The organism is Pseudomonas sp. AL 58 (assembly GCF_036348395.1).
Lineage (GTDB): Bacteria > Pseudomonadota > Gammaproteobacteria > Pseudomonadales > Pseudomonadaceae > Aquipseudomonas > Aquipseudomonas defluvii.
The window spans coordinates 1-112629 of record NZ_JAZBQR010000002.1; the positions used below are offsets into that span (position 1 = coordinate 1).

99 protein-coding genes, 2 tRNA genes, 3 pseudogenes and 1 riboswitch (1 of these 105 only partly in view) are annotated in these 112629 nt (G+C 60.5%); of the genes and pseudogenes, 57 read left to right on the top strand and 47 right to left on the bottom strand.

Annotation, left to right across the window (positions count from 1 at the left end; all coding sequences use genetic code 11):
- A partial coding sequence (locus UIA24_RS00380; protein ID WP_330521920.1) for a LysR family transcriptional regulator occupies positions 1-392 on the bottom strand: 392 nt, incomplete at its 3' end.
- Between the two features lie 342 nt (positions 393-734).
- Here UIA24_RS00380 and UIA24_RS00385 point away from each other — a divergent pair.
- The gene (locus tag UIA24_RS00385) at positions 735-1352 is read left to right on the top strand and encodes a LysE family translocator (protein ID WP_330521921.1); all 618 of its coding nucleotides are present in this window, start codon (positions 735-737) and stop codon (positions 1350-1352) included.
- Between the two features lie 138 nt (positions 1353-1490).
- Here the strand turns inward: UIA24_RS00385 and UIA24_RS00390 are convergent.
- A tRNA-Met gene (locus UIA24_RS00390) sits at positions 1491-1567 on the bottom strand.
- Positions 1568-1750: 183 nt separating this feature from the next.
- Here UIA24_RS00390 and UIA24_RS00395 point away from each other — a divergent pair.
- The 3 genes from UIA24_RS00395 (at position 1751) to UIA24_RS00405 (ending at position 4507) form a co-directional block, all read left to right on the top strand.
- On the top strand, positions 1751-2968 hold the full coding sequence (locus UIA24_RS00395; RefSeq protein WP_099776529.1) for an MFS transporter: 1218 nt from the start codon (positions 1751-1753) through the stop codon (positions 2966-2968).
- A 118-nt stretch (positions 2969-3086) separates the two neighbouring features.
- Complete coding sequence (locus UIA24_RS00400) at positions 3087-3230, top strand: hypothetical protein (RefSeq protein WP_330521923.1); 144 nt, start codon at positions 3087-3089, stop codon at positions 3228-3230.
- 122 nt (positions 3231-3352) lie between these two features.
- A complete protein-coding gene (locus UIA24_RS00405) occupies positions 3353-4507 on the top strand; it encodes an MFS transporter (protein WP_330521924.1) in 1155 nt (384 codons plus the stop codon).
- 157 nt (positions 4508-4664) lie between these two features.
- Here UIA24_RS00405 and ychF read toward each other — a convergent pair whose 3' ends face one another.
- From ychF to UIA24_RS00445, 8 genes are all read right to left on the bottom strand, one after another.
- Complete coding sequence (gene ychF / locus UIA24_RS00410) at positions 4665-5765, bottom strand: redox-regulated ATPase YchF (protein ID WP_065761927.1); 1101 nt, start codon at positions 5763-5765, stop codon at positions 4665-4667.
- Positions 5766-5786: 21 nt separating this feature from the next.
- Positions 5787-6371 (bottom strand): aminoacyl-tRNA hydrolase, encoded by a 585-nt coding sequence (gene pth, locus UIA24_RS00415; RefSeq protein ID WP_065761926.1) that lies wholly within the window; start codon positions 6369-6371, stop codon positions 5787-5789.
- A gap of 78 nt (positions 6372-6449) precedes the next feature.
- A complete protein-coding gene (locus tag UIA24_RS00420; protein ID WP_330521925.1) occupies positions 6450-7046 on the bottom strand; it encodes a 50S ribosomal protein L25/general stress protein Ctc in 597 nt (198 codons plus the stop codon).
- Positions 7047-7185: 139 nt separating this feature from the next.
- Positions 7186-8127, bottom strand: coding sequence for a ribose-phosphate pyrophosphokinase (locus UIA24_RS00425; protein ID WP_099773531.1), 942 nt, complete (start codon positions 8125-8127; stop codon positions 7186-7188).
- A 47-nt stretch (positions 8128-8174) separates the two neighbouring features.
- A tRNA-Gln gene (locus UIA24_RS00430) sits at positions 8175-8249 on the bottom strand.
- A gap of 34 nt (positions 8250-8283) precedes the next feature.
- Positions 8284-9135, bottom strand: a complete 852-nt coding sequence (ispE, locus tag UIA24_RS00435; RefSeq protein WP_330521926.1) for a 4-(cytidine 5'-diphospho)-2-C-methyl-D-erythritol kinase — start codon at positions 9133-9135, stop codon at positions 8284-8286.
- A 1-nt stretch (position 9136) separates the two neighbouring features.
- A complete protein-coding gene (gene lolB / locus UIA24_RS00440) occupies positions 9137-9754 on the bottom strand; it encodes a lipoprotein insertase outer membrane protein LolB (protein ID WP_065761005.1) in 618 nt (205 codons plus the stop codon).
- Between the two features lie 4 nt (positions 9755-9758).
- Positions 9759-11486, bottom strand: a complete 1728-nt coding sequence (locus UIA24_RS00445; RefSeq protein ID WP_065761006.1) for a tetratricopeptide repeat protein — start codon at positions 11484-11486, stop codon at positions 9759-9761.
- Positions 11487-11675: 189 nt separating this feature from the next.
- Between UIA24_RS00445 and hemA the strand changes: the two genes are divergently transcribed.
- The 6 genes from hemA to UIA24_RS00475 all read left to right on the top strand — a co-directional run bounded on the left by hemA (position 11676) and on the right by UIA24_RS00475 (position 17036).
- Entirely contained in the window at positions 11676-12953 is a 1278-nt protein-coding gene (hemA, locus tag UIA24_RS00450; protein ID WP_065761007.1) for a glutamyl-tRNA reductase, read from the top strand.
- On the top strand, positions 12950-14032 hold the full coding sequence (prfA, locus tag UIA24_RS00455) for a peptide chain release factor 1 (RefSeq protein ID WP_065761008.1): 1083 nt from the start codon (positions 12950-12952) through the stop codon (positions 14030-14032). The genes hemA and prfA overlap by 4 nt, the downstream gene beginning before the upstream one ends.
- Positions 14033-14863, top strand: a complete 831-nt coding sequence (prmC, locus tag UIA24_RS00460) for a peptide chain release factor N(5)-glutamine methyltransferase (RefSeq protein ID WP_330521927.1) — start codon at positions 14033-14035, stop codon at positions 14861-14863.
- Positions 14857-15612, top strand: coding sequence for a molybdopterin-synthase adenylyltransferase MoeB (locus UIA24_RS00465; RefSeq protein WP_102051837.1), 756 nt, complete (start codon positions 14857-14859; stop codon positions 15610-15612). The genes prmC and UIA24_RS00465 overlap by 7 nt, the downstream gene beginning before the upstream one ends.
- Complete coding sequence (gene murI / locus UIA24_RS00470) at positions 15605-16402, top strand: glutamate racemase (RefSeq protein WP_102051838.1); 798 nt, start codon at positions 15605-15607, stop codon at positions 16400-16402. Before UIA24_RS00465 ends, murI begins: the two co-directional genes overlap by 8 nt.
- Before the next feature lie 115 nt (positions 16403-16517).
- Positions 16518-17036: an acyloxyacyl hydrolase gene (locus UIA24_RS00475; protein ID WP_330521928.1), complete on the top strand. Its 519-nt coding sequence runs from the start codon at positions 16518-16520 to the stop codon at positions 17034-17036.
- 50 nt (positions 17037-17086) lie between these two features.
- Here the strand turns inward: UIA24_RS00475 and phrB are convergent, their stop codons facing one another.
- The 4 genes from phrB to UIA24_RS00495 all read right to left on the bottom strand — a co-directional run bounded on the left by phrB (position 17087) and on the right by UIA24_RS00495 (position 21478).
- A complete protein-coding gene (gene phrB, locus UIA24_RS00480) occupies positions 17087-18514 on the bottom strand; it encodes a deoxyribodipyrimidine photo-lyase (protein WP_330521929.1) in 1428 nt (475 codons plus the stop codon).
- Positions 18515-18543: 29 nt separating this feature from the next.
- A complete protein-coding gene (locus tag UIA24_RS00485) occupies positions 18544-19431 on the bottom strand; it encodes a MerR family transcriptional regulator (protein ID WP_099773539.1) in 888 nt (295 codons plus the stop codon).
- On the bottom strand, positions 19421-20389 hold the full coding sequence (locus tag UIA24_RS00490) for a YbgA family protein (RefSeq protein WP_099773540.1): 969 nt from the start codon (positions 20387-20389) through the stop codon (positions 19421-19423). Before UIA24_RS00490 ends, UIA24_RS00485 begins: the two co-directional genes overlap by 11 nt.
- A gap of 102 nt (positions 20390-20491) precedes the next feature.
- Positions 20492-21478: an NAD(P)/FAD-dependent oxidoreductase gene (locus tag UIA24_RS00495; protein WP_330521930.1), complete on the bottom strand. Its 987-nt coding sequence runs from the start codon at positions 21476-21478 to the stop codon at positions 20492-20494.
- Between the two features lie 187 nt (positions 21479-21665).
- On the opposite strand from UIA24_RS00495, the gene UIA24_RS00500 reads away from it, so the two are divergent.
- Entirely contained in the window at positions 21666-22568 is a 903-nt protein-coding gene (locus UIA24_RS00500; protein WP_102051841.1) for a TIGR01777 family oxidoreductase, read from the top strand.
- Between the two features lie 13 nt (positions 22569-22581).
- Positions 22582-23595, top strand: a complete 1014-nt coding sequence (hemH, locus tag UIA24_RS00505; RefSeq protein ID WP_065761018.1) for a ferrochelatase — start codon at positions 22582-22584, stop codon at positions 23593-23595.
- 64 nt (positions 23596-23659) lie between these two features.
- On the opposite strand, the gene UIA24_RS00510 is transcribed toward hemH, so the two are convergent.
- Both UIA24_RS00510 and upp read right to left on the bottom strand, forming a co-directional pair.
- Positions 23660-24934: a uracil-xanthine permease family protein gene (locus UIA24_RS00510; RefSeq protein WP_065761019.1), complete on the bottom strand. Its 1275-nt coding sequence runs from the start codon at positions 24932-24934 to the stop codon at positions 23660-23662.
- Between the two features lie 2 nt (positions 24935-24936).
- The gene (upp, locus tag UIA24_RS00515) at positions 24937-25575 is read right to left on the bottom strand and encodes a uracil phosphoribosyltransferase (RefSeq protein WP_065761020.1); all 639 of its coding nucleotides are present in this window, start codon (positions 25573-25575) and stop codon (positions 24937-24939) included.
- A gap of 162 nt (positions 25576-25737) precedes the next feature.
- Between upp and UIA24_RS00520 the strand changes: the two genes are divergently transcribed.
- The 3 genes from UIA24_RS00520 (at position 25738) to UIA24_RS00530 (ending at position 27243) form a co-directional block, all read left to right on the top strand.
- On the top strand, positions 25738-26295 hold the full coding sequence (locus UIA24_RS00520; protein ID WP_065761021.1) for a hypoxanthine-guanine phosphoribosyltransferase: 558 nt from the start codon (positions 25738-25740) through the stop codon (positions 26293-26295).
- 123 nt (positions 26296-26418) lie between these two features.
- Entirely contained in the window at positions 26419-26886 is a 468-nt protein-coding gene (locus tag UIA24_RS00525) for a hypothetical protein (RefSeq protein WP_065761022.1), read from the top strand.
- Between the two features lie 69 nt (positions 26887-26955).
- Positions 26956-27243 carry a PA4642 family protein gene (locus tag UIA24_RS00530; RefSeq protein WP_102051843.1) on the top strand — a complete coding sequence of 96 codons (288 nt, stop codon included), beginning with the start codon at positions 26956-26958 and terminating at the stop codon, positions 27241-27243.
- A 54-nt stretch (positions 27244-27297) separates the two neighbouring features.
- Here UIA24_RS00530 and mqo read toward each other — a convergent pair whose 3' ends face one another.
- Both mqo and UIA24_RS00540 read right to left on the bottom strand, forming a co-directional pair.
- Positions 27298-28803, bottom strand: coding sequence for a malate dehydrogenase (quinone) (gene mqo, locus UIA24_RS00535; protein WP_065761023.1), 1506 nt, complete (start codon positions 28801-28803; stop codon positions 27298-27300).
- A gap of 605 nt (positions 28804-29408) precedes the next feature.
- Entirely contained in the window at positions 29409-29642 is a 234-nt protein-coding gene (locus UIA24_RS00540; protein ID WP_099773544.1) for a hypothetical protein, read from the bottom strand.
- Between the two features lie 172 nt (positions 29643-29814).
- Here UIA24_RS00540 and UIA24_RS00545 point away from each other — a divergent pair, with 172 nt between their 5' ends.
- On the top strand, positions 29815-30399 hold the full coding sequence (locus UIA24_RS00545) for a YajG family lipoprotein (RefSeq protein WP_065761025.1): 585 nt from the start codon (positions 29815-29817) through the stop codon (positions 30397-30399).
- Positions 30400-30468: 69 nt separating this feature from the next.
- Here UIA24_RS00545 and UIA24_RS00550 read toward each other — a convergent pair whose 3' ends face one another.
- Positions 30469-30675, bottom strand: coding sequence for a hypothetical protein (locus UIA24_RS00550; protein WP_065761026.1), 207 nt, complete (start codon positions 30673-30675; stop codon positions 30469-30471).
- Positions 30676-30836: 161 nt separating this feature from the next.
- On the opposite strand from UIA24_RS00550, the gene UIA24_RS00555 reads away from it, so the two are divergent.
- Positions 30837-31097: a hypothetical protein gene (locus UIA24_RS00555; protein WP_065761027.1), complete on the top strand. Its 261-nt coding sequence runs from the start codon at positions 30837-30839 to the stop codon at positions 31095-31097.
- 99 nt (positions 31098-31196) lie between these two features.
- Here UIA24_RS00555 and UIA24_RS00560 read toward each other — a convergent pair whose 3' ends face one another.
- Entirely contained in the window at positions 31197-32363 is a 1167-nt protein-coding gene (locus tag UIA24_RS00560; protein WP_099773545.1) for a 1-acyl-sn-glycerol-3-phosphate acyltransferase, read from the bottom strand.
- Positions 32364-32485: 122 nt separating this feature from the next.
- Between UIA24_RS00560 and UIA24_RS00565 the strand changes: the two genes are divergently transcribed.
- From UIA24_RS00565 to UIA24_RS00575, 3 genes are read left to right on the top strand one after another with little or no spacing between them, the layout of a single operon-like run.
- Positions 32486-32668: a CPXCG motif-containing cysteine-rich protein gene (locus tag UIA24_RS00565; RefSeq protein WP_065759153.1), complete on the top strand. Its 183-nt coding sequence runs from the start codon at positions 32486-32488 to the stop codon at positions 32666-32668.
- Entirely contained in the window at positions 32668-32928 is a 261-nt protein-coding gene (locus UIA24_RS00570; protein ID WP_102051847.1) for a putative signal transducing protein, read from the top strand. Before UIA24_RS00565 ends, UIA24_RS00570 begins: the two co-directional genes overlap by 1 nt.
- A 12-nt stretch (positions 32929-32940) precedes the next feature.
- Complete coding sequence (locus tag UIA24_RS00575; RefSeq protein ID WP_065759151.1) at positions 32941-33561, top strand: SOS response-associated peptidase; 621 nt, start codon at positions 32941-32943, stop codon at positions 33559-33561.
- A 54-nt stretch (positions 33562-33615) separates the two neighbouring features.
- Here UIA24_RS00575 and UIA24_RS23150 read toward each other — a convergent pair whose 3' ends face one another.
- Positions 33616-34458, bottom strand: coding sequence for a methyl-accepting chemotaxis protein (locus UIA24_RS23150; RefSeq protein ID WP_371917185.1), 843 nt, complete (start codon positions 34456-34458; stop codon positions 33616-33618).
- Positions 34459-34470: 12 nt separating this feature from the next.
- Positions 34471-35757, bottom strand: a pseudogene (locus UIA24_RS23155) (HAMP domain-containing protein); the annotation flags it as partial.
- A 154-nt stretch (positions 35758-35911) separates the two neighbouring features.
- Here UIA24_RS23155 and UIA24_RS00585 point away from each other — a divergent pair.
- The gene (locus tag UIA24_RS00585) at positions 35912-36730 is read left to right on the top strand and encodes a M48 family metallopeptidase (RefSeq protein WP_065759149.1); all 819 of its coding nucleotides are present in this window, start codon (positions 35912-35914) and stop codon (positions 36728-36730) included.
- Between the two features lie 78 nt (positions 36731-36808).
- On the opposite strand, the gene UIA24_RS00590 is transcribed toward UIA24_RS00585, so the two are convergent.
- From UIA24_RS00590 to UIA24_RS00610, 5 genes are all read right to left on the bottom strand, one after another.
- The gene (locus UIA24_RS00590; RefSeq protein ID WP_065759148.1) at positions 36809-37396 is read right to left on the bottom strand and encodes a TMEM165/GDT1 family protein; all 588 of its coding nucleotides are present in this window, start codon (positions 37394-37396) and stop codon (positions 36809-36811) included.
- Between the two features lie 87 nt (positions 37397-37483).
- Positions 37484-37604: riboswitch (yybP-ykoY riboswitch) on the bottom strand.
- A gap of 37 nt (positions 37605-37641) precedes the next feature.
- Positions 37642-38640, bottom strand: a complete 999-nt coding sequence (locus UIA24_RS00595) for a class I SAM-dependent methyltransferase (RefSeq protein WP_102051848.1) — start codon at positions 38638-38640, stop codon at positions 37642-37644.
- A 48-nt stretch (positions 38641-38688) separates the two neighbouring features.
- Positions 38689-39654 (bottom strand): 2-hydroxyacid dehydrogenase, encoded by a 966-nt coding sequence (locus UIA24_RS00600; protein WP_102051849.1) that lies wholly within the window; start codon positions 39652-39654, stop codon positions 38689-38691.
- A gap of 106 nt (positions 39655-39760) precedes the next feature.
- Positions 39761-40162, bottom strand: a complete 402-nt coding sequence (locus tag UIA24_RS00605) for a MerR family transcriptional regulator (RefSeq protein ID WP_330521931.1) — start codon at positions 40160-40162, stop codon at positions 39761-39763.
- A 68-nt stretch (positions 40163-40230) separates the two neighbouring features.
- Positions 40231-40806: an NAD(P)H-dependent oxidoreductase gene (locus UIA24_RS00610; protein ID WP_102051851.1), complete on the bottom strand. Its 576-nt coding sequence runs from the start codon at positions 40804-40806 to the stop codon at positions 40231-40233.
- Positions 40807-40958: 152 nt separating this feature from the next.
- Between UIA24_RS00610 and UIA24_RS00615 the strand changes: the two genes are divergently transcribed.
- The 9 genes from UIA24_RS00615 to qhpG all read left to right on the top strand — a co-directional run bounded on the left by UIA24_RS00615 (position 40959) and on the right by qhpG (position 55654).
- Positions 40959-41588, top strand: coding sequence for a LysE family translocator (locus UIA24_RS00615; RefSeq protein WP_065759143.1), 630 nt, complete (start codon positions 40959-40961; stop codon positions 41586-41588).
- Between the two features lie 136 nt (positions 41589-41724).
- Complete coding sequence (locus UIA24_RS00620) at positions 41725-43407, top strand: fatty acid--CoA ligase (RefSeq protein ID WP_330521932.1); 1683 nt, start codon at positions 41725-41727, stop codon at positions 43405-43407.
- Positions 43408-43708: 301 nt separating this feature from the next.
- Positions 43709-45586, top strand: coding sequence for a DUF1302 domain-containing protein (locus UIA24_RS00625; protein WP_102051854.1), 1878 nt, complete (start codon positions 43709-43711; stop codon positions 45584-45586).
- 27 nt (positions 45587-45613) lie between these two features.
- Positions 45614-46978, top strand: coding sequence for a DUF1329 domain-containing protein (locus UIA24_RS00630; RefSeq protein ID WP_065759140.1), 1365 nt, complete (start codon positions 45614-45616; stop codon positions 46976-46978).
- A gap of 235 nt (positions 46979-47213) precedes the next feature.
- On the top strand, positions 47214-49934 hold the full coding sequence (locus UIA24_RS00635; RefSeq protein WP_330521933.1) for a LuxR C-terminal-related transcriptional regulator: 2721 nt from the start codon (positions 47214-47216) through the stop codon (positions 49932-49934).
- 123 nt (positions 49935-50057) lie between these two features.
- The gene (locus tag UIA24_RS00640) at positions 50058-51965 is read left to right on the top strand and encodes a sigma-54-dependent Fis family transcriptional regulator (RefSeq protein WP_099773552.1); all 1908 of its coding nucleotides are present in this window, start codon (positions 50058-50060) and stop codon (positions 51963-51965) included.
- Positions 51962-53683, top strand: coding sequence for an ABC transporter ATP-binding protein (locus tag UIA24_RS00645; protein ID WP_330521934.1), 1722 nt, complete (start codon positions 51962-51964; stop codon positions 53681-53683). Before UIA24_RS00640 ends, UIA24_RS00645 begins: the two co-directional genes overlap by 4 nt.
- On the top strand, positions 53673-54347 hold the full coding sequence (gene qhpE, locus UIA24_RS00650) for a subtilisin-like serine protease QhpE (protein WP_065759136.1): 675 nt from the start codon (positions 53673-53675) through the stop codon (positions 54345-54347). The genes UIA24_RS00645 and qhpE overlap by 11 nt, the downstream gene beginning before the upstream one ends.
- Positions 54344-55654: a flavin-dependent monooxygenase QhpG gene (gene qhpG, locus UIA24_RS00655; RefSeq protein WP_330521935.1), complete on the top strand. Its 1311-nt coding sequence runs from the start codon at positions 54344-54346 to the stop codon at positions 55652-55654. Before qhpE ends, qhpG begins: the two co-directional genes overlap by 4 nt.
- A gap of 3 nt (positions 55655-55657) precedes the next feature.
- On the opposite strand, the gene UIA24_RS00660 is transcribed toward qhpG, so the two are convergent.
- Positions 55658-57151 carry an aldehyde dehydrogenase family protein gene (locus UIA24_RS00660; RefSeq protein WP_330521936.1) on the bottom strand — a complete coding sequence of 498 codons (1494 nt, stop codon included), beginning with the start codon at positions 57149-57151 and terminating at the stop codon, positions 55658-55660.
- A 222-nt stretch (positions 57152-57373) separates the two neighbouring features.
- Between UIA24_RS00660 and UIA24_RS00665 the strand changes: the two are divergent.
- Positions 57374-57910, top strand: a pseudogene (locus tag UIA24_RS00665) (S-type pyocin domain-containing protein); the annotation flags it as partial.
- Positions 57911-58644: 734 nt separating this feature from the next.
- Here UIA24_RS00665 and UIA24_RS00670 read toward each other — a convergent pair.
- On the bottom strand, positions 58645-60270 hold the full coding sequence (locus UIA24_RS00670; protein ID WP_330521937.1) for a methyl-accepting chemotaxis protein: 1626 nt from the start codon (positions 60268-60270) through the stop codon (positions 58645-58647).
- Between the two features lie 482 nt (positions 60271-60752).
- On the opposite strand from UIA24_RS00670, the gene peaA reads away from it, so the two are divergent.
- The 7 genes from peaA to UIA24_RS00705 all read left to right on the top strand — a co-directional run bounded on the left by peaA (position 60753) and on the right by UIA24_RS00705 (position 68984).
- Positions 60753-62330 carry a quinohemoprotein amine dehydrogenase subunit alpha gene (peaA, locus tag UIA24_RS00675; protein WP_330521938.1) on the top strand — a complete coding sequence of 526 codons (1578 nt, stop codon included), beginning with the start codon at positions 60753-60755 and terminating at the stop codon, positions 62328-62330.
- A gap of 78 nt (positions 62331-62408) precedes the next feature.
- Positions 62409-63839, top strand: coding sequence for a quinohemoprotein amine dehydrogenase maturation protein (gene peaB, locus UIA24_RS00680; protein ID WP_102051863.1), 1431 nt, complete (start codon positions 62409-62411; stop codon positions 63837-63839).
- A 1-nt stretch (position 63840) separates the two neighbouring features.
- The gene (qhpC, locus tag UIA24_RS00685) at positions 63841-64164 is read left to right on the top strand and encodes a quinohemoprotein amine dehydrogenase subunit gamma (protein WP_065759130.1); all 324 of its coding nucleotides are present in this window, start codon (positions 63841-63843) and stop codon (positions 64162-64164) included.
- A 29-nt stretch (positions 64165-64193) separates the two neighbouring features.
- Positions 64194-65312 carry a quinohemoprotein amine dehydrogenase subunit beta gene (peaD, locus tag UIA24_RS00690; RefSeq protein WP_065759129.1) on the top strand — a complete coding sequence of 373 codons (1119 nt, stop codon included), beginning with the start codon at positions 64194-64196 and terminating at the stop codon, positions 65310-65312.
- 162 nt (positions 65313-65474) lie between these two features.
- Positions 65475-66551: a sensor domain-containing diguanylate cyclase gene (locus UIA24_RS00695; protein ID WP_330522162.1), complete on the top strand. Its 1077-nt coding sequence runs from the start codon at positions 65475-65477 to the stop codon at positions 66549-66551.
- A gap of 136 nt (positions 66552-66687) precedes the next feature.
- Entirely contained in the window at positions 66688-68295 is a 1608-nt protein-coding gene (locus tag UIA24_RS00700; protein ID WP_065759128.1) for a tetratricopeptide repeat-containing response regulator, read from the top strand.
- The gene (locus tag UIA24_RS00705; RefSeq protein ID WP_065759127.1) at positions 68292-68984 is read left to right on the top strand and encodes a sensor histidine kinase; all 693 of its coding nucleotides are present in this window, start codon (positions 68292-68294) and stop codon (positions 68982-68984) included. The genes UIA24_RS00700 and UIA24_RS00705 overlap by 4 nt, the downstream gene beginning before the upstream one ends.
- A gap of 261 nt (positions 68985-69245) precedes the next feature.
- On the opposite strand, the gene UIA24_RS00710 is transcribed toward UIA24_RS00705, so the two are convergent.
- The gene (locus tag UIA24_RS00710; protein WP_330521940.1) at positions 69246-72617 is read right to left on the bottom strand and encodes a M10 family metallopeptidase; all 3372 of its coding nucleotides are present in this window, start codon (positions 72615-72617) and stop codon (positions 69246-69248) included.
- Positions 72618-72803: 186 nt separating this feature from the next.
- Between UIA24_RS00710 and UIA24_RS00715 the strand changes: the two genes are divergently transcribed.
- From UIA24_RS00715 to UIA24_RS00725, 3 genes are all read left to right on the top strand, one after another.
- The gene (locus tag UIA24_RS00715) at positions 72804-73304 is read left to right on the top strand and encodes a methylated-DNA--[protein]-cysteine S-methyltransferase (RefSeq protein WP_330521941.1); all 501 of its coding nucleotides are present in this window, start codon (positions 72804-72806) and stop codon (positions 73302-73304) included.
- A 91-nt stretch (positions 73305-73395) separates the two neighbouring features.
- Positions 73396-74040, top strand: coding sequence for an MBL fold metallo-hydrolase (locus UIA24_RS00720; protein ID WP_330521942.1), 645 nt, complete (start codon positions 73396-73398; stop codon positions 74038-74040).
- A gap of 91 nt (positions 74041-74131) precedes the next feature.
- On the top strand, positions 74132-74824 hold the full coding sequence (locus tag UIA24_RS00725) for an OmpA family protein (RefSeq protein ID WP_330521943.1): 693 nt from the start codon (positions 74132-74134) through the stop codon (positions 74822-74824).
- Between the two features lie 61 nt (positions 74825-74885).
- On the opposite strand, the gene UIA24_RS00730 is transcribed toward UIA24_RS00725, so the two are convergent.
- The 3 genes and pseudogenes from UIA24_RS00730 to UIA24_RS00740 all read right to left on the bottom strand — a co-directional run bounded on the left by UIA24_RS00730 (position 74886) and on the right by UIA24_RS00740 (position 78252).
- Positions 74886-75782: an acyltransferase gene (locus UIA24_RS00730; RefSeq protein WP_330521944.1), complete on the bottom strand. Its 897-nt coding sequence runs from the start codon at positions 75780-75782 to the stop codon at positions 74886-74888.
- A 3-nt stretch (positions 75783-75785) separates the two neighbouring features.
- Positions 75786-77882: a phosphate acetyltransferase gene (gene pta, locus UIA24_RS00735; protein ID WP_330521945.1), complete on the bottom strand. Its 2097-nt coding sequence runs from the start codon at positions 77880-77882 to the stop codon at positions 75786-75788.
- A gap of 32 nt (positions 77883-77914) precedes the next feature.
- Positions 77915-78252: pseudogene (locus tag UIA24_RS00740) on the bottom strand (DUF3565 domain-containing protein).
- Between UIA24_RS00740 and UIA24_RS00745 the strand changes: the two are divergent.
- Positions 78221-78706 (top strand): FKBP-type peptidyl-prolyl cis-trans isomerase, encoded by a 486-nt coding sequence (locus UIA24_RS00745; protein ID WP_065759116.1) that lies wholly within the window; start codon positions 78221-78223, stop codon positions 78704-78706. The pseudogene UIA24_RS00740 and the gene UIA24_RS00745 sit on opposite strands and share 32 nt — an antisense overlap.
- Before the next feature lie 145 nt (positions 78707-78851).
- Positions 78852-79334 carry a glutathione peroxidase gene (locus tag UIA24_RS00750; RefSeq protein ID WP_065759115.1) on the top strand — a complete coding sequence of 161 codons (483 nt, stop codon included), beginning with the start codon at positions 78852-78854 and terminating at the stop codon, positions 79332-79334.
- A 23-nt stretch (positions 79335-79357) separates the two neighbouring features.
- Here UIA24_RS00750 and UIA24_RS00755 read toward each other — a convergent pair whose 3' ends face one another.
- Positions 79358-80569: a glycosyltransferase family 4 protein gene (locus UIA24_RS00755; RefSeq protein ID WP_330521946.1), complete on the bottom strand. Its 1212-nt coding sequence runs from the start codon at positions 80567-80569 to the stop codon at positions 79358-79360.
- Between the two features lie 176 nt (positions 80570-80745).
- On the opposite strand from UIA24_RS00755, the gene UIA24_RS00760 reads away from it, so the two are divergent.
- Positions 80746-82062, top strand: coding sequence for a methyl-accepting chemotaxis protein (locus tag UIA24_RS00760; RefSeq protein ID WP_330521947.1), 1317 nt, complete (start codon positions 80746-80748; stop codon positions 82060-82062).
- Between the two features lie 55 nt (positions 82063-82117).
- Here the strand turns inward: UIA24_RS00760 and cysZ are convergent, their stop codons facing one another.
- Positions 82118-82876 carry a sulfate transporter CysZ gene (gene cysZ / locus UIA24_RS00765; protein WP_330521948.1) on the bottom strand — a complete coding sequence of 253 codons (759 nt, stop codon included), beginning with the start codon at positions 82874-82876 and terminating at the stop codon, positions 82118-82120.
- A 266-nt stretch (positions 82877-83142) separates the two neighbouring features.
- Here cysZ and UIA24_RS00770 point away from each other — a divergent pair, with 266 nt between their 5' ends.
- The gene (locus UIA24_RS00770; RefSeq protein WP_330521949.1) at positions 83143-83742 is read left to right on the top strand and encodes a peroxiredoxin; all 600 of its coding nucleotides are present in this window, start codon (positions 83143-83145) and stop codon (positions 83740-83742) included.
- Positions 83743-83868: 126 nt separating this feature from the next.
- Positions 83869-84831 carry a thioredoxin-disulfide reductase gene (trxB, locus tag UIA24_RS00775; protein WP_099773567.1) on the top strand — a complete coding sequence of 321 codons (963 nt, stop codon included), beginning with the start codon at positions 83869-83871 and terminating at the stop codon, positions 84829-84831.
- A 93-nt stretch (positions 84832-84924) separates the two neighbouring features.
- Here trxB and nadC read toward each other — a convergent pair whose 3' ends face one another.
- Positions 84925-85773 carry a carboxylating nicotinate-nucleotide diphosphorylase gene (nadC, locus tag UIA24_RS00780; RefSeq protein WP_102051869.1) on the bottom strand — a complete coding sequence of 283 codons (849 nt, stop codon included), beginning with the start codon at positions 85771-85773 and terminating at the stop codon, positions 84925-84927.
- 175 nt (positions 85774-85948) lie between these two features.
- On the opposite strand from nadC, the gene ampD reads away from it, so the two are divergent.
- From ampD to UIA24_RS23160, 3 genes are all read left to right on the top strand, one after another.
- A complete protein-coding gene (ampD, locus tag UIA24_RS00785; RefSeq protein ID WP_099773569.1) occupies positions 85949-86515 on the top strand; it encodes a 1,6-anhydro-N-acetylmuramyl-L-alanine amidase AmpD in 567 nt (188 codons plus the stop codon).
- The gene (ampE, locus tag UIA24_RS00790) at positions 86512-87345 is read left to right on the top strand and encodes a regulatory signaling modulator protein AmpE (protein ID WP_099773570.1); all 834 of its coding nucleotides are present in this window, start codon (positions 86512-86514) and stop codon (positions 87343-87345) included. The genes ampD and ampE overlap by 4 nt, the downstream gene beginning before the upstream one ends.
- A 1477-nt stretch (positions 87346-88822) precedes the next feature.
- Positions 88823-89527, top strand: a complete 705-nt coding sequence (locus UIA24_RS23160; protein WP_442963000.1) for a methyl-accepting chemotaxis protein — start codon at positions 88823-88825, stop codon at positions 89525-89527.
- Positions 89528-89554: 27 nt separating this feature from the next.
- Here the strand turns inward: UIA24_RS23160 and UIA24_RS00800 are convergent, their stop codons facing one another.
- A complete protein-coding gene (locus tag UIA24_RS00800) occupies positions 89555-90331 on the bottom strand; it encodes a TatD family hydrolase (RefSeq protein WP_330521951.1) in 777 nt (258 codons plus the stop codon).
- Positions 90332-90333: 2 nt separating this feature from the next.
- Positions 90334-91329 (bottom strand): catabolite repressor/activator, encoded by a 996-nt coding sequence (gene cra / locus UIA24_RS00805; RefSeq protein WP_330521952.1) that lies wholly within the window; start codon positions 91327-91329, stop codon positions 90334-90336.
- Between the two features lie 286 nt (positions 91330-91615).
- Between cra and ptsP the strand changes: the two genes are divergently transcribed.
- The 3 genes from ptsP to UIA24_RS00820 are packed head-to-tail and all read left to right on the top strand — an operon-like array spanning position 91616 to position 97163.
- Positions 91616-94477, top strand: coding sequence for a phosphoenolpyruvate--protein phosphotransferase (gene ptsP, locus UIA24_RS00810; protein ID WP_330521954.1), 2862 nt, complete (start codon positions 91616-91618; stop codon positions 94475-94477).
- Entirely contained in the window at positions 94477-95427 is a 951-nt protein-coding gene (pfkB, locus tag UIA24_RS00815) for a 1-phosphofructokinase (protein ID WP_099773575.1), read from the top strand. Before ptsP ends, pfkB begins: the two co-directional genes overlap by 1 nt.
- Before the next feature lie 2 nt (positions 95428-95429).
- Positions 95430-97163, top strand: coding sequence for a PTS fructose-like transporter subunit IIB (locus tag UIA24_RS00820; RefSeq protein WP_330521955.1), 1734 nt, complete (start codon positions 95430-95432; stop codon positions 97161-97163).
- A 6-nt stretch (positions 97164-97169) separates the two neighbouring features.
- Here the strand turns inward: UIA24_RS00820 and UIA24_RS00825 are convergent, their stop codons facing one another.
- The 5 genes from UIA24_RS00825 to UIA24_RS00845 form a co-directional block, all read right to left on the bottom strand.
- Positions 97170-98366 carry an aminotransferase class V-fold PLP-dependent enzyme gene (locus tag UIA24_RS00825; RefSeq protein WP_330521957.1) on the bottom strand — a complete coding sequence of 399 codons (1197 nt, stop codon included), beginning with the start codon at positions 98364-98366 and terminating at the stop codon, positions 97170-97172.
- Positions 98367-98382: 16 nt separating this feature from the next.
- Entirely contained in the window at positions 98383-98616 is a 234-nt protein-coding gene (locus UIA24_RS00830; protein WP_083199871.1) for a DUF3820 family protein, read from the bottom strand.
- Between the two features lie 114 nt (positions 98617-98730).
- Positions 98731-100251 (bottom strand): GGDEF domain-containing protein, encoded by a 1521-nt coding sequence (locus tag UIA24_RS00835; protein WP_330521958.1) that lies wholly within the window; start codon positions 100249-100251, stop codon positions 98731-98733.
- Between the two features lie 278 nt (positions 100252-100529).
- Positions 100530-101819 (bottom strand): OprD family porin, encoded by a 1290-nt coding sequence (locus tag UIA24_RS00840; RefSeq protein ID WP_442962997.1) that lies wholly within the window; start codon positions 101817-101819, stop codon positions 100530-100532.
- 257 nt (positions 101820-102076) lie between these two features.
- Positions 102077-102301 carry a hypothetical protein gene (locus UIA24_RS00845; RefSeq protein WP_330521960.1) on the bottom strand — a complete coding sequence of 75 codons (225 nt, stop codon included), beginning with the start codon at positions 102299-102301 and terminating at the stop codon, positions 102077-102079.
- Positions 102302-102592: 291 nt separating this feature from the next.
- On the opposite strand from UIA24_RS00845, the gene UIA24_RS00850 reads away from it, so the two are divergent.
- Complete coding sequence (locus UIA24_RS00850; RefSeq protein ID WP_099773578.1) at positions 102593-104164, top strand: methyl-accepting chemotaxis protein; 1572 nt, start codon at positions 102593-102595, stop codon at positions 104162-104164.
- Here UIA24_RS00850 and UIA24_RS00855 read toward each other — a convergent pair.
- From UIA24_RS00855 to norR, 4 genes are all read right to left on the bottom strand, one after another.
- Positions 104161-104949, bottom strand: a complete 789-nt coding sequence (locus tag UIA24_RS00855) for a YkgJ family cysteine cluster protein (protein WP_330521961.1) — start codon at positions 104947-104949, stop codon at positions 104161-104163. The genes UIA24_RS00850 and UIA24_RS00855 overlap by 4 nt on opposite strands.
- Positions 104927-105244 carry a hypothetical protein gene (locus UIA24_RS00860; RefSeq protein ID WP_330521962.1) on the bottom strand — a complete coding sequence of 106 codons (318 nt, stop codon included), beginning with the start codon at positions 105242-105244 and terminating at the stop codon, positions 104927-104929. Before UIA24_RS00860 ends, UIA24_RS00855 begins: the two co-directional genes overlap by 23 nt.
- 78 nt (positions 105245-105322) lie before the next feature.
- A complete protein-coding gene (locus tag UIA24_RS00865; protein ID WP_065758893.1) occupies positions 105323-106222 on the bottom strand; it encodes a chemotaxis protein in 900 nt (299 codons plus the stop codon).
- Between the two features lie 71 nt (positions 106223-106293).
- Complete coding sequence (gene norR, locus UIA24_RS00870; protein WP_330521964.1) at positions 106294-107847, bottom strand: nitric oxide reductase transcriptional regulator NorR; 1554 nt, start codon at positions 107845-107847, stop codon at positions 106294-106296.
- 156 nt (positions 107848-108003) lie between these two features.
- On the opposite strand from norR, the gene hmpA reads away from it, so the two are divergent.
- From hmpA to cyoB, 4 genes are all read left to right on the top strand, one after another.
- Entirely contained in the window at positions 108004-109185 is a 1182-nt protein-coding gene (gene hmpA / locus UIA24_RS00875; RefSeq protein WP_065758891.1) for an NO-inducible flavohemoprotein, read from the top strand.
- A gap of 333 nt (positions 109186-109518) precedes the next feature.
- Positions 109519-110025, top strand: a complete 507-nt coding sequence (locus UIA24_RS00880; protein ID WP_102051875.1) for a disulfide bond formation protein B — start codon at positions 109519-109521, stop codon at positions 110023-110025.
- A gap of 560 nt (positions 110026-110585) precedes the next feature.
- On the top strand, positions 110586-111533 hold the full coding sequence (gene cyoA, locus UIA24_RS00885) for a ubiquinol oxidase subunit II (protein ID WP_065758889.1): 948 nt from the start codon (positions 110586-110588) through the stop codon (positions 111531-111533).
- A 3-nt stretch (positions 111534-111536) separates the two neighbouring features.
- Positions 111537-112629, top strand: partial view of a cytochrome o ubiquinol oxidase subunit I gene (gene cyoB, locus UIA24_RS00890; protein WP_330521965.1) — the 5' portion only. The gene runs 929 nt beyond the window's last position; only the first 1093 of its 2022 coding nucleotides appear in the window; it begins with the start codon at positions 111537-111539; its stop codon lies off the right edge, out of view.

Below are 112629 nucleotides of genomic sequence, written 5' to 3' on the forward strand. Positions count from 1 at the left end.
GGGCCGCCGGCCGCCACCAGATGGATGTGGATGTCTGGGTGCGCGGCATGGAAGGCCGGCAGGCGCGGAATCAGCCATTTCATGGCGATAGTCGGCTCGCAGGAGAGCACCAGAACGTTTTCCCGCGCCTGTTGTTGCAGGCGATAGACCGCACCTTCCAACTGCTCGAACAGCGACTGGGTGGTGCCATGCAGGGCGCGTCCGGCGGCCGTGAGGAAAATCGCCCGGTTGCGTCGCTCAAACAACTGCACCCCGAGGGACTCCTCCAGCAAGCGCACCTGCCGGCTGACGGCACCATGGGTGACGTGCAGCAGTTCGGCGGCGCGAACGAAGCTTTCGGTTTGCGCCGCGACGTCGAAATAGCGGAAGGCGGAGAGGGCGGGCAGCTTCATATCTGTGAGGAAAACTAGCGGATTTGTCGCACTATAAATCGCTTTTTAGCCACAACGAAGCTTTCGATAATAAGCACCGTACAGAACAGATGTTCTGCGGAGGGGGGGCATGCTTAATGGGTGCGCGGCGCCTGCATCGCGGGCAAGCCCGGCTCCTACAGGCTGCTCGGTCTTTGTTGGAGCAGGCTTGCCTGCGATGGCGTCGGTGGGGTGCCCTTGAGTTCGCGGCGACTGCATCGCGGGCAAGCCCGGCTCCTACAAGGATCCATTGCGATGGCGTCGGTGCTAGCCGCCCGAGCAGAGCGCATCTGTGCATTTTACTAGCTGATCGAGGCGCTTTACGTGAATGAATTGATTGCTGTTGCCCTGTTCACCGTTCTGGCGGTGATCAGCCCCGGTGCGGACTTTGCCATGGTCACGCGTAGTAGCTACGCCTTCGGTCGCAGGGCTGGTCTCATGGCGGCGTTGGGGATTGCCTGCGGAGTGCAGGTGCATGTGTTGTACACCGTGCTGGGAATCGCGTTGATCATCAGCCAATCACCGCTGCTGTTTCTGGCGATGAAGGCGTTGGGTGCGGGCTACTTGATTTATCTGGGTTATAAATCCTTCACCAACACTCAACGCATCGCGCTGGGGGATGATGACGGCGCCAGTCGTCTGGGGGTGTTCGCTGCATTGCGCTCGGGCTTTCTGACCAACGCCCTGAACCCCAAGACCATGCTCTTTGTGGTCAGTGCCTATACCCAGGTGGTACAGCCTGACAGCTCGCTGGCGACTGACTTTGGCTATGGCTTCTTCATGTCCTTCGCCCATTGGGTGTGGTTCAGCCTGGTGGCCGTCTTTTTCTCCAGCGATGCCCTGCGGCGCACAATGCTCGATCGTCAGGGGCTGGTGGACAAGCTGATTGGCATGGCTTTGATTGGCCTTGGGGTAGCGGTGGTCTTTGCCAGTGTTCGCTAGCGTGGAGCAAGCGAGCCTTGTTCGGTGCTTGATGTTGGCTTGAGAAGGTATCGATGGGGTGCCAGCGTGTTATGCGCTGGGTACTTTTTTGCGGGCAAGAAAAAAGGGCTTACCTTGCGGTAAGCCCTTTTTAGTACTTGGTGGCTACACAGGGACTTGAACCCCGGACCCCAGCATTATGAATGCTATGCTCTAACCAACTGAGCTATGTAGCCAAGTGGCGCGCATTATTAGCCTGAAACGGATATCTGTCAACACCTGTTTCTAAAAAAAATTCGCGCATGATCAATTGCTTAGGCATTTCGGCCTGTTACGCCTGTATTACACGAAAAACATGGTGCTCTGCTTAAAGGATTCCGGATAATTGGATCCCAATTATCCGGATGGAACGCATTCCCATGGCCTTGAGCAGTGCCCAGTCCAGTTCGCCTTCTACCTTGGCAAGCGCCCAAAGCAGCCCGCTGGTGATGCGAATTATCGCCGCCTGCGCATTGGCGCACTTGATCAACGATCTGATCCAGGCCGTGCTTCCGTCGATCTACCCGCTACTCAAGGCTAATTATGGGCTGAGCTTTGCTCAGATCGGCTTGATTACCCTGACATTCCAGATCACGGCCTCGTTGCTGCAGCCTTGGGTGGGCTTTTACACCGACCGCAAACCCATGCCCAACCTGTTGCCGCTGGGTACGCTGTGTACGCTGGTCGGTATTGTGATGCTGGCGTTCGTCGGCAGTTTCTCGATGATCCTGCTGGCCTCGGCGCTGATTGGTATTGGCTCCTCGACGTTCCACCCCGAGACGTCACGTATTGCCCGCCTGGCGTCGGGTGGCCGCTATGGGTTGGCGCAGTCGACCTTCCAGGTGGGCGGTAACGCAGGTTCGGCGTTTGGCCCGTTGTTGGCTGCGGCGATTGTGATTCCCTTCGGGCAGGGCAATGTGGCCTGGTTCGGTCTGTTTGCGGTATTTGCCTTGCTGGTGACCTACGCGCTGAGCCGTTGGTACCGCGAGCACCTGAACCTGTTCAAAGCCAAGCAAGGTCAGCGTGCGAGCCATGGCCTTTCCCGTCAGCGGGTCATCGGCGCCCTTGTGGTGTTGGGGCTGTTGGTGTTCTCCAAGTACTTCTATATGTCCAGCTTCACCAGCTACTTCACGTTCTACCTGATCGAAAAATTCGACCTCTCGGTCGCCAGTTCGCAGTTGTACCTGTTCCTGTTCCTCGGTGCGGTTGCGGCGGGTACCTTTTTCGGTGGGCCGATTGGGGACCGGATCGGGCGCAAGGCCGTGATCTGGTTTTCGATCCTCGGGGTGGCACCGTTCACCCTGCTGCTGCCTTATGTCGATCTGTTCTGGACCAGTGTGCTCAGCATGATCATTGGCTTCATCCTGGCCTCGGCCTTTTCGGCCATCGTGGTTTACGCCCAGGAGCTGGTGCCGGGTAATGTCGGGATGATCGCCGGGATTTTCTTCGGCCTGATGTTCGGCTTTGGCGGTATCGGCGCGGCACTGCTGGGTTACCTGGCCGATAGCCATGGGATCGAGTACGTCTACAGCCTCTGCTCGTACCTGCCGCTGTTCGGCCTGCTGGCGATCCTGCTGCCGTCCACAGGCAAGCAGTGAGGTCTGGCTGCGCTGCCAATCGTTACCGACCTTGGTGCTATTGCTCAGGCGTAACGATTGACGGGCGGCGCAGGCTTCCCCTAGAGTGCCGCCCTTCATTTTCTCCAGTAGCCGAACCATGAGCCGCTTCACCCGCCCTTACACGTTGATACAGCCTGTCATGCAGGCCGTAAGGCGTGACTGGCCGAGCGATACGGTGCTCAAGCGTCGGCGCAGCGTCCTGTTCGCCTTTACCTTCTCTCCGCCCACCTGCCCGAACTGACAGGACGGACGCGGGCGTGGTGTTGCCACGCGTGCTTGTCCGTATCGAATACACGCCTTTGTGGTCTGCATGTGTGAGTGCAGGGATATCGCTATCCCTGCGTCAGTGGGTTTGGAGTCAAGATGGACAAGCGTTTTCTGGCGGGCCTGTTGTTCGCGGTTTCTGTTGTTGGCCTGAGCCTGGGGGCGACGTTGCCCTTGGTGTCCCTGCGGCTGTTCGAGGCCGGAGCCGGTACCCTCAAGATCGGCATTGTGTCGGCGATTCCCGCGGCGGGCATGATGCTTTCGGCGTTTATGGTCGACGCCTGCTGTCGGCATCTGACGCGCCGTACCATCTACCTGTTGAGTTTCGGCATGTGCGCCTTGAGCGTCGCATTGATCGAAGTGGCGTTCTCCTCGATCTACCTGCTGTGCCTGTTACGCCTGATGCTGGGGATCGGCATGGGTATTGCGATCATTCTCGGCGAGTCCTGGGTCAATGAGCTGAGTGAAGAGCACAATCGTGGCAAAGTCATGGCGTTGTACGCCACGGCGTTCACCGGTTTCCAGATGGCGGGGCCGACCATGCTGGCGCTGTTCGGCGCGCAAAGCCCGTGGGTAACGATCGTGGTGAGCCTGTGCTACCTGCTGGCGCTGGCCTGCATTGTCTGGACGGTGCCTGATGACTACGTCGAGCATGGCGAGGAGGGCGAGAAGAGCTTTTCCCTGGCGGGCTTTTTCCAGGTGGCACCGGCCCTGTGTATGGGTGTGCTGTTCTTTTCCTTCTTTGATGCGGTGATCCTCTCGCTGTTGCCGGTCTATGCCTCCAGTCATGGCTTCGCTCTGGGCGTTGCGGCGTTGATGGTCACGGTGATCCTGACCGGCGACATGGTGTTCCAACTGCCCTTGGGTTGGTTGGCCGACCGCTGCGAGCGCACGATGGTGCACCTGGTCTGTGGCGTCGTAGCGATGCTGATTGGCGTGGCATTGCCTTGGCTGTTGCAACTACCGTGGCTGCTTTGGCCGATGCTTGTCGTGTTGGGGGCGGTTGCAGGTGGCGTCTATACGCTCGCCCTGGTGCTGATCGGGCAACAATTCAAAGGGCAGGATCTGATTACGGCCAATGCCAGTGTTGGCTTGTTGTGGGGCGTTGGCAGCCTGATTGGGCCGCTGATCAGTGGTATGGCCATGGACATGGCGCCCCATGGGCTGCCAATGGCTCTGGCGGCGGTTGCAGGGCTGTTTGTGTGCTTTGCCCGCGGCTCTAACCGTGCTGCGCGTTTGGCCGCTGAGCGGTAGAGGCTTGCCCGTGAACACTGCATCGCAGCCTGCCTGATGCATCTCGTCTTGATCGCGGGCAAGCATGCTCCCTCAGGGGGGATCGCGGTTGGTCAGACCTGAGTCGCCATAAACGATAAAACCGCGCCTGGGCGCGGTTTTATCGGATGGTGCGGGCTTAGACGTTAAAGCGGAAGTGCATCACATCGCCATCTTTGACGATGTAGTCCTTGCCTTCCAGGCGCCATTTACCTGCTTCTTTCGCGCCGGCTTCGCCGTTGTACTTGATGAAGTCATCGTAGGAGATCACTTCGGCACGGATGAAGCCTTTCTCGAAGTCGGTGTGGATCACGCCGGCAGCCTGTGGGCCGGTAGCGCCAACGCGAACGGTCCAGGCGCGAACTTCCTTCACGCCAGCGGTGAAGTAGGTCTGCAGGTTGAGCAGGGCGTAGCCCGCGCGGATCACGCGGTTCAGGCCAGGCTCTTCCAGGCCGAGGGATTCGAGGAACATGTCCTTCTCTTCGCCGTCGTCCAGTTCGGCGATTTCCGCTTCGATCTTGTTGCACACCGGCACCACGATCGCGCCTTCTTCTTCGGCAATGGCCTTGACCACGTCCAGGTGCGGGTTGTTCTCGAAGCCGTCTTCGGCCACGTTGGCGATGTACATGACCGGTTTGCTGGTCAGCAGGTGGAAGCCACGGATCAGGGCTTTCTCGTCATCCGCCATGTGCTTCATCAGGCTGCGCGCAGGCTTGCCTTCGGTGAAGTGCGGGATGAGTTTTTCCAGAATGGCTTTCTGGGCCAGAGCGTCCTTGTCACCGCCTTTGGCGTTACGCGCGACTTTCTGCAGTTGCTTCTCGCAGCTGTCGAGGTCGGCGAAGATCAGTTCCAGGTCGATGATTTCGATGTCGCGCTTGGGGTCGACACTGTTGGAGACGTGAATCACGTTATCGTCTTCGAAGCAGCGCACCACGTGGGCAATGGCATCGGTCTCGCGGATGTTGGCGAGGAACTTGTTGCCCAGGCCTTCACCTTTCGAGGCGCCGGCTACAAGGCCTGCGATATCGACGAATTCCATGGTGGTGGGCAGCACCCGCTCAGGCTTGACGATGGCAGCCAGGGCGTCCAGGCGTGCATCAGGCATCGGTACGATGCCGCTGTTCGGCTCGATGGTGCAGAAGGGGAAGTTCTCTGCCGCGATACCGGATTTGGTCAAGGCGTTGAACAGGGTGGATTTGCCGACGTTGGGCAGGCCGACGATGCCGCAATTGAATCCCATGGTGAATCCCTCTTCGTGGAGTCAGGCCTTCTGGCTGTGCAGCTCTCTCATCGCACGCGTCCAATCGCCGGCGAGGATGTCCGGCAGCACGCCGAGGGCAAAATCGATACTGGCATCCAGTTTTTCCTGCTCGGCGCGTGGCGCCTTGCCCAGGACAAAACCGGACACCTTGCTGCTGTCACCCGGGTGGCCGATGCCAAGCCGCAGACGGTGAAAGTTATTCTGATTGCCGAGCTGCGCGATGATGTCGCGCAGGCCGTTGTGCCCGCCGTGGCCGCCACCGAGCTTGAGCTTGGCGACGCCGGGAGGCAGGTCGAGTTCGTCGTGGGCCACCAGGATGGCTTCTGGCGGTATACGGAAAAAACCGGCCAGTGCCGCGACGGCTTGGCCGCTGCGGTTCATGTACGTGGTGGGTATCAGCAGACGAACGTCTTTGCCCTGATAGCTGAACTTGGCTGTCAGGCCGAAATACTTGCGGTCAGCGGTCAGGTTGACGCGCTGGGCGCTGGCGATGCGTTCTACGAAAAGAGCCCCTGCGTTATGCCGGGTCTGTTCGTATTCGGGGCCGGGGTTTCCCAGGCCGACGATCAGTTGAATGGCGGTCACGTCAGGGGCTCTTCCTTGGAGTTGTGGGCCACGCGTTACGGCTGCGTGGCCCGGGCAACACCGGCGTGCTGAGTAAAATTACTCGGCAGCGCCTTCAGCTTCAGGCGCAACACGCGGAGCGTGAACGTTGGCTACTGCCAGGTCGTTGCCGTGAGCCAGTGCGACGAACTCGACGCCTTTCGGAGCTTTCAGGTCCGACAGGTGAACGATGGTGCCGACTTCGGCGTTAGCCAGGTCAACGGTGATGAACTCAGGCAGGTCTTTGGCTTCGCAAGAAACTTCGATTTCAGCCACTACGTGGGAGATCTCGCCGCCTTTCTTGATTGCAGCTTCTTCGTTTACGAAGTGAACTGGAACCTTGGCAGTCAGTTTCTGGCCAGCAACAACGCGAACGAAGTCGGCGTGCAGGATGATGCCTTTCGATGGGTGACGTTGCAGAGCTTTAACAACAACGTTCTGCTTGGCGCCGTCGACATTCAGTTCGATAACGTGGCTGAAAGCAGCTTCGTTTTCGAACAGCTTGGCGATTTCTTTAGCCAGGATGCTGACCGATACAGGGGCAGTGTCGCCACCGTATACAACAGCAGGAACTTGGCTGGCGAGACGACGCAGGCGGCGGCTCGCACCTTTCCCCAGGTCGTTACGCGCTTCGGCGTTCAGGATGAAATCAGTCATTTTGTATCTCCAAAATAGCCTCTCCGGTTTGGCGTTTGCGACCAGCGCCAAAGCGGGGTTGGCAAAAAAGCCCCGCCCCAACAACCAGTGTTGGGGCGGGGCGCTTTACGTCAACGTGATCTCGAAAAGGGCAGGGCCCTTAGCGGAACATCGCGCTGATCGATTCTTCGTTGCTGATGCGGCGAACCGCTTCTGCGACGACCGGTGCGATATCCAGTTGACGGATACGGTCACAGGCTTGAGCTGCGGCGGACAGCGGGATGGTGTTGGTCACCACCAGCTCGTCCAGCACGGATTTCTCGATATTCTCGATCGCCCGACCCGACAGAACAGGGTGCGTGCAGTAGGCGTAAACCTTGGCAGCGCCGTGCTCTTTCAGGGCCTTGGCCGCGTGGCACAGGGTGCCAGCGGTATCGACCATGTCGTCGACCAGAATACAAGTACGACCCTCAACATCACCGATGATATGCATCACTTCGGAGTGGTTGGCCTTCTCGCGGCGTTTATCGATAATGCCGAGATCGACGCCCAGCGACTTGGCAACAGCACGTGCACGCACGACGCCACCGATGTCTGGGGAGACAATCATCAGATTTTCGAAACGCTGGTCTTCGATGTCATCCACCAGAACGGGGGAGCCGTAGATGTTATCTACTGGAATATCGAAGAAACCCTGGATCTGGTCAGCGTGCAGGTCGACAGTGAGAACACGGTCGATACCAACGACGGTGAGCATATCAGCAACGACTTTGGCGCTGATTGCAACACGCGCCGAACGCGGACGGCGATCTTGGCGGGCGTAACCGAAGTAAGGAATCACGGCGGTGATTCGGGAGGCAGATGAACGGCGGAAGGCGTCAGCCATCACTACCAATTCCATCAGATTATCGTTGGTTGGCGCACAAGTCGGCTGAATGATAAATACGTCTTTACCGCGGACGTTTTCATTAATCTCAGTGCTGATTTCGCCGTCGGAGAACTTACCGACAGAAACATCACCCAGTGGGATATGCAGCTGACGTACGACACGCCGAGCCAGATCGGGGTTGGCGTTCCCCGTAAAGACCATCATCTTGGACACGCGCAGTACCTGAAGGCTGAGGGTAACCTGGATGAGTATAAGGAAAATGGCAGGGGCGGCTGGATTCGAACCAACGCATGGCAGGATCAAAACCTGCTGCCTTACCGCTTGGCGACGCCCCTGTATCTGTTGCTGCGAGTGCCTAACACTCGATTCCTAGAGCAGACTCTGTAGTGCGCGATGCAACATCGAAACGTTGCTTCCCTTTGCTACAAACCCTGTTTGGGTCTCTGTAAGAAGGGCCAAAACTTTATCAGCTTCAGCTTTGCTTGGGAAGGCCCCAAACACACAACTTCCAGTTCCGGTAAGCCTAGCTTCAGTGAACTTGCTTAGCAAATTCAGTGAGTTACGTACTTCTGGGTAACTCTGCTCTACTACCGGCTGGCAGTCATTTCGACTGTTTCCCTTGGGAACGGGGCGCATCTTAATGGGCGCTGAATCACGTGTCAACAATGGATGTGAAAAAATTTCCGCTGTACTTACAAATACTTGCGGGACGAGCACGACATACCAGGGTTCCTCAGGATCTACCGGGGTGAGCTTTTCGCCCACGCCTTCGGCGAATGCCGCGTGACCGCGGACGAAAACCGGGACGTCGGCGCCCAGGGTCAGGCCCAGTTCGGCCAGTTGGTCCTCACTCCAGCCCAATTGCCAGAGATGGTTGAGGCCGAGCAGAGTGGTTGCGGCATCTGAGCTGCCGCCACCGATGCCGCCGCCCATGGGTAGAATTTTTTTCAACCAGATATCAACGCCCTTGCTGCAGCCTGAAAGTGTCTGCAGTTTTCGCGCAGCTTTCACGATCAGGTTGCTGTCGTGAGGAACGTTGTCGATTTCGGTGTGCAGGCGTATTTCGCCGTCTTCTCGCAGGGCAAAAGACAACTCATCGCCGTAGTCGAGAAATTGAAACAGGGTCTGCAGTTCGTGATAGCCATCGGGGCGGCGTCCCAGAATGTGCAGCATCAGATTCAGTTTGGCCGGTGCCGGCAGTGTCAGGGTGGTCGCGTGCATGTCAGTGTCCCAGCTGGCGTGGCTGCCAGTCCTTGACCACCAGGGTTACGTCCAGGTTCTGGCCGTGCAGCTTGAGGCGTTCCGGCAGCCAGTAACCGTTCTGCTGGATGTAGCTCAGGTACTCGACGTTCCAGCCATCCTGGTCGAGGCTGGCCAGGCGGCTGTCACCGCTCAGGGTCAGGCGGCTCTTGCTGCCAGGTGCGGGCAAGCCGCGTACCCACCAGACCAGATGCGACACTGGCAGTTGCCAGCCCAATTGCTCCTCCAGCAAGGTCTCCGGGCTCTGGGCCTCGAAGCGTCCCTGGTTGGCAACCTCCAGTACGACCTGGCCCGGGTGACCGGTCAGGCGGGCGGCGCCCCGGCCCAGTGGGCCAGACAAGCGAATATCGTAATAGTCCTGGCGTTGCAGCCAGAACAAGGTGCCGCTACCGGAGTCTTTCGGTGCGCGGATGCCCACCTTACCGTTGATCTGCCAGCCGTCGAGGGTGCTCAGCTGTTGTTTATGCTCGCGCCACAGTTGTGGGCTGCCCTGGCCCTGAAGGGCTTCGCGGGAGCCGAAGCCGGCGCAGCCGGCAAGCAGGGCGATCAGGCTGAAGGTAATGCAGTGGCGCAGGAACATAGGCTTACAGAGTCTCGGATCCGGTCAGGCGCAGGAGGGTTTTGCGCAGGATAGGGCTGTCAGGTTGGTCTTCTAAGGCTTTGGCCCAGACATGGCGTGCTTCGCGGCGTTTGCCGTTGGCCCAGAGCACTTCGCCCAGGTGGGCGGCGACTTCATGGTCGGGGAAGCGTTCCAGGGCCTGGCGCAGCAGGCGTTCAGCTTCGTCGAGGTTGCCCAGGCGGTAGTTGACCCAGCCGAGGCTGTCGAGCACGGCGGGGTCTTCCGGGTTGATCTGGTGGGCTTTTTCGATCAGGCCTTTGGCTTCGGCATAGCGTGTCGTGCGGTCTGCCAGTGTGTAGCCCAGGGCGTTGAGGGCCATGGCATTTTCCGGCTCGCGGCTGATGATGCTGCGCAGGTCCTTTTCCATCTGGGCCAGGTCGTCGCGCTTTTCCGCAAGCATGGCGCGGGTGTAAAGCAGGTTGAGGTCGTCGGGGTACAGTTTGATGGCCTGTTGCAGCACCTGCAGGGCCTGGGCGTCCTTATTGTTGTTGCCGAGGGTTTCGGCTTCGATCAGGTACAACTGGATAGCGTAGTCCGGTTGGGCTTCACGCGCTGCGGCCAGGCGCCGCGAGGCTTCGGTGGCTCGACCGTTGGCGATGAGAATGTCGGCCTGGCGCAGTTGTGCTGGCAGGTAGTCATTGCCGGGCCCAACCTGGGCGTACTCGATCAGTGCGCCTTCCGGGTCATTACGCTCTTCATGCAGGCGTCCCAGGTTCAGGTGTGCCGAGTCGACCCGGCTACCGCGGGCAATCAGCTCTTGCAGGTAGCTTTCGGCTTCGTTCCAGGCCTTGGCCTCCAGGCTGACCAGTGCCAGTGAGTAGCGCAGTTCGTCGTCGTCCGGGTATTGCTGTAGCAGGCTGGCAAACTCGACCTTGGCATCCTCGACCCGGTCCTGTTCGACCAGCATGCGCGCATAGGTCAGGCGCAGGCGCTTGTCGTCGGGGTATTTGCGAATGGTCTTTTGCAGCAGTGGCAGTGCTTCCTTGCCGCGATCAAGGCTTTGCAGCAGGCGTGCCTGCAGCAGTACCGGAGCGATTTCGCCGGCCTCTGGCGGGTGTTTTTCGAGCAATTCCAGTGCGGCGTTCGCATTGCCATCCTGTTGCAGCAGCAGGGCCTTGCCAAACACCAGCTGACCATTGTCCGGGTACTTCAGTAGCAGACGGTCGAAACTTTTCTGCAGGCCGTCACGGGTTTCCTGATCGGTTTCGGCGGCTGACAGCGCCAGGAAATCGAAGTGCGTGTCACCCTGGCCCTGCAGGACCTTCTCCATGTAGTTCATGGAGTCGTCATAGCGCCCGGCCCGCGCCAGCTGTATTGCAGCGGCGCGTTGCGCATCGAGGCTTTCTGGTGCGTTCTTTGCCCAGATCAGCGCCGTGTCCAGCGCAGCCTGGTCGGCACCGAGGTACTCGGCGATGCGGAAGGCACGTTCTGAGATACCGGCGTCCTGGGTTTTGATGGCTTGGGCAACATAGTTGTCCAACGCGATATCGAAGCGATTGCGCTGGCCTGCCAATTCGGCGGTCAACAAGCTATAGACGGTGTCCTGGCTGAAGGATCCGTAGACCGTGGGCTTGACCTGTTCAGGAGGTGCAGTCTCGGCGGCAGGCGCCTTGGCATCCGGGGAGTCCGGAGCCAGGGTCTGGCAGCCCTGAAGCAAGGCAAAGGCAAGGAACAACGCGGAGGATCTATTCATAGTGGGGATTTTGGGCGACTAACCTGCGGTCGGATCATCATGACACAAGCGCTAGGGCAAACCCATAAGTGATGGCCTCTGGAAGTACAGACTTAGGTACTGACTATAGAGACAATAGTGAGCGGTGGTTGTTCTCTAACCTGCGAAGTAGGACAATTATCGGCTTCACGTCATAATCAGCGACCTTGAATGGCCTTTCTTGCACTCGGTATCAACCATAAGACTGCCTCGGTAGACGTACGCGAGCGCGTGGCGTTTACGCCCGAGCAGCTGGTCGAAGCCTTGCAGCAGCTCTGTCGACTCACCGCCAGCCGCGAAGCCGCGATCCTCTCGACCTGCAACCGCAGCGAACTTTACATCGAACAGGACCACCTGGCGGCCGACAGCGTATTGCGCTGGTTGGCCGAATATCACCAGCTCAGCCTCGAAGAGCTGCGTGCCAGTGCCTATGTCCATGAAGATCACGATGCCGTGCGGCACATGATGCGGGTTGCCTCCGGGCTCGACTCGCTGGTGCTGGGCGAGCCGCAGATCCTGGGCCAGATGAAATCGGCGTATGCCGTGGCGCGCGAGGCCGGGACCATCGGCCCCTTGCTGGGGCGTTTGTTCCAGGCCACGTTCAGTGCTGCCAAGCAGGTGCGCACCGACACGGCCATCGGCGAAAACCCGGTGTCAGTGGCGTTTGCCGCTGTGAGCCTGGCCAAGCAGATCTTCAGTGACCTTGGGCGTAGCCAGGCGCTGCTGATCGGGGCTGGTGAAACCATTACCCTGGTGGCCCGTCACCTGCATGAGCAGGGGGTGCGGCGCATTGTGGTGGCTAACCGAACCCTGGAGCGTGCGAGCACGCTGGCCGAACAGTTCGGTGCCCATGCGGTGTTGCTGGCAGACATTCCCCATGAGCTGGTGCACAGCGATATCGTGATCAGCTCCACCGCCAGCCAGTTGCCGATTCTTGGCAAGGGGGCGGTAGAAAGCGCATTGAAATTGCGTAAGCACAAGCCGATTTTCATGGTGGATATCGCCGTACCTCGGGATATCGAACCAGAAGTCGGTGAGTTGGACGACGTTTACCTGTACACCGTCGATGACCTGCACGACGTTGTCGCCGAGAACCTCAAGAGCCGTCAGGGCGCCGCCCAGGCGGCCGAGGAGCTGGTCTCGGTCGGTGCCGAAGACTTCATGCTGCGCCTGCGTGAGTTGGCGGCGGTGGATGTGCTCAAGGCCTACCGCCAGCAAGGTGAGCGGCTGCGCGACGAGGAATTGCAAAAGGCCCAGCGCCTGCTGGCCAACGGTGCCAATGCCGAGGAGGTCTTGGCGCAGTTGGCCCGTGGCTTGACCAACAAGTTGCTGCATGCGCCGAGTGTGCAGTTGAAAAAGCTCTCTGCCGAAGGCCGCCTCGATGCGCTGGCCATGGCCCAGGAACTCTTTGCCCTCAATGAGGGCTCGACGGATAAACCCCCGCAATGAAAGCGTCGCTGCTCAATAAACTGGATACCCTCCAGGACCGCTTCGAGGAACTGACTGCCCTGTTGGGTGATGCTGAAGTCATTTCCGATCAGACCCGCTTCCGTGCCTATTCCAAGGAGTACGCCGAAGTTGAGCCCGTCGCGGCTGCCTATGCGCAGTGGCGCAAGGTTCAGGACGCGCTTGAGGGGGCTCAGGCGCTGCTCAAGGACAGTGACCCGGATATGCGGGAAATGGCTGTGGAAGAGGTGCGCGAATCCAAGGAGCAGTTGCTCGCACTGGAAAGCCAGTTGCAACGCATGCTGCTGCCCAAGGACCCGAACGATGGGCGCAACGTGTTCCTGGAGATCCGCGCGGGTACGGGCGGGGACGAGGCGGCGATTTTTTCCGGCGACCTGTTCCGCATGTACTCGCGTTATGCCGAGCGACGTGGCTGGCGTTTGGAGATCCTCTCGGAGAACGAGGGCGAGCATGGCGGTTACAAGGAAATCATTGCGCGGGTCGAAGGCGATAACGTCTACGGCAAGCTGAAATTCGAGTCGGGTGCGCACCGCGTACAGCGGGTACCGGAAACCGAATCCCAAGGGCGTATTCATACCTCGGCGTGTACCGTCGCGGTATTGCCCGAGCCTGACGAGCAGGTGGCAATCGAAATCAACCCGGCTGATTTGCGGGTCGACACTTACCGCTCTTCCGGGGCGGGCGGTCAGCACGTGAACAAGACCGATTCGGCGATTCGTATCACGCACTTGCCGACCGGCATCGTGGTGGAGTGCCAGGAAGAGCGTTCGCAGCACAAGAACCGGGCGCGCGCCATGTCCTGGCTGTCGGCCAAGCTCAATGACATGCAGACCAGCGCGGCACAGAATGCCATTGCCAGTGAGCGCAAGCTGCTGGTCGGCTCGGGCGATCGTTCCGAGCGTATTCGTACCTACAACTACCCACAGGGCCGGGTGACCGATCACCGTATCAACCTGACCCTGTATTCCCTTGATGAAGTGTTGGCGGGCGGGGTCGATGCGGTCATCGAACCATTGCTGGCCGAGTATCAGGCTGACCAACTGGCAGCACTGGGTGAGTAAATGACGATTATTGCCAGCCTGCTTCGCGGTGCGGAGCTGCCGGATTCGCCGACGGCGCGTCTGGATATCGAGTTGTTGCTGGCGGCTGCCATCGGCAAGTCGCGCAGTTACCTGCATACCTGGCCAGAGCGGATCGTCACCAGTGAGGCGGCCCAGACCTTTGCCGACTACCTGCAGCGCCGCCGTGCCGGTGAGCCTGTGGCGTATATTCTGGGGCAGCAGGGGTTCTGGAAACTTGATCTGGAAGTGGCGCCTCATACACTGATTCCGCGTCCGGAAACCGAGTTGCTGGTAGAGGCGGCCATTGAGCTGCTGCCAGCGCTGCCTGCTCGTGTACTCGATCTTGGTACCGGAACCGGTGCCATTGCGCTGGCACTGGCCAGTGAGCGACCACAGTGGCAGGTGACCGCCGTCGATCGTGTGCTCGACGCCGTGGCCCTGGCTGAACGCAATCGCCAGCGTCTGCAACTGGACAACGTCCGGGTGCTCAACAGTCATTGGTTCAGCGCGCTGGAAGGTGAGCGTTTCCACCTGATCATCAGCAACCCGCCTTACATCGCTGCTGCAGATCCGCATCTGGTGGCCGGCGATGTGCGGTTTGAGCCCAGCAGTGCGCTGGTTGCAGGCGAAGATGGCCTGGACGATCTGCGCGCGATCATCACTCAGGCGCCGCAGCACCTGGAGCCGGGTGGCTGGTTGTTGCTTGAACACGGTTACGATCAGGCCGCGGCGGTACGCGAGCTGCTTGCTCAGAACGATTTCGAGCAGATCGAAAGCCGCGATGACCTTGCCGGCCATGAGCGTATTACCTTGGGGCGCCTCCTGTGCTGAGCGATCAGGAGCTGTTGCGCTACAGCCGACAGATCCTCCTGGCGCAGGTCGATATCGACGGTCAGTTGAAGCTCAAGGGCAGTCGGGCGTTGATCGTCGGCCTCGGCGGCCTTGGCTCACCAGTCGCGTTGTATCTGGCTGCTGCGGGTGTTGGTGAACTGCACCTGGCTGACTTTGATACGGTCGACCTGACCAACCTGCAGCGTCAGGTCATGCATGACACCCCATCAATCGGCATGAGCAAGGTCGATTCTGCGCTGGCACGCTTGCAGGCGATCAACCCCGAGATTGCCCTGGTGGCCCATCGTACGGCGCTTGACGAAGACTCGTTGGCTGAGGCCGTGCGCGCAGTTGACCTCGTGCTCGACTGCTCGGACAACTTCGGCACCCGTGAGGCAGTCAATCGCGCGTGCGTGGCAGCGGGCAAGCCGCTGGTCAGTGGCGCCGCGATTCGCCTGGAGGGGCAATTGTCGGTTTTCGACCCGCGACAGCCACACAGCCCCTGCTACCACTGCCTGTATGGGCATGGCAGTGACGCCGAGCTGACCTGCAGCGAGGCGGGCGTGATTGGCCCGCTGGTTGGGTTGGTTGGCAGCTTGCAGGCACTGGAAGCCTTGAAGATGCTGGCGGGTTTCGGTGAGCCGCTGATTGGGCGATTGTTGTTGATTGATGCGCTGGGCAGCCGTTTTCGCGAGCTGCGAGTGAAGCGCGACCCGGGGTGTGCCGTTTGCGGTGATCGGCATGGGTGATCCGGCAGCACCCGTCGGGGTTTTCGATTCTGGCGTCGGCGGGTTGTCGGTGCTTGCTGAAATCGCGCGTTTATTGCCCCGCGAGTCACTGCTGTATGTCGCTGATTGCGGACATATCCCCTATGGGGAGAAGTCGCCGGCGTTTATCCGTCAGCGTTGCCAGATCGTTGCCGAATTTTTCCGTGCCCAAGGGGCCAAGGCGATGGTGTTGGCGTGTAACACTGCAACAGTCGCCGCGGTGGCCGACCTGCGGGAACGTTACCCCGACTGGCCGATTGTGGGTATGGAGCCTGCGGTCAAACCCGCTGCGGCAGCAACCCGCAGCGGTGTGGTGGGTGTGCTGGCAACGACGGGTACGCTACAGAGCGCCAAGTTTGCCGCGTTGCTCGATCGCTTCGCCAATGATGTGCAGGTGGTCACCCAGCCGTGCCCGGGCCTGGTCGAATGCATTGAAGCCGGCGATCTAGACAGCCCCTCGTTGCGCCAGTTGCTGCAGGGCTATGTGACACCGCTGTTGGCTGCCGGGTGCGATACGCTGATCCTGGGGTGCACGCATTATCCTTTCCTCAAGCCATTGCTCGCCGAGCTTGTTCCGGCCGACATAGCAATCATCGATACTGGCGCAGCGGTGGCTCGGCAATTGCAGCGTTTGCTCGGTGAACGCGGGTTATTGGCGCAGGGGCCAGCCCGACCTGCGCAGTTCTGGACGAGTGCCAGCCCAGCGCATCTGCTTAAAATCCTGCCATTGTTGTGGGGTCAGTCTGAGAACGTGCACAGTCTTGGTTTGTGAAACGCTGGGGGAGAGCGTTTTTGCGGTGCGGAACTGACAACTGATGGCAATTTTCTACTACGTTGTTGAATGAAACAGAAAAACTAAAAACTGCATTAAGAACAGGACGTTTCTCATGAAGAAACTGCTTTGCTTGGCTGCAACTGCAGCCGTGATTCTGGGGCAATCATTTACAGCACAAGCCGCCGATGCATCGGTCTCGGTAGGGCAGACCGGCGACTCGACCATGGTCTATCGCTTTGGTTTGCAATCCAACTGGGATGCCAGTTGGTTGCAGACCAGTGTCGGCCGTGTCACGGGGTACTGGGATGGCGCCTACACCTATTGGGAGGGCGATGAAACCACCAGTAACCACAGCCTGTCGTTTGCACCGGTGTTTGTTTATGAGTTTGCCGGTGAGTCCATCAAGCCTTATGTCGAAGCGGGTATTGGTATCGCAGCCTTCTCCAGCACCGAGCTGGAAAGTAACAGGCTCGGCTCGTCGTTCCAGTTTGAAGACCGTATTGGCTTTGGCCTGCGTTTCGCCGGAGGGCATGAACTGGGTGTGCGTGCCATCCACTACTCTAACGCCGGCCTGACAACGCCTAACGACGGCGTAGAAAGCTACTCCCTGCACTATCGCATGTCACTCTGATTCCCTGGCGTTTACTCGAGCAGCGGCTTAGCCGCTGCTCAACTGCCTCTTCATTCGGGTTTTTGGGGTAAGTGTTTGAACGCACTCAGGGCCCGCTGTCGACTGCTGCCCAGATCCACTATCGGGCCAGGATAGTGACGAACAGCAAACAGCCCGCCCACCGACTGAGGGGCGTGGATGGTTTTGTTGTCCAGGTCAGCCAGTTCCGGCAACCAATGCCGAATAAAACGTCCCTCACTGTCGAAGCGTTGCGACTGACTGATCGGGTTGAAGATCCGAAAATAAGGGACGGCATCAGTGCCCGTTGATGCGCTCCATTGCCAGCCGCCGTTATTTGCCGCCAGGTCACCGTCGATCAGATGACGCATGAAAAAGCGTTCGCCTTCACGCCAGTCAATCAGCAGGTTTTTGGTCAGGAACATCGCAACGACCATGCGCAGGCGGTTATGCATCCAGCCGGTGGCCAGTAGTTGGCGCATGGCCGCATCGATGATCGGAATGCCGGTGCGCCCTTGCTGCCATGCCTCCAGCTCGTCAGGCGCGTTGCGCCACGGCACCGCTTCGGTTTCCAGGCGGAAAGCGCGGTGTCGCGATACCCGCGGATACCCGACCAGAATATGTTTGTAGAACTCGCGCCACAGCAGTTCATTCACCCAGGTCACAACGCCTTTGTTGCCACTGTCGAACTCGCCTCGATTGTGTGAAAGCGCCGCGTGCAGGCACTGGCGTGGGGAGATCACCCCGGCAGCGAGGTAGGGGGACAACTGGCTCGTGCCAGGCAGCGCCGGAAGGTCGCGCTGATCCTGATAGTCCTCGATGGCGTCCTCGACAAAGGCGTTCAGCCGCCTTTGAGCTTCTTGCTCGCCGGCTGGCCAGAGCGCGCGCAGTGTTTCCGGGACGTTGTTGAAACCCGGTACTGATTCAGGGATCGGGTCGCTAGCAATTGCCAAGGGCTGCTGCGGCGTGGGGCTTGCTATCAGCCGAGGCTGGGCCAGGTGCAGGCGTTCATAGCAGGTTTTGCGAAATTGACTGAACACCTGAAAGTAACCGCCGGCTTTGGTCAATATGCTGCCGGGTTTGAACAGCAACTGGTCCAGATAGCTCACCACCTCGATTCCGGCGTCGCTCAACTGGTTACGTACGGCATCGTCTCGGCGCTGTTCGTGAACCCCGTATTCCTCATTCATGTGCAGTGTCTGCACATGGTGCTCCCGGCACAGCTGTAGCAGAACCTGGGGGGCGTTGTCCCAGTGCTCTGCCTGACGAACCAGTAGTGGAATGTTCAATGCAGCCAGTGACTGGCTGAGGGTTCGCAGGCTGCGTAGCCAGAAGTCGACCTTGCACGGCGCATCGTCATGCGCCAGCCACTGGCTTGGGCTGACCAGCCAGACGGCCAGTGTCGGGCCTCGCTCGGCAGCGGCGGCCAGAGCGGTGTTATCGGACACGCGAAGATCGCTACGCAGCCAGAGGAGTTGCATGTGGGTTCCTTGATATCGCAGGGGTTGAGTTATCGTGAGGCGTCTTGCAACGCTTGCACGACCTCCAACGGGGTGTCGAGCAGGCATAGCCGGGGGTTTTTCACCGCCAGTGCCATGAGGTCATCCTGATGGATGCTGATCGCGCTGCCGTCCAGCAGGGTAGGTATCTGGATTGCACTCAGGCTGCGCTCAAGTTGACGCATATCGACCGCCCTGTTCAGGCACAGTAACAGCGCCTGGGGTTGCATGCGTTCGAGGGTCAGCGCCAGCTCGGCAGGGGGCAGTGGCCAGTCGAATACTTCTACCGCGTACCCGGCACTACTGAGCAGCCAGGCGCATAGCCACAACCGTGGATCGAAGACCAGGTCTGAGCCGTTGATCAGCAGTACTGCCGGGCCATTGAGTTGGCGGTTGCTGTGATAGAGGCGAGCTCCGAGTTTGCTGCGTAGCCAGCAGTGGAAGAACACTTGTTCCATGCGTGCGCCAAACTGGCTTTGCCAGCGCAGCTCCAGCTCGGCGAACAGGGGGAGCAGCAGTTGCTCGCACAGCGTGGTCGCAGGGTACAAGGCGATCGCCTGATTGAACTGTTGGTCCAGACGGCGTTCTGCCAAGGCAGCGATGCTGCCGGTTATGTCCTGGCGCATGGCCTGCCAGGCACCGTGTTGATCTGTCTGGGAGGCTACCGGGCGGCTGTCCAGCAGGGCCTTGATCTGGCCGACAGACACACCACGGTTGAGCCATTGGACGATCTGTTGAATGCGCTGCACATGCTCGGTGCTATACAGTCGATGGCCTTTGCCTGTGCGTTGTGGGGTAATCAGGCCATAGCGTCGTTCCCAGGCGCGAAGCGTAACCGGGTTGACGCCGGTGAGGCGTGCAACCTCTCGGATCGGCAGTGGCAGCGGCTCAGATGGCATTGCGCAGGCCAAGGGTTTCAGGGTGTGGCTTCAGGTAGATTTGCTGCTCCAGATAAGGGTCAGGGTGCCGACGCAGGTGGTGCTTGAGCAGGGTCAGTGGGACGACCAGTGGCACCGTTCCGGCTTGATACTGATCGATCGTCTGGCGAATTTCCTCTTTGTCGGCGGCCTCAATGAAATCGCGCAGGTACCCACTCAGGTGCATCAGTACGTTGCCATGGGTGCCGCGATTGGCGCAGCGGCTCAGTGCCTTCATCAGTTGGCTGAAGTAGCGCGGGCCAATTTCTTCGGCGTCATCACTGCGGCTCATGCTACCCAGCAGCTTGCCCAGGACTTTGTACTGTTGTGGGTTGTTTGCCATCAACAGGTACTTGCAGCGGGCGTGGAAGCTGATCAGTGCATGTCGGCTCAGGCCTTGCGCCAGGTATTTTTGCCACTCCGCGTACACGTAGACGCGGGTGATGAAGTTCTCACGCAAGGCCGGGTCGCACAGGCGGCCATCTTCCTCCACAGGAAGATCAGGTCGTTCGGCACAAAACGCTGCGGCATAGGCACCACGTCCACCCTCTGTGGCCGGGTAGCCGTTGTCTTGATACACCTTGACCCGTTCAAGCCCACAGGACGGCGACTTCTGCATGAAGATATAGCCGCAGATGTCCTGAAGCTCATTGGCCATCTGCCGCCCGTAGGCACCAAGCGGGCCAGAGAGGTCCAGCTCGGGTTCGCGAGGGTTGATAACACGAGGCTGCTGAGGATCGCCCACCAATCGAATGGCGGCTCGCGGAACGCCCAGGCCGATGGCCATTTCCGGGCACAACGGAACGAAGTCGAAGTACTTGGCCAGTGTCTCGTTGCATAGCTTCGAGGCTTTATGGCCAGCATTGAAGCGTACTTCCTGGCCGACCAGGCAAGCGCTGATGGCGATTTTGGGTTTGTGCGGCAGCTCGTGAGTATCCATGGCGAGTCCAAAACTTGTACAAATTAAATGTTATGTACAGATTTGATCATCATAGATAGGAGGCTGTACAAGTCAAACGATTTGTACAGCTTTTTGGCAAAATCAGTCCAGATGCTCAAGCAGTCGCCGAGCGGCTTCCTGGCCACTCAGCCAGGCCCCTTCAACCCGACCTGACAGGCACCAGTCGCCGCAGGCGTACAGGCCCTGGTCTGGGTCAGCCAGCGCCCCCCACTCATGGTTGCTGGAAGGGCGTGCATACAGCCAGCGATGGGCGAGAGAGAAGCACGGCGCTGGCACGGCACAGCCAATCAGCTCGGCGAAGTTGCCGAGCAACTGCTCGATCACGGCCTCCTTGGCGAGGTCGATGTGCTGTTTGCTCCAGTTCGCTGTGGCGTGAAGCACCCAGGTATCAATGTGTTCGTCGCGTCCTGGCTTGCTGCGATTGCGCGCGAGCCATTCGAGTGCGCTGTCTTGTATGAAGCACCCCTGCAGGGGCGTATCCAGTGGGCTTTCAAACCCCAGCGCAATGGCCCAGGTGGGGTCCATCTGTACGCTGGCGACGGTTGCGGCAAGTTTGGGTGCCGCCGTCAGGAGCTGGGTTGCCTGAGGGGCGGGCACCGCAATGATGACGCGGCTGAACGGGCCATGGCTGCAGCCTTCGGTGTCCTGCAGGTGCCAGTAATGCTTGCCGCGAAAGACTTCGGCGATCCGGCAGTTGAAGTTCACCGTCGAGTCTTTGAGCAAGGCGCGGGTAATCGCGCTCATGCGTGGCACACCTACCCAGCGAACCTGCTCGTCTGGCGAGGGGGTGAGTTGGCCCGCTTTGTAGTTGTAGAGGTGCGGTTTCCACTCTGCGACCGAGCCGTGTGCCTGCCATTCCTGAACCTGGGCAAGGAAGCGTCGGTCGCGGGCAGTGAAATATTGTGCGCCGAGGTCGAGTGCCCCGGCTTCGCTGCGTTTGCTGGCCATGCGCCCACCGCTGCCTCGGCCTTTGTCGAACAGATGCACGGTCTGCCCGGCTTTTTGTAGTGCCTGGGCAGCGGACAAGCCGGCGATGCCTGCGCCGATGATTGCGATAGGTATGGTCATGATGGCCTCTTTGAACCTTTGATACGCAGACTACGCTGTCTGACAAACCTGTACAATGCCTGATCAATGTACAATATTGATCCGCGCTTTACAGCCAGGTTCGCCTATGTTTATCCGAGAGCGATCGGTCAAAAAAGTGCCTTGTTCTTAAAAATAGACCAAGCGCGCGCCACATGAGGACACAGTCATGCATATATTGCTGACCGGCGGTACTGGTTTGATTGGCCAACGGCTTTGCCAGTACTGGCTGGCAAAAGGGCATCAGTTGACGGTGTGGAGTCGACGACCTGAGCAGGTCGGTCGTCTCTGTGGGGCTGGGGTGCGAGGCATTGATCGACTTGAGGCGTTCGGTGATCAAACGCTGGATGCAGTGGTCAATCTGGCGGGGGCCCCCATCGCTGATCGACCTTGGAGCAGTGCGCGGCGCGCGCTGCTCTGGAGTAGTCGGATCACCCTCACCGAGCAATTGCTGGCCTGGCTTGAGCAGCGCCAGCAACGGCCTTCCGTGCTGATCTCCGGTTCGGCTGTGGGTTGGTATGGTGATGGTGGTGAGCGTGAATTGACAGAGGCCTCACGGCCGGTCAAAGAGGATTTCGCCAGCCAGTTGTGCATTGCCTGGGAAGAAACGGCGCAGCAGGCCGAGGCCTTGGGTATTCGCGTCGTGCTGGTGCGAACCGGGCTGGTGCTGGCCAGTGAGGGCGGTTTTTTGTCGCGCCTGCGACTGCCATTCAAACTCGGCCTGGGTGGGCCTATTGGCGATGGGCGGCAGTGGATGCCATGGATTCATATCAATGACGAAATCGCCCTGATTGATTTTCTCTTGCAGCATAACGACGCCAGCGGTCCCTATAATGCCTGCGCTCCAGAGCCTGTGCGTAACCGAGAGTTTGCCAAGCGGCTTGGTCGGGCGCTGCATCGGCCAGCCTTTTTACCCCTTCCGGCACCGTTGCTGAGGCTTGGGCTGGGTGAGTTGTCGACGCTGCTGCTGGGTGGCCAGCGTGTGCGCCCCGTGCGCTTGCTGGCAGCTGGCTTCACTTTTCAATTCAATGATGTGCAATCTGCCCTGGATGAATTGTCCAGTCGCCTCTGAAATAGGACGTTGCATGACCGATCATGCTTTGCTGCTGGTCAACTTGGGTTCGCCGGCTTCCACCGATGTCGCCGATGTGCGCCGTTACCTCAATCAATTCCTGATGGACCCTTACGTCATCGACCTGCCTTGGCCGGTTCGCCGGTTGCTGGTCTCGCTGATCCTGATCAAGCGCCCAGAGCAGTCGGCTCATGCCTATGCCTCGATCTGGTGGGACGAAGGCTCGCCACTGGTGGTCCTGACACGCCGCCTGCAGCAGGCGATGAGCGAGCAATGGACGCACGGCCCGGTGGAAATCGCCATGCGCTATGGCGAGCCTTCTTTGCCTACCGTACTGGCGCGCCTGGCGGCTCAGGGGGTGCGCAAGGTCACGCTGGCGCCGCTGTACCCTCAGTTCGCCGACAGTACTGTCACCACGGTGGTCGAACAGGCGCGGCAGGTCATTGCCGAGCAGAAATTGTCGTTTGAACTGGCAGTGCTGCAGCCGTTCTACGATCAACCAGAGTACATCGACGCACTGGTTGCCAGTGCCAAGCCCTACCTGCAGGAAGATTTCGATCACTTGCTGCTGAGTTTCCATGGCTTGCCCGAGCGTCACCTGACCAAGCTTGATCCTACCGGCAACCATTGCTTCAAGGGTGCCGACTGCTGCCGCACGGCATCGCCACAAGTACTTGCCGTGTGCTATCGCGCACAGTGCATTCGCGCGGCCGAGTCTTTTGCCCGGGCCATGGGCCTGCCCGAGGGCAAATGGTCGGTGTCATTCCAGTCCCGGCTGGGGCGGGCGAAGTGGATCGAACCCTACACCGAAGCGCGCCTGGACGAGTTGGCCAAAGCCGGGGTCAAGCGCTTGCTGGTAATGTGCCCGGCGTTTGTCGCCGACTGCATCGAGACCCTGGAAGAGATCGGCGACCGTGGGCGTGAGCAGTTCATTGAGGCGGGTGGGGAGGAGTTGGTGCTGGTGCCGTGCCTGAATGACCACCCGGATTGGGTACAGGCCCTCAAGACACTCTGCGAAAGGGCGTAAAGCACGTGGTGTGGCTGCAGGAGCCAGCACGGCTGGCTCCTGCAGGATCAAGCACCCGGTGTAATCAAGGCAACTGATCGTCCAGCGCCTTGTTCTTCCAGCTGTCGTTGCCCGGCAGCAACAGGTTCAGGCCGATGGCAACCACGGCGCACAAGGCAATACCTTTGAGGCCCCAGTCGCCAGGGCCGGTGCCGCTACCAATCAATACGCCGCCAATACCAAACACCAGTGTCACCGAAACGATCACCAGGTTACGGGCCTCGCTCAGATCGATCTTGTGCCGGATCATGGTGTTCATCCCCACCGCGGCAATCGAACCGAACAGCAGGCAGAGGATGCCACCCATTACCGGTACCGGGATGCTCTGCAGCAGTGCGCCGAACTTGCCGATGAAGGCCAGGCCAATGGCGAAAATCGCCGCCCAGGTCATGATCTTCGGGTTGTAGTTCTTGGTCAGCATCACTGCGCCGGTGACTTCGGCATAGGTGGTGTTGGGCGGGCCGCCAAACAGGCCGGCTGTGGTGGTGGCGATGCCGTCACCGAGCAGGGTGCGGTGCAGGCCCGGCGTTTTCAGGTAGTCGCGACCGGTCACGCTACCGACGGCTATGACCCCGCCAATATGTTCGATCGCCGGCGCCAAGGCCACCGGAACGATGAACAGGATGGCTTGCCAGTTGAATGCAGGTGCGGTGAAGTGCGGCAGTGCCAGCCATGGGGCCGCCGCGATCTTGGCCGTGTCGACCACGCCAAACACGAAGGCGAGGGCGAAGCCCACCAGCACGCCAGCGATGATCGGTACCAGGCGGAAGATGCCCTTGCCGAACACGGCGACGATCAGGGTGGTCAGCAGCGCCGGCATGGAGATCAGCATCGCCGTGCTGTAGGGAATCAGCTCAGTGCCGTCACCGGCCTTGCCCATTGCCATGTTGGCGGCAATCGGCGCCATGGCCAGGCCGATCGAAATGATCACCGGACCAATCACTACCGGCGGCAGCAGGCGGTCGATAAAACCGGTGCCCTTGATCTTCACGGCCAGGCCGAGGAAGGTATAGACGAAGCCGGCAGCCATTACCCCGCCCATGGTTTCGGCCAGGCCGAACTGGCCCTTGGCGAGGATGATCGGGGTGATGAAGGCGAAACTGGAGGCCAGGAACACCGGAACCTGACGCCCCGTGACCACCTGGAACAGCAGCGTTCCGAGACCCGCGGTAAACAGTGCCACGTTCGGGTCGAGGCCGGTGATCAGAGGCATCAGCACTAGCGCGCCAAAGGCGACGAAGAGCATCTGCGCACCGGAGACGACCTGACGCCAAAGCGGGTCGTTGAACTCATCCTGCATGCTCAGGCGTCCTTCTGCTTGGTACCGAAGATCTTGTCTCCGGCGTCGCCCAGCCCTGGGATGATATAGCCGTCTTCATTGAGGCGTTGGTCGATCGACGCGGTGTAGATCTGTACGTCGGGGTGGGCCTTCTCGACCGCTGCGATACCTTCGGGGGCAGCGACCAGGACCATGGCGCGGATGTCCTTGCAGCCAGCCTTTTTCAGCAGGTCGATGGTTGCAACCATCGAGCCGCCAGTGGCCAGCATCGGGTCGATGATCATTGCCAGGCGCTCGTCGATTTCCGGCACGAGCTTTTCAAGGTAGGTGTGTGCTTCGAGGGTTTCCTCGTTGCGGGCAACACCAACGGCGCTCACCTTGGCGCCTGGGATCAGGCTGAGCACGCCATCGAGCATGCCAATGCCGGCACGCAGGATCGGTACGACGGTGATCTTCTTGCCGGCAATTTTTTCGACCTGGACAGTACCGCACCAACCTTCGATGTCGTAGTTCTCCAGGGGCAGGTCCTTGGTCGCCTCGTAGGTCAGGAGTGCGCCGACTTCCTGGGCGAGTTCGCGAAAATTCTTCGTGCTGATATCGGCACGGCGCATGAGGCCGAGCTTGTGGCGGATCAGCGGATGGCGGATCTCACGGGTAGGCATAGGAAATGGCTCCGGGGGCGGGCAAAAAAACCGCGCTAGATTAATCTATTCGCTTCAGGTGTCCTATAGGTTATCAGGACGTTAGTCCAGAAATGCTTGATCTGATGCCCGTGGGTGCGTACCTTTGCCCGCTTTTCTCAATTGCCGCCCCTGGAGAGCGCCATGTCCGCTGATCTCGAGCACATCCGTCAAGTCATGCGCGAGGCTGACTGCCTGTACACCGAAGCTGAAGTCGAAGCAGCGATTGCCCGCGTGGGTACGCAGATCTGCGCAGACCTGGCCGATAGCAATCCAGTCGTGTTCTGTGTCATGAACGGCGGCCTGATTTTCGCTGGCAAGTTGCTGACACACCTGAACTTCCCGTTGGAGGCGTCGTACCTGCACGCCACCCGCTACCGTAACCAGACCAGCGGCGGCGATCTTTTCTGGAAAGCCAAGCCGGAAGTCTCGTTCATTGACCGCGACGTGCTGATCATCGACGACATCCTCGATGAAGGGCATACCCTCAGCGCCATCATCGACTTCTGCAAGCATGCCGGCGCGCGCACTGTGCACACCGCTGTGCTGATCGACAAAGACCACGACCGCAAGGCCAGTCCGGACCTGAAGGCTGACTATGTCGGCCTGGGCTGTATTGACCGTTACATTTTCGGTTACGGCATGGACTACAAAGGTTACTGGCGCAACGCAGCCGGTATCTACGCGGTCAAAGGGCTGTAAGGCCCGCAACGCCCTTGTTGCCGACAAGGTCGGCGCCTTGCAGCATCTCATGTTGCAGGTGCCAGCCTTGCCGACGATGGGGGCATCCGCCACACTGCAAGGCCATCCGCGAAGGAGCCTGCCGTGCGCCTGTTTATCCCCCTCCTGTTAGCACTGAGCCTCCCTGTCGCCGCTGCGCCATTGCACAGCCAGTTCTTGCCACCTGATGACCTTTCCCTGCGCCAGGAAAAGCCTGAGTCTCAGCAACTGATGCAGGTCACCGACTATTCCGTGGTGGTGGGCAATCAGCGCCAATCAAATCAGCAACCGATCCCGGTGACATCGCCTCTGGTGTTGCGCTTGAAAGGCAAGCCGCTGAGCAAGGGGGCGACCATCAGCCAGGTCGTGATCAGCTTCGATGCTGAAAGCAAAAGCTTGAAGAAACCGGCGTTTGACGACAAGTCGCGCACGCTGACGCTCAACTACCCCCTTGCCCAGTATCGGGTCATTCTTGATTTGCTACGCAACGATACGGTGTATGTGCAATTTTTGACCTATGCCAACGGCCACATCTGGGCGGACCTGCACACGGGAACCGTACGCACGCGTTGAGGCGCGAGGTGGCCCGGGGGTAAACTGCCGACCCCTGAAATGTTCGTGATGGTTCAGCTGGAGTCGGCAATGCGTAAAGACAAGAAACAGGTAATTGGTGATGAGATCGGCGACGCGCAGATCAAGTTGTTCCTCGATTTCGAGCCGGCCGATGCCACTTCGCCGTCGCTGCACAAGCTGATCAAGGCTTATCGCGGTCTGCGGGTCGACGACTTCGAGCGTTTTGTCGGTTTCTTTGTTGAGGCCGGCCTGGATCTCGATGGCAAGGATGAGCAGGGCAATACCTTTGCCACGCTGATCAAGGACCAGCGTAACGCTGCCGACTACATCGAGATCATCGAGAAAGCGCGCGGCTGAGTTTGCCAGGCCCATAAAAAAACGCCCCGAAGGGCGTTTTTTTATGGCTGCAGATCAAGCGTAGTTCTGAGTCGGGCTGGGCTCTGCCAGTTGCAGTGCCTCGTCGTTGTACGCGCTGATTTTGCGGTACAGCGCAGCATCGGCCGCCAGAACCTTTTCCCGTGCCGGGAAAATTTCCTTGAGCTTGGCCGCCCAGGCGCCTTTGGCTTGCTCAGGGAAGCAGCGTTCGATCAGTTCAAGCATGATCGACACGGTTACCGAAGCACCTGGCGATGCGCCCAGCAGGGCAGCAAGGGAGCCGTCTTTGGCTGCGACCAGTTCGGTACCGAACTGCAGAACGCCGCCTTTTTTCGGGTCTTTCTTGATGATCTGCACGCGTTGCCCAGCCACTTCCAGGCGCCAGTCTTGCGCCTTGGCTTCTGGGTAGAAGCGACGCAGCGACTCTAGGCGTTGCTCCATCGACTGCATCACTTCGCTGACCAGGTAGCGGGTCAGGTCCATGTTGTCGCGGGCAACGGCGAGCATTGGGCCAATGTTACCCAAGCGTACTGACAGCGGCAGGTCAAGGAACGAGCCGTGCTTGAGGAACTTGGTGGTGAAGCCGGCATACGGCCCGAACAGCAGGGACGTCTTGCCGTCGACAACACGGGTATCCAGGTGCGGAACCGACATCGGTGGCGCGCCGACCGACGCCTGGCTGTAAACCTTGGCCTGGTGCTGTTTGACGATTTCCGGGTTGTCGCAACGCAGCCACTGGCCGCTGACCGGGAAGCCGCCGAAGCCCTTGCTCTCTTCGATGCCCGACATCTGCAGCAACGGCAGGGCCGCGCCACCGGCGCCAAGGAAGACGAAGCGAGCATCAACTTCACGGCTGCTGCCGCTGTTGACGTCCTTGATGCTGACGGTCCAGCCGCTGCCGTTACGACGCAGGCCGGTGACCTTCTTGCTGTACTTGACCTGTGCATCGGGTGCATTGGCCAGGTGCTTGAGCAACTTGTTGGTCAGGGCGCCGAAGTTGACGTCGGTACCCTTGACGACGCGGGTAGCGGCGATGCGCTGGTCGGCCGGACGGCCTGGCATCATCAGCGGCATCCACTCCTTCATCACCGCTTTGTCTTCGGTGTACTCCATGTCGGCGAACGCATGGTGCTGCTTGAGCAGCTCATAGCGCTTCTTGAGGAAGGCAATGCCTTTCTCACCCTCGACATAGCTCAGGTGTGGAATCGGGTTGATGAATGCCCGCGTTGAGTTGAAAGCACCCTTTTTGCTCAGGTACGCCCAGAACTGACGGGAGACCTCGAACTGGGTGTTGATGTGTACAGCCTTCTTGATATCAATGCTGCCGTCGGCAGCTTGAGGCGTGTAGTTCAGTTCACACAGCCCGGCATGGCCGGTACCGGCGTTGTTCCACGGGTTGGAACTTTCCGCGGCACCCGAATCCATCAACTCGACGACTTCCAGCTTGACTGCCGGGTCGAGTTCCTTGAGCAGTACGGCCAAGGTGGCACTCATGATGCCTGCCCCTACCAGTACCACATCGACTGCTTCGTTCTGCGCCATTAACGCGTCTCCAAAATCTTCAGCACCAAATTGACAGCATGGGATCCCTGGGTAAGCCAGGATCGCCATGTCCGATTCTTCGCAGGTTTTGCAACTTCAGCGGACACCACCAACGGGGCTTTGCGTTACCTATGAACGCATTTTAGTACCCGTGCGGCAATTCGACTTATGGTCAAGGTATCCGTCGTGCGTTATGGACCGGCCTCAGTCGCCCACCTTGGATGAGCGCTGTTGCCAGCTGTTTGGGGCTTGTTGGGACACCGCTGGTGCTTTTGCACATGCCAGACTGTTCATTTTGCTCGCCACACTCTTGTGAAGTTGTGAAACCCGTTTTTTCACGCTCTTTTGGAGACGTGAACCTCAAAATGGGCTGCGCGATGGCAGACCCGGCAGGTTCTGTGCAGAGCAAGGGTCGAATGAATCAGACTCACTGGCTGGTGCAAGACCTGTGTGGAAGGCTCTCTGTGGGCGGTGCGGAGGGTGCCAACAGTTGGTATTGGCGGTGCTGCGAGGCCCGATCAGGAGACGTCCTTATAATCGGGGGGAGATTATAACGAGGTCTTCGGCAGAAACGACCTTTTTAGCGACATTTCTTGAACCTGTCGTCAGGCGGCGAGTGTTCGCTGAGGGCGGGAGCTCATTGAGCGGGCCATTACTTTGGCACTGGTCGGCAAGGGGCGGTTCAGCCAATGTAGCCGAATTTCGTTGATCTCCACCCAGTGGCCGTCAATTGGTGCGTCGGTGCAGTGTTTGAAAGCCTGGCACAGCCCTGCGCCATCGAGTCGGGCAAAGTAGCGTTGGGGTTGGCGTTTGAACAGCAGGGCCCAGAGGGAATTCATGGCAGCGTACCTGTTATGACTGCATCAAGCATAACCCCCAGCAGATGACAGGGTGTTGACAGCGAACCGCTGTCCGTTCTTACGGTCTGATTCGCCAGTGGCCAGCCGATGGCTGCTACCGTCGGTGCTGGTTATACTGATGCCCTTTGTTGCTATTCCTGGAGAGATGCGCATGTTGCACCGTCTGTTGTTCGGTTTGATCGCTGTGACCAGTCTGACCCTGGTCGGTTGTGCCCACAGCCCGCAACAACTCAGCCCGCAACCGAAACTCACCGCCCAGCTTGCACCGGTTGGCCATGGTCAACCGGTCGTGGTACGCGTGGTTGATGGTCGTGCTTCGCAGACCTTGGGCACCCGGGGTGGTCTGTACCCTGAAACCAGCGCAATCACGGTTTCCGGTAACGATATCCAGCCAAAATTGCAGGCTCAGGCCGAAGCTGCCGTGCGTTTGCTGGGCTTCACCCCTTCGCCGAATGCCTATAACGCGCCACAGTTGACCGTGACGCTGGTCGAGCTGAAGTATCAGTCGCCCAAAGAAGGCCTGTATGTCACCGAGGCCACCATTGGCGCTACCTTCCGCGCTGATGTCGCCAATGCCAACCGTCGATACAGTGGCCGCTATGGGGCATCCCTCGACCAGCGTTTCGGCATGGCGCCGAATCAGGACACCAATACCCAACTGGTGAGTGATGTGCTCAGCGATGCGCTGACCCGTTTGTTCAAAGACCCGACTGTCGGTCAGGTCCTGGGCGAATAACCCGACGCGTGTTCAGCAAAAAGCCCGCTACCGGGTATCAGGTAGCGGGCTTTTTTGTACCCGCAGGCATCAGGCCGCTTCGACGTAGAAGTCCAGCATGCTGATACCGGTCTGGCTGTCGACTTCGGGCAGGTGCTCATGCGCATGACCGCCCAGCGCGCAGTACACCAGCCACTGACGGTCCTGAACGTTGAACGCAAGGCCGTCGATCAGCGCCTGCTGTTCATCGCTCTGGGCGATCAGGTAGAGGCGATCCTGGTTTTCGGCGTGCAGCATGACGAAGCTCCGTGTCTTTTCAACGGCCGATAGACTGGCCTGGCTGCATGACGATCGGATGACAGTGGGGCGGTCGTTTGTCGCAAAGCGCAGGACTGGAGCCAAGGCTTGGGTAGAATGCCGGGCTCTGGTTGTCCCGTTTCGCATTTATGAGGTTTTCGATGTCGCTGCAGATGCTCTGGGGGCTGATGGCCGCCCATCCCGCCAAGCTGATCAACGTGCTGGCGTTGCTACTGACCTGTCCGGGCAGCTTTTTGTTGCATGGTGCTCGACGTCGCGAGGCACGCGCACTGGCGGAGCGGCCTGCGGGTGAGGCGGTGCTCGATGTGACGACTGTGCGGGTCAATCGTTTCTATTACGCGCTGGGCTTTGCCTTCCTGGCAATGGCGCTGCTGCTGTCCTGGGTCAGCACCTGGGCCTGATTCAACCGTGCTCGCTCAGGGGCGCCTGACGCATCAGGGCTGAGCCTGCACGGCCTGTGCAGGCGCCCGGCGGTGCCGGCGCCTGCAGTTGGCGTGCGGTTAAAGCGCCAAGCCCGCCTTTACCCGGTACTGGTTACGTACCGGCGTCGCGTATTGCAGCACCAGATACGGCCGATGTTCGGCGGGGCAGGCGTCCAGTCGGCGCTGCCATTCGGCCTGCGCCTTGGCCAGTTCATCTGCCGCGAACAGCTCGGAGGCCTTTGGCACCTGCAGGCTCGGGTCGGCGTCGCTCCACTGGGCATAGGCCAGGTAGTGCGCCGGGAACAGGCGATAACCACCGAGAATCTGCCGGTCGATCGCCGCTGCCAACTGCTTGGTGTCTTCGTAAGCTTCGGTGATCGGCGCGGCGAAGTTGATGTGCACCCGGCCTTTGTAGCCGGTGATGCCCTGGGCAATGCTCAGGTCATCTTCACCTGGTGCCTTGGTGTAGCTGCCGGTGGTGGCGCGAATGTAAAGCTCGCGGGCCTTGGCCAGGTCGCAGGGGTCGTATTCGTAGCTGATCGACACCGGGCTCAGGTTCAGCGAGCGAATCACCTCACCGAATGGCTCGTCCTTGCGGCTCATGTGGAACATCTTGAGGATCGCCGAATCGGTGCGATCATCGCCATCTTTCGCCCGGCCTTCGGCCTGGGCAATCCAGATCGACTGGCCGTCGGTACGGATCGAATGGTTGATGTAGGCCGAAAGCAGTTGATAGGCCGCCAGTTTCTCACGGCGGCCGGTCAACGAACGGTGCACGATGAAACTCTTGTTCAGGCGCATCATGTCGCTGACAAATGGCTTCTGCAGCAGGTTGTCACCGATGGCGATGCGCGGGGTTGGCAGGCCGGCATGGTACACGGCGTAGTTGACGAAGGCCGGGTCCATCACGATATCGCGGTGATTGGCCAGAAACAGGTAGGCCGTACCGGACTTGAGCCCCTCGACGCCGGTGTAGGTCACGCCGTCGGTAGCCCGTTCTATAGTGTGATCGACGTAGAACTCGACCTTGTCCTGCAAGGTTGATACGCAGGTAACCCCGGCGAATTCATGGCGCAGGCGGCGGGCGATCAGGGGCTTGAGCAGCCAGCCGAACGCGCCAGCCATGCGCGGGAAGCGAAAGTGGGTGAGGATATCGAGGAAAGCCGGGTCGCTGAGCAGGCGTGCCAGAACGGCAGGGACCTCAGCGTCGTTGTACGGTCGGATGGCATCGAATTCGCCCATCATGCTCTCTTGTTGGAAACGGCTAGGGTAATAGTAAGGCCTGGGTCTGAAAAAAACGGCTCAGACACGCAAAGGGCTTGTAAACAGACCGGTGATTATACGCACAAGTCACGCTGGAGGCCGCGATGCTGGAGACTGAGTTCCATGATTGCCCCTACTGTGGGGAGGAGTTTGAAGCGGTGCTCGATCTGTCGGGCGGCGATCAGGAGTATGTCGAGGACTGCCCCGTATGTTGTCGACCGATCGTGTTCATGCTGCAGGTTCACGATGGCGAGTGGATGCTCGATCTAAAACGCGAGGACGAGTGATGCAACGGATCTATGAGCCGGAGAATCTGCTTGAGGCTGAATTGCTCTTTGGCATGTTGGTCAGCGAAGGTATCGACGTGCATCTTGCGGGTCGCCACCTGCTGGGCGGTGTCGGCGAGCTTCCCATGCAGGGGCTGCTGGGTTTGACGGTGCCGGACGAGCAGGCAGAGCGCGCACGTCGGCTGATCGCCGAGTACAATGTTGCCCAACCCCTCGCGGGTGATGAACCGGAGAGCCTCCCCGGTATTCTGATTTGCTAGGTTGCCTGCCCCATGTGTGGACGTTACGCCCTGTTTCGCTGGTCTTCGGCCTTTGCCGCCTTGCCTGGCTTTCCCGCCGACCAGCAGGCGCAGTGGAACATTTCGCCCGGTGCGTCAGTGCTGATACAGCGCCGTGTCGACGGTAACCTGGAGCTTGCCAGGGCGCGTTGGGGGCTGACGCCGGCCTGGCTGACCGACCTGTCGCGCACACCGGCTCATGCGCGCGCCGAAACCCTGGCAGAGCAGCCAATGTTCCGCGACGCCTTCCGTTTGCGCCGTTGTCTGATGCCGGCCAACGGCTTTTACGAATGGCGCGGTTCAGTGCGCAAGCGGCCTTACTGGTTGACGCCGGGGGAAGGGGCTTCGCTATTCTTTGCGGCTGTCTGGGAAGCCTATCCGGTGCAGGAGCAGGTGTGGCTGAGCACGGCAGTGGTAACCCAGGCTGCGATGAGCCAGCGTCGGCCGCTCATTCTGGACGAGGCTGGCCAGGCTGCCTGGCTGAACCCCGAAACGCCGCTGGCCGAGCTGCATAGCCTGCTGGCCAGCCCTGCCGCGGCACTGCGTGAACGGGTGCTGGCGAACCTGGTCAATGACCCCAAGCTCAATGCGCCGGAGTGCCTGACGCCGGCGTAAGGCCGGCGCTAAAGCAGCACAGGCCCTCTGCGCAGGTGCCTGGTCGTCTGAGGCTCAGACCTTGAACTGGTTGATCAGCCGCCGCTGCTGTTCAGCCAGTTTGGTCAGTTCGGCGCTGGCGTTGCTGGACTCGTCCGCACCACCGGCGACCTCGTTGGCCACCTGGCCGATGTTGATCACGTTGCGGTTGATGTCTTCGGCCACCGCACTTTGTTCTTCCGCCGCGCTGGCGATCTGGTTGTTCATGTCGTTGATCACCGAAACGGCCTGGGTGATGCTCTCCAGCGCTTCGGCTGCCTTGGCTGCCTGTTGCACGCTGTCGTCGGTCTTGCCCTGGCTGTCTTCCATGACCTTGACGACATCGCGGGTGCCTTGCTGCAACTGCTGAATCATCTGCTGGATTTCTTCGGTGGCCTTCTGGGTTTTCTGTGCCAGGTTGCGTACTTCGTCGGCGACCACCGCAAAGCCGCGACCTTGCTCACCCGCACGGGCGGCTTCGATGGCTGCGTTCAGGGCCAGCAGGTTGGTCTGCTCGGCGATGGCGCGGATCGCCACCAGAATGGCGTTGATGTTCTCGCTGTCGCGGGCCAGGTTTTGCACGACCCCCACCGCACGGCCTATTTCATTGGCCAGTGCACTGATCGAGTTGGAGGTGCTGCGCACGATCTGCAGGCCTTCGTTGGCGGCCTGGTCGGCGCTGCTGGCGGCTTGGGCTGCATGGGTTGCGTTACGGGCCACGTCCTGCGCTGTGGCGGTCATTTCATGTACTGCCGTGGCTACCAGGTCGATTTCGGCCATTTGCTTGTGCACACCCTGGTTGGTGCGAATGGCGATATCGGCGGTGTGTTCAGAGGAGTCGCTGACTTTCTGTACCGAGCTGACCACCTGAGTGATCATTGCCTGCAGTTTACTCAGAAAGGTGTTGAAGCCTTTGGCAATGGCGCCGAGTTCGTCGCTGCGATCACTGGTCAGTCGCCGGGTCAGGTCACCTTCACCCTGAGCGATGTCGTTGAGCATGGCCACCATCTGCCGCAAGGGTCGTGCGATACCGTGGGCCAGCAGCCAGATCACCAACAGGCCGAGTGCGGCGATAGTCAGGCCGACCAGGGTCATTCCGGTGATATCAGTGGCCCGTTGTGCACTCAAGTCGCTCTGCAGCTTATCCAGCTCGGCCATCACCGCGCTGATTGGCAATTGCAGCATCAGGGTCCAGCGAGCGTCGGTATTGCCGATGCGAAACGGCAAGAACAGCTCGATCTGGCCGTTGCTACGGTCAATCTCGTAACGCAGGTTATCGCCGGTCAGGCTATTCAATGCCTGAGCTTTATTGGCGCCAAGCACATCGCTGGCTTTTTCGCCGAACTTGCTTTCGTCCTTGGTGTAGGCCACCAGGCGTCCGTTGCTGGACACCAGCGCGAGTTCACCGGCGCCATTGTAGAGTTGGCTGTCGGCGGCCTTGAGCATGTCCTGAATGAAGTTCACCGACAGGTCGGCACCCGCAATGCCCTGGAACTGACCGTCTACCATGATGGGCTCGATGAACGAAGCAAGCATGACCACCTTGTCACCCACCTTGTAGGGTGCAGGGTCGATGACACAGGCCTTTTTCGAGTCTTTCGAGCACAGGTAGTACTCGCTGGCGCGCACGCCCGTGGCTAGTTGTGTCGGGTCGTCGACATCGGCCAGTTTATCCACGCCCAGGCTACCGTCGTCGTTGCGGAACCACCAGGGCAGGAAGCGTCCGGTGGCGCTGTCGATGCCGATGATCGAGGTGCCGACGAAGCGCGCATCGTCGTGGTCCAGCGCGTTGGGCTCCCAGCCGAGATAGCTACCGAGGATCAGTGGGTTGCTTGCTACGGTCTGCTTGACCATGGCGATCAGTTGTTCACGCTCGATGTTCAGCAGAGGCTTACCCGTAGCGTCTTTCATGCCCAGCATGGCGTTGCTGGTCGCCAGGCTGCGGGCGATCAGCAGCGGCGCTTCGAGGCCGCGCTGAATCTGGCTGACCTGGGTGCTCGCCAGCGCTGTCAGGCGTTGTTCAATGACGGTTTCGAACTGCTGCTGGGTGCGGCTTTGTACCAGCGTCTGAGTCCGTGCGCCGGAAAACACGGCGTACAGCACCAGTGCAGCAACGATGCTCAACACGATGGCGCCAGCAAGGGCTGCCACGGAAAACTGGATCGACTTGAACTTCATCAGGGGCTCCGAGCACACGTAATGGCGTCTGCACCGCGTTATCGGCCCGAAGTGTGAAAAGCATGAGTGCCGTTCGTGAAATGTTCGCGAACGGCAATAGCGTAGTTATCCTAGTCGGCCTAGGATACGCAGCGTGTTTGAATGGAGTGTTTTCATGCGTAAGTTATTTGTAATGGGTGCCTTGAGTGCCAGCGTCCTGCTCAGTGGTTGCCAGGCAATCAATACCACCAGCGGCGGAGCGGTCGGTGTCGAGCGCAAGCAGTACATGTTCAGCATGCTCTCGACCGATGAAGTCAATCAGATGTACGCCCAGTCTTACCAGCAAACCCTCGGCGAAGCGTCGAGCCAAGGCGTGCTCGACAAGACCAGCAGCAATGCGCGCCGCGTTCAGGCCATCGCTGATCGCCTGATTGCCCAGGCACCACAGTTCCGTCCCGATGCTGCGCAGTGGAAGTGGGAAGTCAACCTGATCCAGAGTGACGAGCTCAACGCCAACTGCGGGCCTGGCGGCAAGATCATTTTCTACAGCGGCCTGATCGACAAGCTGAAACTCAGCGACGATGAAATTGCTGCGGTCATGGGCCATGAAATCGCTCACGCCCTGCGTGAACATGGACGTGAAGCCATGTCCAAGGCGTATGGCATTGAAATGGCCAAACAAGGTGCCGGCGCATTGCTCGGCCTGGGCCAGGACAGCATGGCGCTGGCCGATACCGTGGTGCAGTACAGCCTGACACTGCCCAATAGCCGCGACAATGAAAACGAAGCTGACCTGATTGGCCTGGAACTGGCCGCGCGAGCCGGTTACAACCCGAATGCCGCGATCACCTTGTGGAACAAGATGAACCAGGCGTCGGGTGGTGCATCGCAGCCTGAGTTCATGAGTACTCACCCGGCGTCCAGCAGCCGGATTGCTGCGCTGCAAGCGGCCATCCCGAAAGTGATGCCGCTGTACCAGCAAGCCAAGCGATAACGCCATACCCCTTGCAAGCAATGAACGCCGCGCCTCCTGGTTGAGGCGCGGCTCCATCCCCGAGCACAGGCGCTTGTGTCAGCTTATCCAGCCGCTGACTTGCATCGCCGAGTACACCGCTACTGCGGCCAGCACGAAGAAGGCTGCGGCTGCCAGGCGACGGATCAGCGTCAGTGGCAGTTTTTCGGCCGCAAAGTTGCCTGCCAGTACCACGGGCACGTTGGCAATCAGCATCCCCAGGGTCGTCCCTAGAATGACCAGGATCAGGTGAGGGTACTGGGCGGCCAGCATCACGGTGGCCACTTGGGTCTTGTCACCGATCTCGGCAATGAAGAATGCAATCAGCGTGGTCAGGAACGGGCCGAAGCGTCGTGCCGTGCTGCCTTCGTCATCGTCCATCTTGTCTGGAACCAGGGTCCACAGGGCAGTGGCGGCAAAGCAGGCTGCGAGGATCCAGTGCAAGGTCACGGCGGAGAAGAAACTGCTGACCCATGCACCCACCGCACCCGCGGCGGCGTGGTTGGCCAGGGTTGCGGCGATGATACCGGCAATGATTGGCCAGGGTTTACGGAAGCGAGCCGCAAGGATGAGCGCGAGCAGTTGGGTCTTGTCGCCAATTTCAGCGAGCGCGACGATTGCGGTTGGGACTAGCAATGATTCCAGCATCAGGATTCCTACGGGGGCGGGTCGACACGGCTATGACACGTACGACCTCCCCGCCCCGGGTAAGGTGTGCGTGTCATAGGTCTTGTCAAACCCTGGGCTCGCTTTGCGGGCCGTGGGTCGCACGCGCCATGGTCTGTGGACCAAGTATGTTGACGCGTACCGGGCGAGCAGGGCGCTCGCGGGAGACTACTCCCCTAGGACGGAGCGGATTCTGCCTAGGCCAAGCCGATTCGGCAAGTGCTGTTTTAACTGCGGGTTGCCTGGTAGATCCGAAAGCCCTGTGCTTCGATGCGCAGCTGGCAGTTACCCAGCGCAGCCTCGATCAGCGGTTGATAGCGCAGGAAGTTGTTGGCGACCAAGCGCAGTTCTCCACCTTTTTTCAGGTGTTTGGCTGATTTTTGCAGCAGGTTCTCCGATGTCTGGTAGTGAGTGTGCACCCCGGTATGGAACGGCGGATTGCTCAGGATCAGGTCCAGATTGTCGGGGGCGGCGTCGATACCGTCACCACAGATGACCTCACCGTCCAGGCCGTTGGCGGCCAGGGTCAGGCGGCTGCTCTCGACGGCGAAGGCATCCACGTCGAGCAGGGTCACCTGGCTCTGTGGATAACGGCGTTTGACCACTGCGCCGAGCACGCCGGCACCGCAACCGAAGTCCAGCACATGGCCGACCGGTAGCTGCTCCAGGTGTTCGAGCAGCAGTGCGCTGCCGCGGTCGAGCCGGCCATGGCTGAACACGCCCGGCAGGCTGACCACGGTCAATGGGCCTTCGGCCAGCGGCAACTCGAAACGTTGAGCCAGGCTGTGCAGGTTTGGCGCTTCAGGCACGTTATCGACGGTCACCTGCCACAGTTGGCAATGGCGAGCACTGTCGAGTTTGCGCGGTTTGCCGAAGGCCTGCAGTTGCTTGGCCGCGCCCTCGATGCCGCCGCGTTTTTCCCCCACCAGGTACAACTCGCGGCCCGCCAGGCGTGAGGCCAGCGCGTTGAGCAGGTAACTGGCCAATTCACGGGACTTGGGCAGAAACAGCACCGCCGCCTCGAATGGCTGGGGCGTGACCTCTACTCCAAAATGGCTGCGGCCGCTGAAGCGCGCCTGCAGCGCAGCCTGATCGCCAGCATGCCAGCTCCAGCCGTGGGCCGCAGGCAGTTGGCCGAGCAGGTCGTCGGCGGGCAAGCCGGCCAGCAACAGCGAACCCTGAAACAAGTCGGCCTGTCGAAGCAACACTTCACTGCGCGGGTCCATGGACGGCGGCTCCTGAAAAAGGGACGGAGTTTACCAGAAGCCTGGGTGTCAGCTGACAACCCGGCGTGGCTGGCCGGCAAAAAACGCCTGGGCGTTTTCGTGCAACTGCTCGACGATGCGCTGCCGCGCCTCGCGAGCACCCCAGGCGCTGTGTGGCGTGACGATCAGGCGCGGGACATCGGTGGCCAGCAATGGGTTGCCGTTAACGGGGGGCTCGACGCTCAACACATCCGTCGCAGCACCACCGAGATGACCCGAGCGCAATGCATCGGCCAGCGCCTGTTCGTCGATCAGCCCGCCACGGGCCGTGTTGACCACGAATGCACCGGGCCTGAGCAATGCCAGTTCACGGGCGCCGATCAGGTTGCGGGTGTTGTCAGTGAGTGGGCAGTGCAGGGTCAGTGCATGCACCTGTGGCAACAGTTCATCCAGCGGCAGGCGGTCTTCACGGGGTGGGCGTCCTGGCAGTTGGCCAAACAGCACGCGCATACCGAAGGCTTCGGCCAGGCGCGCCACCGCGCCACCCAGTTCGCCATGCCCGAGCATGCCCAGTGTCTTGCCTTCCAGTTCGACAATCGGGAAATCCAGCAGGCAGAACTGCTTCGCCTGCGCCCAGCGACCCGCGGCGACAGCCTGCTGGTAGTCCGTCAGGCGTGTGGCCAGGGCCAGCAACAGGGCCAGCGTGTGCTGGGCCACCGAGGGCGTGCCATAGCCCTGGCAGTTGCTGACGACAATGCCGTGGGCCCGTGCGGCGTTCAGGTCGACATTATTGGTGCCGGTGGCGGCTACCAGGATCAGCTTCAAGTCCGGGCAGGCGGCCAGTGTGGCGGCATCCAGCACGACTTTGTTGCTGATGGCCACGGTGGCCCCTTGCAGACGTTCAACAACCTGGTCCGCTGTGCTGGAAGGATACAGCTGCAACTCGGCGAAGCCTTCACGCAGCGTACCGAGGTCAAGGTCGCCCAGATCGAGGGAGCTGTGGTCGAGGAAAACAGCGCGGTGAGAGGTGTTCATCGAGGAAGGATTCCAGGTCGGCAGGAGGTATGAAAACACGGGCAACGGGGCCACTTGAGGATCTTAGCGCTCGCCAGCCGCCCAGGATACGTGGGGCTTTCGTATTTCAGCTCATCGCGGGTCGCGCCTGCTCCAAGCGGCTCAGCTCGAAGCTGCATTGCGCACGGGCGTCCTGAACGCTGGCTTCAAACTCCACCAGGCCATCATGCAGGCTTTGCAGCGTGTCGATCTGGGCGCGCAATTCGCGCTTTTTGTCGGCGATCGCCTGTTGGGCCAGGCCCCAGGGAATTTCCCCACCACGGTAATCCTGGAAAATCGCCTGCATTTCCTTGAGCTTGAAGCCCAGTTGCTGAGCGCATTTGATGAACGACAGCAGTTCGACACTCTGTTGGCTGTAGATCCGGTACTTGCCTTCGCGCACGGGCTCGGGCAGCAAACCGATCTTTTCATAGTGGCGGATGCATTTGACGGTGGTGCCTGAAAGCTGGGCTGCTTTGCCGATGTACATCGATAGTCCCTTCGTTCCTTGAAAAGTGGCAACGCACATGCCAACTCCCCGGCGCAGCCGTGCAGGCCTTAGCGACCGGCGAGGGTTCGGGTCTGGGCCAGCCAGGTTTCGCGCTGTGCCGGTGTCGAGCCAAGCATCGGCCCGAACGTCAGGGTGCGGGTCGGCTTGATGCCGCAGAACGCCAACGTGGTCTTGCGCATCTGGTGCAGGCCGGGCATGCGGTAGATCCAGCGGTAATACCACGGTGGCGTGTCCATCGTCACCAGCAGATGGGCCGTTCGTCCCTTGAGCAGCTTGTCCGGAAAAGCGGAGTCGCTGCGGTATTTGAAGGCGAACCCGGGCAGGAAGACCCGGTCGAAGAAGCCCTTGAGCAAGGCCGGAATGCCGCCCCACCAGATCGGGTAAACGAAGGTCAGGTGATCCGCCCAGAGAATCTGCTTCTGTGCCTCCAACAGGTCGGGCTCAAGTGCCTGGATTTCCTTGTAACCCTCATGCAGGACCGGATCGAAATCCAGTGCCGGGAGGTTCAGCAGGCGAACCTCGTGGCCTGCTTCGGTGGCGGCTTTGACATAGGTGTCGGTCAGCGCGGCACAAAAGCTGTCGGATGAGGGATGGCCAAGAACGACCAGAATACGTTTGCTCATGGTGACTCCAACTACAGGATGAAGTCGATGAGGGTAGAGTCTGCCCCTAACGGTAGAGTCAAGCAAAAAATCGTTGGTAACTGTGTCTGTTGCTCGGGGTATCGACTGGTCTAAGGTAGGCGCCTTACTTAAATCCGTGACAAGGAGTCCCCATGTATTGGGCTGAGTTTCTCACCGTTGCCCTGATTCACTTGCTGGCGGTCGCCAGCCCCGGCCCGGACTTCGCGGTCGTGGTTCGTGAAAGCGTGACCCATGGTCGACGTGCGGGTACCTGGACTGCATTTGGCGTGGGAACAGCGATCTTCCTGCATGTGGGCTATTCGCTGCTGGGTATCGGGCTGATCGTGTCGCAATCGATCATGCTGTTCAATGCGCTGAAGTGGTTGGCGGCGGCGTACCTCTTGTACATCGGCTTCAAGGCCTTGCGTGCCAGCCCCGCCAAGCCTGGTAGCGATGAGGTGCAGGCTGCAACGGTAGAGCGCACCCCGCGCGGTGCCTTTGTCGCCGGTTTCATGACCAACGGCCTGAACCCGAAAGCCACCTTGTTCTTCCTGTCGCTGTTCACGGTCGTCATCAACCCGCATACCCCCCTGCTGGTGCAGGCAGGTTACGGTGTGTACCTGGCACTGGCCACTGGCCTGTGGTTCTGCCTGGTGGCGATGTTGTTCAGCCAACAGCGGGTGCGTGCCGGTTTTGCCCGCATGGGGCACTGGTTCGACCGTGCCATGGGGGCTGTACTGGTGGCGCTGGGTATCAAGATCGCGTTTACCGAGATGCATTGATCGATGCCGTTGCCAGTAGGCCGCTGATCCCGGCGTCGTTCAAATCATTCCTTTGGCTGATTTGGACGGCGCAGCGGCGTTCTAAAGTGAAGGTCTGTTTTGACCCAGACCATGCACTTCAGAAAAGGGACACTTCATGTTGCAGACTCGCGTCATTGCCCCTGCCGAGGGCGCTTATGAGTACCCGTTGCTGATCAAGCGCTTGCTGATGTCTGGCGGCCGCTACGAGAAAACCCGCGAGATCGTTTACCGCGACCAGCTGCGCTACAGCTACCTCACCCTGAATGAGCGTATTGCAAGGTTGGCCAACGTATTGACCGAGGCTGGGGTCAAGGCGGGCGACACGGTGGCGGTGATGGACTGGGACAGCCACCGTTACCTGGAGTGCATGTTTGCCATTCCGATGATTGGTGCGGTGGTGCACACCATCAATGTGCGCCTGTCGCCGGAACAGATTCTCTACACGATGAATCACGCCGAAGACCGTTTCGTGCTGGTCAACAGTGATTTTGTCGGCCTTTATCAGGCTATTGCCGGTCACCTGACCACCGTTGAAAAGACGCTGCTGTTGACCGATGGCGAGTCAAAAAACGCCGAGTTGCCAAACCTGATCGGTGAGTACGAACAGCTGCTGGCTGCGGCCAGCCCGCGTTACGACTTCCCGGATTTCGATGAAAACTCGGTGGCAACGACGTTCTATACCACCGGCACGACCGGCAACCCGAAAGGGGTGTACTTCACGCACCGGCAACTGGTGCTGCACACCTTGGGTGCAGCGGCTGTGACCGGCAGCATCGACAGCGTCCGCCTGCTCGGCAGCAACGATGTGTACATGCCGATCACCCCGATGTTTCACGTGCATGCCTGGGGTATCCCTTATGTGGCGACCATGCTCGGTATCAAGCAGGTTTACCCTGGGCGTTACGACCCGGAGCTGCTGGTGGAGCTGTGGCGCAAGGAAAAGGTCACGTTCTCCCATTGCGTGCCGACCATCCTGCAGATGCTGCTCAACGCCAAGGGCGCGCAGGCCGAGGACTTTGCCGGCTGGAAGATCATCATCGGCGGCAGCGCCCTGAACCGTGCGCTATATGAGGCGGCCAAGGCCCGCGGTATCCAGCTCACGGCGGCTTATGGCATGTCGGAAACCTGCCCGCTGGTTTCCTGCGCTCACTTGAACGATGAGTTGCTCGCGGGCAACGAGGATGAGCGCATCACTTACCGGATCAAGGCCGGTGTACCGGTACCCCTGGTAGAGGCGGCGATCATCGACAGTGACGGCAACTTCCTGCCTGCTGACGGTGAGTCCCAGGGCGAGTTGGTGCTGCGAGCCCCTTGGCTGACCATGGGGTATTTCCGTGAGGAGCAGAAGGGCGCCGAGCTCTGGGACGGCGGCTGGTTGCACACCGGCGACGTGGCCACACTGGACAGCATGGGCGTGATCGACATTCGCGACCGGATCAAGGATGTGATCAAGACCGGCGGCGAGTGGGTGTCGTCCCTGGAGCTCGAAGACCTGATCAGTCGTCATTCTGCGGTGCGTGAGGTCGCGGTGGTCGGTATCGCCGATCCGCAGTGGGGGGAGCGGCCGTTCGCATTGTTGGTGGTGCGCGAGGGGCACAGCATTGACGCCAGGGGCCTCAAGGAGCACCTGAAACCGTTCGTGGAATTGGGCCATATCAACAAGTGGGCTATCCCCACTCAGATCGCCCTTGTTACCGAAATTCCCAAGACCAGTGTTGGCAAGCTCGACAAGAAGCGTATCCGCCTCGATGTCATGCAATGGCAGGCCAGTAACAGCACCTTTCTTTCCACGCTCTGAGCCCCCGGGGTTCGCGCCGGTCGCGGTGCGAACCCCGAGCCAGACACCTCGCGACTTGTAAAACGGTAATTTTCAGCCATGCTTGGCGCCGCTCAGGCAGGGGTAGGCCCATTAGGGCCATGCCTGCCTGCTTGTACACAACAAATCACACTTTAGAGGGATCAAGCCCTGGTACCTGCTGGCTATAGTCGGCCCAGGGGATTTTTAGGAACGGGGGGGACGTGCAATTGAGCATGTATTCCATTGCGCCGTTTTTAGAAGGACTCACTGCCATAAAAATAAAGAACATGGAGTAGCGTCGATGACATCTGCACATCTGTTTTGGCGTCGGGCAAAACTGCCTTTGGCCGTCAGCCTCGCTTCTACGCTCGCTGGCCCTGCATTCGGCGTCAGTTTCAACATCGGTGAAATCGAAGGCCAGTTCGATTCGTCGCTGTCCGTTGGGGCTAGCTGGTCGACAGCCAAGCCGAACGAGAACCTGATCGGCGTCAACAACGGCGGCAAGGGGCTTTCGCAGACTTCTGACGATGGCCACCTGAACTTCAAGCGCGGTGAGACCTTCTCGAAGATCTTCAAGGGCATCCATGACCTGGAGTTGAAGTACGGCGATACCGGCGTATTCGTGCGCGGCAAGTACTGGTACGACTTCGAACTCAAGGATGAGCACCGCGAGTTCAAGGACATCAGCGACTCCAACCGCAAGGAAGGCGCACAGTCTTCTGGCGGGCAGATTCTTGATGCCTTCGTGTACCACAACTATTCCATCGCCGATCAACCCGGTTCGGTACGCCTGGGCAAGCAGGTGGTGAGCTGGGGTGAGAGTACTTTTATCGGTAACGGCATCAACTCGATCAACCCGATTGATGTGGCGGCTTTCCGTCGGCCAGGCGCCGAGGTGAAGGAGGGCCTGATCCCGGTCAACATGTTCTATGTTTCCCAGAGCCTGACCGACAACCTGTCTGCCGAAGCGTTCTACCAGATCGAGTGGGACCAGACCGTAGTGGACAACTGCGGCACCTTCTTCTCGCAGCCGGACATCATCGCGGATGGTTGCTCGAACAACCTGCGCCTGCTGAACAGCAGCCGTAGCGTTCCCGGGGCGGCTTTGCCCTTGCTTGCGGCCAATGGTGTCGATATCAACGAGGAAGGTGTGCTGGTGCGCCGCAGTGCCGACCGCGATGCGCGTGACAGCGGTCAGTTCGGGGTGGCGTTCCGCTACATGTTCGAACCGCTGGATACCGAATTCGGCGCGTACTTCATGAACTACCACAGCCGTGCGCCTATTTTCAGTGCTACCGGCGCAGACCCTTCGGTGTATCAGGCGGCCGGCAATTTTGGACGCTTGGCTCCGTTGGTTGTTGCCGGGAACTCCAGTTACTTTGTCGAGTATCCCGAGGACATTCGTCTATACGGGCTGAGCTTCTCGACCACCTTGCCTACTGGCACGGCCTGGAGTGGTGAAATCAGCTACCGGCCAAACGCTCCGGTGCAGCTCAATACCACCGATATCCTGTACTCCGCTGTGGTGCCGCTGGGTGGCCCATACACCAATGCCTCCCTGCTGACCGGCGTGCCGGGCGAGGACCAGCACGGCTACCGTCGCAAGGAAGTCACCCAGTTCCAGACCACCCTGACTCACTTCTTCGATCAGGTCATGGGCGCCAGCCGCCTGACCGTTGTCGGCGAGTTGGGGGTTACCCATGTGGGTGGCCTGGAGGACTCCAGCAAACTGCGTTATGGCCGTGACCCGGTCTACGGCCCAGGCCCGCTACCGGCCACTGGTGGGCTGAATACCTGCTCGGCAATTCTCAACACCGGCACAATCAACGGTGCGGGCCCAGGTGCCTCAACTGCCAACCTCAGCCGCAATTGCGAAGATGACGGTTTCACCACCAGCACCTCCTGGGGCTACCGCGCGCGCGCCATCTGGGATTACAACGACGTCTTTGCCGGGGTCAACCTCAAGCCGAACATCGCCTGGTCCCATGACGTTTCCGGCTACTCCCCAGGCCCTGGCGGCAACTTCGAGGAAGGCCGTAAAGCCGTCAGCCTGGGCCTGGATGCCGAGTACCAGAACACCTACACCACCAGCCTGTCGTACACCAACTTCTTTGATGGCAAGTACACCACGGTGGACGACCGCGACTTCATCGCCCTCAGTTTCGGCGTGAACTTTTAAGCGCACTGATTCAGGAAGAGCACAACTATGAAAACAACCAAGAGTTTGCTGCAAGCCGGTGTGCTGGGCCTGACCCTGCTGGCCAGCAGCGTCATGGCCGCCGTTCCCGCCAGCGAAGCCGCCAAGCTCGGCGCCAGCCTGACACCGATGGGGGCTGAAAAGGGCCCTAACGCCAATGGTTCGATCCCGGCCTGGAGCCCGTTGCCGAAAACCGCCGGCTCGGTGGATGCCAAAGGGTTCCTCGCCGACCCTTACGGTAACGAGAAGCCGCTGTTCACCATCACGGCGCAGAACGTCGATCAGTACAAAGACAAGCTGGCGCCGGGCCAGGTCGCGATGTTCAAGCGCTACCCTGACACCTACACGATTCCGGTCTACCCGACGCACCGTGGTTCCACCGTTCCCGACGAGGTGTTTGCGGCGATCAAGGAAAACGCCACCGCCACCAAGCTGGTGCAGGGCGGTAACGGCCTTGAGAACTTCAAGACAGCCATTCCGTTCCCGATTCCACAGAGTGGCGTAGAGGTCATCTGGAACCACATCACCCGTTATCGCGGTGGCAGCGTGACCCGCCTGGTGACCCAGGCCACCCCTCAGGCCAACGGTTCGTACAGCCTGGTGTACTTCCAGGACCAGTTCGTTTTCCGCGACAAGATGAAGGATTACGACCCGAACAACCCGGGCAACATCCTCTTCTACTTCAAGCAGAAAGTGACGGCGCCAGCGCGTCTGGCCGGTGGTGTGCTACTGGTTCACGAAACCCTCGACCAGGTCAAGGAACCGCGCCTGGCGTGGGTCTACAACGCCGGTCAGCGTCGTGTGCGGCGTGCCCCGCAAGTGTCCTATGACGGTCCGGGTACGGCGGCGGATGGCTTGCGTACCTCCGACAACCTGGACATGTACAACGGCGCGCCGGATCGCTACGACTGGAAGCTTGAAGGCAAGAAGGAGATGTACATCGCCTCCAACAGCTACAAGCTCGACTCGCCGAACCTGAAGTACGCGGACATCCTCAAGGCCGGTCACATCAACCAGGACCTGACCCGTTATGAGCTGCGCCGTGTCTGGCATGTGGTGGCAACCCTCAAGCCCGGTCAGCGTCATATCTATGCCAAACGTGACTTCTACATTGACGAAGACACCTGGCAGGCGGCAGTGATCGACCACTACGACGGTCGCGGCCAGCTGTGGCGTGTGGCGGAAGCCCATTCCCAGGACTACTACAACGTTCAGGTGCCGTGGTACACCCTCGAGACGATCTACGACCTGCAGTCCGGTCGTTACCTGGCGCTGGGCATGAAGAACGAAGAGAAGAAAGCCTACGACTTCGGCTTCACGGCCAACACCAGTGACTTCACCCCTGCAGCGCTTCGCCAGGACGGCGTGCGCTGACGCTGTAACTCCGTGTGATCCCCAGAACGCCCCGGCTTGCCGGGGCGTTTCTGTTTGCGCCGGTCGCCTGGCTGGCAATTCGTCGGTAGCTGATGCGATGTGCGCGCGGGGCACTGACTTTTTTTGTTGTAGTCTTTTTTGGGTAATACGCGGCAATTGTCTTCAAATGTGCAGGGTAAGCCGTTAGTCTGCCCTGATCCGTTCTGCCGACAATCCAAACCAAAACGAGCCGGTCATGACTGATCTGTCCCGCACGCAAGGATTTTCCAGCCTGGCCGTCAGCGCCCTGGAGGGACGTTTCTATCGTCCGCCATTGCCCGACGCCCATGTGCCGCGCCCGAGGCTGTGCCAGCGTTTGCAGGCCGGATTGGGCGGGCGCCTGTTGTTGGTCAGCGCACCGGCCGGTTTCGGTAAAAGCTCGCTTGCGGTGGAGTTCTGTCAGGGCCTGCCATCCCACTGGCAAAGTCTGTGGTTGAGCCTGAACCGACGCGACAGCGATCCGGGGCGTTTCCTTGAGCGCCTGCTTGAAGGGCTTCAGCATTACTGCCCGGCTCTGGGCGCCCAGGCCTTGGGCTTGTTGAAAATGCGCCAGCGGCATCAGCCATTCGCTTTCGAGGAGTGGCTCGACGGCCTGCTGGATGACCTCAGCCGGCATTTGCAGCCCAACAACCCGCTGTTGGTGGTGCTGGACGATTACCACTTGGCACAGGGGCCGGTGCTCGACCGTTGCCTGCAGTTCTTTCTCAACCATCTGCCGCCGGGGCTGGTGCTATTGGTCACCAGTCGTCAGCGCCCTGACTGGCACCTGGCGCGTCTGCGTTTGTCGCGCCAGTTGTGTGAGCTCAATGAACAAGACCTGCGCCTGACGCCGGACGAATCCCATGCGGTGCTCGTACAGCACCCTACAGCCCTGCGCGGTCAGGCCCTGGACAACCTGATCCAGCGCAGCGACGGCTGGGTCGCCGGCCTGCGATTCTGGCTGCTGGCAGCCAGCGAATCCGGTACCGACAACGCCTTGCCCCAAGCCCTGCATGGCGGGGAGGGGTTGATTCGTGATTACCTGCTTGAAGAGGTGATCGACTGCCTGCCCAGTGAGGTCCAGGCGTTCCTCTACGACACGGCCTGTCAGGAGCGGTTCTGTAGTGAACTCTGCGATGCCCTGCGCGAGAGCCATGACAGCGCCGACATTCTGCGTTTTCTGCAGGCGCATCAGGTGTTCCTGGTGCCGCTGGACGAGAACGGTCGCTGGTTCCGTTACCACCACCTGTTTTCCGACCTGCTGCGTAGCCGGCCGACCAGCTTGCCGCTGCCGAGCCTGCATCTGCGCGCCTGTCGCTGGTTCCACAGCCAGGGATTGCTCGATGAGGCTGTCGAGCAGGCGCTGCGTGCCGGGCATCTGGACGTAGCCGCCAACCTGGTGCAGAACCTCTCGGAAGAGCAACTGCTGGCCGAACAGAACGTTGGCATGCTGCTGCGCTGGAAGATGGACTTGCCCGACAGCCTGCTGGTCAGTACGCCACGGTTGATCGTGCTGTACAGCTGGGCGTTGGGGCTGGCCTGTCAGCTGGATGCCGCCGAAGAGCTGGCCAGTCACCTGAGCCGCTTTCTGCCGGCGCCGTCCGCCACGGCGCAAAAATCGATGCTGGCTCAGTGGCTGGCCTTGAGTGGGGTGATCGCCCGCGGGCGTGGTGACCGCGCGCGTACCTTGGCCTACTGCACCGAGGCCCTGCGCAGCCTGCCGCATAAGCGCTACGGGCAGCGGCTGGTGTGTTTGTCGACCTTGTCCAACCTGGCGATTGCCGATGGTGATTTCTGGCGTGCACGTGGCTGGAACCGTGAGGCCCTGGAGTTGGCCCAGCGGGTGGGCAACCCGTTATTCGAGGCCTTGGCTCATTACGACCGGGCGCGCGTGCTGCATGCCCGTGGCGAAATACTCCGGGCGCAGGATGAAGTGCGCCAGGGGCTGCAGCGCCTACAAGGGCTTTCGGCCCAGCGGTTGTACGCGGCACGCGCCCGCTTGACTCTGTACGAAGGGTATCTGCTGGCCGCGCGTCTGCAGCCCCAGGCGGGTCGCAGCCGCTTGCGCGCGGGAGTGGTCGAGGCGCGGGCGTGTCGGGACATCAGCGTGTTGATCGGCCATTGCATGATCGCCACGCTCGATGGCCGTGAAGGACGCTTTACCGAGGCGTATGCCGAGCTCGCCGAAGCCGAACGGCTGATGCATATCTGGGACGTGCCACCGATTTTCTATCTGGCAATGATCACCCTGGTCAAATGTGAGCTGTGGTTGGCGCAAGGGCGCATCGACCTGGCTGACGCCTGGTTGCAGCGCCTGGGGCAGACCTATGGCGGCAAACTGGCTGCCGCTGCACCAGAGTTTCACCCGCTGTTGCCGTTGCATATCGAGCTGCAGCAAGCACGTTTGGAGCGCGTACAGGGGCGCAACGAGCAGGCCGAGCAGCGCTTGCTGGCCTTGAATGAGCGGGGACAGGCCAACGGTGGGCAACTGCTGTGTGTCATGGCGTTGTGTCAGTTAGTGGCCTTGAAGCTGGCCGGCGGTCGCGAGAGCGAAGCCCGCAGCCTGTTTGTGCAAAGCCTGGACGCGGCGAAGGGCGGTACCCTGCAACCTTTCCAGATTCTGCTGAACGAACAACCGGGCTGGCTGCGCGAGCAACTGCTTGGGCAACCTGCCGGGCCGGTTCGAGCCAGTTTGCTGGCCTTGTTGCCGGCGCCTGAAAGCGACACCTCAGGGGCGCCCAGCGAGGCCTTGAGTGCGCGGGAGCTGGCAGTGCTGGAGCTGATCGCCCAGGGTTGCTCGAATCAGGAAATCAGCGAGCGCCTTTTCATCTCCCTGCACACGGTGAAAACCCACGCCAGCCATATCAACAGCAAGCTTGGCGTGGAGCGACGCACTCAGGCGGTGGCGCGCGCCAAGGCGTTGGGCCTGTTGAACTAGCGATAAACGATGCTTGGTGATTGCAGCAAGCTTTACGTTAACGTAAAAGAGCAGGAGTGGTGTCCTCGCCGTTTCCTTGGCGTGGGACTTGCTTGAATCGGACAATCCGATCCGGAGCAGCTCATGAACAGAATAAAAACAACAACTGAAGTTCCGCCGTTCGATGCTCGCCTTGCGCGGGAGCGGCTGTCGCTGGAAGGGCAATTGCCCGACGGTATTCTGCGTGCCGAAATCGATGCGTCCTGGCGCCGTAGCCTGGGCCATGGCGTGCCGCTGAACAGTCGTCACGACTTCGACTTGAGTTCGTCGGCCAACCTCGACCTGCTGCTTGCCAGCAACCGCGTGTTGCTGGATGCAGCCACTGCCGAAATCGATTACTTGCGTGCGCGCCAGGGCAAGGACAGTGTGATCATCCTGGCCAACGCCGACGCCACCATCCTGACCATCGAAGGACAGGCTGACGCCCTGAAGCACGCAGGCCTCGGTGATATCAGGCCGGGCACGTGCTGGAGCGAATCGGCGCGTGGCACCAATGCTTTGGGTACCGCACTGGTTGAGGCGCGTACGGTGCAGATCGATTGTGGCGAACACTACCTGGAGCGGCTCAGTGATTTTTCCTGCACCTCGGTGCCGATCCATTGCCCGCAGGGCGACCTGCTGGGTGTCCTCGATCTGACCCGCCAAGGGCCGTTGGGCAGGGTGCAGGATCGCACCGCGCTGCTGGCACTGGCAGTCAGTCAGATTGAAGGCCGTTTGTTCAACACCAGCTATCCGGACCAGGTGGTACTGGCATTTCACAGCCGCCGACAGTTTCTCGACTCGCCCTGGCAGGGGCTGGTTGCCCTTGGGCTGGACGGGCAGATCCTCGCCGTCAGTAATCAGGCCTGCCAACTGCTGGGTGTGGCCCGTCCCCAGTTGGTCGGTCAACAGTGTGAAAGCCTGCTGGGCATGCGTTTGGAGCAATGGTTGGCGCGCCTGCAATTGGGGCGCGTCGACGCCATCGAGACCGCCAAGGGCGCATTTTTCTACAAGACCCTGCAAGTGCCGCTGCGTGCGGTGAGCGTGCCGGTCACGCCCCGGCGCAGTCCTCGCCCGAACATGGAACATCCTGATCTGCAAAGCCTGGGTGCAGGTAATAGCCGCTACGCCCGCGCCCTGCGCATGGCCCGCCAAGGGCTGGTCGGTGAGTTGCCGGTGGTGTTGTTGGGGGAGACCGGTAGCGGTAAGGAAGTGGTGGCGCGTGCGCTGCACCTGGCCAGCCCGCGGGCAGCGAAACCCTTTGTTGCGGTCAACTGCGCGGCGATTCCCGAGGGCCTGATCGAGTCCGAACTGTTTGGCTACCGTGAGGGCGCCTTTACCGGTTCCCGGCGTGGCGGTGTGGTCGGGCGCTTGCAACAGGCCCATGGCGGCACACTGTTCCTCGACGAAATCGGTGATATGCCACTGGCCTTGCAGGCTCGCCTGTTACGGGTGCTGCAGGAGCGCAAGGTGGCGCCGTTGGGGGCCGCCGAAGAACAGGACCTGGATATAGCGTTGATCTGCGCCACTCACCGTGACCTGAAGCGTCAGGTCGAAGAAGGCCACTTCCGCGAAGACCTGTACTACCGCGTCAATGGCATCAGCGTGCAACTGCCGCCCCTGCGTGAGCGGGAAGACCTCATGGCGCTGGTTGCCAGCCTGTTGGAAAAGCTCGGCGGCAAAGGGGCGTACCTGTCCGATGAATTGTCGGCGCTGTTCATCGGTTACCACTGGCCGGGCAACATCCGCCAACTGGAAATGACCGTGCGCACCTTGCTGGCCATGCGCGAGGAGGGCGAGCTTGAACTGGGCCTTGAACACCTGCCGGACAACCTGCTCGAAACCTTGCGGGGCACCCAAGCGGCTCAGGCCAGTGGGCGGATACGGGACAACGAATTGACCCTGATTCGTCAGGCGCTGGAGCGCCATCATGGCAATGTGTCGGCTGCCGCCCAGGACCTGGGCATCAGCCGTGCGACGCTCTACCGCAAGTTCAAGCAGTTGCAGTCATGATGCGCTGGCTTGCCCGGTTGATCGATCACAAGGACCCTGAAGCCTTGCAGCAGTCCCTGCGCTGGTTGTACGGCTTCGTTCGGCCGCAGCGCATGGCGATTGCCGGGCTGCTGGGGTTGTCCTTGTGTGCCACGCTGCTGGTGCTGGTGCAGCCGTGGCTGACCAAACTCTTGATCGATGATGGCCTGCTGGCGCGTAATTTCCCGGCCCTGGCCACCATTGCCGGCGTGATGGTCTTGGCCGGTATCCTCGGCACGCTGCTGTCGGGGCTTAACCGCTACCTGCACACGCGGCTGTCCGGGCGCATTCTGTTTGCCCTGCGCGATGAAATCTATCGCCACCTTCAGGGCTTGTCGCCGACCTTCTACGGCCAGCGGCGGATTGGTGACTTGATGTCGCGGCTCGACGGTGACGTGGCCGAGATCCAGCGCTTTGCTGTCGACTCGCTGTTCTCGGCCGTGTCCAGCGTGATCGGCTTGGTCTGTGCGCTGGGCATGCTGCTGGCGTTGTCATGGAAGCTGTCGTTGCTGGCGTTGGTGTTGATCCCGCTGGACGTGCTCTGGCTGCGCTGGATGCGGCGCAAGGTCGAGCGTGAGGTGCGCCAGTTGCGCGAGCGTTCGGCGGATGTGTCTTCGTTTCTGGTCGAGACCCTGCCCGCGATGAAGTTCATTCAGTCTGCTGGCCAGCAGCAGCGTGAAGCGCGACGCCTTGACGGGCTCGGCCAGGGTTACATGCAGCAGTTGCTGCGTTTGCAGGTCACTGAGTTCTTCACCCAAGCCGTACCCGGTACCCTGACTTCGCTGTCGCGCGCCTGCGCTTTTCTGGTGGGCGGCTATTGGGTGGTGCAGGGTACCTGGCAACTGGGTGCACTGATTGCCTTTTCGACCTACCTGGGCATGGCCGTGGGGCCTGTGCAGAGCTTGCTCGGCCTGTACGTGGCGATGCAGCGCATGAGCGTCAGCCTTGGGCGGGTGATGGAGCTGCGCGGTGAGGTGCCGAACGTGGTCAACCCGGCATCACCCCGTGCGATGCCGAGCACGTCTGACTTGCAGTTCGAGGGGGTGTGTTTCGCCCACCCCGGTCGGCCGCCGTTGTTACGTGAGGTACAGGCGTCGATTCCTCAAGGCTGCAAAGTGGCATTGAGTGGTATTTCCGGCGCGGGTAAATCGACCCTGATCGACCTGCTGCAGCGTTTTTACGATCCCCAGGCCGGGCGAATCGTGCTGGGCGGCTGCGACCTGCGTGAGCTGGACCTGTTCGAGCTGCGCCGCCGGGTCGCGGTGGTCAGCCAGGACATTGTGCTGTTTCGCGGCAGCCTGGCCGACAACCTCGCCTACAGCGTGCCGGATGCCAGTCGTGAAGCCATTGCCGAGGTTGCACGTCTGGCGCAACTGGACAGCCTGATCGCCAGCTTGCCCGAGGGCCTCGACAGCCCCTTGGGCGAGCGCGGCCAGCAGTTGTCGGGTGGGCAGAAGCAGCGCATCGCGATTGCCCGGGCCTTGCTTCAGGATCCACTGATTCTGGTGCTGGACGAAGCTACCTCTGCGGTCGATGAAGCGACTGAGCGTGAGGTAATCGGCGCAATTGATCAGCTGTTCCGTGGGCGTACGCGGATTTTGATCAGTCACCGTTCTTCGACCCTGGCCGATGCCGATCTGCGCCTGGAATTGTTTGACGGTCAGTTATCCACAACTGGAGCCGTGAGCCATGAAGCCTGAGGTGCGTATTGGCGTGGTCGACAGTGGCCATGACCTCAGCGAGCAGCCGCCTGTGGCTGCCCGCCGGTTTGCCTTGGCGCACGCCGGTTTGCTTGAACACGAAGCCGAAGCAGATGCACTGGGCCATGGCAGCGCGGTATCTGCGGCCATTCTTGAGCGGGCTGGCGAGGCGCGTTTGTACGTGGCGCAGGTGTTCGATGGCCGTGGGGTGACCAGTGCCTTGCAGGTTGCCGCTGCCATTGAGTGGCTGCTTGCCTGCCAGGTGCGGGTGATCAACCTGAGCCTGGGGCTGCGCGAAGATCGCCCCGCACTGCGCCAGGCCTGCGCCTTGGCGGTGGAGGCCGGCATCCTGCTCTGTGCTTCGAGCCCGGCGCAAGGTTCACCGGTGTACCCAGCAGCCTACCCAGGGGTGTTGCGGGTGACCGGCGATGCCCGTTGCCTGCCGCAGCAGTGGAGCTGGCTGGGCAGCGCCCAGGCCGATGTGGGGGCTTGTGTGCGCAGTGCCGATGGGCGGCTGTCCGGGGCGAGCCTGGGGTGTGCGGCTCTGACCGGGCATCTCGCAGCATTCTTGCAGCAGCACCCGGATGCCAGCAATCAAGGGATCCGTGACTGGCTGCATGAGCAGGCACACTATCACGGCCCTGAACGGCGGCTGGCACCATGAGCCGGGTACTGGTGCTTGGCGCCGGGCCGGCGGGTGCTGCCGTCGCTCTGGGCTTGCGGCGGCTCGGCCATGACGTGTGCGTGGTCAGTGAGTGGCGCCGTTTTGCGGCCCTTGAGGGCGTTTCACCGCGTGTACTCGAAGGCCTGCGTGGGGCGGGGTTGTTGCGTGCCTTGGCCGCTGCCAGCGAGCCTTCGCAGCGGCAGGTTCAGTGGAACGGGCAGCGCACGGCACAGAACCTGGAATACCTGCTCGACCGACCGCGCTTTGATCAAGGCCTGCGCGATGATCTGCACGCGGCGGGGGTAGCGCTGATCGAAGGGCGGGTGCTGAGTGTCGAGCGTGACGCTGGTCAGATGGGTGTCACGCTTGAAGGTGCGGCGCCCGTGTTTGCTGATTTTCTGGTGGAGGCCCGTGGTCGACAGGCACCGCAGGCGAGCAAGGCGTCGTCGGGCAGGGCCTGGCGCGGGCCGGAAACCCTGAGCCTGTTGAACCGTTGGCAAGGGCAACCGGGCCCGAATGCCAGCGCGGTGCAGAGTTTTGCCGATGGTTGGGCGTGGATGGCACGCCAAGCGGATGGTCGTTGCTACTGGCAACTGACCCTCGACGTTGCCAGCACTCAACTGCCGGACAAGGCCGCGCTGTTGGACTACTGCCGTGCACGGCGTCAGCAATCGGAAATGGCCTGTCGCTTTTTCGGTGCCGCCGAGGAACACGACCTGCACCTGCATGCCCGCAGCAGCACAGCCATTCTCAGCCGGCAGACCGGCGCAGAGGGCTGGCTGCGTGTTGGCGATGCAGCGATGGCCGTTGATCCCTTGTCGGGCAACGGTATCTTTCAATCGCTGTCGTCGGCATTGCAGGCGACAGCGGTGATCAATACGCTGCTGCAACGGCCTGAACGTGCGGCGTTGGCGTTGCAGTTTCACCAGCAACGGGTCGAGCACCTGTTCTGGCGCTTTGCCCGTAATGGGCGAGACTTCTACGCCCAGGAGCAACAATGGCCTGATGCGCCGTTCTGGCGGGCTCGCAGCTGCTGGCCCGACCAGGCGCCCGCACACCGGGAGGCGGACTTTGCTGCCTTGCAGGTGCAGGCCGGCCCGGTGCTTCGGGATGGCTGGGTGGATGAAGTGGAGCTGGTGGTCAGCCCTGATCAGCCATTGGGGATCTGGCATGTACAGGGCGTGGCGGTGGCGCCGTTGGTGAAGCGTCTGAAGCACGAACCGGCCGAGCAGGTGCTGGCCGGTCTGGAGCCTGAGCAGGCGCGGATGATCCGCAGCTGGTTGCTCAGTCAGGGCTATCGCCCCTGAGGCTTACAGCTTGATCAACACCGACTTGAGCTCGGTGTAGTGCTCGATGGCTGCTGCGCCCATCTCGCGGCCCACACCGGACATCCTGTAGCCACCGAACGGCAGCGCCGGGTCGAGGGCGCTGTGGCAGTTGACCCAGACTGAGCCGGAGCGAATGCGTGGGATCATCCGGTGGACGGCGGCCAGGTCGTTCGACCAGATACTCGCACCCAGACCATAAGGGCTGTCGTTGGCCATGCGCAGGGCGTCGGCCTCGTCATCGAATGGAATCGCCACCAGCACCGGGCCGAAGATTTCTTCCTGCACCAGCGGGTGACGCTGATCGACATCGACGATGACCGTTGGTTTGACGAAGTAGCCGGGACCGAACTGTTCACCACCACAGGCAATGCTGGCACCGCTGTTGCGGCCTTGCTCGATGTAGTTGAACACCCGCTGTTGCTGCCGTGCGGAAATCAGCGGGCCCATCTCTACGCTGGGGTCCAGGCCGTTGCCGAGCTTCATGGCGTTGGCAATACCGGCGATATCGGCGACCACATTGTCAAAATGCTTGCGCTGCACATACAGCCGCGAACCGGCGCAGCAGACCTGCCCCTGGTTGAAGAAAATCGCACTGGCAGCACCCGCCGCCGCGCTGGCAAGGTCGGCATCGGCCATGACGATGGTGGGTGATTTACCGCCCAGCTCCAGGGTGACCCGGGTCATGTTGTCCATGGCGATCTTGCCGATCTGCTGGCCGACAGCGGTCGAGCCGGTGAAGGTCAGCTTATCCACCCGTGGGTTACGGGTCAGGGCATCGCCAGCGACGACGCCGGTGCCGGTGACCACGTTGAAGACCCCGGCCGGGTAGCCGGCTTCGAGGGCCAGTTCGGCCAGCTTGAGGGCGCTCAACGGCGTTTCATCGGCGGGCTTGAGTACCACCGTACACCCGGTTGCCAGCGCCGGGCCGAGCTTCCAGCAGGCCAGCAGCAGCGGGAAGTTCCAGGCCACGATAGCGCCGACGACACCGACGGCTTCACGGCGAATGAAACCGTGAAACTGATCAGCGGGCATCAGCGGCATCGACACATCCACCGTGCTGCCTTCGACCTTGGTGGCCCAGCCGGCCATGTAGCGCAGAAAGTCGATGGACAGCTGCACGTCCATCACCCGTGCCACGGCGGCGCTCTTGCCGTTGTTCAGGCATTCGAGCTGGGCCACGATCTCGGCGTCCCGCTCCAGCAGGTCAGCCAGGCGCCACAACAGGTTCTGCCGTTCGCGCGGGCGGGTGCGGCTCCACTCAGAGTCGTCAAAGGCCTTGCGGGCGGCGAGCACGGCGCGTTCGACATCGGCTGGCGTGGCGCTGGGCACCTGGCACAACGGTTCGCCAGTGGCAGGGTTGCGCAGCGTCATCAGCGCACCGTCGGTGGCTTCAACCCAATCGGCACCGATCAACATACGGGGAGCACGCTGCAGAAACGCCTCAACGGCAGGCAGCAGGGGGGCAGTGGCGGACATGGCAAACCTCGTTCTTGTGAGTGAATGCCGGGGGTATTCGCAACCCTTGTGCCAAGCTCAAGAACCCCTGAAAACAGGGGGCTTGGCTGCTTGAGGTGGGTTTTGGCGTCTCAAACTGAGACAGTGTTGAGACGCGACAACTGCCTTTATGACGCGAGCTACATCACGGTTCAGGCGATCGCTAATTAGGGGTGAGCTTGCCCGCTGTAGAATTAATTGCCGGACTTCAGGGATTGTATTTACTGCTTCCCGGTTGAAAGTGGCCTGCCGCCAATTTACGTTGTTTTCAATAGTCCTTATAAAGGGGCAACTACGAGAGGAAAGTACAGTAATCGACTATTCAATCCCGCCAAAGCCGGAGGCCCAATTCTGGATTTGGATTGGACCCGCGCTACCGTGACGCAAGAGGGCATTGACTTGGTGAAATTGCATACGGGACGTTTCAGCCCTTCGGACGCCAATGCCATCATGATTGAGCGTTTGGAGAAGATCCTGCGGGGTGAATTGGCAATTATGGCTGTCGACAAACGTTTTTATACTCATGAACTCAGAGAGCTGGAGCGATTCAGAGCATTAGGGGTGGCTGACGGTGTAGATCCGAATGACGAGGGTGTCATTTGGAATAATACTCACTCCGCGACGCTGGAAGACTACAAGCTCAAGGATGCTTTTGAATTACTCTATTCACCTGATGCTATAGATGCGGATGATAAGCAAAGGGAGAAAGAGTACAAGCAAATGGGAGGGGCAAAGCGATGAGCGTCATAAGAACGATTGTGCTAAATGAGGAGCCTGAAGAGGTAATCCTGTTTCTCACTAAGAACGAATTGGGTATCTCACTGCCTCAGCTTGATGGCCTTTATAACAGAGCCAACTGGGCTCACGTGACAGATAGCTGGGGGCTATTGAGCCTCGTCAAGAGCATGTGCAACGCCGGCTTTATCCAATATAGCGGGACCGGAGTTGTCAGAGGGCCCAACTGGAGAGAGCCGGCGTTCATGCGTGAAGGGAAATATACGTTTGATTGATGGTGCCTAGTGTTTGTATTCACGGCTTACTTATGTGTTTCTCTAGCCGCTTTTTTGTTCTGACGTTCTACCAGCAGGCGATTTTCGGGTGAGAACTTTAGCGCTCAATGGTTTTGGGCGTGCTTTGTCGGGGCGATGGTTTGGGGGATGGTGCAACTAAACGTCGCCCGCTACGGCCATGTTTTGTTTTTTCCGTCCACCCAGGGGTTTCTTATCGATAACTATTGGGTGAGGTGGGTCGCTTTCGTAAGCGCGCTGCTTCAAACCGCATGTATTCCCAGCAAAGCGCCATCCAAGCGCTGGTTTTCAAGGAAGTAGGCGCATGATGGTATGGGCTGATATGAGCATGGAACGCAAGCCAGCCTGCCTGGAGAGCGCTTTCGGCGGGAATGAAATAATCCCCCCTTCATCGCCTCCAGGGAAGCTCTGAAAACAACGCCCTGCGCAGAGGGCGTTGCTGCAGGGTCAGACTTTGAACTGTGCCACCAGCCCGTTCAGTTGCACGGCCAGGTGTGCCAGTGATTGGCTGGCGGCGTTGCTCTGGTTGGCGCCGGCGGAGGTTTGCATCGACAGGTCGCGGATGTTGATCAGGTTGCGATCTACCTCGCGGGCGACTTGGGCCTGCTCCTCGCTGGCACTGGCAATCACCAGGTTGCGTTCGTTGATGGCGGCAATGGCCTGAGTAATCTGTTCCAGCGCATGGCCTGAGGCCAGTGCGGCATCCAGGGTGGCGTGTGCCCGTTCATTGCTGCTGCGCATGGCACTGACTGCGCCCTCGGTACCCTGTTCGATGGTGCCGATCATCGACTCGATTTCCTGGGTCGACTGCTGAGTACGGTGCGCCAGTGCCCGCACTTCATCGGCCACCACGGCAAAACCACGGCCCGCATCGCCAGCGCGCGCCGCTTCGATCGCGGCGTTGAGGGCCAACAGGTTGGTCTGCTCGGCAATCGCTCTAATCACTTCAAGCACCTGGCCAATGTTGCGCACATCACCGGCGAGGTGTTCAACCTGTTCACAGGTACGGGTGACGTCTTCGGCCAGCAGGCCAATGGAATCGACGGTCTGTTGCACCTGCTGACGACCATGGCGTGCGGTCTGGTCGGTTTCGCCCGAGGCCTCGGAGGTGCTGACCGCATTGCGGGCCACTTCCTCTACCGCGGTGGTCATTTCGTTGACCGCCGTTGCCGCCTGTTCCACTTCGTTGCTCTGCTGGAGCAGGGTCTTGGTGGAGTCATTGGTGACGGCTTGCAGCTCTTCTGCGGCCGACGCCAGTTGGCTGGAAGAGTCGGCAATGCGCTGAATGGTCGTGCGCAGGCTGGCCTGCATGCGCTTGAGTGCCTGCAGCAGTTGTGCCGGTTCGTCGCTGCCGACCACGGTCACTTCGCTGCACAGATCGCCACTGGCGATCACTTCGGCGACGCTCACAGCCTGGCTCAGCGGGCGCACGATGCTGCGGGTCAGGACAATGGCGAGCACGACCGTCAGCAGCACGACGACAATCATCATGGTCATGACCAGTTCATTGGCATTACTGAATACCGTGTCGCTTTCCAGAGAGGCCTGCTTGGCCCCTTGCTTGTTCAGGTCGACCAGTGCGATCAAGGCCTTGACCATGGCATCGGCATGTTCATAGAGGCTGCCGTTGGCAACATCAATGGCCTGGTCTTGATGCCCTTGCTGCGCCAGCGCGCTGAGTTTTTCCTGCTCAGTCATGTACAGCGCCTTGGCGCGCAGGAAGCCTTCGTAGGCGACCTTTTCTTCGTCCAGGCTAATGAGCTGCTCATAGCTGTGCTGTTGAGTTTGCAGCTGTTGCTTGAGCTCAGAGAGACGTTCCAGGTTGCTTCGCATGTCCGCGTCGGTGCGTACGGTCAGCAGGCGCAGGGTGATTGTCCGTATGCGCGATACGCTCAGAGCCGTGTCATTGAGGGCGAGAATCGAAGGCAGCCAGTTGCGATCAACCACACGCGACTGTTCGTTCATGCGGCGCATTTCCAGCAGCGAGAAGCTTCCGAGCAGCAGCGCCATAAGCGCGATCAAGGCAAAGCCAAGGCCCGCGCGGCGGGAAATTTTCATCGTTCTCAAGAGCATCTGTGTATTCCTTGTGGCAGCAACAAGCGCGACCTGCGAAGCCATTCGCGGGCCAGCGTCAATGCGGCGCTCTTAGGGTGGTAGACCACGGCGTCGTCAGGTTGTGCAGGCAAGGGGTGATGCAACGCACCGTCGAGTCACGCGAGAGGTGCTTGTCTTATGATGGTTTTTTATGACATGCAGGGCGTGGGAGCCCTGATGGAAAGTGGCTCAATGATGGCATTTTGTGCCAGAACGGTAAAGTGCAAGCCGTTCTGTCGCGCCGTCTCAGAGTGCTACAGCTGTCGCGAAATTAAACGCAGCGCAAGCGGTAAAAGTGCTGGAAGCCCTGTAGGAACGGGGTTTTGAGTTCTTGGCATGCAATATGTATCGCTACTGACAGTACCTCTTCAGCCTGTGCATTGCCTGATCCATCCCGGCCGGCAGGAAGAGACCACTAAAAAACAATGATAAGAATAAGCCCCGTGGGAGGTCAGACATCGATGAAGAGAACATTCCGGTTCGCCAGTGCCGGTGGCCTGCTGGCGTTGGCGGTAAGCCTTGCCTTGCAGCCCCAGACCAGCCAGGCACGCGAAGCCCAGGCCATCCTCAAGGAAACCTGCATGGGTTGCCATACGCCTGAGGGTGAGAATGCCTTTAGCCGCATCAGCCATCAGCGCAAAACCCCCGAGGGGTGGCTGATGAGCATTGCGCGCATGCAGACCATGCACCAGCTGAAGATCAGCGATGAAGATCGTCGCACCCTGGTCAAGTACCTGGCCGACAACCAAGGCCTGGCACCCAGCGAAACCGACGGTGTGCGTTATGCATTGGAGCGTCGCCTGAACACCGTCGAGCAGTTCGACGACCAGACCAAGCAGATGTGTGGCCGTTGCCACTCGGGGGCACGGGTGGCCTTGCAGCGTCGCCCGGCGCAGGAGTGGGAGCACCTGGTGAACTTCCACCTCGGTCAGTGGCCGTCGCTGGAGTATCAGGCACTGTCTCGCGACCGCGACTGGTTCGACCTGGCCCGTAAGGAAATGGTGCCATTGCTCGCCAAGCGTTACCCGCTCGACAGCAAGGCCTGGGCTGACTGGCAAAAGTCGATGCCCAAGGCTCAGGCCCTGGTCGGTGACTGGACGTTCAGCGGGCACCTGCCAGGCAAGGGCGAGCTTAACGGGGTGATGAAGGTTACTGCAGCAGAGGGCGATCATTTCACCCTCAGTGTTGATGGCCAGTACGCCGATGGCAGCCCGTTCAAGGGCCAGGGCACGGCCATTCTCTACAGCGGTTATGAGTGGCGCGGTAACGTCGATATCGACGGGGTGAAAATGCGCCAGGTGTTTGCTGCCAATGGCGCTCAGCTCAAGGGCCGGATGTTTGAGACCGCGCACGATGAGCTTGGCCTGGACTTTATCGCCGCGCGGCAGGATCACCCACAACTGCTGGCGGTTCAGCCGGGTTACCTGAAGGCCGGCAGCGAAACCGAAGTCAGCCTGATCGGCAGCGGCCTGAACGGTACGCCATCGTTCGGCAAGGGGGTTGAAGTGGTCAAGGTGCTGGAGCAGAGCCCGCAACGTGTGCGCGTGCTGCTCAAGGCCGCGGCCGATGCTCCGGCCGGGTTGCGCGAAGTGACTGTCGGTGCACTCAAGGGCCAGCAATTGGCGGTGTACCGCGACATTGCCGAGGTCAAGGTAGTGCCGGCGTTCTCGGTGGCCCGTATCGGTGACAACGGTGGTTCGACACCGAAGGTTCAAGGCCGCTTCGACGCCGAAGCCTGGGGCCGCAGCGCGGACGGCAAGGCCTACCGCATTGGTGTGTTCCCGGCGCAATGGAAGGTCGAGCCGTTTGATGACCGTGCCCGCGAGGATGAAGACGTCAAGTTTGCCGGCAGCATGCAGGCCGATGCGGGTGTGTTCACCCCAGGCGATGCCGGGCCAAACCCGGCGCGCAAGATGTCGACCAACAACGCCGGCAACCTCAAGGTCATTGCGGCGGTGGACGATGCAGGCAAAGCCCACACGGGTGAGGGGCATCTGATCGTCACTGTTCAGCGCTGGAACAATCCACCGATTCCTTGATACGGGCCTGTTACCCCAGCCATATCAGCGGAATGAAAAGGGGGCCGGCAATGCCCGGCCCCGCTTGAGGAGGTTGCGATGGGCGTTACCTTGAACCTGGTGGAGCGCAACCTGCACGAAGTGCAGGTTGATGACGCACGCATGTTGTTCCATATCCCCAGCAGCTCGCTGTTCGCCAGCGATGCGCTGACCGGGGAAATCATCGACGTCCTGCGTGGTGAGGGCTGTTCCAGCGAAACGCTGCAGCAGCGCCTGGCCCCGCGTTTTGGCGGCGAGCAAATCAATGAAACCCTGCGCGAGCTGATCGCCCTGGAACTGGTCAGCGACGGTTCGCCGTTGACCCCCGAAGTGGCGACCAGGCGGGTCGAGCGCACGGCGATCAACACGGTGGTGTTGAACGTCAACACCGGCTGTAACCTGAGCTGCACCTACTGCTACAAAGAGGACCTGGACAAGCCTTCGCAAGGCAAGCGTATGGATGTCGAGACCGCCGTGGCCTCGGTGGAAATGCTGCTCAAGGAGTCGCCGGACGAGTCGGTCTACACCGTGGTGTTCTTCGGCGGCGAGCCGCTGAGCAACCGCAAGCTGATCGAGTACATGGTCGACTACTGCGAGCGGCGTTTCAGTGAGGCGGGCAAACGGGTCGAGTTCGTCATGACCACTAATGCCACCTTGCTCACCGAAGAAATCGTCGACTACCTCAATGCCCACCGATTCGGTTTGTCGGTGAGTATCGACGGGCCGAAGACCGTGCACGATCGTAATCGCATCACGGTCGGTGGGCAGGGCACCTACGATGTGGTTCGGCGCAAGGTCGACATGTTGCTGTCGCGCTATGACAGCCGCCCGGTCGGCGCCCGTGTCACCCTGACCCGGGGCGTCACCGATGTCGAAACCATCTGGAACCACCTGTTCAACGAACTGGGCTTTGCGGAGGTCGGCTTTGCGCCGGTGACCTCTGGCGATATCAGCGATTACAACCTGAGTAGCGAAGAGCTGGTACAGGTGTTCGCCAACATGAAAGCCCTCGGGCGGCGTTACCTGGAGGCAGCGCTGGAGCACCGAAGCATCGGTTTCTCCAACCTGCACCAGTTGATCACCGACATTCATGAAGGGCACAAGAAGGCGCTGCCTTGCGGGGCCGGGCTGAAGATGCTGGCGGTCGATCACAAGGGGGAGTTGAACCTCTGTCATCGCTTCACCGGCTCGTCGTTGCCAACGTTCGGTAACGTCCACAGCGGGGTCAAGCAGGTCGAACTCAACGACTTTCTCTCACAGCGCCTGGACCGCACCAACACCGGGTGCGACAGCTGCCGCATTCGCAATCTGTGCTCAGGCGGCTGCTACCACGAAAGTTACGCCCGCTATGGCGACCCCGCTCACCCGACCTATCACTACTGCGAACTGATGCGTGACTGGGTGGACTTCGGCATCGAAGTCTACAGCCGGATCATGGCCGAGAACCCGGCCTTCATCAGCCGCTACATCACTCCGCGCAAGGTCCACTGACATGAAGCATCTCAAGCCGATCAATAACAAAGCGCTCAAGCTCGAACAGGCTGCCGACGAGAACCGCATTGAAGAGGTTGTGGCCATGAACTCGGTGGCCGGGTGTGCCTCGACCACGGACCCGGGCTGGGAAATCGATGCCTTCGGTGGCGTTTCGTCGCTGTGCCAACCGATGGAATCAGACCTGTATGGTTGCTCTGACCCTTGCTGGTGGCCGGCCCAGGTGCCGGACATGATGAGCACCTACCCGGACTGGAACAAAGACGCCCAGGCCTCCAACGACAATTGGCGCAACCTGGGGACCGTGTTCCCGGAAGACAAATGAGCCCCCAGCCGAACAAGAGGGATACCCGCATGCTTCAGACTGCAACGCGCGGCCTGGCCGCCATTCTGGTGCTTGGCGCCTGCTCCGGGCCACTGTTGGCCGACGAGGGCAAGGCGCTCAACCGTGGCCACGAGTACATGGTCACCACCAACTACCCGAACAACCTGCACATTCTCGACCTGGCCACCGACAGCCTCTACAAGACCTGCCAGATGCCGGACGCCTTTGGGCCGGGCACCGTGCAACTGTCGCCAGACCGCACAATTGCCTATGTGTTGAACAACCATTACGCCGACATCTACGGGGTCGAGCTGGACACCTGCAAACAGGTGTTCCATGCCAGCATTACCCAGCAGCCGGGGGAAAAGGCCCGTTCAATGTTTTCCTTCACTGTCAGCCATGATGGCAAGGAGTTGTACACCGTCGCTAACCCGACACGGATGCTCAACGATCGCTATGAAGTGCAGCAGCCGCGCCTGGATGTCTACGCCACAAATGCCGGCATGAGTGCCAAGCCCGTGCGCAGCTTCCCGGCGCCACGCCAGCTGACCATCATGCAGACCGGTGACGACGGCAGCCTGTACATCGCCGGGCCGGACATCTACAAGGTCAACGTGCAGACCGGCAAGTTCGACGTGCTGGTGCCGAGCCGACACTGGAAGCGCCCGCTGTACAGCGCCCCGGATGTGCTCTACGTGTGGAACCAGCAGACCTACCGGCATGATTTCTCGCTGCTCTACACGGCCGCCAAGTTCAAAGACAAGAAGGAAGACCCGGCAACCGCTGACTATGTTTACGGCTTCTTCAACATCGACCTGGCCACCGGCAAGACCAAGACTGTCGACTTTGGTCCGCTGACCGAGATCTACTTCAGCGGCATGGTGTCGCCCAAGGACCCTAACCTGGTCTTTGGCGTGCTCAACCGCTTGGCCAAGTACGACATCAAGCAGAAGAAAATGCTCCAGGCAGCCACCCTGGATCACTCCTACTACTGCATCTCGTTCAACAAGGCTGGCAGCAAGATCTACCTGGCTGGTACCTTCAACGATGTGGCGATTTTCGATGCCGACAGCCTGAAACCGCTGGGCAAGATCAAGTTGCCGGGGGGTGACATGGCAATCACCACGGCGCAGGTCTTTACCCGCTAGTAGAACCGGCGTGGATCTGGCGAGTCGATCAGGCTCGCCAGTTCCCGCCTCACCGAAACGGACCATCGGGTTAGCAGGCTTTTGTGTACAACTTGCTTCGATTAAGATGGCGATTAGCCATTTATTATCGAGTGCCCCGCTGTCATGACGGCAGTCCTGAACGTGCTACTTCTCTGGATGTGCCTTGGCATCGTGGTGCTGCTGATAGTGTGGCGCCGTGCGCTGCACCGCGAGCGCGACCTGAGTGCTCGCCTGGCTGAGCTTCAGGCGCAACTGGCGGGCTCGCCGCCGGGCGTTTGCAGCCAATGTGCCCAAGCGCGCGACATCCTCCCTGATGACATCGAGCGTTTCAAACGCAGCCAGTACTTTGCCCGTATCGGCACATGGGACTGGGATGTCGACACCGAGCAGTTGTACTGGTCTGAAGCCATCTACGGCATGTTCGGCTATCAGGTTGGCGAGATCACCCCCAGTTATGAACACTTCTGCAACAGTGTCCACCCGGACGACCGTCAGCAGGTCAGGGCGGGCGAGTTGCGCTGCATTGAAACCGGCGAAAACCATGACGAGGAGTACCGGGTGATCTGGCCCGATGGTACGGTGCGTTGGCTGCGCGAGACCGGCAATGTGATCAAGGACGCCCACGGCAAGGCCATCAAGATGATGGGGGTGGTACGCGACATCACCGAAGAAAAAGCCTGGGCCAACCAACTGCACAGCATGGCCCACCAGGATGCGCTGACTGGCCTGGCCAACCGCCTGGTCCTTGAACAGCGGCTGTCGGGGGCACTTGAGCAGGCACGCATCCAGCGCACCCGAGTGGCGCTGATTTTTCTCGACCTCAATGGCTTCAAGGCGATCAACGACAGCTACGGTCATGCGGCGGGTGATCAGGTCCTGATTAGCACGGCCAAGCGCCTCAAGAATCTGGTGCGTACGGCCGATACAGTGGCACGTATCGGGGGCGATGAGTTCGTGCTGGTGCTCGAAGGTTTGTCGTCCGACCTGAACATACAACAAGAAATCCATGTGCTTTGCGAAATGATTATCCGGGCACTTTCAATGCCGATGGAGATTGCCAGTCAAACGTGTGTGATCGGCACCAGCCTGGGTGTGGCGGTATTTCCCGACCACGCCACGAGTATGGATAACCTGATCCACACCGCAGACCTGGCGATGTATGACGCCAAGCGCTCGGGGAACAATCAATATCGTCTGGGGAGCCAATTGGGTGTGTGACAGGGCGGTGTTGTATTGCGTGATAGCCCACTGTCGTTGGTTGTCAGCTACGCGCCGTAGTGGGCTGAAAGGCTGAGCCTGTCGTTGTAATCGTTGCGTGCGTGTGTCTCCTTACTACCCATGACAGGTTCCTTGGATGTTGGTTTACAGCCAAAAAAGTTTTCTTATCGTCGATGACTTCTCCGACTTCCGCAGCTCCGTGCGCTCCATGCTGCGCGAACTGGGCGTGCGAGACGTCGACACTGCTGACTGCGGCGAGCAGGCGCTGCGCATGTGTGCGCAGAAACGCTATGACTTCATCCTGCATGACTTTCACTTGGGCGATGGCAAGAAAAACGGCCAGCAAACCCTTGAAGACCTGATGGTCGACAAGCTCATCAGCCATGAATGCGTGTTCATCATGGTCACGGCTGAGAGCAGCCAGGCAGTGGTGCTCAGTGCTCTGGAACATGAGCCTGATGCCTACCTGACCAAACCGTTCAACCGGATCGGCCTGGCCCAGCGGCTGGAAAAGCTGGTACAGCGCAAAACCTTGCTCAAGCCGATTCTGCAGGCGCTCGACCGCGGCAAACCCGCCGAGGTACTGGCCGCGTGCGAGAACCTCTGCCGCCAGGACCAGCGTTTTGCGCCGTTGTGCCTGCGCTACCGGGCCAACGCCCTGCGTGACCTGAACCGCTATGAAGACCTTGAGCGATTCCTCAAGGCCATCCTCAGCAGCCGTGCCACGCCCTGGGCTTATGCCGCCCTTGGCGCATTACTGTTCAAACGTGGCCAGATTGGCCAGGCCCAGGGCATCTATGAGCAAGCCTTGAAGGCCTTCCCGCTGATGCCTGGCCTGTACGACGGCCTGGCCGACGTACTGACGGCCACCGGCGAAACCAAGCGCGCTCAAAGCGTGCTTGAAGAGGCGGTGCGCCTTTCGCCACTGGCAGTGCGTCGGCAGATGCTGTTGGGCAAGCTGGCGCTGGGCAACGAAGACTTCGACAGCGCTTCACGCGCCTACCGTCAGGCGGTCAGCCAGGGCCAGCACTCGCGTTTCAAAGACCCTGAAAGCAACCTGGGCCTGGCCCAGGCCTTGATCAGCAAGAACGGTGGCGGCGGCATGGATGCGCGTACGCGCGTAGAGATCAACTCGGCCTTGAGCGAAGTGGCCAAGGAGTACACAGACGATCAGGGCCTGCAAGTGCGCGCCCGCCTGATGAAAGCCACCAGCCTGATCAAGGCGGGCGACCCCGAGACCGCCGCCAAGCTCACCGAGCAGGCCATGGCTCGCATCGAGGGCATGGACCAGTTCTTCTCTGCCGAAGCCGCCTTGCTGGTGGCGACCCAGCTGCAACAACTCGGGCAGGAAGCGGCCAGTAACGGCATCTTGAAGAACTGCGTTGAGGTGTATGGCGACGACCCGGCGGTGATGAAAAACATCGCAACCCTGACCGATGACCCGGCGATTCTGGGTGGGGGCAACGAAGCCGTCGACCTTAACCGTCAAGGTGTGCGCAGTTACCAGGCCGGCAACCTGGGGGGCGCCCTGGACCTGTTCCGTCGGGCACTGGTGTTGCAGCCGAAGAACATCAGTATCGCCCTGAACACTACCCAGGCACTGCTGCGCCTGGCCGGTGATACGCCAACCGCAGCCGTACTGGAAGAGTGCCGCGCCTGCCTCAGCCGGGTGGCCGGTATTCCTGAAAGTGACGCGCGCTACGAGCGCTATCGCAAACTGCACATACGGGCATTTGGTGGATGAGCGAAAACAAGCAGGGGCTCGACTTCTCCACGGTGATCGCCTCCACCGTACACGACATGAAAAACTCCCTGGCGATGCTCATGCAGACCCACAGCCAATGGCTGGCCCGTTTGCCTGATACGCAACGTGGCGGCAGTGAGCTGGGCGTCATGGAACACGAATTCGCCCACCTCAACGGCATGCTGGTGCAACTGCTGGGCCTGTACAAACTGGGCGTCAACCAGTTGCCGATGTGTCCTGGCTACCATGAGCTGGACGACTTCATCGAAGCGCAACTGGCGGCTCACCAGGACGTACTGAGCCATCGCGACCTGCTGGCCAGCTACCGGATCGACACCGTCAACCCGCTGGGCTTCTTTGATCGTGAGCTGATTGGATCGGTGGTGTCCAACATCCTCAACAATGCCATCCGTTACGCCGGCCACGCCTTGCTGATAACCGTCAGCGAAGAAGACGACCAACTAGTACTGAGCGTCAACGATGACGGCCCGGGTTATCCCCTGCAGATGCTCGAACGCCAGAGCGACTACGTGCAGGGCATCAACCCCAGCAGCGGCAGCACCGGCCTGGGCCTCTACTTCGCGGCCCGCATTGCTGCGCTGCATGAACGCGACGGGCTGCAGGGGCGCATTGAAATCGGCAACGGCGGGCCGTTGGGCGGCGGCGTGTTCAGGCTCTACCTGCCGTAAGTGCGCTGTATCGTTGCCATTGTGCGAATACTCCAGGATGTAGCATGGCTTAATGCTGGAATATTGGCACTTTGGGTCTTCTACACCGGCTTTTGGATGAGCTGCATACGCTGGGAACCCTGCGGGTTCCATCGCCACCAAGGTGTGCTCCCACGGTAGGTGCGCCACCGTGCTCACTTCCAATTTTATTCCTGCCTCAAGACACAAGTCGGCTTGGCGTTGAGATTGCCCAGGTTTTTTACTGCCTGCGAGTTACCGTCATCAGCCAATCATATCCTGCGCACTGAAACTGTTGACGCCCACCAGGTGAATCTCGAAGTCAGCGTCCGGGGTGGCGTTGACGTTGCCGTAGAGGATGTGATCGACAAAGCGCACTTGCCCGGCGGCGCTGAATGCATCGGCACCAATGAAGCTGAAGGTGTTGATGCCTTTGGCGAGGACGTTGGCGTCGAGCTTCGACAGGTCGATCTTGTCGCCTTCGCTGCTGTTGAAGTCGGTGATGACGTCGCGTGCGTTGCCTTTGCCCAACTCGTTCAGCAGGTTGAAGACGAACCGGTCGGCGCCGCTGCCGCCAGTGAGTGTGTCGGTGCCGAGGCTGCCGATCAGCAGGTCGTTGCCCGCCCCGCCATTGAGTTGGTCATTGCCTGCGCCACCGTTCAGGGTGTTGTTGGCGCTGTTGCCGATCAACACGTTGTTGAGTCCGTTGCCGGTGCCGTTCAGGTTGGCACTGCCGGTAAGGGTCAGGTTTTCCAGGTTGGCACCCAGGGTCCAGTTGACCGAAGCGCGCACGGTATCGATCTCGCGGGGCAGGGTGCTGGTTTCAACGAGGGTGTCGCGCAGATTGTCGACCACATAAGTGTCGTTGCCGGTACCACCGATCAGGGTGTCGATACCTGCGCCACCGTCCAGCAGGTTGTCACCTGCGTTGCCGGTGATGCGGTTGTTGAGGGTGTTGCCGGCACCGTTCAGGTTGGCACTGCCGGTGAGCGTCAGGTTTTCCAGGTTGGCGCCCAAGGTCCAATTGACCGAAGAGAAGACGCTGTCGATTTCCTTGAGCGATGTTCCTCGTTCAATGATGAGGTCGTCGGTGCTGTCGACGTAATAGGTGTCGTTACCTGCACCGCCGTCGAGGGTATCGGTACCGCCAGCGCCGTTGAGCAGGTTGGCGCCGCTGTTGCCCGTCAGGGTGTTGTTCAGTGTGTTGCCGGTCAGCTTGAGTGCGCCACTACCCAGCAGCGCGCCGTCTTCAACGTTGGCGGCAAGGGTGTAGCTGACGCTGCTGCGCACCAGGTCGCGGCCTTGGCCGCTAGCCTCAATGACCATGTCGGCGATGTTGTCGACCACATAGATGTCATTGCCGAGGCCGCCGCTGAGGGTATCGGCACCTGCACCGCCGTTTAGCAGGTTGTCGCCTGCGTTGCCGGTCAGCACGTTGTTGCGCGTGTTGCCGGTACCGCTGAGGTTACTGCTGCCGGTGAGCACGAGGTTTTCCAGGTTGGCGCCCAGGGTCCAGTTCACTGAAGTGCGAACTGTGTCGATTTCACTGGCAGAGGTGCTTTTTTCGATGATGACATCGCGCAGGTTGTCGACCACGTAGGTATCGTTGCCGGTGCCACCGGTCAGGGTGTCGATCCCGGCACCGCCGTCCAGGATGTTTGCTCCGGCATTGCCGGTGATGCGGTTGTTGAGTGCGTTGCCGGTGCCGTTGATCGCAGCCAGGCCGGTGAGGGTCAGGTTCTCCAGGTTGGCGCCCAAGGTCCAGCTCACTGTTGAAAAGACATTGTCGATCTCGGTTGGCGAGGCGCCTCGTTCGATGATGGTGTCCGCGAGGTTATCGACGTAGTAGGTGTCGTTGCCAGCGCCTCCGTCGAGGACATCGGCACCGCCAGCGCCGTCCAGCACGTTGGCGCCACCGTTGCCGGTCAGGGTGTTGTTCAGCGCGTTGCCCACCAGTTTGAGCGCGCCGCTGCCCAGCAGCAGGCCGTCTTCGACGTTGCCGGCCAGGGTGTAGCTGATGCTGCTGCGGACCAGGTCGCGGCCTTCGTTGCTGGCCTCGATGACCTTGTCGGCGATGTTGTCGATCACATAGATGTCATTGCCAAGGCCGCCGCTGAGGGTATCGGTACCCAGGCCACCCTCGAGCAGGTCATTGCCCGCCCCGCCATTGAGTTGGTCATTGCCTGCGCCACCGTTCAGGGTGTTGTTGGCACTGTTGCCGGTCAGCACGTTGTTGCGGGTGTTGCCGGTGCCGTTGAGGTTACCGCTGCCCGTCAGGGTAAGGTTTTCCAGGTTGGCGCCCAGGGTCCAGCTCACTGAGGCACGAACGGTGTCGATCTCGCTGGCCAAGGCGCTGGTTTCAATGATGATGTCGGCGCTGTTGTCGACCACGTAGGTGTCGTTGCCGGTGCCACCGATCAGGGTGTCGACCCCGGCACCGCCGTCCAGCACGTTCGCTCCGGCGTTACCGGTGATGCGGTTATTGAGTGCGTTGCCAGTGCCGTTGCTGCTGGCTTTACCGGTGAGCGTCAGCACTTCAATGTTGGCGCTCAGGGCGTAACTGACTGAGGCGAGAACGGTGTCGATCTCAGTGCTGAGCGTACTGGTTTCACTGACGATGTCGCCGATGTTGTCGACAATATAGGTGTCGTTGCCCGCACCGCCGATCATTGTGTCGCTGCCGCCACGACCATCCAGCACGTTGTTCAGGGCGTTGCCAATCAGGGTGTCGCCAAAGGCCGACCCCGTGGCATTTTCGATTTTTGCGCCATAGGCGATACCCAGCCCGTTGTTGATGGCTGTCATGTCCGTCTGGTCATAGAAGGCTTTGCCGATGTTGCTGAATTGGCCTTCATTCAAATTGAGGCGTACCGAGGCTTTCTGGTTGCTCGCGTCAAGGGTATCGATGCCGCCGGCATCCCAGAGGGTTTCGAAGACTGATTGGTCGGCGCCCCACTGGTAGGTGTTGTTACCGGTTTGCCATTGGGTATTTGCGCCATAGAGCTTCTGGATCGCCAGGATGTCCAGCAACATGGGCGAGGTGGGCTCAAAGGAATAGGCGTTGTTGTAGCTCATCAGGGTGTAGTGGACATCATCGAGCTCTGGCGCCAGTACGGTGTAGTTGTAGGCACTGGTGCTGAAGGGGTGTTTCAGGCCAAGTGCATGGCCAATCTCATGCACAAAGGTCATGTAGTCATAGGTGCCCTTGACCGGCGCCTTGTTGTTGGTTGCTGGCCCGATCCAGACATCGCCAGCACTGGGCGCTCTGTCAGGAAAGTAGGCCCAGGCTGCGGTGTCGTCACTCATGTAGGCGTAACCGCCAAAACGCAGGTCGCCGACGTTGCTCGTAGTTTCCTTTACCTGGGTAAACTTGATGTTGGCTACCGCAGACCAGCTATTCAGGGCGCTGGTGACGGCGGCCTGTTGCGGCGCAGTCAGGGCATAGCTTGCCTGGTACTCGTTGTCGTCGGAATAGCTGCGGGCGAAAAGCGAGACGTAAGGATTGATGAAGCTGTACGTCAGGTTCGTCGTACTCGCGCCGTTGCCCCAGGCAGTACCAAACAAAAGGCTGTTGAGCTGGACGTTGTTGCTGAGAGAGGCGTACCAGACAGAGGAGTAACCGAGTGGACTGGGCATTTTAGCTTCCTGGGCGAACGGCGGCCTTTCCTTGGGTGGCCGCTACGGTATCGCGCTTTTTATCAGAATCTGTAGCGTTGATACAGGCGAGTTGGTTAATTTGGCGTCAAAAAAACGCGAATTTCATCTGGAGCCTTCAGATGGGGATGCGCTGCTGACCTCACGATGATTTATGGAATTCAGGGCATGTCCTACGTATTCAAGATGATGGGTTCACCTGTCGGCCAATTGACCCTGATTGCAAGCGCCTCCGGGCTCGCCGCAGTGCTCTGGGAAAACGAGAAGCCCAACCGGGTTCTCTTGAGTGCCGTGCGTGAGGCGGTTGAAAACCCGGTGTTGCTGGCCACCGAGCGGCAGCTCGGTGAGTACTTCGCCGGTACGCGAAAGTGCTTTGAGTTGGACCTCGACTTTGTCGGTACTGAGTTTCAATGCAAGGTCTGGCAGGCTCTGTTGACCATCCCGTTTGGCGAAACCCGTAGCTACAGTGACATCGCCCGGCAGATTGGCTGCCCGAAAGCGGTGCGCGCCGTAGGGGCAGCCAACGGCAAGAATCCGATTTCGGTCATTGTCCCTTGCCACCGGGTGATTGGCGCCTCGGGCAGTTTGACCGGCTATGCCGGTGGGTTGGCGGCCAAGCAGTTCCTGTTGGCACTGGAAGGCAGGCAGACACTGGCGCTGGGGTTTTGAATCGACCACCGGCCTGTTTTCACGAAAGTGATATCGGCGGGTTCAGCCGGCTGTGCCAAAATATGCCATCACCTTTTGGCAGGATCATCTCATGCAAACCGCCAGCCCCGCGCTGATCCGCGAAACCTTCCCCGTCGGCCCTTTGCAGTGCAACTGCACCCTGATCGGCGACCCGATTACCAAGAAGGCCATCGTTGTCGACCCGGGCGGTAACCATGAGCAGATTATCGCGCGCCTTGACGCTCACGGTTTGAAGCTGGTCAGTATCATCCATACCCATGCGCACCTGGACCATTTCCTGGCCTCCGGCCTGTTGAAGGAAAAGACCGGTGCTACGCTGCACTTGCACAAGGAAGACCAGTTCCTCTGGGATAACCTGGAAATGCAGTGCCGGATGTTCGGCGTACCCTACACGCCGGTACCGTCGCCGGATCGCTGGCTGGCCGATGACGAAGAGTTGGCGTGCGGTTGTGGGGTTGCCTTGCACACGCCGGGGCATACCCCGGGTTCGATGAGTTTCTGGTTCGCCGATGCCAAGTTGCTGATCGCTGGCGACACGCTGTTTCGTCGTGGTATTGGCCGTACCGATTTGTGGGGCGGCGATCAGCCGACCATTGTCCGTTCGATCAAAGAGCGCCTGTACCGGCTGGATGAGGACGCTACTGTTGTAACCGGGCATGGACCAGACACCCGTTTGGGTGATGAAATGCGTGAAAATCCATTTGTTCGGGCCTAAGCCAGGGAATTATTTGCGTTTGTCGCGTTCCAAGGCCCGTATAGGTCTGCCAATTTTCGATGTGCTTTAGAATCCCTGTAGGAGCTTTTCCATGTTCACCTCGCGTCGTCTGATTATCGTCGCTACTGCTGTTGCCATGCTGTCCGGTTGTGCCACCCCAAGCCCTTACGATAACCAAGGGCAGGCACAGCAAAGCACTGGAATGAGCAAAACTGCCAAGTACGGCGGCCTGGGCGCGCTGGCTGGCGCAATCGCGGGTGCTGCAATCAACCACGACAACCGTGGCAAGGGCGCACTGATCGGTGCGGCAGCTGTGGGTGCAGCGGCGGCCGGTTACGGTTACTACGCCGACAAGCAGGAAGCGGCACTGCGTGAAAGCATGGCCAACACCGGCGTGGAAGTGCAGCGCCAGGGCGATCAGATCAAGCTGATCATGCCGGGCAACATTACCTTCGGCACCGACTCGTCGGATATCTCCCCAAGCTTCTATTCGCCGCTGAACAACCTGGCCAACTCGTTCAAGCAGTTCAACCAGAACACCATCGAAATCGTTGGCTACACCGACAGCACCGGCAGCCGCCAGCACAACATGGACCTGTCGCAGCGCCGTGCGCAGGCTGTCAGCACTTACCTGACATCCCAGGGCGTGGACAGTTCGCGTCTGTCGGTACGTGGTGCTGGCCCGGATCAGCCGGTTGCGAGCAACGCCGATGCCAATGGCCGTGCACAAAACCGTCGTGTAGAGGTCAACCTGAAGCCGATTCCTGGTCAGCAGTACCAGTAACCGTCGGCCTGTGGCCAGCAAGGCGGATTGCTACGGTACGTAGTAACCCGCCTTGCGGGTATCAGCGTTGACGGTGTAACTGCGCCAAATGCTGATCCTTCTCTTCCCATAGCCGGTTGATCCATTGCTGGAACGCCAGCCGGTACGCGTCATCCTGGTCATAGCTTTTGCCGAGGAATTCCTCGGGAATGGCCAGTTCCTGAATATGCACCGCTACCCGTGTCATCCGCCCGCACAGCAGGTCCCAGAAACCCGGCGCACCGTCTGGGTAGTAGAGGGTCACGTTGATGATCGATTGCAGTTGTTCACCCATCGCATCCAGCACGAAGGCGATGCCGCCAGCCTTGGGCTTGAGCAGGTGCTGGAACGGTGACTGCTGTTCGGCATGTTTTGCCTGGGTGAAGCGGGTACCTTCGGCAAAGTTGAAGATGGCGGTTGGCGTGCCACGAAACTTTGCGCAGGTGCGGCGCGTGGTTTCCAGGTCCTTGCCTTGCTTCTCCGGGTGTTTGGCCAGGTAGGCCTTGGAGTAGCGCTTCATGAACGGAAAGCCCAGTGCCCACCAGGCCAGCCCGATCACCGGTACCCAGATCAGGGCGTGCTTGAGGAAGAACTTCAGCGGCCGAATACGCCGGTTCAGCACGTACTGCAGCACCAGGATGTCCACCCAGCTCTGGTGGTTACTGGTGACCAGATAACTGTGCTGGTAGCCGAGCCCTTGCAGGCCCTCCACCTGCCAGTGGGTATGCCTGATCAGGTTCATCCAGCCCTTGTTGTTGCTGATCCAGGCTTCGTGGATGTGGCGCATCAGTTCGTCGGTCAGCTTCTGTGCCGCCGGAAACGGCAAGCACAGCTTGAACAGGCTGACGATGAACAGCGGGGTACAGCACACAAGGGTGTTCAGCCCCAGCAGCAACGAGGCAATGATCCCGCGCACAGGCGCGGGCAGAAAAGCGAGCATGGTTCAACTATCCAGAGAGCGGTTGGCCTGAATCGCAGTCAGGGCAATGGTGTAGACGATGTCGTCGACCTGGGCGCCGCGGGGCAGGTCGTTGACCGGTTTACGCAGGCCTTGCAGCATTGGCCCGAGGCTGACGCAGTCGGCACTGCGCTGCACGGCTTTGTGGGTGGTGTTGCCGGTGTTGAGGTCTGGGAAGACGAACACCGTGGCGCGACCTGCTACCGGGCTGTTTGGCGCCAGTTCGCGGGCGGTGTTTTCGTTGGCCGCCGTGTCGTATTGCAGTGGGCCGTCAATCTGCAGGTCGCGTTGGCTTTCCTGGGCGAGCAGGGTGGCTTCGCGTACTTTCTCCACCTCTTCGCCGCTGGCTGAGTCGCCACTGGAGTAACTGATCATCGCCACCCGTGGCGTGATGCCGAAGGCTTCGGCCGAGTCGGCGCTCTGCAGGGCGATTTCGGCCAGCTCGCTGGCGCTGGGGTGCGGGTTCATCACGCAGTCGCCGTACACCAGCACCTGCTCGGGGAAGAGCATGAAGAATACCGACGAGACCAGGGTGCAGCCCGGCGCGGTCTTGATCAGTTGCAAGGCCGGGCGGATGGTGTTGGCGGTGGAGTGCACCAGGCCCGAGACCAGCCCGTCGACTTCGTCCAGCGCCAGCATCATGGTGCCGATGACCACCGGGTCTTCCAGTTGCTGCTCCGCCATTGGCGCGTTGAGGCTCTTGCTTTTGCGCAGGTTGACCATCGGCTCGACATAGCGCTCGCGGATCAAGTCCGGGTCGAGGATTTCCAGGCCCTCTGGCAGCTCGATACCTTGGGCGCGGGCCACCGCCTGCACCTCTTGCGGTTTGGCCAGCAGCACGCACCGGGCGATGCCGCGGGTCTGGCAGATGGCCGCAGCCTGCACGGTCATGGGCTCGGCGCCTTCCGGCAGGACGATGCGCTTGTTGGCCTGCTGGGCACGTTGGATCAGTTGGTAGCGGAACACCGCAGGTGACAGGCGCATCTCCCGTGGGGTGCCACAGCGCTGATGCAGCCAGCTGGCGTCGAGGTGGCTGGCGACGAAGTCGGTGATGATCTCGGCGCGCTCGCGGTCGTCGACCGGAATTTCCTTGTTGAGCTGGTTCAGTTGGTTGGCCGTGTCGTAGGAACCCGTGCTCACCGACAGTACCGGCAGGCCTGCCGCCAATGCTCCCCGGCAGAGTTCGAGGATGCGCGGGTCGGGTTTGCTGTCGCTGGTCAGGAGCAGGCCGGCCAGTGGTACTCCATTGATCGATGCCAGGCTGACGGCGAGGATGATGTCGTCGCGGTCGCCGGGGGTTACCACCAGGGTGCCAGGCGTAAGCAGTGGCACCGTATTGGCGACGGTACGGGCGCAGAGGATGATCTTGTTCATCCGCCGTTGTTCACAGTCCCCGGCGTTGAGCACCTGGGCGCCAAGCAGTTCCGCCACATCGCGGGTGCGCGGTGCATTGAGGTCGGCCTGGTAGGGGATGCAGCCAAGCAGGCGGAAATCGCCGCTGCGCAGCACCGGCGAGTGTTCTTTGAGGCGCGTGGCGAAGGCGTGCATGCTTTCGTCGCTACGCACCTTGTTGAGGATCACCCCAAGCACTTTCGGGTCCTTCGGCCCACCGAACAGCTGCGCTTGCAGCTCGACCCGCCCGGACAGTTCGGCCAGCACGTCGTTCTCCGGTGCCGAGACCAGGATGACCTCGGCATCCAGGCTTTTCGCCAGGTGCAGGTTGACCCGCGCAGCGTAGCTGGCGTGGCGAGTCGGCACCATGCCTTCCACGACGACCACGTCCTTGCCCTCGCAGGCTTGCTGGTAGAGGGTGACGATTTCTTCGAGCAGCTCATCGAGCTGGCCGTCGCCCAGCATGCGCTCGACGTGGGCCAGGCTCAGCGGCTTAGGCGGCTTCAAACCGTGGGTACGCGCGATCAGCTCGGTGGAGCGCTCTGGACCGGTATCACCTGGGTGTGGCTGGGCGATCGGCTTGAAAAAGCCCACCTTCAGGCCGGCCCGCTCCAAGGTGCGGACCAGGCCCAGGCTGATGGAGGTCAGGCCGACACCAAAGTCGGTCGGCGCGATAAAAAATGTCTGCATGCGAGCGTCTCGAGGTGAGCTGTGCAAAAGAATCAATTGCCAAGGGTATCGCTATCGACACCCTGCGCGCACCAGCCGCAGGAAAAAGGCTGGCCGATACGCTGTTGGCGCTGGTCGGCGTCCAGCACCCACGCGCGCGATTGCCAGGGCGGCTGGTGGCGCAGGTGCTGAGTATGGCCGCAGGACAATTCGACCACCCAGTGGCCGTCCTCGTCCTGATGAAAACCGAGAATGCGGCTGTCGCTCATGGTATTCCGTTTGTCTGGGTTACGTTCGCTTTCGGACGAGGCCTTGGTTACACTTATGGCTCTATATTCTTCTGCAAAAGGTCTCGCCCCATGCTGATCGCCGCCAACAAGGCTGTCTCCATCGACTATACCCTGACCAACGACGCTGGTGAGGTCATCGACAGCTCCGCCGGCGGCGCTCCGCTGGTCTACCTGCATGGCGCAGGCAACATCATCCCGGGCCTGGAGAAGGCTCTGGAAGGCAAGAAAGCCGGTGAGGAACTGAACGTTGCCATCGAACCTGAAGATGCCTACGGCGAATACCTGGCTGAACTGGTCAGCACCCTGAACCGCAGCATGTTCGAAGGTGTCGACGAGCTGGAAGTCGGCATGCAGTTCCACGCTTCGGCGCCGGACGGCCAAATGCAGATCGTCACCATCCGTGATCTGGACGGCGACGACGTTACCGTCGATGGCAACCACCCACTGGCTGGCCAGCGCCTGACCTTCCAGGTCAAAGTGGTTGACGTTCGTGACGCCAGCGAAGAAGAAATCGCGCATCGCCACATCCACGGCGAAGGTGGTCATCACCACTGATTTTCTGCGCTAAGCTCAGGAAGTCGCGAAGGCGGTCGGGACGATCGGTCAGGCACCCACTGGGACCTGCGATCAGCCCGGGCGCCTTTTTAGTGGGCGAGCCAAAAGGGCGCCGTGGCCCGGATTGGCAATAGAGGAGTTAGTCATGAGTGTATTTCACGACCTGAAGTTGCAAGCGCTGGATGGCCAGGAGTTACCCCTGGCGCCCTTCAAGGGCCAGGTGGTGCTGGTGGTCAACGTCGCCTCCAAGTGTGGGTTGACGCCGCAATACGCTGCGCTGGAAAACCTCTATCAGCAGTACAAAGCCAAGGGTTTCAACGTGCTGGGCTTGCCGTGCAACCAGTTTGCCGGGCAGGAGCCGGGCACCGAGAGCGAGATCCAGGCCTTTTGCAGCCTTAACTATGGGGTGAATTTCCCTCTGGGCAGCAAACTGGACGTTAACGGTCCGCAGCGACACCCCCTGTACCGTTTGCTGGCTGGCGAAGGCGCGGAGTTCCCAGGCGATATCACCTGGAACTTCGAAAAATTTCTGGTTGGCAAGGATGGTCGGGTGTTGGCCCGCTTTGCTCCGCGTACCGCGCCGGATGATCCGACCGTGGTGCAGGCGATCGAGAAAGCCCTGGGCTAACCCGTTCTAACGGGCGATTTCGTTCACCCGTGAGGTGCGGATGAGCCCGGTTTGATCGTCAGTGGGACAGGTGGTTGGCGCACGCTGGCCGCTTGTTCGCACGCTGTACGCAAGTAGGCCTCGAATTGCTCGACAATCGCTGGCCAGCATTGGCGGCTGGCATGTTGGCGAGCATTCAGGCGTACCCGGCGCAAGGTCTCACTGTCTTCAAGTAGCCAACTGGCGGCGTCGATGAATGCATTCTCGTCACCTGGCATGGCCAGTGCGCCACTGTGCCCGTGGCGGATATGCTGAGCCGCAGCGGCTTCATCGTAGGCAACGACCCCCAGCCCTGACGCCAGGGCTTCAAGCACGACATTGCCGAAGGTTTCCGTGAGGCTGGGGAACAGGAAGATATCCCCGGACGCATAGTGTTCGGCCAAGGCCGTGCCGCGTTGGGCACCACAGAAAACCGCCTGTGGCAGTTGCTGTTCCAGTGCAGCCCGCTGAGGGCCGTCGCCGACCACAATCAGCCTGATGCGCCGCTGTGGATAAGCCTGGCACAGCGCCTCGACACTGCGGCGTAACAGGCCCAGGTTCTTTTCCACAGCCAATCGCCCGACGTACATCAGGGCAATGTCCTCGTTACCCAACCCCCAGTGTTCACGCAGCGTCTGGCTGCGTCGCGCCGGGTTGAACAGGTGGCTGTCGACACCGCGGGCGAGCAGGCCCAGGCGCTCGAAACCTCGTCGTTGCAGTGTCTGGCGCTGGCTGATACTCGGTACCAGGGTGGTGTGCGTGCGGTTGTGAAACCAGCGCAGGTAGTGGGTGAGTGCATGCTTCAGCAGGCCCAGACCGTATGGGGCGGTGTACAGCTGAAAGTTGGTGTGAAAGCCACTGACCACGGCAATCCCCAGGCGCCGTGCAGCCCGAAGGGCGCTCAAGCCGAGGGGGCCTTCGGTCGCGATGTACAGCACGTCCGGGCGCTGCCGGCGCCAGTGACGCAGGAGTTTGTGCATCGACACCTGGCCCCATTGCAAGCCGGGGTAGCCGGGCAGTGGCCAGCCACGGCACAACAGTGCCTGGTCGTCGCCTGTGCCAGGTAAATCACTTGCCTGGCGCGGGCGCACCAGTTCGACATCATGCCCGCGTGAGCGCAGGCCCTCGCTGAGGCGGCCCAGCGTGTTGGCGACCCCGTTGATTTCGGGTGGGAAGGTCTCGCTGACCAGGGCGATGCGCAAGGTATGTGCTGTCATGACGTACAGTTTCATGCCCGCGGATTGCGCAGGCGTGACGGTGGCATGACGGCTTTGTGACGCCTGACCTCGGGGCTTGTGTGACTGAAATATTTCGCACCGGTGCGCTCAAGAATGTCGAACAATCGGCCGATGCAGATGCATTCAATTGAAGGTCTTGCGCTCCAGGGGCGGTAATGTTCAACAGCAAACTGAAAAAAGAAATCCTCCAGCTGCGTGAAGACCTGCTTTCCATGGAGCAGGTCAAAAGCAGCCTCGACAGTGAGATGCTGGTACTGCACCTAGACCCGCAGGGCCGTATCGAGTCGGTCAACAGCAACTTCGAGAAAGAGATGCTGTACGACAGCAGCCAGTTGGTTGGCCGCAACATCGAAGAAATCGTTCCGTCCCACGTCAAACAGCTCGATTTTTACACGAAAATGAGGGGTGCCATCACCCGCGGTGAACACCTCAATGGTGCTTTCCGTCTGCTGCGTGGCAACGGTGAGGAAGCCTGGCTGCGTTCGATTTTGCAGCCAGTCAAGAACAGTGCAGGGCGGCTTCAGTACTTTACGCTGCACTCCAGCGACCTGACCCGCACCATTGAAACCTCTCGTGAGCATGAAAGCCTGATCAATGCGCTGATGCGCTCTACGGCTGTGATCGAGTTCAATCTCGACGGCGAAGTGCTCACGGCCAATGACCGCTTTCTGCAGACGATGGGTTATACCCTCGAGAAGCTGCGCGGCAAGCACCACCGGGTGTTCTGTACGCCGGAAGATTACAACTCGCCCGATTATCAGGCGTTCTGGGACAAGCTGCGCCGTGGCGAGTTCATCGTTGACCGTTTCAAGCGCATTGATGCCCATGGGCGTGAAGTCTGGCTGGAGGCGTCCTACAACCCGATCATCGATGCGCACGACGTGCTGTACAAAGTGGTCAAGTTCGCCACGGTAATCACCGATCAGGTCAAGCAGGAACAAGCTGTTGCCGAGGCAGCCAACATTGCCTACGAGACCTCTCAGCAGACCGACGCCAGCGCTCAGAAGGGCGCCGAAGTTGTGAGCAATACCGTTGAAGTCATGCGTGGCCTTGAGGCCTACATGCAGGATGCAGCGGAGGGTATCGAGGCATTGGACAAGCAGTCTCAGGTGATCGGCTCGATCATCAAGACCATCAGCGACATTGCCGGGCAAACCAACCTGCTGGCGCTCAACGCGGCCATTGAAGCCGCTCGCGCGGGCGAACAAGGCCGTGGTTTCGCGGTGGTTGCCGACGAAGTACGGCAATTGGCGTCGCGTACCAGCGCCGCCACCGAGGAAATCGCCCGGGTGGTGCAGCAGAACGAACAACTGGCCAAAGCCGCAGTGGACATTATCGACAGCAGCAAGCGTCAGGCCGAACAAGGCCTGGAGCTGGTCGGGCAGACCGGAACGGTGATTGTCGAGATTCAGGACGGCGCCAAGCGCGTTGTCAGCGCGGTAGGCCAGTTCTCCAGCCACCTGGCGAGCTGATGCCAGCCTGACCAGAAGCGATACGGCCTGCCAGAAGGCAGGCCGTATCAAGGCGTTAGTGTACCTTCGTCGGCGCTAGCGCCTTGTCACCGTCTTCACGTACCCAGAACACCACGGCCCCCGCTACCGCCGCCGGCATCATCAGGATGTTGACGAACGGGATCAGCAGCGCCAGGTACACCGAGCCGCCGAAGCTCAGGCTCTTCCAGCGTTTTTCCCGCAGCCAGGCGAGCATTTCGTTCCAGCCCAGCTTGTGGTTGTCGGCCGGGTAGTCGATGTATTGAATGGCCATCATCCAGATCCCGAACACCAGCCACAACGGCGCCGCGATCAGGTTGACCACCGGAATCAGCGACAGGATGAACAGGGCGATGGTGCGTGGCAGGAAGTAGCCCAGTTTGCGCAGCTCACGGCTCAGCGTGCGCGGCACCATGGCGACCAGTTCGCTCCAACTGAACGGCGGCGACTGATCGCTGCCGCGTATTACCGCTTCGACCTTTTCAGCCAGAAAGCCATTGAACGGGGCGGCGATGATATTGGCGAGCAGGGTGAAGGTGAAGAACACCATCAGCGCTACCAGCACGACAAACAGCGGCCACAGGATATAGCTGAGAAAACTCAGCCAGTTCGGCAGGCTGGGCATCAACGTGTCGACCCACAGGCTGAACTGGTGTCCGGCAAGGTAGATGAGGCCGAAAAACAGTACCAGGTTGATCGTCAAAGGCAGCAACACGAACAGTCGCAGGCCCGGGCTGAGTACCAGTTTTAAGCCCTGGCGCAGGTAGTCCGGGCCAGAAAGAACAGGGGCTTGCATAGAAGGCTCCGCGTGAGGATAAAACGCGCTGACATTACCCAGTTTGGGCACCCGGTGAAAGCCGGCAAGGCTTGGCGACACGCGATGTAACAAAAGCCGAGGTCGCTTGTGACCCGTAGGTCATAGAGGATCAGGCCATTCCCAAGACGGTAAATAGAGGTCGTCTATAAGGTAGATTGTCTAAGGATATTTCCTTAATCTCTGCCACCTCGCTACAGTGCGCACAACTTTTCAACGCCTTCGAATTCAATCTTCAAGGAGTTTTCATGAGCATTCTGGTTAACAAGCAAGCCCCTGATTTCGATGCCGCGGCAGTGCTGGGTGACGGTTCGATCGTTGACAGCTTCAAGCTTTCCTCCCTGCGCGGCAAATACGTCGTGCTGTTCTTCTGGCCGCTGGACTTCACCTTCGTCTGCCCGTCGGAAATCATTGCCCACAACAACCGTATGGACAAGTTCCGTGAGCTGGGTGTTGAAGTGGTCGGTGTTTCCATCGACTCGCAGTTCACCCACCACGCCTGGCGCAACACGCCGGTGGAGAAGGGCGGCATTGGCGAAGTCGAATTCACCATGGTCGCTGACGTTAAACACGAAATCACCCGTGCCTATGGTATCGAGCATGACGCTGGCGTTGCTCTGCGCGCTTCGTTCCTGATCGACCAGAAAGGCGTGGTGCAGCATCAGGTGGTCAACAACCTGCCGCTGGGTCGTGAAGTCGACGAGATGATTCGTCTGGTCGAAGCCCTGCAGTTCACCGAACAGTACGGTGAAGTGTGCCCGGCCGGCTGGCGTCCAGGCCAGAAAGGCATGAAGGCCGATGCCAAGGGTGTTGCCGACTACCTGGCGGAAAACGCCAAGAGCCTGTAACCCGCTGTTTTCAGGACCTGCGGCCAAAAGCCTTCCCCAAGTGCTTCGCAGGTTCTTTTTTATTCCAGCCGGCGATCCCGGCGTTACGACACTGGCCGCTACAGGCCAGGTCGACAGGAGAGTGTCATGTCTGAAGTACGTCATTCGCGAGTGATCATCCTCGGTTCCGGCCCTGCCGGTTACAGCGCCGCGGTGTACGCTGCCCGTGCCAACCTCAAGCCGCTGCTGATCACCGGCATGCAGGCTGGTGGCCAGTTGACCACTACCACCGAAGTCGACAACTGGCCGGGCGACGCCCACGGCCTGACCGGCCCGGCACTGATGCAGCGTATGCAGGAGCACGCCGAGCGTTTCGAGACTGAAGTGGTGTTCGACCACATCAACGCCGTAGACCTGGCGCAAAAGCCGTTCACCCTCAAAGGTGACAGCGCCACCTACACCTGTGATGCACTGATCATCGCCACCGGTGCCAGCGCTCGCTACCTGGGCCTGCCGTCGGAAGAAACCTTCATGGGCAAAGGTGTTTCGGCCTGCGCTACCTGTGACGGTTTCTTCTACCGCAACCGTGAGGTGGCGGTAGTGGGTGGTGGTAACACCGCTGTCGAGGAAGCCCTGTACCTGGCCAACATTGCCAGCAAGGTCACTCTGGTTCACCGCCGCGAGACCTTCCGTGCCGAGAAGATCCTGGTCGACAAGCTGCACGCCCGTGTGACCGAAGGCAAGATCGTGCTGAAGCTCAACGCCACGCTGGACGAAGTGCTGGGTGACGACATGGGCGTGACTGGTGCGCGTCTGAAGAACAACGATGGCAGCAGCGAAGACATCAAGGTCGACGGCGTGTTCATCGCCATTGGCCATACCCCGAACACGTCGCTGTTCGAAGGCCAACTGACCCTCAAGGACGGCTACCTGGTAGTCAACGGCGGCCGTGACGGCAACGCCACTGCCACCAACATCGAGGGTGTGTTTGCTGCCGGTGACGTGGCTGACCACGTGTACCGCCAGGCGATTACCTCGGCCGGTGCCGGTTGCATGGCTGCACTGGACGTCGAGCGCTACCTGGATGGCCTGCAGAACGCGGCACATTGATTCTGCGCAGGTAGATGACAAACCCCCGCCTTTGAGCGGGGGTTTGTTTTTTCAGGCCAGGGGCCGCGTAGGTGCGGTAAGCCCTCTGAGCCCTTACAGGCTAAGGCGCATCGACAGATCCACCGCCTTGACGTCCTTGGTCATGGCACCGATGGATATGTAGTCCACCCCCGTTTCGGCGACCACCAGCAGGGTGCTTTCGTTGATCCCGCCACTGGCTTCGAGTTTGGCTCGGCCAGCGTTCAGGCGGACGGCTTCGCGCATGTCGTCCAGGCTCAGTTCGTCGAGCATGATGATGTCGGCACCAGCGTCCAGTGCCTGTTTAAGCTCGGCCAGGCTTTCCACTTCGATTTCCACGGGTTTGCCGGGGGCGATGCGGTGTGCCGCGGTGATCGCTTCGGCGATGCCGCCGCTGGCCGCAATGTGGTTTTCCTTGATCAGGAAGGCGTCGTAGAGGCCGATCCGGTGGTTGTGGCAGCCGCCGCAGGTGACGGCATACTTCTGCGCCAGGCGCAGGCCTGGAAGCGTCTTGCGGGTGTCGAGCAGTTTGACCTGGGTATGGGCAACCTTGTCAGCGAGGAACTGCGCGTGGGTGGCAACACCGGAGAGCAACTGCAGGAAGTTCAAGGCGCTGCGCTCACCACTGAGCAGCGAGCGTGCCGGCCCTTCAAGGGTGAACAGGATCTGGTTGGGCCTGGCCCGGTCGCCGTCCTTGACCTGCCAATGCACCGCCACCCGAGGGTCGAGTTGGCGGAACACCGCATCCACCCATGCCGTACCGCTGATGACGCAGTTCTCACGGGTGATGATGGTGGCCTTGGCCAGGCGTTCGGCGGGGATCAGTTGGGCAGTGATGTCGCCGCTGCCAATGTCTTCGAGCAACGCACGGCGCACGTTGGCTTCGATTTCGGCAGTCAGATCGGCGAGGCGTAAATTCGGCATGGCGGGCTCCACAAGCTAAGTGGCCGGGATTATAGGTCAGCCCGTGCCGGGGTTGCAGCAAACAAGCGGCGTGTTGTGCAGGGTTTGGCTACTCGAGAACACACTTTTTCACGATACATCTGCCTGTGCGCCGGGGCATACTGGCATTGTCTTTGGGTTGCTTTCAGGAATTTCTATGCAGTTGGACCGTGCTACCGGCTGGGTTGCCGGCATCACCCATTGCCCTTCGCCAAACTTTAACGCCCGCCCTGATGGCGAAGCCATTTCCCTGCTGGTGATCCACAATATCAGCTTGCCGCCAGCGCAATTCGCCACCGGCAAGGTTCAGGCGTTCTTCCAGAACCGTTTGGACCCTGACGAGCACCCGTTTTTCGAAACCATCAAGACCTTGCGCGTTTCTGCGCATTTTTTGATCGAGCGTGATGGTGCCGTCACCCAGTTCGTGTCCTGCCTGGATCGGGCCTGGCACGCCGGTGTCTCGGCATTTGACGGTCGCGAAGGGTGTAACGACTTTTCTTTGGGTATCGAACTGGAGGGCACCGACGATATGCCCTTCACCGATGCCCAGTATCAGGCCTTGCAGGTGCTGACCCGGCAACTGCAGGCGGCCTGGCCAGCGATTAGCCGCGAACGGATTCGCGGCCACAGTGAGATTGCCCCGGGTCGCAAGACGGATCCGGGCCCAGCCTTTGATTGGGCGCGTTACCGCGCCGCCCTGCAGGATAGCGAGGAGAAATCATGAGTTTTCTGGTGTTGTTGCTGGTGTTGTGGATCGAGAAGTTTTCGGCATTGCGTCAGCGCCTGCAACGCGATGGCTTCTTTCTTGGCGAGTTGGCACGACTGGAGCGTAGCGGCAAAACCCATCCGTGGTGGGCGCTGGGCATTCTGGTGCTGCTGCCGGTGGCGTTGCTGGCGTTGCTCGTGCATGCGCTGGAACCGGTGGCGTATGGTTTGCTGGTCTTTCCGATCCACTTGCTGGTGCTGATTTACAGCTTGGGACGTGGTGATGTGAAGGCGTCGCTGGGCGCATTTCGCGATGCGTGGCGGCGTGGCGATGAGCAGGCCGCACTGCATGTGGCTGAACGTGATCTGGGCTTGGCCGCTGACAATGAAACCATGTTGATTGAGCGGGTTGAAGGGCATCTGCTGTGGCAGGCCTACCAGAGCCTGTTCGCGGTGATTTTCTGGTACTTCCTGCTGGGCCCGGCCATCGCGTTGGGTTACCGCCTGTTGGCACTGACGGCGGCTCATGCGCGTAACGAGGCATTGCGTGACTGTGCAGGGCAGGTACGGCATGCCTTCGATTGGCTGCCCGTACGCTTGTTGGCCTTGAGTTTTGCCTTGGTCGGCAATTTCGTTGCGGTCAGCCGTGCGTTGTTGCACGAATTGCTGAACTGGCACATCAGCGCCGGTCGGCTGATTCACATCGCCGGCCGTGCGGCGGGTGAGCTCTCTCAGGGCGCAGCGGTCGGCCCTGATGGCCTTGCCGATCTGGACACCCTCTGGGAACTGCTGCTGCGTTCCGCCGTACTCTGGTACGCCGGCTTCGCCCTCTGGACCGTCCTTGCCTGAAACCATGGCGGATCGAGCTCGGGCTCGATCCGCCGGTTAACCTTAAGTTACAAAACCCCGCATCGATATGCGTTATACAGGACCTGGTGAACATCGCCGGTGGCCTAGAGCCATTGCGCCTATAGAACAATAAGAATCAAGGAGACGACCCGTGAAGCGCCTCTTGTATCCCGCCGTTGCGCTGATGAACCGCCTGAGTTTCGGGATGAAGTTCAGCCTGATCAGCGTCCTGTTTTTCCTGCCCATGCTGGTGACCAATTTCTATCTGGTCCGCGACGCGTATGCCCAGCTCAATGCCACCCGTGTCGAGCTGCAAAGCCTCGATCTGCTTGGCAGCAGCCTGATGTTGCGCAGTGATCTGGAAACCTTGGGCAACCTGGTGCAGATCAATGCTGTGCTGGGGCAGTCGGGCAAGGCCGAAGATGTCGAGGTAAAAATCTCGGCCCTTGAACAGCAACTGTTGTCCCGCCTGCAGGGTTTGAGCACGGTGTCGGTCGATGAGGCGCAGGTGCGAGCCTTCGAGGACAAACGCAGTGAAATGCTGGCCGTGTTCCAGCGTGCGCAGAGCGAATCGTCCTTGTTGAGCAAGGCAGCCCTGTTTGACAAGCTGCTGGCCCAGGCCCAGGTGCTGAGCAAGCTGATCGCCAGCCAGGCCGGGCTGAGCCAGGATGATGAGCGTGTCATCCGCCAACTCAGTGAGCTGTTGATCAGCGCAACCCCGCAGGTCACTCAGGCCTTGGGTGAGGGGCGAGCCATGGGCGCCTATTCCCTTGGTCAAGGCTTTCTCAATTCGTCCTCCAGTACCCGTTTCGAGGAACTGCTACAGGCCCTCGACAAACTCGCAGCGGACTATGCGATCAAGGTGCAGGACGCCCTGGCCACTGAACCGCGGGCGAAGGCGAGCCTGGGTGCGCACGCTGCAGCCAGCCAGGCCACTTTGAAGCAGGCCAGTGAGCTGTTCGAGGAGCAGGTGGTCATGGCCGACACCCTTGATGCGCCGTGGCCAGCTTTTTATCAACAGGCTAGCGACTTGATGGCGCAGACCTACCAACTCAACAGTGCAACCCTGGACTTTCTGCGCCTGGAGTTGCAGCAGCGACTGGGGGAATACCGTCAGCACATGACACTGCTGGTGGCGGCACTGGCGGGCATATTCCTGTTGATCGTCTACCTGTACAGCGGCTTCTATGCCTCGACCCGCAGCACGCTGAAGCGTCTTGGCGTTGTGATGGACGAGGTGGCGGCTGGTGACATGACCGTGAACTTCCAGGCCCACAGCCGCGATGAGCTGGGTGAGTTGGGGCAGGTGTTCAATGCCACGGTGCGGCGTATTCACGACCTGATCGAGCAGGTTGGCCAGACCGTGGCGCAGGTTGAGTACCAGGCCGGGCAGGTGCATGCCGTTTCGGCGCGCAGCAACCAGGCGGTCAGCGGTCAGCGGGGGCAGATCGAACAGGTGGCCACGGCGATGAACCAGATGTCGGCGACAGCCCAGGAGGTCGCACGCAGCACGGCGGCGGCGGTCAACAGCGCCCATGGGGTCAATCGGGATACCGTCAGTGGGCGCAGCCTGGTGGCGTTGCAGCAAGGCAGCATTGCCCGCCTGGCCAGTGAGATTGATCAATCGGTACAGGTGATCAACCAGTTGGCCAGTGACAGCCAGGCCATCAGCCGGGTGCTGGAGGTGATCAAGAGCATTGCCGAACAGACCAACCTGCTGGCGTTGAACGCCGCTATCGAAGCGGCCCGCGCCGGCGAGCAAGGCCGTGGCTTCGCCGTGGTGGCCGATGAGGTGCGCACACTGGCCAAGCGCACTCAGCAATCGACCGAAGAAATCGAGCACATGATTTCACGCTTGCAGGGGGGTGTGGGCGCTGCGGTCAAGGCGATGGACAGCAGCCATCAGATGGCATCGGGGACGGTGGGCCAGTCAGAGCAGGTGCAGCAAGCGCTGGAGAACATTCTGGGTGCCGTCGGTACGATCGTCGACCAGAACCAGCAGATTGCCGCTGCGGTAGAGCAGCAGACCGCGGTAGCCCATGACATCGACCAGAACATCGTGCAGATCAACCGCGCCGCCGAGCATGCCAGTGACGGCGCGCACCAGACCGAAGATGCCAGCCGGCAACTGTCGACCCAGGTGCTGGAGCTCAAGCGTTTGATTGGGGCGTTTCGGGTCTAGGATCAGGCACGTTCGCTGTACGAGGGGTTACCAGCCAAACAGCTCACAGGCCGTGAGGCTGCTGGCCTCGGCCAACTGCTCGGGCGCAATGCCCATCAGCTCGGCCAGCGCGGTGGCAATCTGTGGCAGGTGTTCCGGGCTGTTGCGCAGCCCGGCAAACATCACCGGTGCCATGTCCGGGGCGTCGGTTTCCAGTACCACGCTGTCCAGTGGCAAACGCGCAATGGTTTTGCGCAGGCGCAGTGCCTGTGGCCAGGTGGCCGCGCCACCCAGGCCGAGCTTGAAGCCCAGCTTGATGTACTCCCTGGCTTCTTCGTAACTGCCGGCAAACGCGTGGATTATTCCACCGCGAGCCAGCTTGTAGCGCTTGAGGGTTGCAATGACCTGAGCGTGGCTGCGCCGTACATGCAGCAGTGCTGGCAGGTTGAAGTCAGCTGCCAGCTGTAACTGGCCTTCAAACAAGGCGTGTTGCCGATCCCGGTCGAGGGTTTCCAGGTAGTAGTCCAGGCCAAACTCACCCACTGCACACAGCTGGCGCGCGCCGTGCAGGCGGTTCAGCCAGTCTTTCAGTGCCAGCAGATCCTCGGCGCGGTGCTCATCCAGGTACACCGGATGCAGGCCAAACGCGGCATACAACTGTGCGTCGCTTTGCACCAGGTCCCAGATCCGTTGCCAGTTGTCCCGATACACCCCCAGCACCACCATGCGCTCGACACCCTGGGCCCGGGCATTGGCCAGCAATGCTGTACGGTCAGCATCGAAGTCCGGAAAGTCCAGGTGCGTGTGGGTGTCGATCAGGCGCATGGTCAGGCCGCAAAGATTCGCTGTTTGAAGGTCCGGCCAATGGCATGGACACCCGGTGTGTAATCGTTTTTCTCAACCGCCGCCAAAGCCAGTTTCAGCGCCGTTTCGGCGATCAGCCCGTGTTGCTGGGCCATGGCGTTGACTGGCAGTGGCAGGAAGTCCAGCAACTGGGTGTCACCAAAGGTGCCCAGATGCACAGCACGGGAGTCGGCTGGACGGCTTTGCAGTACGTCGAACACGCCTTGCAGCAGCACGTAGGAGGTGGTCGCCAGTGCGTCGGGCAGGCGGCCCAGATCGGCCAGCAGTTCGCCCATCAGGCGGCGACCGCAGTCACGGCTGAAGGCCTCGCCCTGATAGTGGCTGATGCTGCCGGTAAAGCCTTCCAGCGCCTGATCGAAGCCACGGGTACGGGCCTGGCTGACGCTCAGTTCGGCACGCGCACCAATCAGGGCGATGTGCTTGGGCGCCGATTCCAGCAGGCTGCGGGTCAACTGCAGGCTGGCGTTCTGGTCATCACTGACCACCGAGCAGAAATGCGCGGCGTCCAGCGTACGGTCGATGGCAATGATCGGCAGGCCTTTAGCCTGCAATTGCCGATAGCTGTCGTCGTCTTCTGGCAGGCAGGTGGCGACAAACAAGGCATCACAACGGCGTGCGCGGAACAACTGCTGCAACTGCCGCTCGCTCTCGGGGTTGTCGTCGCTGCTGGCGATCAGCAACTGATAGCCCTGGGCGCGGGCGCCTTGCTCCAGCCGTTTGGCGATGCACGCGTAGGAGGGGTTTTCCAGATCAGGCAGGATGAACCCCAGGGTGCGCGTGTGTCTGCTGCGCAGGCCCGCGGCCTGTGGGTTGGGCGTGAAGCCATGTGCATCGACCACTGCACGCACCCGCTCTACAGTACTGTTACTGATGCGTTGCTGTTCGGCCTTGCCATTGATGACATAGCTGGCGGTGGTCACAGACACACCGGCCAGGCGAGCGATATCGCTGAGTTTCACCGAATTATCCTTGTTATTACCAGGTCTTGGCTGCGAAGCCTGACTGGGTAGTTTCGCCGATCTCATCGCAGTAGCGCAGACGACTATTGTCGCAGTTGCCCGACAAGATGGGGCTTCATAGATCGCAGATTATCGAGTAACGTGATCGTCATTATAGATTAAACGTTTCAGCTGGCGCTTTTTCTGCCCTGCTAGCCACCGGCGCCAAGGCCAGACCTCTGAGGACTGTGCTGAAATATCCACAACAATACCTCGGCGCCCACCTGGCGCTGCAAAGGAGAGGGTCATGCTCGAGCTCACCGTAGAGCAGATATCCATGGGCCAGACGGCTGTGGATAAACCGGCCGCACTGCAACTGTTGGCGGACCTGCTGGTCGCTGACGGGTTGGTCGCCGAAGGTTACCTGGCCGGGTTGCAGGCCCGCGAGACACAAGGCTCGACCTTTCTTGGCCAGGGCATCGCCATTCCCCACGGCACTCCACAGACCCGCGACCTGGTGCATACCACCGGCGTGCGGCTGTTGCAGTTTCCCGAAGGCGTGGACTGGGGCGACGGTCAGAAGGTTTACCTGGCCATTGGCATCGCCGCCAAATCCGATGAGCACCTGCGGCTGCTGCAACTGCTGACCCGGGCCTTGGGTGAAACCGACCTGGGTGAGGCGCTGCGCCGTGCCTCCTCTGCCGAAGCACTGTTGAAATTGCTGCAGGGCGCACCGCAAGCGTTGGCGCTGGATGCCCAACTGATCGGCCTTGGCGTGCCGTCGGAAGATTTCGAGGAACTGGTCTGGCGCGGTGCACGCCTGCTGCGGCGTGCCGAATGCGTGGGGAACGGCTTTGCGGCAGTGCTCCAGCAAGTCGAGGCCTTGCCGCTGGGCGATGGGCTTTGGTGGTTGCACAGCGAGCAGACGGTGCGGCAACCGGGCCTGGCGTTCGTAACCCCGGCACAACCGCTGCGTTACCTGGGCCAGCCCTTGAACGGGTTGTTCTGTCTGGCCAGCCTGGGCGAAGCCCATCAGGCGCTGCTCGAACGTTTATGCACACTGCTGATCGAAGGCCGTGGCCAGGAACTGTTCCGCGCCACCAGCAGCCGCACGGTATTGGAAGTATTGGGTGGCGAAGTGCCGGTCGACTGGCCTAGCGCACGCATTACCCTGGCCAATGCCCATGGCCTGCACGCGCGCCCGGCCAAGATCCTTGCGCAGTTGGCCAAGGCCTTTGAGGGCGAAATTCGTCTGCGCTTGCCGGAAACCGGCCAGGCTGCCGTCTCGGCGAAGAGCTTGAGCAAGCTGCTTAGCCTGGGCGCTCACCGTGGGCAGGTGCTGGAATTCATCGCCGAGCCAAGCATTGCGGCTGACGCGTTGCCGGCCTTGCTGGCCGCAGTGGAAGAGGGGCTGGGCGAGGAGATCGAGCCGTTGCCGACTCTTGCGCCCGAGCCTGTGGTTGCCGAGGTGATACAACCGCTGGTTCAGGCCCCGGTGGCAGGTGCGTTGATTCAAGGGGTGGCGGCCGCCCCTGGAATCGCCAGCGGCCCGGCGCATGTGCAGGTGTTGCGCGAATTCGACTATCCACTGCGCGGTGAATCACCTGCTGTGGAGCGCGAGCGATTGCAGCAGGCGCTCGCGGCCGTACGTGACGATATCGACGGGGTGATCAAGCGCAGCCAGGCCAAGGCGATCCGTGAAATCTTCATCACCCACCTGGAAATGCTCGACGATCCCGAACTGGGCGATGAGGTTGAACAGCGTCTGCGCCAGGGTGAAAGCGCCGAAGCCGCGTGGATGGCAGTAATCGATGGCGCAGCCCGTCAGCAGGAAGCCCTGCACGATGCCCTGCTCGCTGAACGTGCCGCCGACCTGCGCGACGTCGGTCGCCGGGTGCTGGCGCAGTTGTGTGGCGAGGCCGATGTAGCCTTGCCGGACGCACCTTATGTGCTGGTCATGGAAGAGGTTGGGCCTTCCGATGTCGCCCGGCTTGACCCGGCCCGTGTTGCCGGCATTCTTACCGCCCGCGGGGGCGCTACCGCGCACAGCGCCATTGTTGCCCGTGCGCTTGGCATTCCTGCGGTGGTGGGGGCGGGGGCGTCAGTGTTGTTGATTGCCCAAGGCACGCCGTTGCTGCTCGACGGCCAGCGCGGACGTTTGCATGTGGCGCCCGAGCCTGCGCTGTTGCAGCGCTCCCTGGCCGAGCGTGATCGTCGTGAACAGCGTTTGCAGGCCGCCCGTGCGCGTCGTCTGGAACCGGCGCACACCCTGGATGGGCACGCGATCGAAGTCTTTGCCAACATCGGTGAAAGCGCGGGTATCGCGGCGGTGGTCGACCACGGAGCCGAAGGCATCGGCTTGCTGCGCACTGAGCTGATTTTCATGGCCCACCAGAGCGCTCCCGATGAAGCGACTCAGGAGGCGGAGTACCGCAAGGTGCTCGATGGTCTCGACGGGCGGCCACTGGTGGTGCGAACCCTTGATGTCGGGGGGGACAAACCGTTGCCCTACTGGCCGATCGAACAGGAAGAAAACCCGTTCCTCGGTGTACGCGGTATTCGCCTGACACTACAGCGGCCACAGATCATGGAGAGCCAGTTGCGGGCCCTGTTGCGCGCTGCCGACAACCGCCCGCTGCGGATCATGTTTCCGATGGTCGGGCAGTTGGAGGAGTGGCGCGAAGCGCGGGCGATGGTCGAGCGCCTGCGTCAGGAAATCGAGGTCAGCGACCTGCAGGTAGGGATCATGATCGAAGTGCCTTCGGCGGCCATACTGGCGCCGGTGCTGGCCCGCGAAGTGGACTTCTTCAGCGTCGGCACCAATGACCTGACCCAGTACACCCTGGCCATTGACCGTGGTCACCCGACGCTTTCCGCCCAGGCCGATGGCCTGCACCCTGCGGTACTGCACTTGATCGACACGACGGTGCGTGCGGCCCATGCCCACGGCAAGTGGGTCGGGGTATGCGGCGAACTGGCGGCCGACCCACAGGCGGTGCCAATCCTGCTGGGCCTTGGGGTGGATGAACTGAGCGTGGCGGCGCGCAGCATCGCCGAGGTCAAGGCTCAGGTACGTGAACTGAATTATGAACACACCCGGCAGTTGGCGCGTGACGCGTTGGCTCAGGGTAGCGCCGCCGATGTGCGGGCGCTGGTGGAGATACTCTGATGGCCAAGATCCTGACGCTGACCCTAAACCCGGCACTGGACCTCACCGTTACGCTGGAGCACTTGCAGCCGGGCACCGTCAACCGCAGCAAAGGCCTGCAGGCTCATGCCGCTGGCAAAGGGCTCAACGTGGCTCAGGTGCTGGCCGACCTGGGGCACCAGGTGACAGTAAGCGGTTTTCTGGGGGCGGATAACCTTCAACCGTTTGAGGCGCTGATGGTACAGCGTGGCTTTGTTGACGGCTTCATTCGTGTTCCGGGGCAGACCCGTAGCAATATCAAGCTGGTCGAAGGCACAGGGCGGGTGACGGACATCAATGGCCCGGGGCCGGAGGTCAACGAATCGGCCTTTGTGGCGCTGTTGGAGCGTCTTGAGCACATCGCACCGGGGCATGACGCCGTGGTCGTGGCCGGTAGCCTGCCGCCTGGCGTCACCGTGCAGTGGTTTGCACAACTGCTTGCCCGCCTCAAGGCCTTGGGGCTGAAGGTGGCGCTGGACACCAGTGGCGAGGCCTTGCGGGCCGGCCTTGCCAGCATGCCGTGGTTGGTCAAGCCCAATACCGACGAACTGGCTGAAGTGCTGGAAACGCCGCTGCACAGTTTTACCGAGCAGCACGCCGCAGCGCGCCGTTTGCTGGACCTGGGCATTGAGGAAGTGGTGATTTCTCAAGGGGCCGAGGGCGTTACCTGGTTCAACGCCCAGGCCACCTTGCACGCCTCGCCGCCCCGCGTGAAGGTCGCCAGTACCGTGGGTGCCGGTGATTCGTTGTTGGCGGGCATGGTCCACGGGCTGCTGACTGGCGACGACGCCAAGACCACCTTGCGGCGGGCAACTGCCATTGCGGCCATGGCCGTGAGCCAGATCGGCTTTGGCATTACCGACCCACAGTACCTCGTGCAGTTGCAGCGTGAGATCCGTATCCACACCCCGGCAGCAGAACAAGAGGGTTGAACATGAAACTGGCGATTGTCACGGCTTGTCCCAACGCCATGGTCTCCAGCGTGCTCAGTGCACGCTTGTTGGAGGCTGCGGCCCGCCGCCAGGGCTATGGCACCAGCGTCGAAGTTCACGACCCGGCACACCCTGAGCGGCAACTGCAGGCGGCGGATATCGAAGCGGCTGACTGGGTTCTGGTGGTCAGCAGCGGCCCGCTGGACCTGCAACGGTTTGCCGGCAAGCGGTTGTTCCGCAGCACCCCATCGCAAGCGCTGCAGGATGTCGATCATTTCTTGCGCGAGGCGGCCCAGAAGGCCGAGGTTTATCAGCCGGTGGTCGAGGCTGCGGCGCCCGTCGTACAGGGCAAACGCATTGTCGCCATCACCGCCTGCCCGACCGGTGTGGCTCACACCTTTATGGCCGCCGAGGCGTTACAGCAGGCCGCGCAGCAACTGGGTTACCAGCTTGAAGTGGAAACCCAGGGTTCAGTCGGCGCCCGCACACCGCTCAGCGCCCAGGCGATTGCCGACGCGGATGTGGTGTTGCTGGCCGCCGATATCGAAGTGGCCACCGAGCGTTTTGCCGGCAAGCGGATCTACCGCTGCGGCACCGGCATTGCCCTGAAACAGGCGCGCGCTACCCTGGATAAAGCGTTGGCCGAAGGCAAGCAGGAGTCGGCGTCGGCTGCCGGGCAGGCTGCACCGGCCAAAGGTGAGAAGACCGGTATCTACAAGCACCTGCTGACCGGTGTTTCGTTCATGTTGCCGATGGTGGTGGCAGGTGGTTTGCTGATCGCCCTGTCCTTTGTTTTCGGTATCGAGGCGTTCAAACAGCCAGGCACGTTACCTGCGGCGCTGATGCAGATCGGTGGTGAGGCGGCCTTCAAGCTGATGGTGCCGTTGCTGGCCGGCTACATCGCCTACTCGATTGCCGACCGCCCAGGCCTTGCGCCGGGCATGATTGGCGGCTTGCTGGCCAGCACCCTGGGTGCCGGGTTCATTGGCGGTATCGTCGCCGGTTTTCTCGCCGGGTACAGCGCCAAGGCCATCAACCGCTGGGCGCGACTGCCCAGCAGCCTGGAAGCGCTCAAGCCGATCCTGATCATTCCGTTGCTGGCCAGCCTGTTCACGGGCCTGGTGATGATCTATGTGGTCGGCCAGCCGGTGGCGCAGATGCTCGCGGGGCTGACCCATTTCCTCGACAGCATGGGCACCACCAATGCCATTCTCCTCGGCATCCTGCTGGGCGGGATGATGTGCGTTGACCTTGGCGGGCCGATCAACAAGGCTGCGTATGCGTTTTCCGTGGGGCTGTTGGCCTCGCAGAGTTATGCACCGATGGCTGCGACCATGGCGGCGGGTATGGTGCCGCCGATCGGGCTGGGTATTGCCAGTTTTATCGCACGGCGCAAGTTTGCCCAGAGTGAGCGAGAAGCGGGCAAGGCCGCCTTGGTGCTGGGGCTGTGCTTCATTTCCGAAGGCGCAATTCCGTTTGCGGCCAAAGACCCGCTGCGGGTGATTCCCGCCAGCATTGCCGGCGGGGCGTTGACCGGTGCCTTGTCGATGTACTTCGGTTGCAAGCTGATGGCACCCCATGGCGGGCTGTTCGTGCTATTGATCCCGAACGCCATCAACCACGCGCTGCTCTACCTGTTGGCGATTCTCGCCGGTAGCCTGTTGACCGCCGTGTTGTACGCGCTGCTCAAGCGCAGCGACGTTGCCGAGTTGGCGGTCGAGCCGGTCAAGGCCTGAGGGGGCTCAGGCCAGTTCGTGCAGGGCGCGGACCAGCGCCTGGATATCGTCCGGTGTTGTCGTGAAGCCGGGCGTCACCCGAATGCACGGTCCGCAGGCTGAGCCATCGCGGGCCACGGTGAACAGGTTGTGCTCGTCCAGCAGGCGCCGAACCATGGCCGGCTGGTCAGGCTGGCGGGTAAAGCGCAATGAGGTGATGCCGCAGTACAGGCGCGGATCGTCCGGGGTCAGCACTTCGATACCGGGCAATGCGCGCACCTGCTCAACCCAAAGGTCACGCAGGTAACTCAGGCGTGCCCCTTTTACGCTGGCGCCACCCATGGCCCGGTGCTCTTCAAATACAGTCGGCAAGGTCATCCAGGCAGGAATGTTCGGCGTGCCGTACGGCGCCCGTGAGCGGATGTCATCCCGTTGGTAGCTTGCCTCGCTCATGTCCGGGTCGATGGCCTGCAGGCGTTCTTCGGCGATGTACAACACACCCAGGCTCAGCGGCGCGCCGATCCACTTCTGCAGGTTGAAGGCGGCGAAGTCGATGCCTAACTGATCCAGTCTGAAGTCCACCAACCCCAGGGCATGGGCACCGTCGAGCATGACCTCGACACCGTGTGCTCGGGCACAGGCGGCAATGGCCTGCACCGGCATCACCAACCCGGTGCGGTGTGTCACGTAGGTCAGGGCCATCAGCTTGAGTCGAGGGTAGCGCTCGAACGCCTGGCGGTAACTGTCGAGCAGGTTGTCGAAAGTGGCCGGGTGCGGATGACGGATTTCGATCACTTCTACACCACGGTGGTGCGCCAGCCAGCGCATGGCGCGCTGCACGCTGTCGTATTCCAGGTCGCTGATCAGTACCTGATCGCCTGGGCGCAGGCCGTTGTAGTTGCGGATCAGCGACAGCATCGATGCCGATGCGCTTTGCGTCAGGGCCACCGTGTGTGCTGGAACCTGCAACAGCTCAGCCAGGGCGGCGTGGATCTGCAGGGTGCCGACCTGATCGAACTGCTGACGCACCGGCAGTGAATTGCCTCGGTTGATCGCCATGATATGCGCTTGGTAGCGCTCGGCGACCGTGCGAGTCATGCGACCGAAGTAACCGTACTCAAGGTTGATCGGCCCAGGCTCGATGTCGTAGCGCGAGGCAACGTTTTGCCAGTAGCCCTCGTCGCGGGCCAGAAGGGAGGGCTCAGACTGGGGCAGGTGCTTCATGCGCAGGCTCGCTTTGTCAGGGGCGGGGGCGTGGGTGTTTTTTACGCAGGGGAACGAGCAAGTCCGACAGACCGTTGTGGTCGACCTCATGCATCAGCGCCAGCAGGCTGCCCAACTCGCCCTTTGGAAAGCCTTCACGGGCGAACCAGTTCAGGTACTGGCCGGGCAGGTCGGCGATCAAGCGGCCTTTGTACTTGCCGAAAGGCATTTCGCGGGTGACCAGCAGTTCAAGGGCTTCGGGGTTCATTATGCGGCAACAACCTGTGACGTCGAGGGCACGACGATACAGGCATTCGACAGGTGCGCCAAAGGACAGATTCCGTCGAAAAACAGCATACAGATTTGCCCCCGGCGGGCGCTGAGGCTAGACGACCTGATTGCGGCCGTTGTGCTTGGCTTGGTATAGCGCCTCATCGGCAGCCCTCAACAGCGCGTCGAGGCTGTGCTGCGGGCAGTCTGGCGCGTGGGTGGCAACGCCGATACTGACGGTTACCGGCTGCACATCGTTGGCGTACGGTGGTTGTATTTCGATCTGGCGGCGCAGGTTCTCGGCCAGTTGATGGGCGCCCTGCGTATCGGTTTCCGGCAGGATAATCAGAAACTCTTCGCCGCCATAACGGGCGGCAAGGTCTGCTGGCCGACGGATGCAGCGCTGGATGGTTGCGGCCACTTTGCGCAGTGCCTGATCGCCGCCCTGATGGCCGTGCCGCTCGTTGAAGGCCTTGAAGCGGTCTACGTCCACCATCAGCACCGACAAGGGGCGTGCGTTGCGCTTGGCCCTGGCCCATTCCTGGCGCAGCACCTGGTCCAGGCGCCGCCGATTCGGCAGGTTGGTCAGGCTGTCGGTGGCGGCGAGGGTGGCCAGGCCTTGTTCGGCATCCTGGCGGCGGCGCAGCTCGCGACCCAGCAACAGCGTGAGCCAGAGAATGCCGAGGCACAGCACACCTGTTGCGGCACCCACCACCAGTGCGGTTCGCAGCCACGATGCGAATACTTCTTCACTGGACAGGGCCACGACCACCATCAATGGCAGGTCGGTGACCCGGGAAAAGGTGAACAGACGTTCTTTGCCATCCAGTGACGAGACAGCGCTAAAGCTGCCTTTGCCTGCTTGCATGGCGCGTTGGAAGTTCGGCTCCTGACTGAAGTCCTTGCCCACCAACTGGCGGTTGTCCACCGCAGAGTGCCGGGCGAGCAGTACGCCGTTGGTATTGATCAGGTTGATGCTGCCTTCCTGGCCGATGTCAAGGCGCTGGAACAGCTCGTTGAAGTACGACAGGCGCAATGCACCGGCAGCGACGCCAGCAAATCCGCCATGAATGTCCGAGATCCTGCGGCTGAAGCCAATGCACCAGTCCAGGTCGCCAAGCCGTGCCTTGAACGGTTGGCTGATCAGCAGGCCCAGGCCAGGGTTTGCCCGGTGATCCTGGAATACCTTGCTGTCGGCAAAGTTGGCACTGCGTGGGGTCGTGCTGTTGGAGTCAGCGATTACATCGCCATTACTGTCGAGCCAAAGGATGTCGCCGCGCAATGGCACACTGAAGGCCTGGTTGAACAGCACCTGGTGGCGCAGTTCAGGCGGGATCGTCAACAGCTCCGGGCGCTGTGCCGCCCAGATCAGGCCCCGCAAGGACAGGTTGTAGAGTTCCACGTTGCGCACAATGTCGGTGTCGATCAACTGCACGATGTTGCGTGCCGAGCGAACGGCGGCCTGCTCGACGTTCGCACGTTCGCGCATCAACAGGAACGTGACGATAGCAACGATCGCCAGAACCGTCAGGCAACTGCCCAGGTTAAGAACCAGTTCCGGATGGCTTCGGTACAGGGCAGAGCGTTGAGGCCGGGTGCGCGAAGTCATGGTTGCCAGTGTTTGACCGTAGGTCATGAGCAAGAGGGAGTGCACGGAGGGTGCGCGGCGGCGTATTTTAGGGGTGTGTGTATTGTCGGACAAGATCTAAGGTTATGCATGTCGCTACCTTGTCAGGTTCAACAGATGAACGGCGGGTGCCTTTTGGTGCGTAGGTCTCTGCAGGTGCAGGTGGTGCCTGCGATACGGGCGCTGTGTACGTGCTGGCGCCCGAACGCTCCCATCGCAGGCAAGCCTGCTCCAACAAGGCTATTGCAGCCCCGAAGGCATGACTGGCTCGCCTGCGATGCCGCAGGTTAGAAAATGTTTAGCGGATACTCGACGATCACACGGTATTCATCGACGTTGTTATCCACCTGCGAATAGCCCTGGCTACCCCGGTGGGCGGCCCAGCGCAGCAGGACGGAAAGGTCCTTGAGGTTGCCTTCCTGGAACACGTACTGCAGGTCGATGTCGCGTTCCCAGTGCTGCGCGTTCTTGCCATCGGGGTTGTACCAGGTTTCGCCGTAGCCTGCGCTGTTCGGGTCGACTTTGGTCAGGTCCAACTCGCCGCGTGAGTAGGACACCACCGAAGTCAGGCCGGGTACGTCAAGGCCCGCGAAGTCATACGCGTACTTGAGCTTCCAGGAGCGCTCGTTGGGGCCGTTGAAGTCCGAGTAGATCTGCGAGTTGTCCAGGTAGATGCTGTCGCCCTGGGTGATGTAGTCGAACGGGGTGTTGCCGTTGACGCGCTGATACACCGCGGTGATCGCATGAAAACCGATACCGACGGTGAAGTGCAGGCTGTAGGTGTTGTTGTCGATGTTGCCCAGCAGCGCATCGCCCGTGTCCTGGGTGTGATAGAAATGCACGCCCGGGTTGAGGCTGACCAGATCGTTCACCTGATAGGTGTAGTCGAGGTCGGCATAGTACTGGTTCCAGATGTCCTTGAGTTCCGCGGCATACAGGCTGGCGGTGAGGTTCGGAATCGAACTCCAGGCTACCCCGGCCCAGTTCAGGTGGCGGCTTTCGCGGTCGTCTGGCAGTTCGCCATAAGAGGTGCCGATGCGGCTGTGCCCGCTTTGGTTGTAGAGCTTGGTGAAGCTGGCCTGGCCGGCGTCGAACATCAGGCCGTCGAGGCTGTTGTTGGTCAGGCTGACCCCGCGAAAGGTCTGCGGCAACATGCGGCTTTCGCCCCCGGCGATCACCGGGTTGTTCAGGAACAGGTCACCGGCTTTGAGCTCGGTGTCGAAGGCCTTGAGCTTGAGCGCCGCCCCTGCGGTCGAGAAGGAATCCGGAGCCTTGCCGTACTCGTAACCTTCTTTGCTGGTACTGCTGACCGGCAGGATGCTGGAGTTACCGGTACCGCCACCACCATCGAGCTTCAGGCCGAGCATGGCATGCGCATCAAGGCCGAAGCCGAGTAGGCCTTGCGTGTAGCCCGACTCAAACTTGCCAATGAAGCCCTGGCCCCACTCCTTGTTATCGCGCTGGCCTTGCGAGAGCTGGTTGCGATTCATGTAGTAGTTACGGCTAAGCAATTTGAGGCTGGAGCCTTCGATGAAACCTTCAGCGGGTTCGTCGTCTGCTTGGGCAGTGAAAGGCATCGTTGCAGCCAGTGCAACGAATAGTGGTGTGAATCGTAAAGCAATGCTCACCGTGGTTAACTCCTTGGGTGAAGGTGTGGCTGTTTTTTATTGTGCGAAACAACGATCGTCAGGGGGTAAGGACGATCAAACTCAGGCACTTTTTACCGCGCCAAAAAAAGCCGCTGATCAGCAGCGGCTTTAGACGAAAACCGCACCGGTGAATGCATCACCGGTGCGGTTTTCGGGGGGAGAGCAGAGGGGGCGCTGGGCGCCTGTCAGCTGTCGCTACGGTCACTCGCCGAAACCTTGGACGCTGCGTTTTTCTGGGTTTCCAAGCGGTCTTTACCCTGTTCTGCAATCGCGTGGCGAGCGTTGTCGAGTGCGGCGGCGCGGGCGGCATTCTGAGCCACGAACGCTTGCGACTCTTCGGCCATTACGACCGGCGACAACAACAAAGAAGACAGAACAAAAACGCTGGCAATACCCATACTGTTGGACATTTCGACAAACCTTCTTGCAGAGCAAGTGCTAGTTAGGTGTACATAAATTAGTCGGAAATGTTCGAATGAAACAGAGAGTATTCGGATAAGAACTGTTGCATTTTCGGTAAAAATGGCTGAGGCGCGTGTCTGTCCTGGGCGATGTGACTGATCAGTCTGTGAGCATCTTTCGGCTGACAACGCGAGTATGGCCATTTGCCAATATCCTGCTCCAAGTCAATGTTTCAGAAAAAAAACACCTTAGAGTCGAACGCCCTGCCGATTTTCTGCCAACAATAATGAGCGCCCACAATGAAGAGCAATCTGCCTGTGACTGGCCGCAATATGGATTATCCCGGCGATGCCAACATCCTCTCTACCACCGACCTTACCAGCGCGATTACCTACGCCAATGATGACTTTGTCAGCGTCAGCGGTTTTAGTCGCGAAGAGCTTATAGGGCAGCACCATAACCTCGTGCGCCACCCGGACATGCCACCGTTGGCCTTCGAGCAGATGTGGCAGACGCTCAAGCGCGGGCGTTCGTGGATGGGGCTGGTGAAGAATCGTTGCAAGAGTGGTGATCATTACTGGGTCAGTGCGTTTGTGACACCGATCACCAGCCAGGGGCAGACGGTTGAGTACCAGTCGGTACGCACCAAACCGGCAGCTGCGCATGTCGAGGCCGCCGAGCGATTGTATGCCCAGTTGCGCAGTGGTCGCACCAGCTGGTTGCAGCGCCTGCCTGTGCCGGGGCTGGAGTGGCAGTTATGGGGCGGCATGAGCCTGGCATTTACCGTGGCAATGGCCGCGCACTGGCTGCTGCCACTGTCGGATCTACTGACCCTGGCGCTGAGCTTTGCACTGAGTGCTGCCGTGGTATTTCCCCTCTTACGGCCCTTTGAACGCTTGCGACGCCGTGCCAAGGCAGTTGCGGACAACCCATTGAGCCAGCAGCTGTATACCGGTCGCCGGGATGGCGTCGGGCAAATCGAGTTTGCCATGCTGATGCTGGAGTCTCAGGTGGGCGCTGTGGTTGGGCGCATTGGCGACACGTCCAAGCGCTTGGCCGTGGAAGCGGCTGAGCTGGCCAGCCACCTGCACAGCAGTCACAACAGTACGCTGGGCCAGCAAAGTGAAACGGATCAGGTGGCTACTGCCATCCACCAGATGGCGGCCAGTGTGGCTCAGGTCGCCAGCAGTGCTCAGCAGGCCTCACAGGCGGCGGACCAGGCTGAAGATGAAACCCAGAGCGGGCAGCAACTGGTTGACCAGAGCCAGAATGCGATTTTGCAGTTGGCCCGTGAGCTGGAAGTTGCCACGGAAGTTATCCACAACCTGGAGAGCCACAGCAGTGAGATTTCCAGTGTGCTGGATGTCATTCGCAGCATTGCCGAGCAGACCAACCTGCTGGCCTTGAACGCCGCCATCGAAGCGGCTCGGGCAGGGGACCAGGGGCGCGGCTTTGCCGTGGTGGCTGACGAAGTGCGCGGCTTGGCGAAGCGCACCGCCCAATCGACTCAGGAAATTCAACGCATGATCGGTGTGTTGCAAAGCGGTGCGCGCAATGCCGTGCTGGCGATGCAACAGAGCAGTACCTATGTCGGTAACAGCGTTGAGCAGGCACAGCGTGCTGCCAGTGCGCTTGATGGCATCAGCCAGCGGGTTACCCAGATCAATGAAATGAGCCTGCAGATTGCGGCGGCGGTCGAAGAGCAAAGCAGTGTCAGTGAAGACATCAACCGCAACATCACCAGCATTCGCCAAGCCAGCGAAGTCACGGTCAGTGCCGGGCAGCGCGGCCACCTGAACTCCAGCAATGTTGCCGAGCTGGCCGAGGGCTTGCGGCAACTGGCTGACGAATTCTGGCGCCGCCGCAGTTAAACGGCCTGAAGTGGAATAAAGCTGTAGTAGGTCGCCGGTTCGCTGGTGACCTGCGCACCCAGCGTTCGCAGTTGCTCGGCCAATAGCGGATCGGTCACGTGCAGGCGCCAAGCGCTGCCGGTATCGGCAGAGGCCTCGACGTCACGGATCGCACTCGCCATGGCCTCGACGGTCGGCAGGTAGGCAGTGAAACCGTTGCCCTTGACGGCGCTGACATCAATGCCCAGGTGTTGGCAGATCGCAACTTTGGCGCGGATATCTTCGCGGTCAGCCTGACGCGATTGCTCGATCAGTGCTGCCAGTTCCGGGTCCTGGAGCTGGTCGCGGTGAATCAACAGCGGCCCATCCTGCCAGGCTTCGGGTGGGCAATCCTTGGCCTCGGGGCGCAGCGGAATGTGCGGGTTTATTTCCATTGGGTAGATGCGGCACACCAGTGGCCGTTCCGTGTAGATGCGGCAGCGGTAATCCGCATCCAGGTTGCGGCAGGGGCCGACGTTATACGCCGCAAAGGTCACCGCCAGGTGGATCTGGCTCGCGCCGCACGCCACCGGAAAACTGCGGCGCAAGGCATGCTCGCGCTGGCCGTCGGGCAGCCCTGGGCCTTGCTCGAAAAACGCTTCGAGCAAGACAATCAGTTGGCCGCCGGATGCGCTCCAGCGCCCGGCTTCGGCCAGGGTCAGGGGCACATGATGATCGGTACAGCATTTGCCGCAGCCAACGCAATTGAACGGGGTGGAAAGAGACACGGTAGTGGGCTTCTTCTTAGCGGACGGGTGTGACGGCATCCCACTCGGTCACGTGGGCAGTACGGGTTTCACGGTGGTACAGGCACAGCTCGGTACCGGCCTTGTTCTTCATGTGCGCAGGCTTGTAGTGCCCCTGCAAGAGGATCGCCGTGTAACCCACGCTGTCATCGAACAAGGCACTCTGCTTGAGCGGCTTGACTGCGGTGAGTTGGCTGGCGGCTACGCAGGTGGCCAATGCCTGGTGTTGCGCGTCGGCCCAGGCTGCATCGCTGGAGGCGCTCGCCTGGGTGAGAGGCAAGGCCAACAGGCACAGGGTCATTACGGCGTTTCTCATGGTGCGCGCCTCGTGGGCAGTGACGGTTGCTTGCGATTATGCCTCAGACCGACTGCCCGACAAGTGAGCACAATGCCTTCACTGGCCGAAGTCGGCCACCGTACGTGCAGCATGGATCAGGCAGTCGGTCAGCTCCGGTGAGGAAAACTTGGTCAGTACGGCATTGGCTCCGGCGGCCTTGGCTTTCTCGCTGTTCATGGCGCTGTCCAGCGAGGTGTGCAGGAGCACGTAGAGGTGCTGGAAGTCCGGCGTTTCGCGCAGGGTGCGGGTAAAGGCGTAGCCATCCATTTCGGACATCTCGATGTCCGAGACCACCACATTGATCTCCTGATCAGTGCCTTGCAGCTCCAGCAGTTTGTCGATGGCTTCCTTGGCGCTGCGGGCGGTGTGGCACTCGATACCCAGGTTGCGCAAGGTGTGTACCGACTGCTGCAGGGCCACCTGGCTGTCGTCGACCACCAGAATATTGGCAGCGCCAAGCACCGCAGCGTCTTCTGGAGCCAGCTCGATATGGGTGTGATCGTGAGGCGCAGGGGTAATGCCGTGAATCACTTTTTCGATGTCCAGCACTTGTACCAGCGTACCGTCGACCTGGGTTACCCCGGTAATGAACGACTTGCCGCCCGAGGCGAAGGGTGGCGGGCGAATGTCGGTACTCAGGCAGTGAACGATCTTGCTCACGGCTTGTACGTGCAGGCCCTGTTTTGAACGGCTGATATCCGTAACGATCAGGCAGCCCCCGTCCGGGTCGAGCAAGGGGCGCTCGCCGATGGCGCGGGACAGGTCGATCACCGACAGCGAGTTGCCGCGCAAGGTGGCGACGCCTTTGACATGCGGGTGGGACTCAGGCAACCGGGTCAGCGGTGGGCAGGCGATAATCTCGCTGACCTTGAGCAGGTTGATGGCCATCAGCTTGCCGCTGCGCAGGGTGAACAACAGCAGCGACAGCGAGTCCGCACGGGCTTTTTGCGAGACCATAGGCACCTTCAAGGTTTAAGAACAGGGTGAGATGTCGGGTTATCGGCCCGGCATCGGCTGGCTTTAATGCGTCAGCGTAGACCGAGGCGCTTGGCCAGGCGATTGAGGTTGGCCCGATCCAGGCCCAGCTCGCGTGCGGCACTCGCCCAGTTGTGTTGATGGCGTTCCAGGCTGGCTTTGATCAGGTCGCGCTGGTAGGTGTCCAGCGCCAGGCGCAGGTCGCCGACCACCGTCGCACTGGCAGGGCTTGCAGTGTTGCTGACCGATGCTGCCTCACTGTGGGGTGCCGGCAAGTCGAGGTCGCTGGCGCTCAGGCTGAGAATTTTCGGTCGTTCCGGGTGTTGTCCAAGGGCCTTGAGTGCCGAGCGGCCAATCAAGTGCTCCAGCTCGCGGACATTGCCTGGCCAGTTATAGGCCAGCAGTGCGGCCTGGGCGTCGGGGGTCAGGCGCAGGCTGTTCAGGCCCATGCGGGAGCGGTTCTGTTCAAGGAAGTAGCCGCTGATCAGCAGCACATCGCGCCCACGCTCGCGCAGCGGCGGCACCTGCAGTGGGTAGACGCTCAGGCGATGATAGAAGTCGGCGCGGTAGCGACCGGCGCGCACCTCTTCGGAGAGGTCGCGGTTGGTGGCGGCAATCAGGCGCACATCCACCCGATGATCCTGATCCGAACCCAGCCGTTGCAACTGGCCGCTTTGCAGCACGCGCAACAATTTGGCTTGCACCTGCAGGGATAGCTCGCCCACCTCATCGAGAAACAGCGTACCGCCGTTGGCCAGCTCGAACTTGCCGCGGCGTTCACCCACCGCGCCGGTAAAGGCCCCGCGTACATGGCCGAACAATTCGCTTTCCACCAGGGTGTCGGGCAGGGCGGCGCAGTTCAGGCTCACCAGCGGCTTGTCGGCGCGTGCCGAGGCTGCATGAATGGCCTGGGCCACTAACTCTTTGCCGACCCCGGTTTCGCCGGTGATCAACACAGTCAGGTCGCTGCCGCCTACCAAGGCGATCTCTTCAAGCAGACGTTTGTGCGGCTTGCTCTGGCCGATCAACTCCCGCTCCTGAAAACCACTGGCCTCGCGGTAGAGTTCGGCCCGTTGGTGTTCGTCCTCTATGCGCAGGGCCAGGCGCTCGATCCGTTCGGCCACCTTGACCGTTGCGGCGGCCAGGCTGGCGAAGGCTTGCAGGGCATCAAGCTCAATCTGCTGAAAGCGTTCCGGGGCGAGTGCGTCCAGGGTAATCAGCCCCCAAGGCTGTTCATCAACGAACAGCGGACAGCCCATGCAGTCGTGTACTTCAAGGTGCTGGTGCAGGCCTTCGACCAGGCCGTCATAAGGGTCGGGCAGGTCGCTGTCGCTGGCAAAGCGTGTGGGTTCGTGACGGCTTAGCAACACCTGAAAACGCGGGTGCTCGCTGATTTTGAAGCGCCGCCCCAGGGTGTCGGTACTCAAGCCGTCGACCGCCAATGGCACGAGCCATTCGCCCTCGCGTTTCAGCAAGGCCGCAGCGTCGCATGGCAACAGGGTTCGCATGGCCTCCAGCAGGCGTCGATAGCGTTCGCGTTCCGGCAGCTCGCGGGACAGGTCGCTAACCAGTGGCAGCAGGGCGGTGAGCAGGGGCTTTGCGGTCATAATGACTCCTGTTGGTCGAAATGACTATAAAACAGATCGGGTCATAATGACTCTATATTTTTTAAGTTATTGATTTTATTGAATTTTAAACTTGGCACGGTTCCTGAATTACTCATGGCAGTTTTTTACAGAAGCCATAGGCTCAGGAGTCCCCTTATGCTCAATGCCCAAGACCGTGCAATCATCAAAGCAACCGTGCCGCTGCTGGAAAGCGGTGGTGAAGCGCTGACCACGCACTTCTACAAGCTCATGCTCAGCGAGTACCCCGAGGTGCGTCCGCTGTTCAACCAGGCTCACCAAGCCAGCGGTGACCAGCCACGTGCATTGGCCAATGGCGTACTGATGTATGCGCGGCATATCGACCAGCTCGAGCAACTGGGGGGGCTGGTCGGGCAGATTATCAATAAGCATGTGGCCTTGCAGATCCTGCCAGAGCACTACCCGATCGTCGGTAGCTGCCTGCTGCGCGCCATTGAAGAAGTGTTGGGCAGTGAAATTGCCACCCCTGAAGTCATTGCCGCCTGGGGGGCAGCCTATCAACAACTGGCCGACATCCTGATCGGCGCCGAAGCCCAGGTTTATGACCAGAAAGCCGAAGCCGTCGGTGGCTGGCGTGGTGCGCGGGTGTTCAAGCTGGCTGCGCGGGTGGAGGAGAGCAGCGAGATCGTTTCCTTCTACTTCGCGCCTGAAGATGGCGGTGCGATTCTGGCGGCAGAGCCGGGTCAGTACATCGGCCTGCAGCTGTTCATCGACGGCGAAGAGCATCGTCGCAACTACTCGCTGTCGGCATTGAGCAAGGGCGGCCAATACCGCATCAGTGTCAAGCGTGAGGAGGGCGGTAAAGTCTCCAACTACCTGCATGAGCAACTGCAGGTGGGCGATACCCTGAACCTGTTCCCGCCGTCGGGCGAGTTCACCTTGGCTGCCAGCGACAAGCCGCTGGTGCTGATCAGTGGTGGCGTAGGCATCACGCCGACGCTGGCGATGGTGGAGGCAGCGCTTTCCACGGGCCGCTTGATTCACTTTATCCACTGCGCCCGTAACGGTGCAGTGCATGCCTTCCGTGGCTGGATCGATGACCTGGCGGCGACGCATCCGCAGTTCAAGCGCTTCTACTGCTACGCCGAAGACGATGGCGCCAGCCCGGCTGCCGATGCCGTGGGGCTGTTGACCCTCGACCAGTTGGATCAGTGGCTGCCGGCTGAGCGTGACCTGGATGCCTACTTCCTCGGGCCCAAGGGCTTCATGGCGACCGTCAAGCGTCACCTGAAAGGCCTGGGTGTGCCGGAGCAGCAGAGCCGTTATGAGTTCTTCGGGCCGGCTGCAGCGCTGGAATAACCCTCCACAATCCCCAACAAGGCCGACTCCTGCCTGGAGCCGGCCTTGTTGGCGGTTCAATACGCTGCGCCGCAGCGGAAAAAGCTCGATGTGTAAAAACCTTTAAAGGTTAATCCTGCATTAATCAGCTTATCCTTCACTGCCTGATGTCTATCACGCATGCCTCCTTTCCGATACGTTCCGTTGCCCCGAGGTAACGCTCGGTGATCGGCCGAGCCGCGATGGCCGATGCGGGGCGCGAATTTTGCACATTCAAAGGCCAGAGCCAGCGTGTAGACTTTCGTGTGGCGGTCGGCCGCCAGCGGAGTCATTTATCTATTAAAGGGAACGGCAATGAATGAACACGTACAGCGCCTGAATCGAGAGCGGCGCTTTCTGGTTCTGCTGGGGATAATCTGCCTGGCGTTGATCGGAGGCGCACTGTATATGCAGATCGTCCTCGGTGAGGCACCGTGCCCGCTGTGCATCCTGCAGCGGTACGCGTTGCTGCTGATTGCCCTGTTTGCCTTCATCGGTGCGGCCATGCCCGGTAAGCGCAGCCTGACGGTCTTCGAGATACTGGTAGTACTGAGCGCCATAGGCGGCATCGCCGCTGCGGGCAACCATGTCTATATTCTGGCCAACCCGGCCGTCAGTTGTGGTATCGACACCCTGCAACCGATCGTCGACGGGTTGCCGCTGGCTTCGGTTCTGCCGCTGGTGTTTCAGGTCGATGGCTTTTGCTCCACGCCCTACCCGCCGGTACTGGGTTTGTCGCTGGCGCAATGGGCGCTGCTGGCCTTTACCCTGACGGCTGTTCTGGTACCGCTGGGCATCTACCGCAACCGTCGCCAGCCTTAGACAAAAGTCACGCGCCGGGCAAGTGCGCTGCGACATCCGGTGCGCCTTGAATGTCGCAGCAGCATTGATCTGGATCAAGTCGCAGCCCTTGTAGTGCGGGCCTTTCAGGCGTACTGGGAGGGGTGCGACAAACTGTCGCAAAATTGATTTTGAACGATTTATTGTTGCAGTTTCTGTAAAGGACTGTTGCGCAATAAGTCATAGTCAATGCCAGGTTACATATCTACAATCGCCCCCAATTTCCGTTCGGCACCGCTTGCGAGTCGCAGGATTAAAGGAGCTAAGGCTCTTTTCGCTGACTCTGTCGAGCATCGCCAGCGGCGATGCCGGGCTGACCCCCCTCCGTGATTTCCCGCACCAAATGGACTTGGTCTGAAGACAGGCCCGTTGCCTACGAAGTCAAAATAATAACCGTCGTTATATAGGGTTTTGCTGAGTCGCCACAGCGCTCCTCCATGCATGCCCCTATTCGATCCCGTAAATGCTAACGCTTGGCAGGACGAAGTGTTGGCGACCAAAACACAAATTGCATTGAAGCAAGCTGCTCTAGAGGTCGTGAAATGAGTAAAAAGCGTTACCCCAGACTGTTTGGCATTCTGCCCTTTTTAGGCATGCTTTTTCTCAGTGGGTGCAATTGGACCCTGCTCGACCCGAAGGGTCAGGTCGGCATTGAGCAAAAGAACCTTATCCTGATCGCTACCGGCCTGATGCTGTTGGTGGTGATTCCGGTCATCCTGATGACCATCGCATTCGCCTGGAAGTACCGTGCTTCCAACAAGGCGGCCAACTACACGCCTGACTGGTCGCACTCGACCAAGATCGAAGTGGCGGTCTGGACCATCCCGGTACTGATCATCATTGCGCTGGGCTATGTCACCTACAAGACCACCCACTCGCTGGATCCGTATCGCCCTCTGGACTCCGAGGTCAAGCCGGTACAGATCGACGTGGTCGCGCTGGACTGGAAATGGCTGTTCATCTACCCGGAACAAGGCATTGCCACGGTCAACAAGATCGTCTTCCCGGCCAACACCCCGGTTAACTTCCGCGTGACCTCCGATGCGGTCATGAACTCGTTCTTCATCCCGGGCCTGGGCGGTCAGATCTACGCCATGGCCGGTATGACCACCAAGCTGCACCTGATCGCCAACGAGAAGGGTGAGTTCGACGGTATCTCCGCCAACTACAGCGGTGCGGGTTTCACCGGTATGAAGTTCAAGGCAATTGCCACCTCTCAGGCTGATTTCGACGCCTGGGTAAACGAAGTCAAGCAGTCGCCTAAGCAGCTGGAAGCAGCTGAGTACGAGGCTCTGGCCAAACCAAGCGAAAACAATCCGGTTGCGCTGTACGGCGCTGCACCGGCTGACTTCTTCCAGACCATCGTCGACAAGTACGAAGGCATGAAACGTGGCAAGCCTGTGCACCACGAGAAGGAAGCCAGCAAGGAAGTAGCCGCTGTGCAAGAGGTGGACACGAGTATGCATTCAGCTGCTGGGGCAGAGGAGTAAGAGATGTTCGGTAAACTAAGTCTGGATGCGATACCGTATCACGAGCCGATAGTCATGGTGACCCTTGCCATGATCGCGCTCGGCGGTATCGCGCTGATCGGTGCTATCACCTATTTCCGCAAGTGGACCTACCTGTGGACTGAGTGGCTGACTTCGGTCGACCACAAGAAAATCGGGGTGATGTACATCATCGTCGCGATGGTCATGCTGCTGCGCGGCTTTGCCGACGCCATCATGATGCGTACCCAGTTGGCCATGGCCACTGGCGGCGGCGAGGGCTACCTGCCGCCCGAACACTATGACCAGATCTTCACCGCTCACGGTGTGATCATGATCATTTTCATGGCCATGCCATTCTTCACCGGCTTGATGAACATCGTCCTGCCGCTGCAGATCGGTGCGCGTGACGTGGCCTTCCCGTTCCTGAACTCCCTGAGCTTCTGGCTGCTGGTGTCCGGCGTTGCGCTGGTCAACATCTCCCTGGGCGTTGGTGAATTCGCCAAGACCGGCTGGGTTGCCTATCCGCCGCTGGCCGGGATTCAGTACAGCCCTGGCGTCGGTGTGGACTACTACATCTGGGCGCTACAGATATCCGGATTGGGGACAACGCTAACGGGCGTCAACTTCCTTGCCACCGTGCTGAAAATGCGCGCGCCTGGCATGAAGCTGATGGACATGCCGATCTTCACCTGGACCTGCACCTGGGCCAACATCCTGATCGTTGCATCGTTCCCGATCCTGACCGCTACACTCGCACTGCTGACTGTTGACCGTTATCTGGACTTCCACATTTTCACCAACGAGCTTGGTGGGAACCCGATGATGTACGTCAACCTGTTCTGGGCGTGGGGTCACCCTGAGGTGTACATCCTGATCCTGCCGGCGTTCGGCGTGTTCTCGGAAGTCATTTCGACCTTCACCGGCAAGCGTCTGTTCGGCCACAAGTCGATGATCTACGCCAGCGGCGCGATCTCGGTACTGGGCTTCGGCGTTTGGCTGCACCACTTCTTCACCATGGGTTCGGGCGCTAGCGTCAACACCTTCTTCGGTCTGGCGACGATGCTGATTTCGATCCCGACCGGTGTGAAACTGTTCA

Bases quoted from the DNA above. Each gene is read 5' to 3' on its own strand.
- UIA24_RS00395 (WP_099776529.1), top strand. From the start codon at position 1,751: ATGGCCTTGAGCAGTGCCCAGTCCAGTTCGCCTTCTACCTTGGCAAGC.
- UIA24_RS00400 (WP_330521923.1), top strand. From the start codon at position 3,087: ATGAGCCGCTTCACCCGCCCTTACACGTTGATACAGCCTGTCATGCAG.
- UIA24_RS00405 (WP_330521924.1), top strand. From the start codon at position 3,353: ATGGACAAGCGTTTTCTGGCGGGCCTGTTGTTCGCGGTTTCTGTTGTT.
- ychF (WP_065761927.1), bottom strand. From the start codon at position 5,765: ATGGGATTCAATTGCGGCATCGTCGGCCTGCCCAACGTCGGCAAATCC.
- UIA24_RS00420 (WP_330521925.1), bottom strand. From the start codon at position 7,046: ATGACTGATTTCATCCTGAACGCCGAAGCGCGTAACGACCTGGGGAAA.
- ispE (WP_330521926.1), bottom strand. From the start codon at position 9,135: ATGCACGCGACCACCCTGACACTGCCGGCACCGGCCAAACTGAATCTG.
- lolB (WP_065761005.1), bottom strand. From the start codon at position 9,754: ATGTTCCTGCGCCACTGCATTACCTTCAGCCTGATCGCCCTGCTTGCC.
- UIA24_RS00445 (WP_065761006.1), bottom strand. From the start codon at position 11,486: ATGAATAGATCCTCCGCGTTGTTCCTTGCCTTTGCCTTGCTTCAGGGC.
- hemA (WP_065761007.1), top strand. From the start codon at position 11,676: ATGGCCTTTCTTGCACTCGGTATCAACCATAAGACTGCCTCGGTAGAC.
- prfA (WP_065761008.1), top strand. From the start codon at position 12,950: ATGAAAGCGTCGCTGCTCAATAAACTGGATACCCTCCAGGACCGCTTC.
- prmC (WP_330521927.1), top strand. From the start codon at position 14,033: ATGACGATTATTGCCAGCCTGCTTCGCGGTGCGGAGCTGCCGGATTCG.
- murI (WP_102051838.1), top strand. From the start codon at position 15,605: ATGGGTGATCCGGCAGCACCCGTCGGGGTTTTCGATTCTGGCGTCGGC.
- UIA24_RS00475 (WP_330521928.1), top strand. From the start codon at position 16,518: ATGAAGAAACTGCTTTGCTTGGCTGCAACTGCAGCCGTGATTCTGGGG.
- phrB (WP_330521929.1), bottom strand. From the start codon at position 18,514: ATGCAACTCCTCTGGCTGCGTAGCGATCTTCGCGTGTCCGATAACACC.
- UIA24_RS00485 (WP_099773539.1), bottom strand. From the start codon at position 19,431: ATGCCATCTGAGCCGCTGCCACTGCCGATCCGAGAGGTTGCACGCCTC.
- UIA24_RS00490 (WP_099773540.1), bottom strand. From the start codon at position 20,389: ATGGATACTCACGAGCTGCCGCACAAACCCAAAATCGCCATCAGCGCT.
- UIA24_RS00495 (WP_330521930.1), bottom strand. From the start codon at position 21,478: ATGACCATACCTATCGCAATCATCGGCGCAGGCATCGCCGGCTTGTCC.
- UIA24_RS00500 (WP_102051841.1), top strand. From the start codon at position 21,666: ATGCATATATTGCTGACCGGCGGTACTGGTTTGATTGGCCAACGGCTT.
- hemH (WP_065761018.1), top strand. From the start codon at position 22,582: ATGACCGATCATGCTTTGCTGCTGGTCAACTTGGGTTCGCCGGCTTCC.
- UIA24_RS00510 (WP_065761019.1), bottom strand. From the start codon at position 24,934: ATGCAGGATGAGTTCAACGACCCGCTTTGGCGTCAGGTCGTCTCCGGT.
- upp (WP_065761020.1), bottom strand. From the start codon at position 25,575: ATGCCTACCCGTGAGATCCGCCATCCGCTGATCCGCCACAAGCTCGGC.
- UIA24_RS00520 (WP_065761021.1), top strand. From the start codon at position 25,738: ATGTCCGCTGATCTCGAGCACATCCGTCAAGTCATGCGCGAGGCTGAC.
- UIA24_RS00530 (WP_102051843.1), top strand. From the start codon at position 26,956: ATGCGTAAAGACAAGAAACAGGTAATTGGTGATGAGATCGGCGACGCG.
- mqo (WP_065761023.1), bottom strand. From the start codon at position 28,803: ATGGCGCAGAACGAAGCAGTCGATGTGGTACTGGTAGGGGCAGGCATC.
- UIA24_RS00540 (WP_099773544.1), bottom strand. From the start codon at position 29,642: ATGAATTCCCTCTGGGCCCTGCTGTTCAAACGCCAACCCCAACGCTAC.
- UIA24_RS00545 (WP_065761025.1), top strand. From the start codon at position 29,815: ATGTTGCACCGTCTGTTGTTCGGTTTGATCGCTGTGACCAGTCTGACC.
- UIA24_RS00550 (WP_065761026.1), bottom strand. From the start codon at position 30,675: ATGCTGCACGCCGAAAACCAGGATCGCCTCTACCTGATCGCCCAGAGC.
- UIA24_RS00555 (WP_065761027.1), top strand. From the start codon at position 30,837: ATGTCGCTGCAGATGCTCTGGGGGCTGATGGCCGCCCATCCCGCCAAG.
- UIA24_RS00560 (WP_099773545.1), bottom strand. From the start codon at position 32,363: ATGATGGGCGAATTCGATGCCATCCGACCGTACAACGACGCTGAGGTC.
- UIA24_RS00565 (WP_065759153.1), top strand. From the start codon at position 32,486: ATGCTGGAGACTGAGTTCCATGATTGCCCCTACTGTGGGGAGGAGTTT.
- UIA24_RS00570 (WP_102051847.1), top strand. From the start codon at position 32,668: ATGCAACGGATCTATGAGCCGGAGAATCTGCTTGAGGCTGAATTGCTC.
- UIA24_RS00575 (WP_065759151.1), top strand. From the start codon at position 32,941: ATGTGTGGACGTTACGCCCTGTTTCGCTGGTCTTCGGCCTTTGCCGCC.
- UIA24_RS23150 (WP_371917185.1), bottom strand. From the start codon at position 34,458: ATGATCACTCAGGTGGTCAGCTCGGTACAGAAAGTCAGCGACTCCTCT.
- UIA24_RS00585 (WP_065759149.1), top strand. From the start codon at position 35,912: ATGCGTAAGTTATTTGTAATGGGTGCCTTGAGTGCCAGCGTCCTGCTC.
- UIA24_RS00590 (WP_065759148.1), bottom strand. From the start codon at position 37,396: ATGCTGGAATCATTGCTAGTCCCAACCGCAATCGTCGCGCTCGCTGAA.
- UIA24_RS00595 (WP_102051848.1), bottom strand. From the start codon at position 38,640: ATGGACCCGCGCAGTGAAGTGTTGCTTCGACAGGCCGACTTGTTTCAG.
- UIA24_RS00600 (WP_102051849.1), bottom strand. From the start codon at position 39,654: ATGAACACCTCTCACCGCGCTGTTTTCCTCGACCACAGCTCCCTCGAT.
- UIA24_RS00605 (WP_330521931.1), bottom strand. From the start codon at position 40,162: ATGTACATCGGCAAAGCAGCCCAGCTTTCAGGCACCACCGTCAAATGC.
- UIA24_RS00610 (WP_102051851.1), bottom strand. From the start codon at position 40,806: ATGAGCAAACGTATTCTGGTCGTTCTTGGCCATCCCTCATCCGACAGC.
- UIA24_RS00615 (WP_065759143.1), top strand. From the start codon at position 40,959: ATGTATTGGGCTGAGTTTCTCACCGTTGCCCTGATTCACTTGCTGGCG.
- UIA24_RS00620 (WP_330521932.1), top strand. From the start codon at position 41,725: ATGTTGCAGACTCGCGTCATTGCCCCTGCCGAGGGCGCTTATGAGTAC.
- UIA24_RS00625 (WP_102051854.1), top strand. From the start codon at position 43,709: ATGACATCTGCACATCTGTTTTGGCGTCGGGCAAAACTGCCTTTGGCC.
- UIA24_RS00630 (WP_065759140.1), top strand. From the start codon at position 45,614: ATGAAAACAACCAAGAGTTTGCTGCAAGCCGGTGTGCTGGGCCTGACC.
- UIA24_RS00635 (WP_330521933.1), top strand. From the start codon at position 47,214: ATGACTGATCTGTCCCGCACGCAAGGATTTTCCAGCCTGGCCGTCAGC.
- UIA24_RS00640 (WP_099773552.1), top strand. From the start codon at position 50,058: ATGAACAGAATAAAAACAACAACTGAAGTTCCGCCGTTCGATGCTCGC.
- UIA24_RS00645 (WP_330521934.1), top strand. From the start codon at position 51,962: ATGATGCGCTGGCTTGCCCGGTTGATCGATCACAAGGACCCTGAAGCC.
- qhpE (WP_065759136.1), top strand. From the start codon at position 53,673: ATGAAGCCTGAGGTGCGTATTGGCGTGGTCGACAGTGGCCATGACCTC.
- qhpG (WP_330521935.1), top strand. From the start codon at position 54,344: ATGAGCCGGGTACTGGTGCTTGGCGCCGGGCCGGCGGGTGCTGCCGTC.
- UIA24_RS00660 (WP_330521936.1), bottom strand. From the start codon at position 57,151: ATGTCCGCCACTGCCCCCCTGCTGCCTGCCGTTGAGGCGTTTCTGCAG.
- UIA24_RS00670 (WP_330521937.1), bottom strand. From the start codon at position 60,270: ATGCTCTTGAGAACGATGAAAATTTCCCGCCGCGCGGGCCTTGGCTTT.
- peaA (WP_330521938.1), top strand. From the start codon at position 60,753: ATGAAGAGAACATTCCGGTTCGCCAGTGCCGGTGGCCTGCTGGCGTTG.
- peaB (WP_102051863.1), top strand. From the start codon at position 62,409: ATGGGCGTTACCTTGAACCTGGTGGAGCGCAACCTGCACGAAGTGCAG.
- qhpC (WP_065759130.1), top strand. From the start codon at position 63,841: ATGAAGCATCTCAAGCCGATCAATAACAAAGCGCTCAAGCTCGAACAG.
- peaD (WP_065759129.1), top strand. From the start codon at position 64,194: ATGCTTCAGACTGCAACGCGCGGCCTGGCCGCCATTCTGGTGCTTGGC.
- UIA24_RS00700 (WP_065759128.1), top strand. From the start codon at position 66,688: ATGTTGGTTTACAGCCAAAAAAGTTTTCTTATCGTCGATGACTTCTCC.
- UIA24_RS00705 (WP_065759127.1), top strand. From the start codon at position 68,292: ATGAGCGAAAACAAGCAGGGGCTCGACTTCTCCACGGTGATCGCCTCC.
- UIA24_RS00710 (WP_330521940.1), bottom strand. From the start codon at position 72,617: ATGCCCAGTCCACTCGGTTACTCCTCTGTCTGGTACGCCTCTCTCAGC.
- UIA24_RS00715 (WP_330521941.1), top strand. From the start codon at position 72,804: ATGTCCTACGTATTCAAGATGATGGGTTCACCTGTCGGCCAATTGACC.
- UIA24_RS00720 (WP_330521942.1), top strand. From the start codon at position 73,396: ATGCAAACCGCCAGCCCCGCGCTGATCCGCGAAACCTTCCCCGTCGGC.
- UIA24_RS00725 (WP_330521943.1), top strand. From the start codon at position 74,132: ATGTTCACCTCGCGTCGTCTGATTATCGTCGCTACTGCTGTTGCCATG.
- UIA24_RS00730 (WP_330521944.1), bottom strand. From the start codon at position 75,782: ATGCTCGCTTTTCTGCCCGCGCCTGTGCGCGGGATCATTGCCTCGTTG.
- pta (WP_330521945.1), bottom strand. From the start codon at position 77,882: ATGCAGACATTTTTTATCGCGCCGACCGACTTTGGTGTCGGCCTGACC.
- UIA24_RS00745 (WP_065759116.1), top strand. From the start codon at position 78,221: ATGCTGATCGCCGCCAACAAGGCTGTCTCCATCGACTATACCCTGACC.
- UIA24_RS00750 (WP_065759115.1), top strand. From the start codon at position 78,852: ATGAGTGTATTTCACGACCTGAAGTTGCAAGCGCTGGATGGCCAGGAG.
- UIA24_RS00755 (WP_330521946.1), bottom strand. From the start codon at position 80,569: ATGACAGCACATACCTTGCGCATCGCCCTGGTCAGCGAGACCTTCCCA.
- UIA24_RS00760 (WP_330521947.1), top strand. From the start codon at position 80,746: ATGTTCAACAGCAAACTGAAAAAAGAAATCCTCCAGCTGCGTGAAGAC.
- cysZ (WP_330521948.1), bottom strand. From the start codon at position 82,876: ATGCAAGCCCCTGTTCTTTCTGGCCCGGACTACCTGCGCCAGGGCTTA.
- UIA24_RS00770 (WP_330521949.1), top strand. From the start codon at position 83,143: ATGAGCATTCTGGTTAACAAGCAAGCCCCTGATTTCGATGCCGCGGCA.
- trxB (WP_099773567.1), top strand. From the start codon at position 83,869: ATGTCTGAAGTACGTCATTCGCGAGTGATCATCCTCGGTTCCGGCCCT.
- nadC (WP_102051869.1), bottom strand. From the start codon at position 85,773: ATGCCGAATTTACGCCTCGCCGATCTGACTGCCGAAATCGAAGCCAAC.
- ampD (WP_099773569.1), top strand. From the start codon at position 85,949: ATGCAGTTGGACCGTGCTACCGGCTGGGTTGCCGGCATCACCCATTGC.
- ampE (WP_099773570.1), top strand. From the start codon at position 86,512: ATGAGTTTTCTGGTGTTGTTGCTGGTGTTGTGGATCGAGAAGTTTTCG.
- UIA24_RS23160 (WP_442963000.1), top strand. From the start codon at position 88,823: ATGTCGGCGACAGCCCAGGAGGTCGCACGCAGCACGGCGGCGGCGGTC.
- UIA24_RS00800 (WP_330521951.1), bottom strand. From the start codon at position 90,331: ATGCGCCTGATCGACACCCACACGCACCTGGACTTTCCGGACTTCGAT.
- ptsP (WP_330521954.1), top strand. From the start codon at position 91,616: ATGCTCGAGCTCACCGTAGAGCAGATATCCATGGGCCAGACGGCTGTG.
- pfkB (WP_099773575.1), top strand. From the start codon at position 94,477: ATGGCCAAGATCCTGACGCTGACCCTAAACCCGGCACTGGACCTCACC.
- UIA24_RS00820 (WP_330521955.1), top strand. From the start codon at position 95,430: ATGAAACTGGCGATTGTCACGGCTTGTCCCAACGCCATGGTCTCCAGC.
- UIA24_RS00825 (WP_330521957.1), bottom strand. From the start codon at position 98,366: ATGAAGCACCTGCCCCAGTCTGAGCCCTCCCTTCTGGCCCGCGACGAG.
- UIA24_RS00835 (WP_330521958.1), bottom strand. From the start codon at position 100,251: ATGACCTACGGTCAAACACTGGCAACCATGACTTCGCGCACCCGGCCT.
- UIA24_RS00840 (WP_442962997.1), bottom strand. From the start codon at position 101,819: ATGCCTTTCACTGCCCAAGCAGACGACGAACCCGCTGAAGGTTTCATC.
- UIA24_RS00845 (WP_330521960.1), bottom strand. From the start codon at position 102,301: ATGTCCAACAGTATGGGTATTGCCAGCGTTTTTGTTCTGTCTTCTTTG.
- UIA24_RS00850 (WP_099773578.1), top strand. From the start codon at position 102,593: ATGAAGAGCAATCTGCCTGTGACTGGCCGCAATATGGATTATCCCGGC.
- UIA24_RS00855 (WP_330521961.1), bottom strand. From the start codon at position 104,949: ATGCCGTCACACCCGTCCGCTAAGAAGAAGCCCACTACCGTGTCTCTT.
- UIA24_RS00860 (WP_330521962.1), bottom strand. From the start codon at position 105,244: ATGAGAAACGCCGTAATGACCCTGTGCCTGTTGGCCTTGCCTCTCACC.
- UIA24_RS00865 (WP_065758893.1), bottom strand. From the start codon at position 106,222: ATGGTCTCGCAAAAAGCCCGTGCGGACTCGCTGTCGCTGCTGTTGTTC.
- norR (WP_330521964.1), bottom strand. From the start codon at position 107,847: ATGACCGCAAAGCCCCTGCTCACCGCCCTGCTGCCACTGGTTAGCGAC.
- hmpA (WP_065758891.1), top strand. From the start codon at position 108,004: ATGCTCAATGCCCAAGACCGTGCAATCATCAAAGCAACCGTGCCGCTG.
- UIA24_RS00880 (WP_102051875.1), top strand. From the start codon at position 109,519: ATGAATGAACACGTACAGCGCCTGAATCGAGAGCGGCGCTTTCTGGTT.
- cyoA (WP_065758889.1), top strand. From the start codon at position 110,586: ATGAGTAAAAAGCGTTACCCCAGACTGTTTGGCATTCTGCCCTTTTTA.